Source organism: Micromonospora sp. NPDC000442, from assembly GCF_042898635.1.
GTDB lineage: Bacteria > Actinomycetota > Actinomycetes > Mycobacteriales > Micromonosporaceae > Micromonospora.
This window is the reverse complement of record NZ_JBIAYZ010000010.1, coordinates 191925-275032: the sequence shown is the minus strand read 5'-3', so window position 1 is coordinate 275032 and position 83108 is coordinate 191925. Positions and strand designations below refer to the sequence as shown.

Sequence of the window (83108 nt, the reverse complement as noted above, 5' to 3'; positions counted from 1 at the left end):
TGGTTTTTTTTGTCCCAAACTCCTACCCCGCTTGGGGTTTTTTTTTTTTTGTTTTGGTGGGGGGGGGGGGGGGGGGGGGGGGCCCGGCCCCCCCCCCCCGCTCGCATGCATGGTGACTGTCGGACCACCGACAGTAGTACTCGCGAGTTGTGGATAACTCGCCGAATCCTGTGGACAGCCCTGGATCCGGGGCTGGCCACCTGTGGACAACGATCGACGGAAAGCGCGGATGCGGTCACTGTTCGTGCTCATGACGCGAACCACCGAACGCCCGCCGTCCCCCCGTCCCCGCCTGCTACCGGGACTCACCCGTCTCTGGCGCGACCGGCACACCCTTCAGCTCGGCCTCGGTCGGGAGCGGGCGGTGCTGGTCGAGGTGGCCGATCCCCGGGCCGCCCGGCTGCTCGACCTGCTCGACGGCACCCGCAGCGAACGGCAGGTGCTGGCCGGGACGGAAGTCCGCCCGGAACACGCCCGCGCCCTGCTCGACGCCCTGCGCACCGCCGGTCTGGTGGTGCCGGCCCACACCCTCGTACCCCGGGATCTCACCGGACCGAGCCGGACCCGGCTCGCCGCCGAGGCCAGCGCGCTGGCGCTGGCCACCGCCCGGTTGCCGGGCACCCCCGCCCAGGTGCTCCGGCGCCGCCTGGCCGCCCGGGTGACGGTCACCGGCAGCGGTCCACTCGGCCCCGCCATCGCGGTCGCCCTGGCCCAGGCGGGCGTCGGTCATGTCCACCCCGACCTGTCCGGGGCGGTTCGTCCGCTCGATCTCGTCGGCACCGGTATCACCGCCACCGAGATCGGCAGTCCGCTCGACGCCGCGGCCCGGGCGGCGGTGCAGCGGGCCGCCCCCGGCACCGGTACCGGCCCGCTGCGCCGGCCCCGTCCCGATCTGGTCGTGCAACTCGGCTGCGATCGGCCGGCCGCGCTGCTGGCCGTCGGTCACGCCCAACGGCGACAACCGCACCTGCTGGTGGACATCCGGGAGGGAATTCCGGCGGTCGGCCCGCTGGTCCGCCCGCCGGTCGGCCCCTGCCTGCGCTGTCTTGACCTGCACCGGGCCGACCGGGACCCCGGCTGGCCGACGCTAGCGGCCCAACTCGCCAGCACCCCGCCCACCCCGGCCTGCGCCGTGAGTCTCCTGCTGACCGCGACCGGATACGCCGTCGGCGAGGCACTGAGCCAACTCGACGGCGGCACCCCCGAGACCCTCGGCGGGTCGGCCGAGGTGGTGGCCCCCGGCAGCCTCCGGCGGCGCTACTGGCCGCCGCACCCGCGCTGCCGATGCGGCAGCTGAACAGTGCACCGGCAGCGCGGGTGCGGCTGCACGGCAGCAGCAGGCCGGTCGAGTCGGTAACAATGACCACGTGACCGACATCCCGCGCCGGGCCGTGTCCCGGACCGCCAAGCTCGCCGCTCTGCCGCTCGGCTTCGCCGGCCGGACCGTCCTCGGCATGGGAAAGCGCGTCACCGGGCTCGCCTCCGACGTGATCTCCGCCGAGATCCAGCAACGCACGGCCGAGCAGTTGTTCAGCGTCCTCGGCCAGCTCAAGGGCGGGGCGATGAAGTTCGGTCAGGCGCTGTCGGTGTTCGAGGCCGCCCTACCGGAGGAGATCGCCGCGCCCTACCGGCAGGCGCTGACGAAACTCCAGGAGGCCGCGCCCCCGCTGCCCGCCGCCAGCGTGCACAAGGTGCTGGCCGAGCAGTTGGGCCCGGCCTGGCGGGACCGGTTCGTGGACTTCGACGATTCCCCGGCCGCCGCGGCGAGCATCGGGCAGGTGCACCGGGCCGTGTGGCGGCTACCGGACGGTTCCGGCCGTAATGTCGCCGTGAAGATCCAGTATCCCGGTGCCGGCGATGCCCTGCTCGCCGACCTCAAGCAGCTCTCCCGGCTGGGGGGTATGTTCCGGGCCATCCAGCCCGGGCTGGACATCAAGCCCCTCCTGGCCGAACTGCGGGAGAGGATCACCGAGGAACTGGACTACGAGTTGGAGGCGGAGTCGCAGCGGGCCTTCGCCGCCGGGTACGCCGACGACCCGGAGATCTACGTACCGGAGGTCTTCCACGCCTCCCCCCGGGTCCTGGTCACCGAGTGGATAACGGGCACCCCGTTGGCCGACATCATCCGGTCCGGCAGCGAGGAGCAGCGCGACGAGGCTGGCCGGTTGATGGCCACCCTCCATCTCTCCGCGCCGGCTCGGGCCGGGCTGCTGCACGCCGACCCGCATCCCGGAAACTTCCGACTGCTGCCCGACGGCCGGCTCGGCGTGATCGACTTTGGGGCGGTGGCCCGGATGCCGGAGGGTACGCCGGAACCGATCGGCCGCATCGCCGGGCTGGCCCTGCGCGGCGACGCCGACGAGGTCGAGGCCGGGCTGCGGGCCGAGGGCTTCGTCAGTGGCGCCGAGCCGATCGACGCGCACGCACTGCTGGAGTTCCTGCGTCCGATGCTGGAGCCGATCGCTGTCGACGAGTTCCGGTTCACCCGGGCCTGGCTGCGCGCCGAAGCCACCCGGCTGGCCAGCCCTCGCTCCCCGGCGTACCAGTTCAGCCGACAGCTCAACCTGCCGCCGTCCTACCTGCTCATCCACCGGGTGACGCTCGGGTCGATCGGGGTGCTGTGCCAACTGGAGGCCAAGGCCCCCTACCGGGGCATCCTGGAACGTTGGCTGCCGGGATTCGCTCCGGTCGGCTGAGTGGTGCGGCGATGACGCGGCGGGCGGGGACCCTCGGTCCCCGCCCGCCGGCTGCGTGTTCGTCCTACAGAACGCCCAGTTCGCGGGCTGACCGGGCGCGGCCGGTCATGGCGATGGTACGGGCGGATCGGGTTGCCTCAGTGCTCGTGGTGGTGCGACCGGCCTGAGGCCGGAGCATTCGAGCCCTCGACAACGCTTCGTGGAGTAGGTACATCTCGGCTCCGTTCGGAAGGTGCAGCATGGTGGTCAGCTTTCTCTCGGCCGGTGCGACACCGGCGGGGTCGGTCTGAATCGGGAACATGTCAGGCAGCCAGCCGGACAGCGCTGCGCGACGCGGCGAGACCATTGGCCGCCAGCCGCGCCTCGGCCTCGACCCGCAACTCGGCGTCACGGGCGAGGTCCTCCTTGCGCGGGCGGCCACGGGGCCGCTTGCGCGGAACGACCGCGCCACGCTCGAAGATCTCGCCACCCCAGACGCCCCACGGCTCGGCCCGCTCGACCGCACCGGCCAGGCACTCGACGCGCAGCGGGCAGTCCCCGCAGAGCGACTTGGCCAGTTCCAGCTCGGTGGGCGAGTCGGAGAACCACAGGTCGGGGTCGAACTTCCGGCAGGGCAGGTTCGCCTCCACCTCGACGCTCACGTCGAGCGGGGCCAACGCCAGACTCATCGCCCGGTCACCTCTCTCTCACTGCGATCTCGTGGATCGCTGTTCAGACGTACTTCGGCGGTGCAAAAAACTGAGGCCGCGGATCCCGGTATGCGGGTTCCGCGGCCTCGAGGTGAGCCGGTGGTCTGGTGTCAGACCGGTCTACCTCGAGGTGGAACACCGCGGACGTCCATCCGCTTGTTGACGCCATCGACACCCTTGCCCGTGAAGCCACTGCTCCCCTGGAGCCCGTTCGTGACCGGTGCGAGGATCAGCTCGGCCTGAATCTCGGCCCGGTGCACCTGCGGAGCCCACGGTCGCGCGGCGACGGTGGTGGCCCGGACTTCCGCCAGCGGAGCGGCAGTCATCAGGGCAGCCGACAGCGGAGCGACGGCAACGGGCAGCGCCGTCGGACGCTGGTAGATGTAGCTCTCCATCGGTGCCACCTCCTTTGACGTTCACTCGTGGTCGACCCGGAAACAGACCCCGTGAGCAGCCCGAACAGGGCCCCCTTCGAGGTGTGCCCTGAGGCTATGCCGGCTGGTAGGGCGAGGGCAAACGAATTAACGGTCAGATTCAGAAAGTTTTCTGCGGGCAGATTTCGTCGACGGTCGCGCCCCCCACCAACGCCAGCACCGCCTCCCCGTACAGGCCCAGCTTGCGCGGTCCGATCCCGGCGATCGCGACCAGTTCCTCGGCCCGGCCCGGTCGCCGCTCCGCCAGTGCCACAAGCGTCGCGTCGGTGAACACCACGTACGCGGGCACCTTCTGCGCCCCGGCCACCCGGGACCGCCACTCGCGCAGCCGTTCGTGCAACTCGTCGTCGATGTCGGAGGGACAGGTGGCACACCGGCCCAGCTTGCGGTCCGGTCCGGCGAGGAGGGTCGTGCCGCAGATCCGGCAGGACACGATCCGGGTGGCGGCCCGCCGTTGCGGAGCCCGCCCCGGTCGTCCCCCGTCGGCCCGCTCCGTCGCGACGGCGGGCGCCAGTTGCGGCAGGAATCGACTCGGTCGCCGGGGCCGGCCGCCCGGCGAGCGCGCCGAGGCGTACGACAGCCAGAGCCACTGCCGGGCCCGGGTGATACCGACGTAGAGCAGTCGGCGTTCCTCCTCGACCTGCTCGGTGGTGCGCGCGTACGTGGTGGGCAGGGTGCCCTCGGCCAGGCCGACCAGGAAGACGGCGTCCCATTCCAGCCCCTTGGCGGAGTGCAGGGAGGCCAGCGTCACCCCGTCCACGGTCGGCACGTGCTGCTGGGCCGCCCGCCGGGCCAGTTCCTCGGTGAAATCGGTAAGGGTGACCGGACGCTCCACGGTGGCGGCCACTCCGAGCGGCAGGATCTCCGGCGTGGCCGCGTACTCCTCGGCGAGTTGAACCAGCGCGGCCAGCGCCTCCCACCGCTCACGGGCGGCGCCCCCGGGCGGTGGAGCATCGGGTGCCCATCCGACGCCGGCCAGTGCCTCGACCACCGCCGCCCGCAACGGGGTCTCACCCGGCAGCGACCGGGTCGCCGCGCGCAGTGCGACCATCGCCTGGCGCACCTCGGGACGTTCGAAGAACCGCTCCGCCCCCTGGACCTGGTACGGCACGCCGGCCTCGGCGAGCGCCTTCTCGTACGCCTCGGACTGCGCGTTGGTGCGGAACAGCACGGCGACCTCGCGGGCCGGGGTGCCGGCGTCGATCAATGCCCGGCAGCGGGCGGCGACCGCGGCGGCCTCGGCCGGCTCGTCGGTGAAGATCCGCCGTTCCGGCTCCGGGCCGGCCGGGCGCTGCCCGACCAGTTCGAGGCGCAACCGCGCCTCGGTGCCCCGCGCCTGCGAGATGACCGCGTTGGCGAGGCCGACCACCTGCGGCGTCGACCGGTAGTCGCGGACCAGCCGGACCACGGTGGCCGCCCGGTGCCGACGCGGGAAGTCGACCAGGTACGCCGAGGTGGCCCCGGTGAACGAGTAGATGGTCTGGGACGCGTCGCCGACCACGGTCAGGTCGTCCCGTCCGCCGAGCCAGGCGTCCAGCAGCCGCTGCTGCAACGGGTTGACGTCCTGGTACTCGTCGACGACGAAATGCCGGTACTGGTTGCGGACCTGCTCGCCGACGTCCGGATGCTCCTCGATCCCCCAGACCGCGGCACGCAGCACGTCCTCGAAGTCGATCACCCCGCCGGTCCGCTTGAGCCTCTCGTACGCGGCGAACACCTCCGCCACCTTCGCCGGCTCGTGCGAGGTCTCCCGCAGCGCCTTGGCGGCGGCCACCACGTACTCACCCGGCTCGACGAGGGAGGACTTGGCCCACTCGATCTCACCGGCGAGGTCGCGGGCAGCCGTCCGGTCGGCCCGTAGGCCGGCTCGCGCCGCGGCGAGAGTGACCAACCGGACCTTGCTGTCCAGCAGCTCGGGCATGGCCCGGCCGTCGAGCAGCCGAGGTGCGAAGTAGCGCATCTGGCGCAGCGCCGCCGCGTGGAAGGTACGTGCCTGCACGCCGGCCACGCCGGTCACGGCGAGCCGCTGACGCAGCTCCGCGGCGGCCCGGGCGGTGAAGGTGACCGCGAGCACATGACGGGCCGATATCTCACCGGTCAGTGCCCGGTAGGCGATCCGGGACGTGACGGCCCGGGTCTTGCCGGTACCGGCGCCGGCGAGCACGCAGACCGGGCCGGCCGGGGCGGTCACCGCCGCGCGTTGCTCCGGATCGAGCCCGGCGAGCACGCGTTCGGACGCGGAGTTAACCACCACAGCGGGGAATTGTCGCAGCTTCCCCGGACGTTGCAGCGGATAGCCTGTGCTTGATCGGCAAGCCGCCGGGCGTGACGTTGGAGGATCTGACCATGCTGACGATGTATTCCACTCCCTGGTGCGGCTACTGCCACCGGCTGAAGTCGCAGCTCGACCGGGAGGGGATCGCCTACCAGGTGGTCGACATCGAGCAGGATCCGGCGGCCGCGACGTTCGTGATGCAGGTCAACGGCGGTAACCAGACGGTGCCCACGCTGCGCTTCGCCGACGGCAGCGCGCTTACCAACCCGTCGATCAACCAGGTCAAGCAGCACCTGGCGAGCATCGCCGCCTGACCCGCACCAACCCGCCTTCTCCCGATCCTCCCGCCGTTTCCTGCGTCGATCATGAAGTTGTTGCCCCGGGTAATCGCTTACCGGGACAACAACTTCATGATCAACTGCGCCGGAGAGGGTCGGGGGTTCGGGCGAGGGCACCTACCTCGGTCGCCCGGGCCTCGGGTGCCCGGCGTTGGGCGGGGACCGGAGGTCGTGGCGGTGGCCCGGGCGGTGGGCTCAGGTGGCGCCCGCGCCAGAGGTAGTTGCCGGCGAGCAGGGTCGCCAGGCCGACCGACGCGAAGACCAGCCGGTAGTCGAGCAGGGCGACGACCAGCGCGCCCATGCCGATCGAGAACGCCTGCGGGAACCTGACCGCCGCCTCGGCGGCGGCGGCCACCCGGCCGAGCAGTTCCGGCGGAGTCCGCCGTTGGATCAGGGTGTGCAGCCCGACCAGGGTCAGCGGCAGCGACAGACCCGCCATCAGCACCGCGGCGAGGCCGAGCCACAGATTCGGGTACGCCAACATCAGCGCGGCAGGTCCGAACAGCGCCACGCCGACGGCCAGGGCACCCAACTCACCGATCCGCCGCAGTACGGCGGCGGAGAGCAGCCCACCCACCAGGCCACCGATGCCCTGCACGGTGAAGAGCACGCCGACGAACGCCGGTTCCCGCCCGAGCCCCCGGTCCACGTACGCGAAGATCAACGACTCGGTGAAGCCCATCACCAGCGAGCCGAGGCCGTATCCGAGCAGCGCCCGCCGCAACGCCGGCTCGCCCGCGAGGTGGCGGAGTCCGGCGACCAGTTCCTGCGGCCAGCGCGGTCGGTGATCGGAGCCGCCGGCCGATGCCATTGACGACGTGTGCGGCGCGGGCGACGTGTGCGGCGCGGGCGTGGTGTCCGGCGCGGCAACCACCCGCGGCACGCCGACCACCACGGCGGCGACCAGGAATCCGACCATTCCGACCAGGGCCAGCAGCCAGCCGCCCAGCGCCACGTACAGGCCGGCACCGGCGAGCGGGCCGATCAACCGCAGCCCCTGCCGTGCCGTCTGCAACGCCCCGTTCGCCTCACCGAGCAGGTCCGGCGGCACCATTTCCCGCACCAGGCGACTGAGCACCGCCCCGACGGTCAGGTTCGACAACCCGTACAGCGCGGCCACCGCGTAGATGAGCCACATGTCGCCCGCGTCGCGGACCGCGAAGAGGGGGGTGAGCAGCAGCGCCGTCGCGAGGTTGGTGACCACGAAGAAGGGACGCCGCGGATACCGGTCGACGAACCACCCGACCAGCGGCGCCAACGTGCGTGGCGCGAGGATGACGAAGATCGTGGCACCGGCGAGGCCGTCCGATCCGGTGAGGTCCTTCACCCAGACAGCGAGCGCCAGCAGCAGGATCGACTCGGCGGTCATGCTTGCCAACAGCCCACCGAAGAGCAGGCGGAAGTCCGGGCGACTCAGGACGGTGCGCATTGATCCTCCGGTGGCGCGACTCGGGACGGCGGACGGGTTCGGCGGAGCCGGCGACGTGAATCGCGCCGACCGGAGCCGCTGTCGGGTCTGCGTATTTCTGATGACACGCCCTCCGCCGGTACCTCCGGCGCCGGTCGCGACGTCCATACTGACCGTGGGGGGCGAATTTCATACAGTTACCGTCGCGTCCGCGGCGGTCGACGGAAAAGAGGACACTGTGCCTCCTGCCGTACCCAGCCCGATCCTGCGCCGCCGCCGGCTCGGCGGCGAACTGCGCCGCTTGCGCGAGGCCGCCGGGCTCACCGGCGACCAGGTCATCGAACGCGTCGGCTGGGCGTCCGCGTCCAAACTGTCCCGCCTGGAGAACGGTCGCAGCCGACCCGATCCGGGCGATGTCCGGGATCTGCTCGACCTGTACCACGTCGACGACGTCCTCCGGCTGGAGCTGCTCGGCATCACCCACGAAGCCGGCGACATGCGTGGTTGGCTCAAGAGGTATCCGGCGATGACGCAACAGCAGCGCGGCTTCGCCGAGCTGGAGGCGGGTTGTGCCGAGATCTCCGAGTACAACCCGGTGCTGGTGCCGGGGTTGTTGCAGACCACCGGGTACGCGCGGATGCGGATCTCCTCGGCCTGGCAGGTCGACCAGGCCGCCGGCGCCCCGGAGGCCGAGGACGAGATCGAGACGGAGATCAGGGCCCGGTTGGCGCGGCAGTCGGCACTCACCCGGGAGACCGACCCACCCCGCTACACCGCGGTGCTGGAGGAGTCCGCGCTCGGCCGCCGGGCCGGGCCGCCCGAGGTCCTCCATGAGCAGTTGACGCAGCTCTGCGAGCTGGCCATGCTGCCGAACGTCACGCTGCACGTCCTTCCCCGGGACACCCCGATCGGCCAGTGGTACCTACCGCCGACCGCGTTCTCGGTCTATCGGTTCGCCGATCCCCTCGATCCGGAGACGCTCGCCATCGAAGGTGGCTTCACCGACGTCATGTCGACCGAGGTAATCACCCTAAATCGCTATAAAGTGGTGTTCGAGTGGCTATGCACGGCGGCACTCTCCGCAACGGACACCCTCTCCTGGCTGATGGAGTCGTCGGGACGGCTGTCCGTCGCGGCGAACCCGCCTACTGTGGCCAGTGGTCCGGCAACGGCGCCGGCCCAACGCCGCAGTTCCTCCGGGCGCCTGACGGAACGGTGACCAGCACCGGCCCGCCGTCGGGACGTGCGGTGCCACTCGTTCCATCGGTTCACCTCAGGAGCGCAACGATGAACGAGTTCCGCAACACGCCATCCGTCCTCGCCCAGCTCGCGGGCGCGCCCTGGCGCACCAGTACGCGCAGCCAGACCTCCAACTGCGTGGAGGTCGCACCGCTGTCCAACAGTCCCGCCGCGGTGGCGCTGCGCGACAGCAAGGACCGGAGTGGCCCGGTGCTGCTGTTCGGCCGGGCGGGATGGCAGGGCTTCATCTCCGGCGCCAGGAACGGTCAGTTCGACAAGCACTAGCGCGGACGCCCCGACGGGGCCGCCGGCTGAGCAGCCGGCGGCCCCGTCGTCGTCTGCCCACACCGACGCTGAGCAGGGATCGGATGATCGGTCGGGTCTGCGGACCGATGGGCGCGTTTCACTTGCTGAGACGAGCGTCGGGCGTACGATGACGAAACAGTGACGTGGAACTTCCACGGTTCCACCCGTCGCGACACATCCGGAGACCCACATGCGGTTCCTGATCGTTCGCACCGAGATTCGTGCCGCCGCCGACGCCGACATCACCGCCGCCTGGGCCGGAGGTCAGCGGCTACGGGACGAGACCGCCCGGCCCGAGCCACGACGCCAGGTCGTCCACGCCGACGACCGCGACGCCGCGCTGCTGCTGGCCCGCGCAATCGCCACCGTGGGCGTCGTACGCTCCGGTAAGCAGCGGGTCAAGGTGCTGCCGCTGGACGAGGCACACCACCAACGAGCCGCCCCCGGCTGGCCCGGCACCTGAACCACCACTCGTCCGTCGTGGTCGACCGGCTCCCCCGCCGAGTTCCTCACCCAGCCGACCACGACGGCCCGTGTCCCCGGTCCGTGACCGCCGCGGCAACGACGGTCACGGACCGGGGCCGCACCGCGGACATCCCCTCAGCAGTGCCCGTCGAGCCAGCGGTGCACCAGAAACAGCGCGATCGACGAGGGCGGTGGCAGCAGCAGGCGGGCGTCGCCCACTTCGACCGGCCGGCCGGCGAGCGCCGCCTCGATCTCCTGCCGGGAAAACCAGCGCGCCTCGGCGATCTCGGCCGGATCGAGCCGCAGCGGGCGCCCCGGGTCGGCGGTGGCCAGGAAGCCGAGCATCAGCGAGCCGGGGAACGGCCACGCCTGGCTGCCCGCGTACGCGATGTCGGAGACCTCGACGCCGACCTCCTCGCGGACCTCGCGCAGCACCGCCGCCTCGGCCGACTCACCCGGCTCCAGGTAGCCGGCCAGGCAGGAAAACCGTCGTCCGTCCTTCGTACTGGGCCAGGTGGCGTTGTTGCCGAGCAGGCACCGGCCCTCGCCGCCGCCGACCCCGTCATGCACGAGCACGATCATCGCCGGGTCGGTACGCGGCCACACCCGCTCGCCGGTGGGATCCACCCGGGTCCAGCCGGCCTCGTCCGCCCGGGTCGGCTCACCGGTCACCGGGTGGTAGAGATGCCTCAGGTGCCAGTTGGTCAACGCCAGCGCGGTGGTGAACAGCCCGGCGTCCCGGTCGCTGAGCAGATGCCCGACGTTCCGCAGCTGGGCCGGCCGGGTCTCCGGCACCGCCGGCAGGGTGCCGTGCACACAGAAGACCGGTGCCCCGTCCGGCTCGACACCGAGGAACATCGCGCCGACGGCGAGGGCCGGCGGCAGGTCGTCGGCAGCCACCAACACCAGCTCCGGTACGGCGGTGTCGGTGCGTACCAGGGCCCACCCACCCGCCTCGACGTCGAGCACCAACACCCGCGCCCCGGCCCACGCCTGAGCCAGCCACTGCGGATCGGTCCGCCGGTGCGCCGCGCGATCGAGCGTGGAGCGGGCCAACGGCGGGCTGCTGTTCCCGCACCCGCTCACCACGGAGCTCCGCCGCGACGGCGGCCGACGTGCGGCGCTCCGCTGCGAGGCCGGCCGACATGCGGCACCGCCACGCGACCACGACGACGCACACTCGTCACGGGACAGGAACGGTCTCGACCTGGGCCAGCGTGGCCAGTGACTCGGCGACCCGCTCGGCGTCGCCGAGCACGACCGTGACAGCTCGTGACGGAGCGAGATAACGAGCCGCCACCTCGGTGACGTCGTCGACGCCCACCTTCGCCAGCCGGGCCGCGTGTTCGGCCAGGAAGTCCAGCCGCAGGCCGTTGCCGGCGTACGCGCTGACCAGCGAAGCCAACCCGGCCTGAGTGGAGATGCCGAGCTGGAGCGTGCCGAGAGCGTACTGCCGGGCCTGTTCCAACTCGTCCGGAGCGGGCGCCACGGTGGCGAGTCGGCCCAGCTCGTAACTCGTCTCCAACAGCGCCGGTGCCGTCACCTCGGTGGCCACCTCGGCGGCGGCCACAAGCACCGAGCCGGCCACCGTGTGCTCGATCAACGAGTGCGGACCGTACGTGTAGCCCTTGTCCTCCCGGATGTTCTCCACCCATCGCGAGGAGAAGTAACCGCCGAAGATCAAGTTGGCGAGCTGCAGGGCGGCGTGGTCGGGGTGGGTACGCGGCACCGCCGGCAACGCCACCCGCATCGACGACTGCACCGACCCGGGTCGGTCGACAAGCAGCAGCGGACCGGGTTCCAGCGGTGGGGCAGGCGGTACGTCGGCCGCGTGCCCGACACCGTTCCAGCCACCGAGGGCCTTCTCGGCCGCGTCCAACGCCCGCTCCGGGCGCAGATCGCCGACCAGCACGAGCACCGCACCCGCCGGATGCACCCGCTGGGCGTGCAGCGACCGCAACGCCGCCGGACGGACCGCGCGGACCTGCTCCGGCTCCGGTGTCTGCACGGCGTACGGGTGCCCGTCGAAGATCCGCCGAAGCAGGGCCGTACGGGCCAGGTGCGCCGGCTGGCTCCGGGCGACCTGGATGCCGTCGACGAGCCGGTCCCGCTCGACGCCCACCCACCCGGCCGGGTAGTTGGCCCCGGTGAGGACGTCGGCGAGGATCTCCAGCATCCGGTCCAGCCCGGTGGCCAGGCCGGTGCCGGAGATCATCAGCCGGTCCGGGTCGAGCCCGGCGGAGAGCCCACCGCCGATCTTCTGCAACTCCGCGGCGATCTGCACGCTGCTCATCGTCTCGGTGCCGGAGAGCAGGGTCTGCGTGAGCAGGTGACCCCGGGCCAGGTGGGCCCGTCCGAAGGGCATCCAGAGTCGCAGTTCCACCAACGGGACCGCCGGCCGGCGTACCACGATGACGGTGAGCCCGTTGCCGAGCGTGCGCTCGGCCTGTCGGGGCAGCTTGAGCCGGCGGGTCGGGCCCAGCGGCGGCAACGGTCGTCGCGGTGCGGTCTCGGTCACCGGGACCCACCTTTCGTTCGCGACTGCGGGGCTCGCAAAACCGGCTCACTCCTCGCACTCACCGAGCCACCTTTCGTTCGCGACTGCGGGGCTCGCAAAACCGGCTCACTCCTCGCACTCACCGGGACCCACCTCCGGGGAGGACCTCGATGGAGGCGCGGCGCTCCGGGCGCAACGTGGCCGCGGCAACCCGGACCTGCTCGTCGGTGACCTCACCGATCAGGCTGGGCAACTCGCCGAGCAACCCCGGCTCGCCACGTTGCTGCTCCAGCACCGCCATCCCCAGCGCCCGGCCGAGCACCGCATCGGTGTCGCGCAGCAGGTGGGTGGCCATCCGCGCCTGGGTACGGGCCAGTTCACCGTCGCCGAGCCCGTCCTGGGCGAGCCGGTCCAGTTCCTCGTCCAGGGTCCGCAGCACCTTGTCCACGTCGCCGCCGGGCGGCAGGTGCGCCTGGAGCAGCAGCGCGGTCGGGTCGCGTACGTCGAACGGGTCACCCATGAAACCCAGGTAGCCACCGACGCTCGTCACCGCGCGGTCCCGGCGCACCAACCGCTCCACCAACCGCGACGCGTCACCGTCGGTGAGCACCTCGGCCAGCACCACGTACGGCAGGTAGGCGGCGAAGTCGTCGATCGGGTCGGGCACCCGCCACGCCGACGCCACCGCCGGCAGCGGAGCCAACTTGTCGGTGTACGAGGTGCGCCGCTCGACGGTCAGGTCCGGCTCGGCGAAGTCCGGCCGGTCGGGTGCCGGGCGGGCCGGTACGTCACCGAAGTGCCGCTCGATCAGCGTGACCGCCTCGGCGGTGTCGATGTCCCCGCTGACCGCGAGCACCGCATTGCCGCTGGCGTAGTAGCGCCGGAAGAAGTCCGCGGCGTCAGCGACGGTGGCCGACTCCAGATCGTCGAAGGAGCCGTACCCGTCATGGGCGTTGGGGAAGGTGTCGAACAGCACCGGCGGCAGGGTCAACCAGGGGAACCCACCGTAGGGCCGGTTGAGCACGTTGACCCGGATCTCCTCCTTGACCACATCGACCTGGTTGCGCAGGTTCTCCTCGGTGAGCCGAGGGCCGCGCATCCGGTCGGCCTCCAGGAACAGCGCCCGCTCCAGGGCGTTGCTCGGCAGGGTCTCGAAGTAGTCGGTGTAGTCCAGATGGGTAGAGCCGTTGAAGGTGCCACCGGCCCCCTGCACATGCCGGAAGTGGGCGAGCTTCTCCAGATTCTCCGAGCCCTGGAACATCAGGTGCTCGAAGAGGTGGGCGAAACCGGTGCGCCCCTCCGGCTCGGAACGGATGCCGACGTCGTAGACGACCGCCACACCGATGACCGGGGCGCTGCGATCGGGAGTCAGGACGACCCGTAGGCCGTTGTCGAGGGTGAACCGTTCGACCGGATACCTCGTCGCTGGGATTCTCGCTCTGCGGGTCGGCACGGATCCGACCCTAACGTCTCGACGCGCCCGCCGGTGCCGCCGTGCGATGAAGCGCACCGCGGTCGGGTCGGCGCGCCGACCCGACCGGAACGGTGCGCCCCTCAGCCGGACACGCTGTCGGCGCGGTCGGTCGGTGCCGGTCGGTGCAGCTCCACCAGGCCGGACGGGGCGGACCCGCCCGGCGTGACCGGCCAGGGTGCGAACGTCACGGCCGTGGCCAGCAGCAGCCCGACTGCCGCCACCGCGATCACCAGGAGCAGCTCACGCGCCGCCGAGCCCACCATGGTCTTCCTTCCCCGTGCCCGATCAGGAGCCCCCCCGGCTCCTCCCCCGCAGCCAGGGTTCCCGAGCCGGGCCAGGAAGACAGTCGCCCACCCGACGGTCGGCAGGCTGATTGCCGACTCAGGGTTGCGGCGCTGCTCGGCGGAGACCGGAACGCGCGGACCAGGACCGACCGGGACGCCGGCCCCACGCCCGCCAAGGAAACACGGACGGCCGGGCCGCCACCGGTGCGCAAGTGCACGGCGGCGACCCGGCCGACACCGGGTGACCGAAGGTCAGAGCGGACGGATGTTCTCCGCCTGCGGGCCCTTCTGGCCCTGCACGACCTCGAACTCCACCCGCTGGTTCTCGTCGAGGCTGCGGTAGCCGGAGGACTGGATTGCCGAGAAGTGGGCGAAGACGTCCGCGCCGCCGCCGTCCGGGGTGATGAAGCCGAAGCCCTTGTCAGCGTTGAACCACTTGACGGTGCCAATAGCCATGCTTGTTTCGTCTCCTTGACGGAACGTCAACCCCGCACCTGTTGCGGAGTTGAAAGAGGAATGTCCCGAGCGAACCTGCCCGGAACGCCTGTCGCTGCTGGTCGCCCCGCCCGGAGGAGTCCGGACATAACAAAGAGCGCCTGGGGCCACATTCCGCCAGGCGCAAACAGAGCTGGTAACCGAAACTGCAACGAGGGAACCCTACCATGGATCCGGCACCACGCCAGTGCTTCTCGTCGACTCGGGTACCGAGCTGATCAACGCGGTCAGCCCGTCGACGTCGAGCAGGTCCGCCGGCCGGACGGTCACCCCGTCCCGCACGTAGTGGAACGCCGCACCGACCCGGTCGACCGGCACACCGGCCAGTTCCGCCCAGGCCAGCCGGTAGACCGCCAGTTGCACCGCCGCCACCTCGGCGGCGGCGCCGTCCGGCCGCGTGCCGGTCTTCCAGTCGACCACGTCGAAACGGTCGCCGGGACGACGGAACACGGCGTCCATCCGGCCGCGTACCACCACTCCGCCGATCACCGTGGCGAACGGCACCTCCACCTCGATCGGGGTGCGGTCCGCCCACTCGCTCGCCAGGAAGCGCCGCTGGAGTTCGGCCAACTCCTCGTCCGGCGCTGCGTCGGCGTCCGCCGCCCCCGGTAGCTCGTCGGTGTCGAGCAGCCGGTCCGCGCCGAACCGCTGCTCCAGCCAGGCATGGAACGCGGTGCCGCGGCGGGCGTACGGGTTGGGCTCGGCCGGCATCGGGCGGCGCAGTGCCCGGGCCAGCCCGGCCGGATCCCGGCGCAACGCGACAAGTTGCGTAACCGACAGATGCTCGGGCAGTGACACCTCGATCGGGCCGGAGAGCCGGCTCAACTCCGCCCGCTCGGCCAGCAGCAGCTCAGCCTCCCGTCGCCACCGGGTCACCTCCGGATCCTCCCCGACCGTGTCGTCCGGCCGGTCCCCGCCGTCGTCGCCGCCGTCGTCGCCGCCGTCGGTCAGGAAACGGCGGACCAGCGCCGCCGCCTCGGCCAACACCGGACGGCGGGGGCCGAGCGGATCGGCCGGCCACTCGGCCCGCAGCACCACCTCGGTGGTCGGGTTCACCGCGTCCGGCGCCGGTTCCGGAGCCCACTCGTCGACCAGGTGACCGGCGCCGCCGTCCAGGCAGGCGTCGTGTACCTCGCGGAGCAGCGCCGACGGGCCGCGCGGCCGCTTGGTGCCCTCACCCCACCAGTGACCCGAGCAGAGCAGCAGCCGCCGGGGCCGGGTCACCGCCACGTACGCCAGCCGTCGTTCCTCCCGCTCGTCGTGGGCCCGCCAGGCATCGGTGAAGTCCTCCACCGCCCGAGCCACCCCGCGCTGGTCGTCCGCCTCGGCCAGGGCCAACTCGGGCAGCCCGTCGACGTCCCCGCGCAGCGGGAACGGCAGTACGCCCAGGCCACCGAGCCAGTGGTCCGAATTGCGGACCGGCCCCGGCCACACGCCACGACTCAGCCCGGCCACCGCCACCACGTCCCACTCCAGCCCTTTGGCGGCGTGCGCGGTGAGGATCTGCACCGCCCCCTCGACCACCTCGACCTCGCCCGGCGCGAGACCACGCTCCTCGTCCTCGGCGGCGGCGAGATAGGCCAGGAACCCGGCGAGCGTGGCGGCCGGAGACTCCCCGCTGAACCGGGCGGCCACGTCACCCAACGCGTCCAGGTGCCCCCGGGCCAGGCCGGCGTCACCGGCACCGTCGCGGCCGGCCCGCACCGCCACCTCCACGTCCAGCCCGGTGGTCCGTTCCACGTCCGCGATCAGTTCCGGCAGGGACTGGTCCAGCCGGTAACGGAGCAGGCCCAGTTCCCGGGCGTACGCGCGCAGCCGCGCGTAGCCCTCGGCCGAGTACGCCTGCGCGGGCCCCAGGTCGGCAAGCGCCTCCACCAGGGTCGCCTCGTCAAGGCCGTCGGGCGTGATCTCCGGAGCGCCGTCGTCGGCGAGTCGGCGGCGGGCCGCCGCGATGGCCCTGGCCCGACGGTGCAGCGCCACCAGATCCCGCGGCCCGATCCGCCACCGGGCACCGGTCAGCAGACGCAGCAACGCGGCCCCGTCGGTCGGGTCGGCCAGCACCCGCAGGGTGCAGACCACGTCGCGTACCTCAGGGGTGTCCAGCAGGCCGCCGAGCCCGACCACCTCGACCGGCAGGCCGCGCTCACGCAACGCGGCGGCGATCGCCGGGATCTGGCTGCGCAGCCGGACCAGTACCGCCGTGGTCGGGCGTCGCGTCACGGGGATGTGCTCGGGCAACACGTCCGGTGTGCCGGCCGCGCCCCGCCAGGCGGCCAGCAGGCTGTCGGCGATCCAGTCGGCCTCGTCGGCGTACGTCGGCAGCAGCGCGCAGTGCACCGTGCCGGCGGCGGCGCCACCCGGGCTGCGATGTGGGATCGGCTCGTCGACGCCGAGCGCGGCGTGCAGCTCGGGTACCCGGGCCCCGGCCGCGCGCAGCGGGGTGGCCAGCGCGTTCGCCACCGCCAGGATCTCCGGTCGGTTGCGCCAGCTGGTGGTCAGCCCGAGCGCCCGGGCCGGGCTGCCGTCGGCGCGGGCGAACTCGGTCGGGAAGCGGTCCAGGGTGCCGGCGCTGGCTCCCCGCCAGCCGTAGATGGACTGGCAGGGATCCCCCACGGCGGTCACCGGGTGACCGCCACCGAACAGTGCTTTGAGCAGCACCACCTGGGCGTGGCTGGTGTCCTGGTACTCGTCGAGCAGCACCACCTGATAGCGGCTGCGCTCGATCTCACCGACGCCGGGATGGTCCCGGGCGACCCGGGCCGCCCGGGCGAGCTGGTCGGCGAAGTCCATCGCCTCGAAATCGTCCTTCCGGCGGGCGTACCCGCGCACCAGCGGGAGCAGCTTCAGCCGGGTCTGCTGGAGGGCGAGGGCCTTGCGTACCCCGGCGTAGACCCGCCCCGGACGCGACTGCACGTCGGCGAAGAACCGACCGGTCCAGGCGGCCAGCTCGTCCGGTTCGACCAGGTGCTCGTCCAGCTCGCCGGCGAGCGCCAGTACCGCGTCGGTGACGGTGCTCGGCATCCGGTCCACCTCGGACATGTCCCCGTCGTAGTTGCGCACGATCAGGTCGACCAACTGCCAGCGGGACGCCTCGGTCAGCAGCCGGGTGGAGGGCTCGTAGCCGGCGCGCAGGCCGTGCTCGGTGACGATCCGCCCGGCGTACGAGTGGTAGGTGGCCACCGTCGGCTCACCGGCGAGGGGGTCGTCGAGCGGGTTGCGCGCGCGGCGGCCCAACCGGCGGACCAACTGGTCGAGCCGGACGCGTACCCGGTGCGCCAGCTCACCGGCGGCCTTGCGGGTGAAGGTGAGGCCGAGCACCTGTTCCGGCCGGACGTACGAGTTGGCCACCAACCACACCACCCGGGCGGCCATCGTCTCGGTCTTGCCCGAGCCCGCACCGGCGACCACCAGCAGCGGCTCCACCGGCGCGGCGATGATCGCCGCCTGTTCCCGGGTGGGCGCCGGCAGGCGGAGCAGCTTCGCCAGTTCCACCGGCGTGTACCGGGGGCCAGCGTCGGCCGCGCGGGGCGCCGGTGGGATCGGCTCGAACAGGGTGGGCTGGCTCACGGCTCGACCACCTGCCGGCCCTGGCCGGACACCGGGCAACTGCTGCGCACCGGGCAGACCCGACACTTCGAGTTGGCGACCGCCGCGAAGGTCGCGGCGGCCATCGTGTCGGCGGTACGGCGCACCAGCGCGGTCGCCCAGCCGGCCTCCGGACCGTCGGTGGCCGGCGGCTGGGCCTGCTCGCGGGCATCCTTCGCGCCGGTGCCGAGCTGCACCAGTGCCGCTCCGCCGGGTTCGTCGCCGAACTCGGCGAACGCTCCGGCCTCCACCGCCGCCTGGTACGCACCCAACTGGGGATGCTCGGCCACCTCGCCCTCGGTGACCGCGGTGGACTTGCCGGTCTTCAGGTCGACCACCACCAACCGACCGTCCGCGTCGATCTCCAACCGGTCGACCCGGCCGGTCAGCTCGACCGGCCGGTGCGGGTCGTCGAGGCGTACCGCGAACTCCTGTTCGATGGCGAGCAGCCGGCGCGGGTTGGCGGCCAGCCACCGCAGCAGCTTGTCCACCATCGCCTCGGCCCGGGCCTGCTCCGGGCCGACCATCCAGCGCGCCGCCAGCTCGATCGCGTCGAAGCGGGCGGCCACGTACTCCAGCAGCGTCTCCCGGTCGGCGCGGGCGTCCTCGGCGAGCATCGCCGCCGCGTGCACCAGGTTGCCGACGCCCTGCGCGGTGCTGGCCGGCGCGCTGCCACCGTGCCGTTCCAGCAGCCAGCGCAGGCTGCACCGCAGCGCGCTCTCCATCCCCGACGGGGTCACCCGGACCGGCTCACCGTCGTCGACCAGCGGCCGGTCGTCGGACAGGGGACGCAGCCCCCACCAGTCGTCGGGGTGTGCGCCGGACACCCCGGCGGCAGCCAGCCGCGCCAGCTCGGCCGCCGCCGCGCGCCGCCGGACGAGCGGCGCCGCCGGATCGGCGACCGCGGTACGCAGCTCCGCCACCAACGCAGGCAGCGTGAGCGCCCGGGGTGGCCGGCTCAACGGCAGCCGACCCGACCCGGGATGCTCGGTCCCGGTGGTGCCCGCCGGGCCATCCTCGCCCGGGTTCCGATCCGCCGATGCACCTGTGGAGAGTGGCTCGTCCGGTGGCCGGGACGGCGGTGGCGGACCGACGGATCCGTCGGCGGCGTCCCCCGGATCGTCGGTGGGGCCCAGCTCGTAGAGGAATCGGCTGGGCTGCTCCTCGTGGTCGTCGCCGCCCACGGACGCGGAGGCGACCGCGCTGACCAGCAGCCGCCGCCGAGCGCGGGTCACCGCGACGTGGAACAGCCGTCGCTCCTCGTCGAGCAGCGCCGAGGTCTGCCCGACCACGGTCGCCACCGCGGCCGCGCCGTCCCCTCGGCCGGCCAACATGTCGACCAGTCGCTCCGAGCCGAGCAGGCTGCCGCGCAGCCGCAGATCCGGCCAGACGCCCTCCTGCACCCCGGCCACCGCGACCAGATCCCACTCGAGTCCTTTGGCCGCGTGCGCGGTGAGCAGCCGCACGGCGTCGCCCCGGTCGGCGGTCGGTGCCAGCGTGTCGGCCGGCAGTTCCTGACCGAGCACGTGGTCGAGGAAGACCTCGGTACGCGCGCCCGGCAGACGGTCGGTGAACCGGGCGGCGGCGTCGAAGAGAACCAGCATGGCGTCCAGGTCACGGTCGGCCGCCTCGGCCCGGCGACGCCGCGCGAGATCACCCTCGCCGGCCACGGTCGGGCCCCGGGTAAGCGCGGCCGACCACAGCTCGGCCAGCCCGCTGGCCCGCCAGACGGCCCAGAGCACCTCCTCGGCGGTGGCGGCCGGCCGGTCGGCCGCCTCCCGGGCGACGGCCAGCAGCCCGGCCACCGTCTGTGCCGGCTCGGCCCAACGCCGCTCGACTCCGGCCAGCTCGGCCGGGTCGCGAAGCGCCTCAATGATCAGCTCTCCGGAGGGTCGACGGTCGCCCCGGGCCAGGGCGAGGGCACGCAGACCCTGCCGCAGTCGTCGTTCCGCCAACGGGTCGGCACCGCCGAGCGACGAATGCAGCAGCGCGACCGCGGCCTCCTCGTCGAGCCGCTCCGGCTCCAACGCGCAGCGCAGCAGGAGCAGCAGCGGCGCGACCGCCGGTTGCAGGTGCAGCGGAAGATCCTCGCCGTGCACCACGGTCGGCACGCCGGCCGCGTGCAGCGCCCGCCGCAGCCCGGGCAGCTGCCGGGCGGTGGAGCGGACCAGCACCGCCATCCGCGCCCACGGCACGCCGTCGAGCAGGTGCGCCTCCCGCAACGCGTGCGCCAGCCACGCCGCCTCACTGGTGGTCGAGGAGAACGTGCGTACCTCCACGGTCCCCGACGGGGTGCCCGGCAGCGGTCGCAGCCGCCGGTGTGCGGCCGGCCCGCGAAGTCGTCGGGCCAGCCGGGTGGTGGCGAACAGCAGCCGCTCGCCCGCCCGGTAGCTGGTGGTCAGCAGCACCTGGGCGGCCGGTGCGCCGGAGGCGGTGCGGAACCGGTGCGGGAAGGTCGTCACGCCGCCCGGGTCGGCCCCCCGGAAGGCGTACGTGGAGGAGTCCGGATCGGCGAAGGCGACCAGGGGAAGGCCACCGCCGGCCACCGTGTCCAGCAGCTCCAGTTGCGCGGGGTCGGTGTCGGCCAGCTCGTCGACGTAGACGTGCGCCAGCCGACGCCGCTCGGCGGCCAGCAGCTCCGGATCGTCGCGCAGCATTCCGGTGGCGGCCCGGACCAGCTCCGCCGGGTCGTAGGCGACCGAGCCACGGTTGGCCACGTCGCGCAGGGCCAGCACGGCGACGTACTGGCGCAGGAACCGGGCGGCGGCCGGCCAGTCGGCGCGGCCGAGTCGCTCACCGAGCCGGGCCAGCTCGACCGGGCCCACGCCCCGCTCGGCGGCACGCATCAGCAGGTCGCGCAGCTGGGCGGCGAATGCCCGGGTACGCAGCGCCGGCCGCAGGTCCTCCGGCCAACCGACCGGGTCGTCATCGGGCTCCGCGTCGGGCTCCGCACCGACCACGTCCAGCAGCTCACGGATGATCAGATCCTGTTCCGGGCCGGTGAGCAGCCGGGGTGACGGTTCGCCGCGTTCGGCGGCGGCCCGCCGCAGCAGGCCGAAGGCGTACCCGGGAAAGGTGCGCACCAGCGGCTCGCGCAGCACCCGCTGACCGCTCGCGGCGATCCGCGCCTCGATCCGGTGCCGCAGATCGGCGGCCCCACGCCGGCTGAAGGTGAGCACCAGAATCCGCTCCGGGTCGACTCCCTCGGTTACCCGGGCGGTGACCGCCTCGACGAGGGTCCGGGTCTTCCCGGTGCCCGGCCCGCCCACGACGAGCATCGGACCGGCGGTGTGCGCGACGATCTCTGCCTGGCGCGGATCGACCTGTGCAGCGGCCGAGCCTGGCGCGGCACCCCCCGGGTCGACCTGGCCCGGCGCGGCACGACCCGGCCGTCCCTGGGAGGGCGCGGCGTGATCGGACGTGACCCGGCCCGGCGCGGCATGACCCGGCCGTCCCTGGGAGGGCGCGGCATGATCAGGCCGTTCCTGGCCCGGCGCGGCGTGATCCGGCGCGGCGTGACCCGACACGATTCGGTCCTGCCCGGCCCGGTCCGGCGTAGCCCGGTCCGGCGCGGCGCGGTCCGGCGCGGCGCGGTCCGGCGCTGGGTGCGGATGCGCGGCGTCCGAGGGCGGCCCGGTGGACGGGCCGCTCCCCTCGGTCGGCCCGGCGGGCCGACGCACCAACCGGTACGCCTGCATCCCGCCATCCCATCACGGCCCTGCGACACCGCTCGACGCGCCACACCCGCCTCGGCCGACGCCCGGCCGCTCGACATGCGGCAAAGTGGGGCCTCCGACCGGCGGGAAAGCCCAACACACCGCATCCCGGGTCGATCACGTGCCGGCCGCCGGTCTGCCGTGGGCTGAGCGGGGCAGGTGGCGGGCCGGAGGCGGGGGGCGACCAGGGCCGCGCCACGGCCAGGCGGTCAGGTGAGGTGGGATTCGATCAGGTCCAGTGCACTGGGGACGGTGTCGACCGACCGGAGCAGGTCGAAGCCGGCGGGCTTGAGAAAGGTCTGGTCGGTCAGGTCACGCAACCACTTCAGCAGCGGGTCGTAGAAGCCGTCGGTGTCGACAAGCACCATCGGCTTGTGGTGCAGGGCGAGCGTCGCGGTGGTCCAGACCTCGAAGAGTTCGTCGAGCGTGCCGAGCCCGCCGGGCAGGGTGAGGAAGGCATCCGACTTCTCGATCATCAGGATCTTCCGACTGGCCATCGACTCGGTGACCAACAGTTCGTCGGAGGCGAGGTCGGCGACCTCCAGGTCGACCAACGCCTGCGGGATCACGCCGACCGTGCGACCTCCGGCGGCGCGTGCGCCGTTGACCAGTGCACCCATCATCCCGACGCAGCCTCCGCCGCTGACCAGCGTGTGCCCGCGCCGAGCAATCTCCGCACCGGTGTCGGCCGCCAGGTCCAACCAACGCTTGTCGAGCGTGCGGGAGGAGGCGCAGAACACGCAGATCGCGGCCATCGGTCAGCGCCCCGCGGGGTCGTCGGTCGGGGCCGATCCGTCGGCAGCAGCCGACCCGTTGGCAACGACCGACCCGTTGGCAGCAGCCGACTCGTCGGCGGCGGCCTGCTGGTCGGCGGCGACCCGGGCGACGGCTTCCTCGCGTACGGTCTCCTGCTCGACGCTGAGGGCGGCCTCGGCCTCGACGATGTGCCGCACCGCCGCCGCGACATCGTCGGTGACGCAGATCAGCTCCAGATCGACCGGGCCGATCTTGCCCTCGGCGGCCATCGTGTCACGCAGCCAGTCGAGCAGACCCTGCCAGTAGTCCGCGCCCATCAGCACCACCGGGAACCGGGTGACCTTCCCGGTCTGCACCAGGGTGAGCGCCTCGAAGAGTTCGTCCATGGTGCCGAACCCGCCGGGCAGCACCACGAACGCCTGGGCGTACTTGACGAACATGGTCTTGCGGGCGAAGAAGTAGCGAAAGTCGATCGCGAGGTCGACCCACTCGTTGATGCCCTGCTCGAAGGGAAGTTCGATGCCGAGGCCGACGGAGTGGCCGCCGGCCTCGCTGGCCCCCCGGTTGGCCGCCTCCATCACGCCCGGACCGCCTCCGGTGATCACCGCGTAGCCGGCCCGGGCCAGCGCCGCGCCCAGTGCCTCGGCGAGCTGGCACTCGGGGCTGTCCGGCTTGCTGCGCGCCGACCCGAAGACGCTTACCGCTGGCGGCAGGTCGGCGAGGGTGTCGAAGCCCTCCACGAACTCGGAGAGGATGCGCAGTGCCCGCCAGGCGTCCTTCGTCTTCCAGTCGGCCCGCGCCCGGGAGTCCAGCAGGCGCTGATCCGCAGTACTATCGGTTATCGACTGGCGACGAAGTGTGACGGCGCCGCGATGCCGCTCCTGCCCTCGTTCGCGCCCGCTGCTCTGGGTCATGAAAGCAACCGTAGTGGAGTCCGGCCGGAGAACCCGGCAAACACTTCGTGATCTTGTGCAACCAAATCGCTTCCCCGTACGTCTTACTATTCACATACCGGGTATGCCCGGCGCGCGGACTTCGGGGGAGGAGACAGCGTGATCAACAACAACGAACGGATCCGGATTCGCCGCCAGATGCAGCGACGCATCCGCGACGTGGTGGCCGAGCGCCGCCGCACCCGCCTGCTCGACAAGCCGCCCGAACCGCCGGCCGATCCCGATGCCGAGGCCCACCTGACCGCCGTCTGACCGTCGAGGCGCCCGCCCGGTCACCGGGCCGGCACCGGACGATCAGGCGGCGGCGAGCCAGCGATGCAGCGTCGCCGCACCGTCGCGGATCTTGCTGATCTCGACGTGCTCGTCCGGGTGGTGGGCCAGGTTCGGATCACCCGGGCCGAAGTTCAGCGCCGGGATCCCCATCGCGGCGAACCGGGCCACGTCGGTCCAACCCAGCTTGCCGATGGGTGCGGCGCCCACCGCCGCCAGGAACTCCCGGGCGGGGGCGGCCTCCAGTCCGGGCAGGGCACCGGCCGCGCAGTCGGTCACGGTCAGCTCGTAGTCCGCGAAGACCTCGCGCAGGTGCGCCTCGGCCTCGGCCGGCGTACGGTCCGGCGCGAAGCGGTAGTTCACCTCGATCTCGCACCGGTCCGGCACCACGTTCCCGGCGACCCCGCCGTGGATTCGGGTCGCGTTCATGCCCTCCCGGTACTCGCATCCGTCGATGGTCACCCGGCGGGCCTGGTACGTCGACAGGCGGCGGAGCACCTCGCCCGCACCGTGCACCGCATTGACACCGTGCCAGGAACGGGCCGAGTGGGCCCGGACCCCGGTGGTCACCACCACTGCCCGCATGGTGCCCTGGCAGCCGGCCTCGACGATGCCGTACGTCGGCTCCAGCAACAGGGCGAAGTCGGCCTCCAGCCAGTCCGGATGCGCCTGCGCGACCAGGTGCAGGCCGTTGTACCTCGACTCGATCTCCTCGGCCTCGTAGAAGAAGTACGTCACGTCGTAGCGTGGCTCGGGCAGGGTGGTCGCGAGATGCAGCGCGTAGGCGACCCCCGACTTCATGTCCGAGGTGCCGCAGCCGTACATCAGGTCGCCGCGCAGGGTCGACGGAAAGTTGTTGTTCAGCGGCACGGTGTCCAGGTGGCCGGCGAGCACCACCCGCGAGGCCCGCCCCAGGTCGGTACGGGCCATCACCGTGTTGCCGTGCCGGTAGGTGGTCAGGTGCGGGACCACCCGCAGAACCTCTTCGACGCAGTCGGCGATGGCCTTCTCGTTGAGGGACACGGACTCGATGTCGACAAGCGCGCGGGTCAACGCCACCGGATCGGCGAGGACCTCGGGGGTAAGCGGGTTCTCCATGGTCCGCACGGTACCGTCACAACCGGCGACCGCGAGACGGGAGCCTTCGGCGAAGCGCGAGGAGTGGGCCGGCGAGCCCCGCAGTCGCGAGCAGCAGCCCGCCCGCAGGGGAACGAGAGGTGAGTAAGTGACGTCCACACAATCCGCGTGGGGCATCGGCCTGGCCACCGTCACCGCCGAGGACCAGGTGCTCGACGCCTGGTACCCGACCGGCAAGCTGGGCCTCGGCGAGCTGCCGCTGGTTGCCGGGGAGGACGAGGCCGACGTGCTGGACCTGCCGCCCGGCGCGATCGGCGACCGGGTCCTGCCGGGTCTGCGTACCGTCCAGGTGGTCACCGTCATCGGCTCGCTTGACGACCCGATCAAGGACGCGGCGGACGCGTACCTGCGGCTGCACCTGCTCTCCCACCGCCTGGTGCGCCCCAACGAGATCAACCTCGACGGCATCTTCGGCAAGCTGGCCAACGTGGCCTGGACCACCGCCGGGCCGTGCCCACCGGAGCGGGTGGACGAGCTGCGCGTCATCGAGCGGGCCGCCGGCCGCCACCTCGGGGTGTACGGGGTGGACAAGTTCCCGCGGATGACCGACTACGTGGTGCCCTCCGGGGTGCGGATCGCCGACGCCGACCGGGTCCGGCTCGGCGCACACCTCGCCGCCGGTACCACCGTCATGCACGAGGGCTTCGTCAATTTCAACGCGGGCACGCTCGGCGCCTCGATGGTCGAGGGGCGCATCGTGCAGGGCGTGGTGGTGGGTGACGGTTCGGACATCGGCGGCGGCGCCTCCATCATGGGCACCCTCTCCGGCGGCGGCACCGACAAGGTACGCATCGGCGAGCGCAGCCTGGTCGGTGCCAACGCCGGTGTCGGCATCTCGCTCGGCGACGACTGTGTCGTCGAGGCGGGTTGCTACATCACCGCCGCCTCGAAGATCAGTCTTCCGGACGGCCGGGTCGTCAAGGCGCGTGAGCTCTCCGGCGTCGACGGGTTGCTGTTCTGGCGTAACTCGGTCTCCGGCGCGCTGGAGGCCCGTCCGCGCGCCGGCCGGGGCATCGAGCTGAACTCCGCCCTGCACGCCAACGACTGAGGTGCGAGGCGGGGCCTCTTTTTGACGCCTGGCGCACAGGAGCACCCCCGGACGGGTCCGGCGCGAGCACGCCGGACCCGCCGGTGCGGGTCACCGCAGGCGGTACGCCTGGATGATCCGCTGGGTGACGGTGTTGCCGGCGGTGTCGCGGGCGGTGGCCCGCAACGACACGTGGCCGGTACCGCGCGGGTGCTGCACGGTGGCCTGCCAGCCGCTACCGACCTTGCGCAGCTTGGCGCGCTGCCAGCGCTTTCCGCCGTCGTAGGAGACCTCGACGGTCAACGACGCCGTCTTCGCGGCCGGTGCGCCGGGTTGGCGCTGCACCGCGACCGGGATCACGAAGGATCGGCCCGCCGGAGCCGCGTTCCGCTCGTCCAGTCGCGGCGCGAAGCGGATCGCCGAGGCGGGCAGCCGGAGCGGGTCGTCGCTCCGGACGTGCCGGGACCGGAACGTCCAGGTGGTGGCGACCTCGGTGCTCAGGTCGGTGACAGTGCGCTTCGCCGAGGTATCCAACCGGTACCTGGCGGGCCCGGCCGGCACCTCGAACTGGCCCCATCCCGGGTCCGTGGTCTCGTCGACCAGCTTGCCGTTGCGGTAGAGGGCGGTACGCGAGGCGTCCGTCAGCGAAGCACCCAGGTGGCCCGCCGCGTCGCTGTACAGCGGCACGGACAGGGTGATCAGATCGCCCTGCCGGGTCAGGCCCTCGTCCGGCCAGCGTGGCACCGGGAACGACGGTCCGTGGGGCGCACCGTTCCAGACGTCCCGGTACGTGCGTCCGCCCCGGTACGTCGTCGGGTCCGAGAACAGGATGGCCACCGGTTCGAGCCAGGGCACATCATCGCTGCGCGTGCCGAACCACAGCTCGGTGCTCCAACGCACGTCCCGGGTGCTGAAGTACTCGACCCGCTGTCCCGGTACCGCGGTCGGTAGCCCGACCGCCCAGCCGCCCACGTCGGGCTCGAAGACAGCGAAGGCCATCCGCTCGGCGACCGTGCCCGGGTAGCCGTCCCGGAACGTCGGCTTGACGGTGGCCAGGTCGCTGCCACGGTAGTGCCGGGTCAACCCGTTGGGCATCCGACCCTGGACCATCTCGGCGAGTGCGTACAGGTACGGGCTGCTGGCTGCTTCCAGGTCGGCGAACTGGCTGGTGACGACGGCCTGGAAGTGGTCCGCCGAGGTCCGCGCGCCGATCTGCCCGGTGAAAAGGCCGTCGAAGTCGTCGGCGACCGCGCCGAACCCGGCCGACCCCTCATCGAGCAGGAAGGTCGCGTCGACGGCGACCAGGGCCGGCGTCGCCGACCGGTCCGGGACCGTCATCCGCACCGGCCCCGCCGTACGGGCGTCGACGACGATCTCGGCGTCCGACTGCACCACCAGCTCCGGCCGGCTCATCAGCGTCAGGCTCTCGCTCTCCACGTCCACCACGAAGCTGGCCAGCCCGTACCTGCCCTTGGGTACGCGCACCTCGGCGGTACCGTCCGGGTCGTACGCGAGAATGTCGATGAAGTCGTCCAACCCCACCAGGAAGCTCGCGTAGTCTTCCGGCACGGCACCGTCGCGGCTCAGGTGGCGCAGGGTCAGCGTGTAGCTCTCCACCTCCTTGTGCACTGCCAGTGGGGTGATCGCCACCAGGTCACCGGCGTGCGCGACCACCCGGCCGGTGTAGTGACCGTCCGGGCTGTCGACGCTTGTGTCGACCGTGACCGTGGCTGACGCGGTACCGCCGGCCGGCACCTGAACCTGCTGCGTGCCGAGCGTGAACACCCCGGCCGGCGCGGATTCCCCGTCCGGGCCGGTGGCCTCGATGCTGAGGTCCAGGGTGAGCGGCGCGGTTCCGGTGTTACGCCAGGTCACCTCGCGTTGGATCGGTTCGTCGTCGTCGTGCGGCCACAGCGTCCGACCGAACGAGACGCTGGCCGGCTCGCTGACCAGCGACTGGGTGATGGCACGCGCCACGTCGACCCGGCCGGCACCCTGCTGGTACGCGGTCAGTTCCGGATGCGGTCGGGCCGAGGCCATCAGGGTGGCCTTGAGTCGCTCCGCGGTCGCGTCGGTGTGCTGCTGGGCGAGCAGCGCCGCCGCGCCGGCGACGTGTGGTGCGGACATCGACGTGCCGGAGAGCGAGACGTACTGCTCACCGACCGGTTCGCCGAGTTCCGTGCCCTGCCCTCGGGCGGCCACGATGTCCACTCCCGGGGCGGTGATGTCCGGCTTGAGGGCGTCGTCACCGACCCGCGGGCCCTGGCTGGAGAAGTCGGCGAGTTGGTCGTCGCGGTCGACCGCGCCGACGGCGAGCGCGGCGTCGGCGCTCGCCGGTGAGCCGACCGTGCCGGTCCGTCCGGCGTTGCCGGCGGAGATCACGAAGAGGGCACCCGTCTGCTCGGTGAGCGTGTTCACCGCCTCCTCCAGCGGGTCGACCTCCGGGGTGTCCGTCCCGCCCAGGCTGAGGTTGACCACGTCGGCCTCGGCCTCGGTGGCGGCCCACTGCATGCCCGCCAGGATGGCCGACTCGGTGCACCCGTACTCCTCGCAGACCTTGCCGGAGAGCAGGGTCGCGTCGGGTGCCACGCCCCGGTTGCGGCCGTCCGAGGCGGCACCGCTGCCCGCGATGATCGAGGCGACGTGGGTGCCGTGCCCCACGATGTCGCCCGGGTTCGCCTCCTCGGTGAAGTTCCTCGACTCGGCGACCCGGCCGGTGAGGTCGGGATGCGCGGCGTCGACACCGGTGTCCAGCACCGCGACGCGTACCCCCTGACCAGTGAAGCCGGCCTGGTGGGCGGCGGGCGCCCCGATCTGCGGCACGCTGTGTTCCAGCGTCAGCTGCCGCCGGCCGTCGAGCCAGATCCGCTCGACACCCCCCGCCGCGTCGAACCGGGCGCCGCTGGCACCGGCGACCGTGGCCCAGAGCTGGCCCACGCTTTGCTTGTCCGCGGTGGCCGCGACACCACCGATGGCCGCCAGGTCGCGGGTGACGGTCACTCCTTCGGGCGGGCCGGCCCGCCGGGCGGCCGACCCGTAGGTCATGAGCAGGGGCAGGTCGTCGCGGTGCGCGTCGTCGTAGCCGGCGGCGACCAGCCCGGCCACGTCGAAGAGCCGGCGGTCGACCCGTCCGTCGCGGATCGACGGCAGGGCGTCCTGCGGCACCACCCAGAGGTGGTCCCGTTCCCGCTGGGTGAGGAAACGGATGCCGTCGCGGCCCTCACCCGGGCGTACGCTCGCCCCGGTGGCGGTGACCGTGACCTGGTCGCCGGTGACCAGGGTGACGGTGGCGGGTCCGCGGCCGGCGTCGGGTCGGCCACTCGGAAGATGGGTCGGCGGGGCCGCGGCCGGCGCAGCCGGTGCGGCCGTGACCGCCGCCGGTACGCCGAACACCAGACCCAGCACGAGTCCGGTGGCGGTCAGTTTGCTCCTTCGTCGCAACTGAATCCTCCTCTGGAGCGTCTATATCGATGTAAAACACATCGACTCCCATCACACTTGCATACTGAGTATGTAAAAGGGAGTCAAGAATTCGACGAAGTTGAGTCCTCGTCGCGACGACCCCGGGCATGATCGGACGGATGACGTCCATGAAGGAACGCATGCTCGCCGGTGAGCCGTACCTCGCCGACGACCCGGAACTGATCGCCGACCACCTCCGCGCCCTGCACCTGATGGAACGGATCAACAACAGTGGCGTCGACGACCAGGAGGCACGTCAGGCGGCGCTGCACGAACTGCTCGGCGAGCTCGGCGAGGAGACCGGCATCCGGCCACCGTTCTACTGCGACTACGGCTACCACATCCGGATCGGGCCACGCAGCTTCGTCAACTACCACGCGGTCTTCCTCGACGTCGCACCGATCACCATCGGCGCAGACGTCCAGATCGGCCCGAACGTGCAACTGCTCACGCCCACCCACCCGGTGGAGCCGGAGCCACGCCGGGCGAAGTGGGAAGCGGCCCGACCCATCACCATCGGCGACAACGTCTGGCTCGGTGGCGGAGCGATCATCCTCGCCGGAGTCACCGTCGGTGACAACACAGTGGTCGGGGCGGGTGCCGTGGTGACCCGCGACCTTCCCGCCAACGTCGTAGCGGTCGGTAACCCGGCTCGCCCGGTACGCCAGCTCGACTGACCCTCGATCAGCCTTCTAGCTGCGCAAACACCTCCATGACGAGTGGCGGCCAGCGTCCTGCATCGGGCACTGTAGGTGACATATGCGTCACTGGGAGGCTCGCATGGGAGGTCGGATCCTCGAACTGCGCGTACACGGAGTGTCCAACACACCGCCCGCCGAGACCTTGGGCCTGACGGCCGACCCCGGGTGTGAGCCACCTCAGCCACGGCTCGTCGCCGGCGGCCCGGTCACCGGTTTCTACCGCTCCGCGACCACCACACCGCTCGACCCGATCGTCGTCGAGGCGTACAGCTGGGGGCAGTTGACCTCCGGCGCGCGAACCGCCCGCGACGTGGAGCGGGCCCTGTGGACGCTGCTGCTGCCCTTCACCCTGGCCAACGTGGCGCTGCACGCCCGGCCGGGCATACCGGCGGACCCCGCCACCGAACGACTGGCCAGCCGCACCGGCATGACAGCCTGGCTGATCAGGCTGTTCTGCCTGAGCCTGACCGGCACTCCCGTGCTCGCGATGACCGGCGTCGGCGTCGATCTCATCGGCTGGCAGTGCGTGGACGAGGGCTGCCTGAGCCGGATCCCCGGCCCGTGGGAGTTTCTCGCCGGCTCCTGGTGGCAGCAGGGCGGCCGGGCCATGGCCGTCGGCCTGACCGTGCCACTCGCCATGATCGGGGTGCTCGGCCTGGTCGCCTGGCGGAGCTACCAGTACGAGGCGGTGATGCCGGCCGACCCCACCACGAATCCGGCGGGACGCCGTACCCCGCCGCCGGTCGACGCCGACGTGCCGGCCGGTCAGCCGGCGCAGGAGCCGCCGCCGGTGCCCGAGCCACCACCCGGCCCACCGACAAATCCCCTTCAGGACCCGACGTTCTGGTGGGGTGAGGGACAGTTACGCCGCGCGGCCGTACTGCACCTGTGCACCGGCACGGTGGTGGCGGCGGCGGTCCCGCTCGGAACGGTCTCGGTGCTCGACCCGCCACACGGCGCGCGGGCGGTGCTCACCTGGTCCGCCGTGGCCGCGTTCATAGCCGTCCTGACGATCGCGCTGGTGGCCATCGGCCGGCCCTTGCTGACCCGGCGCGACGGTGCCACCCCGCTCGGCCGATGGAGCATCGCGGTCATCGTCCTCACCGGAATCGGCCTGGCCGGCACCTTCGCGGTGCTGCTGCTGCCCGACGGAGCCGCGGGCAGCCCGCTGGCCGAACTACGTCCGCCCGCCGGCTGCGACCATGACCCCGCCCAGCCCGGATGCCGGACGGACCGGTCGCTACCGGGCTTCGACCGGGTCATCGCCGGGCTGGGCACCGGTCAACTGCTACTGCTCATCGCGATCGGCGCGACCGCCCGCTCCGGACGGCGCGGCGGCGCCACACCGGCCGCCGTCGCGCTGTTGATCGCTCTCGGCGCCGCTTGGTGCCACGGTTGGCTGCCCGCCGCACCACCGGCCTCCGTGACGCTGTGGCAGTTCTCCCTGCCGTTGCTCGCCCTCGCCGCGGTCGGCCTGCTGCTGCCCCGGACCCGACCCACCACTGTCAAACAACCCCTCGAACCGCACAACGACCTGGCCTGGCGGGGTCGGGCGCCCGCCGTCATCGCCGGCTTCGGGTGGCTGCTCTGCCTCGCCTACAGCGCCGGCGTGCTCTACTGGGTCACCAACCGGCTCAACGGTGGGGACGCGCCCGTCGGCCCGCCCCGGGTGGTCCCGCCAACCCCGGTGACCTGGGCTGGCCTGACCTTCGCCGCCGCGCTGCTGATACTCGCCCTGGTCGCCGTCCGCGCCGTCGTGCTGTTCCGCCGACTTCGTCGCCAGGAGTACGCCCGGCTGAGCGCCCGCGGTGGCCGATTGTCCGCACACGACCTGCGTCGCGCCCGTGACGTCAGCACCCACCAGGCGCTGCACCGACTGGTCGGCGAACACGCACTTCGCCTGATCGGCTGGTACGCCGGTGCGATGGCCGTCGTCGCCGTACTGAGTTGCGCGGCCGTCCTCTCCGCAGCCCGGCCGCAGACCATGACGACGGGCGGGACAACCGTGGTGATCAAGGCGGTGGGCGACGTCGGCGACGCGCTGCTCGGTCTGCTTCCGGTGGCGGTCGCCGCCGTCGGCCTGCTCGTCTACCGCAAGAACACCATCCGCCGCTCCGTCGGCGTGGTCTGGGACGTGGGCACCTTCTGGCCACGCGCCGCCCACCCACTGGCGCCACCGAGCTACGCCGAACGGGCGGTGCCCGAACTGCTCACCCGCACGGCCGGGCTGATCGCGCTGGCCGAGCACGATCCGCGCCGGGTGGACGGCATCATCCTCTCCGGGCACAGCCAGGGCACGGTGATCTGCACCGCGGTCATCCTCCAGCTGCCGCACCGTTGGCGGCGGCGGATCTGGTTCTTCTCCTACGGCTGCCAACTGACCCGCCTCTACGGCCGGATCTTCCCCGCCTACTTCGGGCCGGATCGACTGCCGGTGCTGGCCGAGGCGCTGACCCGTCCCGGTGGCGGAACCCGGTGGACGAACTTCTGGCGGGACACCGATCCGCTCGGCTGGCCGGTCACCGCCGGGGAGCGGGACATCGCGGTGACCGACCCGGAGGCACTGCATCCGAGCGACGGCGAAGTCGCCGACCCACCGATCCGCAGCCACAGCGGCTACCCGGAGGCCACCGAGTTCCAACGGGAGAGATCCCGGGTGGCGTGGCTGCTGCGGCGGGCGGTCCCGTCACCCCGCCGGGGGCTCGGCTAGGCGTACCACCAGGTCGGCACGGTCGGCGGTGCCGGCCACCAACGCCGCGTTGACCTCGTCGCTGCCCAGCGCCCAGGCTCGGGCGTCCTGCTCCGACCGGCCGTGGGCCATGTGTCGGGCGACCAGCCGATGACGCCGCAGGTCGGCGTCGAGGTCCAGGAACCACGCCTCGTGCAGCAGGGCGCGTACCTCGTCCCAGGGCCAGTTCGGGATCAACAGATAGTTGCCCTCGGTGACCACCAGCCGGACCTCCGGCGGCACCTCGATCGCACCGGCGATCGGCTCCTCCAAGTCCCGGCGGAACTGCGGCGCCCAGACCGACGTCGGTTCCTTGCGCCGCAGCCGACGCAGCAGCGAGACGTACCCGTTGGCGTCGAAGGTATCGATCGAGCCCTTCCGCAGGGCCCGGCCGAGCCGACGCAACTCGTCCTGAGCGAGGTGGAAGCCGTCCATCGGCACCAGCCGGGCGGCCGGGCCGACCGCCTCGACCACCTGTGCAGCCAGCGTGGACTTGCCGGCCCCGGGTGCGCCGGTGATGCCGAGCAGTTGCCGCGGGCCGGCGTCGGCCAGCCCTCGGGCCCGCTCCAGCAGCGCCTCCATCGACAACACCTGCGCGACGGTCATCAGGACAGGACCGGCCGGCTGATCGTGAACCGGGCCCGCACTGCCGCGTGCACGCCCTGCGGCTGCGGGTCGAGCTCCAGCTCCGGTGGGCCACCGGCCTCGACTCCGCCGGCGTCGAACGCCATCCGGGCCATCATCGGCTGGGCGGTGCCGCCCTCGTCGGACAACTCGACCAGGTCGGTGACCTGAGCGCCGAGCGCCTCGGCGTACTCGCGGGCCCGCTGCAACGCGTCGCTGATCGCGGCGTGCCGGGCCTGCCGGTAGGCCGGGCTGTCGGGACGCAGCGACCACCACGGGCCAGCCACCTCGACCTGATCCTGGTCGGCCAGGCGCAACATCAACTCGCCGAGGGTGGTGAAGTCGGTGACCGTCACCGTGGTCACCACCGAACCGTGCCAGGCCACGACCCGCTCCCCGGAGCGGCGGGTCTCGGGTCGCACCCGCAGCTCGCCGGTCTCGCGCCGGTCGATCGTCGGGCCGTATGAGTCGAGCAGGACCCGGATCGCCGCAGCCCGCTCGGCCAGCCGGGTCAACGTCGGCTCCCGCTCCCGGTCCCGAGCCAGCGCGGTCACGGTGAACCGGGCGAGTTCCGGCGCGACCTCGCGGTACGCCTCGCCGCGTACGGTCACGACTGGTCCGTCCACCATGCCCTCACCCTACTGGCGGGTCCGTCGCCGCGCCCACCGATGAGCCGGTCAGGCCTGCGGGAGGTGGGCGACATAGGAGACGGTGCCGGCCACGACCCGACATCCGCTCAGGTGGCCACCGGCCGCTCCGATGCGGTGCAGCCAGGCCACCTCGGCCGGTTCCGCACCGGCCGGAAACGATCGGACCTGCTCGTCGTACGGGCGGCCGGCCAGCCCGGCGCGGGCGGCACCGGCCTCGGCGTACCGGGCGGTGAGGGCGTCGGCGTCGTCGGCCCGCAACGCACCGGCCAGCTCGTCGAGGAACGCGGTGACCTGGGCCAGCGCAGCCAGCACCTCGTCGCGGTTGCCCCGCAGCATGTTCCCGGTGCGTTGCGCCGGGGTGCCGGCGACCCGGGTGCCGTCCCGGAAGCTCCCGGCCGCCAGCGCCAGGACCGAGTCCCGCAACGGCGACCGGTGCGCCGCACCGGCCAGCGCCCCGGCGAGCAGGTGCGGCACGTGCGAGGCGAGCGCCACCACCGCGTCGTGCCGATCCGCTGCCATCGGCACCACCCGGGCGGCGAAGACGTCGGTGACCAGAGTGACGAGGCGACGGAACGCGGCCAGCCCGTCCGGTTCCGGGCAGAGCACCCAGGCGGCACCCGCGAACAGCTCCGGCAGCGCCGCCGCGAGCCCCGCCCGGTCGGTGCCCGCCATCGGGTGCCCGGGCACGAACCGGCTGGTCAGTCCCTGCTTCGCGGCGAACGCCGCCAACTCGGCCTTGGTGCTGCCCACGTCGGTGAGCAGGCAGTCCTCGGCGGTGGCGGCGGCCACCTCGACCAGGGTCGCGGGCAGCGTGGGCAGTGGTCCGCCGAGAAACACCACGTCCCGGCCGGCCACGGCGTCGGCCAGCCGCTCCGCCGTCGGTACGCCGGCCGACCGGGCCTGCCGACGGATCCGCTCATCCGGATCCCAGCCGGTCACGTCCACTCCGGCGGCATGCAGTCGGAGCAGCACCGAGCCACCGATCAGGCCGGTGCCGACCACTGCTGCCCGCAGCCGTGCGTCAACTCTGAGCACCATCCGCGTACCTCGGCGTTCCGTTGCGTCACGGAGCCGGCCGGCCCCGCGGCGGCGTGCCTGCCGGATCCCGCCGCACTGCCACGATGTCCGGCGACACGCCCTGCGTCCGCGCCGAGGATATCGCCGGCCGGATCGCCGCCGGGCAGTCGGATGGACCGTCCGGCCGGTACGCGTCGCCCGGCCGTCCGGCTCCCACGGCGTGCGCCTGCACCTCCGGGGCACGGATCGGCAAGATCGAAGAGCCGGCCGAACCCGACCGGAAGGGGGTTGTCCGGCAAACCTCCACGCCGTACGGTCCGCTGCGCCGCCCGCAGCCGCGCGGGCACGGAACGGGGAGGAACGGCCATGGCCGCGACGTACCGGGCACTCGCCTCGGTGGTCATGTTGATCGGGTTCTACGTGGTCGCGCTGCTTCAGTTGGCGGCCGTCGCCGCCCTCGGCGTGTGGCTCTACGGCCACACGAACGGACTGGTCACCGGGAAACTGCTGCTGCCGCTGATCATCGCGCTGGGTGCGGTGGCGGTCGGGCTCTGGCGGGCGATCCGGACGAAGAACGAACCGGCACCGGGCCTGGTGCTCGACGAGCGGGAGGCACCGCAGTTGTGGGCCACCGTTCGGGAACTGGCCGACGCGGTCGGTACCCGGGCACCGGACGAGATCCGACTGGTGCCCGAGGTGAACGCGGCGGTCGGCGAGCAGAGCCGGCTGCTCGGGCTGATCGGCGGACGGCGCACCCTCTACGTGGGTCTGCCGCTGCTCCAGGCGATGCGGGTCGACCAACTCCGCTCGGTGCTCGCCCACGAGCTAGGTCACTACTCCGGCAAACACACCCGACTCGGTGGCGTCGCCTACCGGGGACGGCTGGCGATCGAGGGCACCATCGAGCGGATCAAACCGCGCAACCCCATCGGCCTGGTCTTCAAGGGGTACGCGAAGCTGTACCTGATGGTCGACAACGCCGCGTCACGGCGGCAGGAGTTGGAAGCCGACCGGGCCTCCGTCCAGCTCGCCGGCCACGAGGCGGCCACGTCCGCGCTACGGAGCCTGCCGGCGCTCGAAGCGGCCTGGAACTTCTTCACCGGCCGGTACGTGGAGTCGGGCTGGCAGGCCGGCCTGGCCCCGGACGACCTGTTCGGCGGCTTCGGACAACTGCTCCAGGGCCGCCGGGACGAGATCGACAAGCTCCAGCAGGACGTGCCGGACCGCGAGCCGTCCCGGTGGGACACCCATCCGCCGATCGGCGTCCGGATCGAGGCGATGGCACAACTCCCGGCCGGTGCCGCGGGCACCGACGACCGTCCCGCACACGTGCTGCTCGCCGACGTGCTGGACGCCGGCCGCCGATTGCAGCGAATCGTCATCGATCTCGGCAACCGTCAGGTGCTGCCCTGGCCGGAATTCACCCACGCGGCGATCGCCGCCGGTGTGCAGCGCCAGGCGGACGGCATCTACCGGGCGGCCGGCCGGTTCACCGGCACCCCCGAACCGGGTCTGGCAACCGTGCTCGACCTGGTGCGGGCGGGTCGCCTGGGCGAGTTCGCCGAGCAGTTCTTCAGCGACGCCAACCGTCAGGAGGCGGCGGCACACTTCGCCGGGCCGATGGAGATGTTGCTGGTCAACGCGGCCGTCCGCGCCCAGCGGGCCCGCTGGCAGCTGTCCTGGAGCGGTCCCGCCCAGTTCGTCGGCACCAGCGGTGAGCCGTTGAACCTCGCGGAGATCGCCAAGCTGGCGGTCTCGGCGGAGACCCTCGACGAGGCCCTGGCGCGGCTCGCCGAGCTCGGCGTCGACCCCTCCGCCGCGACCGTGGTGCAGAGCCGGGCCACCGCCGACAACGCCGGTGTCATCGGCGCCATCGGCAACGTGAAGGTCGGCGGCGTGCAGCACGACCTGCTGGTCCTCGACCGCGGTCTGATCCTGGTGGGCGGCCCGGGCAAGGCCGGCGACGGCGAGAAGCGGCTCAAGAACCTGCTCGAATCGACGCCGGTGGCGACGTTGGCCGCCCGACACCAGTTCCTGCCGTACGAGGAGATGGTGTCGGTGCAGGTGACCAGGCAGATTCCGCTGAAGGCCGAGCTGACGCTGCACGACGGCCGGACGGTGGCCCTGCAGGAGCTGTACGGCAGTGTGCTGCTGGAGCGGCACAGCCGGGACAACCTGCTCCGGGTGCTCGAGCGGATCAACGAGGAATGAGACGGCTTCGAGGCCGCTCCGCGCGCATGTCGGGAGCGGCCTCGAAGCCGGTCGGGTTCTCCCCGGGCCGGGACGCCAGAGCGTTCGGTCGTGGTCAGGACAGGCGGCCGGCGACCGCAGCGATCCGCTCGTCGGACTCGGTGAGCGCCGCCCGGACGTACTGCCGCCCGCCGGGACCGTAGAAGACACCGGCGGCGACCAGGATTCCCCGCCGGGCCAGCCAGTCGACGGTGGCCCAGCAGTCCTCGCCGCGGGTCAGCCACAGGTAGAGCCCCGCCTCGGAGTGCTCCACGGTGAAACCGGCGCCCACGAACGCCGCCCGCAGCGTCTCGCGCCGCGCACCGTACCGCTCCCGCTGCTCGTCGGCGTGCCGCTCGTCGCGCAGGGCCGCCACCATGGCCGCCTGCACCGGCGCCGGCACGATCATCCCCGCGTGCTTGCGGATCTTGAGCAGCTCGGCCACCAGTATCGGGTCGCCGGCCACGAAACCGGCCCGGTAGCCGGCCAGGTTGGACCGCTTGGACAGCGAATGCACCGCCAGCACGGAGTCATACGAGCCGCCGCACACCTCGGGCGACAGCACCGACACCGGCTCGGCGTCCCAGCCCAACGGCAGGTAGCACTCGTCGCTGGCCACCACCGCGCCGCGCTCACGCGCCCAGTCCACCACCTTGCGCAGGTGCGTGGCGGGCAGCACCCGACCGGTCGGGTTGCCCGGCGAGTTCACCCAGACCAGGCGGACCCGGGACGTCGGACCGACGGCGGTCAGCGAGTCGGTGCGTACCGTCGTGGCACCAGCCAACCGTGCGCCGTCTTCATAGGTCGGGTAGGCGATCGACGGGACCACCACGACGTCACCTGGCCCCACCCCGAGCAGGGTGGGCAACCAGGCCACCAGTTCCTTCGAGCCGATCGTCGGCAGCACCCCGAGCCCGTCCGGGCCGGCGCCACAGGCCCGCGACACCCAGCCCGCGATCGCATCCCGCAGCGCCGGGGTGCCGGCGGTCAGCGGATAGCCGGGCGCGTCCGAGGCGTCCGCCAGGGCCTGCCGGATCACCTGCGGCACCGGATCGACCGGCGTACCCATGGAGAGGTTGATCGGGCCGTCCGGATGCGCCGCGGCCAGCGTGGCCGCGGCGTCCAGGGTGTCCCAGGTGAACTCGGGCAGCCGCGACGAGACCGGGGCGGGCCGGTTCAGTGGCCCTCGCCGCGGGGCGGCTGGGCGGCGACGAAGGTGGCGTCCTTCTCCACCTTGCCGATCTTCGAGGCCCCGCCGGGCGAGCCGAGGTCCTCGAAGAACTCGTAGTTGGCGCCGGTGTAGTCCTTCCACTGCTCCGGGACGTCGTCCTCGTAGAAGATCGCCTCCACCGGGCAGACAGGCTCACAGGCACCACAGTCGACGCACTCGTCGGGGTGGATGTAGAGCATCCGGTTGCCCTCGTAAATGCAGTCGACCGGGCACTCCTCGATGCACGCCTTGTCGAGCACATCCACGCACGGCTCGGCGATGATGTAGGTCACCGGTCTTCTCCTCCGCAAGACATGCCGCGATCACCCGCGACGGTAAGAGCCTAGTATCTCGCCGGGGAGGAGGTCGATCGTGCTCCGAGAGCAAGACCTGGGACACCGAATCGTGGTGCGGCGTCGCGTCGGCGTACGCGGTGGTCGGCCGGTCTATTCCGATGCCCTCGGTGAACTGGTCGAACTGACCGAGACACATCTCACGCTTACCACCCGGCAGGGGCGGCTGCGCGTGCCGATCGCCGAGGTGCACCGCGCCAAGCGGGTCCCGGCGGCCCGCCGGCCGACCGCCGCCGCCATGGTCGAGCTGGAACTCGCCGCCGACGAGGCGTGGCCGGCCCCCGTTCGGGGCCGGCTCGGCGACTGGCTCCTGCGGGCCGCCGACGGCTGGACCGGCCGGGCCAACTCGGCGCTGCCGGTGGGCGATCCGGACCGTCCGCTGCCGGCCGCCGTGGACGCGGTCGAACGCTGGTACGCCGGCCACGGCCGGCCGGCCATGGTCAACACGCCGCTGCCGCTGGCCGCGCCGGTCGGCAGCGAACTCGACCGGCGAGGCTGGGGCAGCCGCCCACCGGTGCTGGTACAGACCGCCCCACTCGCCGCCCTCGTCGCGGCGGCACCGGACGACCCGGTCGCGGCAGCACCCGGCATCCCCGGCGAACCGACAGGCCCGGGTGGCGCGACCGGTACGGCCGGCCCGGTGGTCGAGTTGGCCACGGCACCGTCGGCGGACTGGCTGGCCGTGGCGGCCGGCCGCAAAGGCGGGCTGCCGGACGCCGCCCGGCACGTACTCACCGCCGTGGACCAGATCCGCTTCGCCCACGGGTACCTCGACGGCGCGCTCGTCGCGACCGGCCGGGGCACGGTCACCGGCGAGGGGCGCTGGCTCGGGCTGTGCCTGATCGAGGTGCTACCGGCCGCGCGCCGGCAGGGACTCGCCGGCCGGCTGATCCGAGCACTCGCCGAGTGGGCCGCCGATGCCGGAGCGACCGACGCGTTTCTCCAGGTCGAGCAGAGCAACGTCGGCGCGGTCGCGCTCTATCGCAAGCTGGGCTTCACCACCCACCACACCTATCTGACCCGCGTCGCGCCGCACTGACCCCCGCCGGTCAGCGGCGGACCACGCGGCGGGGCTTGGCCGCGGTGGTCTCGGCGTACCGTTGCAGGCTGCGCGACCGGTAGTCGCGACCGAGCGTGACCAGCAGCAGGTAGCCCAGCATCGTCCCGACGGTGGTCGCCACCAGGTAGAGACCGATCTGCGCGAAGAACGTCCCGCCGCCACCGGCGAACGGGTTGTCACCGACCAGCAGAGGCCCGATCAGCACGGTCAACCCGACCGCGATGCCGATCGCGGCGGCCACCTCGCCGGCCCAGCGGGCCAACGGACGCCGCTCACCCCAGACGAAGGCGACACCGGCCAGAATCAGACCGATCACCACGAACATCCCGAGCGACACCCGGTCGGCGACACTGTCGTTGCCGTCGAAGCCGAACCGGATGACCAGCCGGGCGACCACGTTGACCGCGAACAGTGCGATCGCGAGCACACCGACCGCACGCCACCGCTGCCCCATTACACGCCTCCAGCCGTACCGCCCGCCCGGATGGCGGGTCTCCTGGCAGGAATGTCTACCACCCGCCGCTGAGCGACGTCAGTACCGTCCGGGAGCCGGAGCCGGAGCCGGCGCGAGATTACCGTCCGGAGGCCGGAGCCGGCGCGAGGATCGACCGGAACGCCATCACCGCGAAGGTCATCGCACCGCCCACCACCAGGGTGAGCCCGACCCAGTTGCCGACGAGCAGCACGTCACCCTCGCTGGTCCGGTCGGCGGCGATCACCATGATGGCCACCCAGGGCAGCGCCGGCAGCGCCACCGCCCAGCGACGGCCGACGGTCTCGACGGCCAACCAGCTCAACGCGATGTTCGCGGCCACGGCCACGAGCACCGTGACGCCGACCAGATACCCGCCGACCCGAAGCGGAGCGAGCAGCAACTCCAGCACCGCGCTCACCGTCGCGGCCACCACGGCGAACATGCCGCCCGCCACCCGCAGGCCGATGTCCAGCGGACGTCGCCACCTCCGGCTCGGCCGGGGCGGCTCCTGCTCCTGCGGGGCGACCGACATCGCGGCGGGCAAGGTCACCGGTGACCGGCCGGGGTGACCGGTCTACGGCCGGGGCCGCCGACGACGTCCGGGCCGCCGGCCGCGCCCGGCGCTGCGGCGTCCACCCCGACGAACAGATCCGACTCCCAGCCGTACGGGCCGCTGCCCGTCCCCTTCTCCCCCAGTGCCAGGGTGAAGTACTCCACCCCCATGAACTCGGCACCGAAATTGCCGGCGATCGAGTACAGCCAGGAGGTGGCCGGGATCTGGGTGGCGTGGGCGCGCATCGCCGCCTCCTTCGCGACGTGCTGCTCGGTGGCGTCGATGCGGGCCGCGATCTCCTCGTCCGGGGTGCAGAACGGCAGCTCAGTGGCGTCGGCGATGCCGGCGAAGGGGTTGTCGGACGCCTCCGCGAAGTGCATCATGCCGGCTTCCAGCACACTTTGCGGCATCGCCGTCCAGTAGACCTTCGCAGGTGCGAGCCCTTCGGCGGCGGCCAGCTCCACGGCCCGCATGGTCACCCGGTGCGCCTGGATGTGGTCAGGGTGTCCGTAGAAGCCGTTGTCGTCGTACGTGATGACCACCTGCGGGCGTACCTCCCGGATGATCTCCAGCAGATACCCGGCGGCCTCGTCCAGGTCGGCGCCCCAGAAGGCCCGGGGATGCTCGTTGGTCGGCAGACCCATCATCCCGGAGTCCCGGTAGCGGCCGGCCCCGCCGAGGAACCGGTGGTCGGTGACGCCCAGCTCGGCGCAGGCGGTCGCCAGCTCGGCGATCCGGTACCCGCCGAGCTGGTCGGCCTCGGCCGCGGCGAGCCCGGCCAGCTCCGGTACGTGGATCTCACCCTCCTCGCCCAGGGTGCAGGTCACCAGAGTGACGTGGGCACCCGTGGCCGCGTAGTGGGCCATCGTCGAGCCGGTGCCGATGGACTCGTCGTCGGGGTGCGCGTGGACCAGCAGCAGGCGGCGGTCAGGCAGCGTCGTCACGACGGTCACTCTAACCGGCGGTTCTCGCCTACCGGCCCAGACGCGTCCGCGCAGGTCGCTCACATCGGGCTCGGTACCGGCCTACGATCTGGCCTGTGGACTTTCCCGAGCTGGCCGCCCGCACCCGCAGGTTCAGCCACGGGGCGCCGCGTGCCGTCTCCGTGGCCGACGACGGTGCCCGGGTGGTCTTCCTACGCTCGGCCGGACCGGAGGACCCGGCCGACGCGCTCTGGCTGCTGGACGTCGCGACCGGCACGGAACGCCTGGTCGCCGATCCGAACACCCTGCTCGGTACCGACGCCGACCCGGACGCGCTGAGCCCGGGGGAACGCGCCCGGCGGGAGCGACTGCGGTTGAGCGCCTCCGGCATCGGCTCGTACGCCCTCGACGCCGCCGGACGGGTGGCGGTGTTCGCGCTGGCCGGGCGGCTCTTTCGGGCAGACCTGGTGCACGGCGACGTGATCGAGGTGCCCACCGTCGGGCCGGTGCTCGACCCACGGCCGGACCCGAGCGGGCAGCGGCTGGCCTACGTGACCGACGCCGCCGAAGGGGTACGCCGGGGCGAGCTACGGGTGATCGACACGGACGGCGCCGACACCATGCTGGCCGGCGAGGACTCCGGGGTGCGCTGGGGACTGGCCGAGCACATCGCGGCGGAGGAGTTCGGACGGCACCGCGGCTACTGGTGGGCACCGGACGGCCGGTCGGTGCTCGCCGCCCGGGTCGACGAGTCCCGGCTGCCCCGCTGGCACCTGCACGATCCGGCGCAGCCGGGCAGCCCGCCGGCCAGCGTCGCGTACCCGGTGGCGGGTGGCCCGAACGCCGAGGTCAGCCTGCACCTGCTCGACCTCGACGGCGGCTGGGTCGACGTGCACTGGGACCGGGAGACCTACCCGTACCTGACCGCGGTGCACTGGGGTGAGGGTGCCCCGCTGATCACCGTGCTGCGCCGCGCCCAGCAGCACGGGCTGGTGCTCGCGGTCGATCCGCGTACCGGGGAGACCCAGGTGCACGCCGAGTTGGCCGACCCACGCTGGGTCGAGCCGATCCCGGGCACGCCCGCGCACCTGCCCGACGGGCGGGTGCTGGTCGGTGGCGAGCTGGCCCACGACGGGTACGACGCGCGCTGCCTGTTCGCCGACGGCACGCTGCTCACCCCACCCTCGCTGTACGTACGCCGGGTGGTCGGCCGGCTCGCCGCCGGCAGCGGTCCGGCGGACCTGCTGGTCGAGGCGAGCGACGGCGAGCCGAGCGAACAGCACCTGTTCCGGGTCCGGACCAGCATCGGCGGCGGCGTCGACGCCCGCCGGTTGACAAGCGACGCCGGCTGGCACGTCGGTGCGGTCGGTGGCGGCGTGCTGGTCGTCGGCAGCGCCTCGCTGGACCACCCGGGCGTCCGGTGGACGGTGGTTCAGGGTGATCGGGAGGTGGGCACGCTGCGGTCGCTGGCCGCCACGCCCAGCTACTCCCCGCTGCCGCTGCTGGAGCGGGTGACCGACCGGCGGCTCCCCTCGGCGGTGCTCTACCCGGACAACCACGTCACCGGCCGTCGGCTGCCGGTCCTGCTGGACGTCTACGGCGGACCGAGGCACCAGGAGGTGGTGGCCGCGCGCTCGGCCTGGCTGGAGCGGCAGTGGTGGGCCGACGCCGGCTTCGCGGTGGTGGTCACCGACAACCGGGGTACGCCGGGCATCGCCCCGTCCTACGAGAAGGCCATCCACCGACGGGTGGCCGACGTGATCCTGCTCGACCAGGTGGAGGCGCTCACCGCGCTCGCCGACAAGCATCCGGACCTGGACCTGGACCGGGTCGCGGTGCGCGGCTGGTCGTTCGGTGGCTGGCTGGCCGGCCTGGCGGTGCTGCGGCATCCGGAGCTGTTCCGGTGCGGCATCGCCGGTGCGCCGGTCACCGACTGGGCCCTGTACGACACCGCGTACACCGAGCGGTACCTGGGTCTGCCCGCCGACGGCGAGGACGTCTACGCGCACCACTCGCTTGTGGAACTGGCCGCCGAGCCGGTCACCGACCCGGCACACGCCCGTCCGCTGCTGCTGGTGCACGGCATGGTCGACGACAACGTGGTGGCGGCGCACACGCTTCGGCTGTCGGCGGCGTTGCTGGCCACCGGCCGGCCGCACTCGGTGCTGCCGCTGACCGGCGCCACCCACATGGCGGCCGGTGGCCTCGCCGAACGCCTCCTCCGCCTGGAACTCGACTTCCTCCGCACTCACCTCGGGAGGTGAGTCGGGGCTACGGTTCGACGTGGGCGTTGACCAGCGACGGGTAGCCGAAGACGCTGGAGACGAAGGCCCCGCCCGCCTTGGAGCCGTGCACCAGGTAGGCCACGTCGACGTAGAGCGGGACCACCGGGGCGTGCTCCCTCATGATCCGCTCATCGAGCTGCGCCCAGTGCGGGCCCTGTTCGCTCGGTGGCAGGGCGAGGATCCGGTCGAACTCGGCGTTGATCGTGGGATCGTCGAAGTACGACTCGTTGCTGTTGCCGGTGGCTCGGATGGCGCGGCCGTCGTAGAGGACCGGCAGGATCGACGCGCCGCTGGGCCAGTCGGCGGCCCACGAGCTGAGGTAGAGGTCCCAGGGGTTGCCCCTCTTCTTGATCTCGTCGAACTTCGCGTCGTCCGGGATGTTCCGGATCGTGATGACGAATCCGGCGCGTTCCAGGTTGCCCTTGAGCTGCGTTGCCACCTGCTGCTCCACGGAGCTGTCGGCGGCACCGAGGACCAGTTCGGGGCGCTGCCCACCGAGCAGTTCCCGGGCCTTCTCCGGGTCACCGTTCGGCCCCGCCGGATACCCGTCGTACGCCCGGTGCCCGATGGTGGCCGGTGGCATCAGGGTGGTCATCGGCACGGCGACGTGCGGCCCACCGAGCACCTTCACCAGGCCCTCCCGGTCGATGGCGTAGTTCAACGCCTGGCGCACCCGCAGATCGGTGACGCGCTCGTTGTTGATGACCAACTGGTTGGCGCTCGGCGTCGGCGACAGCAGCGTCCGGGACCGCAGCGCCGCGTCGCCCGCGACCCGGGCGACAAGCGAGGCGGGCACGTAGTCCCACGACAGGGCGCTCTGGTCGGCGCCGCTGTCGGCGATGACCCGGTTGGCGGCGGCGTCCGGGGTTGCGCCGAAACTCCACACGAAGCGGTCCGGGTACTGGTGGCGCACCGGGTCCGTGGCGGCGTCCCAGTGCTCGTTGCGCTCCATCACGATCTCGATGCCCGCCCGGAAGCGGGTGACCTGGTACGGCCCGGACGAGAAGGGCGCGTTGCCGAGGTTGACCCCGGTGTCCCGGTCGGGCGGCAGCGGCGCGGTCGCCGGCAGTGACGCCGCGAACGGCAGGTCGCAGCGGGGCCTGGCGAACTCGAAGCGCAGCGTCCGGCCGTCCGGCGTGGTCAGGCCCGGCGGCAGCGAGGTGCGGTTGGCCTTGAAGTCCCACGCGGTGTCGTACTGCGGGGTGTCGGCCAGCCACTCCTGCAGGTAGGTGGGGCCACCGGCCAGGTCCGGGTCGAAGGATCGGGCGATCCCGTACGCGATCTCCCTGGCCGTGACCGGCCGACCGTCCTCGAAGCGCACCCCGTCCTTGACGGTGAACTCCCAGACCCGGCAGTCGTCGTTGACGTCGCGGCCCGGTGTCTCGGCAAGATCACCGACAAGCATCAGGTTGCCCGCACCATCGTCCTTCCAGGTGGTGAGGCTGCGCGCGATCAGCGGTACGGCCATCAGGCCGGCGAACGAGTACGTCCGTTGCGGATCCAGGTGGGAGAGCGGTGTCTCCCGGAGGACGGTGAAGGTGCCACCACGCCGCGCACCCGCCACCTCCGGTGCCGGGCCGGTCGAGTCCTTCGGATCGGTGGCGAGGACCCCCGTGGGCTGCCGGCCGGAGTCCACCGCGGGGTTCCCGCCGGTGTTCGCCGGGCAGGCGCTCAAGGCCGCCACAAGCGCAACCGCGCCACTCGCCGCGAACGCCACCCGTGGTCGCATCTGTTGCCTCCTCAGTCGTCGATGGGTCGGTCCCGACCCGGCTCAGCCCAACCGGACCCGCGGGTCGATGACCGCGTAGAGCAGATCCACAAGCATGTTCGCCAGCACCACGAAGACCGCCGCGACCAGCACGGTGGCCATGATGGTCGGCAGGTCGCCGGCGCGTACCGCGTCGACGGCGGTGCGGCCGAGCCCCTGGATCCCGAAGGTCGTCTCGGTGATCACCGTGCCGCCGAGCGCCGCGCCGACGTCCAGGCCGGCGACGGTCACCACCGGAGTGATCGCCGCGCGCAGCGCGTGCCGGCCGTACACCGCCGAACCGGACAGGCCCTTCGCCCGGGCGGTGCGCACGAAGTCCTCGCCCAACGTCTCCAGCAGTTGGGCCCGGAACAGTCGGGCGTAGCCTGCGGAGAAGAGCAGGGCCAGCGACAGCCAGGCGAGTACCAGGCCGCCGGCCCAGCGAACCGGATCGTCGAACAGCGACGTGTAGCTCGGTACCGGCAGCCAGCCCAGCGTGTACACGAAGACCAGCAGCAGCACCGCGCCGACGAAGTACAGCTGTAGGGAGGCACCGGCGAGCGTGCAGCCGATCGCAGCCCGGTCGACCCAGGTGCCGCGGCGCAGCGCCGACACCAGGCCCAGGCCCACCCCGAGCAGCAGCCACAGAATGGCCGCCGGGATGACGATGCTCAGCGTCACCGGCACCACCCGGGCGAGGGTGTCGGTGACCGCCTCGTTGTTCACGTACGACCAGCCCAGGCAGGGCGCGTCGCAGTGCCCGCCCTGGGCACCGCCCAGGTCCCGACCGGTGACGATGCCCTTCATGTAGCCCGCGTACTGGTCGACAAGCGGATCGCTCAGCCCCAGTTCCTGACGTACCCGCTCCAACCGCTCGGGGTTGCAGTTCTTCGGGCACATGCCGGTGACCGGGTCGCGGGGCAGGGCGAAGAACATCAGAAAGGTCAGTACGCTCACCGCGAAGAGGGTGAGCACGGCCGACAGGGTCCGCTTGACCAGGAAGCGCGCCATCAGGGCCGGCCCCGATCCGCGTTCGCGGGGCACCGCCGCGCTGCGCTTCTCGCGTTCATCCGGTCACCTCACCGGCTCGACTTCGGGTCGAGCGCGTCACGCAGCGCGTCCCCGAAGAGGTTGACGGCGAACACCAGCGCGAAGATCAGGACGCCGGGGAAGAAGACGAACGCCGGGTCGGTCTGGAGGTAGCCCAGGCTCCGGTGGATCATCCGACCGAAGCTCGGTGTCTCCTCGGTCAACCCGACACCGATGAACGACAGTGCCGCCTCACCGGTGACGAACTGCGGCACCGCGAGCGAGAACGACACCAGGATCGGCGCCCAGAGATTCGGCAGCAACTGCCGGAACAGCATGTGCCCCGGACCCGCCCCGCTGGCCCGGGCCGCCGCCACGAACTCCCGCTCCCGCAGCGCGATCACCTGGCCCCGGACCAACCGGGCGGTGCCGGTCCACCCGAACACCGCGAAGATCACGATGAGTACGCCGACCCCGAAGGCCGGTGGCACCGCGTCCCGCTGCCCGTGTAGGCGCAACGTCAGCATGGGGGTCAACGCCAGGGCGACCACCAGGAACGGCAGCGCCAGGGTCAGATCCGTGATCCAGGTGACCACCGCGTCGAGCCAGCCGCCGAGGTAGCCGGCGAGCGTACCGAGCACGACCCCGATCACCGCGGTGAGCACCGCCGCCGTGACGGCGACGAGAAGCGACGTCCGCAGGCCGTAGACCAGCCGGATGAAAACGTCCCGGCCCAGCCCCGGCTCCAGCCCGAAGAAGTGCTCCCCGGAGACGCCACCGGCGTGCCCCAGTGGCAGGCCGAACCCGTCCAGCTTGCCCTGGAACTGGTCCTGCGGACCGATCCCGTACGCCAGCTCGATCAGCGGCGCGGCCAGCGCCACCAGCAGGAACAGCAGCAGCGTCGCCCCACTGACCAACGCGGTTCGATCGGCACGCAGCCGCAGCCAGACCAGTTGCCCGGGCGAACGCCCGGCGATCCGGCGAGCACGGGACCCACCGGCCGCGCCGCCCGGCTCGATCAGGGCCCGCACCGTACCGTCCACCGGTGAAAGACTCATGCCGCGGCTCGCACCCGCTCCGGACGCAGTGGACCCGAGTCGGGGAAGTGGCAGGCGGTGGCCTGGCCGCCGCCGTCGCGCCGCGTCAGGGCCGGTTCCTCGACGGCGCACCGCTCGCGCGCCTTCGGGCAGCGGGTACGGAACCGGCAGCCCGAGGGCGGGTCGAGCGGAGTGGTCCCGTCCCCGGTGAGCCCGGGCCACCGGGCCGGGCCGAGCTGGCCGACCTGCGGCACCGCAGACAGCAGGGCCCGAGTGTACGGATGCTGCGGCCGTTCGTAGATGTCGTCCCGATCGCCGATCTCGACGATCCGACCGAGGTACATGACCGCGACCCGCTGGCAGAGGTGCCGTACCACGGCAAGGTCGTGGGAGATCAGGACGAAGGCCAGCCCCAGGTCGCGGTGCAGCCGCCGGAGCAGGTTGACCACCTGGGCCTGGATCGAGACGTCCAGCGCCGAGACCGGTTCGTCGGCCACCACCAACCGGGGTCCGGTCGCCAACGCCCTGGCGATGCCGACCCGCTGGCACTGGCCACCGGAGAACTCGTGCGGATAGCGGTTGTCGTGGTCGGGGTTCAGGCCGACCAGTTCCATCAGTTCCCGGACGCGGGCCTTCGTCCCGCCCGGCGGGTTGATCCGGTTGACCCGCAACGGCGTGGCGATGATCTGGCCGACCGGGTGCCGGGGGTTCAGCGAGGCGTACGGGTCCTGGAAGGTGATCTGGAGTTGGGCACGTAGTGGGCGCAACTGCCGCCGCCCGGCACGGGTGAGGTCGCGGCCGGCGAACTCGATGCTGCCGCCGGTCGGGTCCAGCAGCCGCACCAGCAGCCGGCCCGTGGTGCTCTTGCCGCAGCCGGACTCGCCCACCAGACCGAGCGTCTCGCCCGCCTGCACCTCGAAGTCCAGCCCGTCCACGGCCCGTACCGGGCCGCACCGACGTCGGCCCCGGACCGGAAAGTGCTTGGTCAGGCCACGGACGCGCAGCAGCGGCCCGGGTTCGTCGACCGTCCCGTCCGTCACCGGGCCACCCCCACCCAGGCGGTCTCCTCGGCCTGGCGTCGGATGCGTTCCCCGGTCGGGAGGTGGCACGCCAGCCGGTGCCCGCCCGTCTCGGCGGCGCGCAACTCGGGTGGCTCGGTGCGGCACCGGTGGCCGACGGGTTCGGTGTGCCGGCAACGCGGCTGGAAGACACAACCGGCTGGCAGGTCGAGCAGGCTCGGCGGAATCCCCGGTATCGGCCTGAGGTCCGCCTCGGGGTCACCCCGCAACGACGGCACGCCGGCGAGCAGCCCCCAGGTGTACGGATGCTGTGGCGTCCGCAGCACCTGCTCGACCTGGCCCTGCTCCATCACCCGGCCGGCGTACATCACCAACACCTCGTCGGCGACCTGGCCGACCACGCCGAGGTCATGCGTGATCAGGACGATCGCGGTGCCGAACTCGGCCTGCACGTCGGTAAGCAGTTCCAGGATCTGCGCCCGCACGGTGACGTCCAGCGCGGCGGTCGGCTCGTCGGCGATCAGCAGGGCGGGATCGTTCACCAGCGCCATGGCGATCATCGCCCGCTGGCGCAGGCCGCCGGAGAACTCGTGCGGGTACTGGTCGTACCGCCGGTCCGGCTGCGAGATGCCGACCCGATCCATCATCTCGACCACCCGCCGACGCGTCTCGGCGCGTCCGGCCCGTCGGTGGTGCACCCGGTACGCCTCGGCGATCTGCCGGCCGACCGGGTGGTACGGGTGCAGCGCCGAGAGCGGATCCTGGAAGATCATCGCCACGTCCCGGCCACGCAGCCGGCGTATCTCCGCCTCCGGCCGACCGACCAACCCCTGCCCAGCGACGGTGATCTCACCGGCGACGGTGGCCCGACGCGGATCGTGCAGGCCGAGGAGGGCCAGCGCGAGGGTGCTCTTGCCCGCACCGGACTCGCCGACCACACCCAGGCTGCGGCCACGCTCGACGGTGAACGAGACCCCGTCGACCGCCCGCACCACGCCGTCGATGGTGGTGAAGTCGACCCGCAGGTCGGTCACCCGCAGGTAGGGGTCCACGATCGCCTCCCTCCGCCCACGACGAAGGGAAACTACAACCGCTTCATGCAGCCGAAAATTAGCTACCACCCCCGTCGTCCCGAAAGGATCCCACGAACCGTCCCCGCCGCACCACCGCCGGTGACCGCCGCCTGCCGCGCCGGTCGCACGGAAGGTGCGACGATGGGGGCAGCCCGGCAGGCAGGATCCCGGCGAGACGAGCGGAGGTGACCATGACCGTGGCGGTGTTCGACCACGAGGGCCCGTGGACCGAGGAGGACTACCTCGCCCTCGGCGAGACCTCTCAGCGCGTCGAACTCTTCGACGGGAGCCTGCACGTGACCCCAGCCCCCACCCCACGCCACCAGCGGATTTCTAGAAAGCTGGGCAACATTCTGGAAGCGGCGGCCGAGGCCGTCGGCTTGGAATTGCTGGAGGCGGTGAATGTTCGACTACGACCGGGGCGGGTTCCGGTCCCGGATCTGGTGATCACCACGCCGGTCGACCTGGACGACCCGTACATCGAGGCGGCTGACGTTCGGCTCGTTTGTGAGATCATCTCGCCCGGCAACGCGGCCACGGACAATGTCCTGAAGATGCACTACTACGCCGCCGCCGGCATCGAGTGGTACCTGCTGGTCGAGCAGACGACCGGGGCACTCCGCCTGTACCAGCGACGTGGTCGTCACTACGTCGAGCATCAGGCGGTCAAACGGGGTGCGGTGCTGCACCTGAACGCACCCGTCCAGGCAACGATCCGCCCCGAAGATCTCGTCCCCTGACGGCTGTCGGTCGGGTCGCCTAGGGTCGGGCCATGAGCGACCGCATCAAGGACACCGCGCCAACCTGCCTCGTGAACGCGCACGGTGAGGCGTCGCCATGAGTGAGTTCGAGGTGGCCGAGGCGGCGGTGCAGGCGGCGCTGGATGCTGGTGCCCGCTACGCCGACGTTCGGGTGATGCACCGGCGCTACGAGTCGATGACCGCCCGTAACGGCGATGTCGAGTCGCTGGCCCAGGACGAGAGCGTCGGCCTGGGTGTACGCGCACTTGTCGGTTCGAGCTGGGGCTTCCACGCCGTACCGGAGCTGTCCGAGCCGGCCGCCCGCGACGCCGGCCATCGGGCCGCGCGGACCGCGGCGGCCAGTGCGCTGGTCTCCGGCCCGCCCGTCGACCTGGTCGCGGTCACCCCGACCACGGCGAGTTGGTCCTCACCCTGCGAGGTGGATCCGCTCGGCGTCTCCCTCGCCGTCAAGGGTGATCTGCTGGTGGCGGCCACCCGCACCATGACCGAGCACGGCGCCGACCTCGCCGAGGGGCTCTACCAGATCTGGGACACCGCGAAGTGGTTCGTTTCCAGCGAGGGGCATCGCATCGACCAGCGCATCCGCGAGTGCGGCGGTGGCATCTCGGCCACCTCCGTCGGTGCCGATGAGACCCAACGCCGGTCCTGGCCGAGCTACCGCGGCCAGTACGGCACCACCGGCTGGGAACTTGTCGACTCGCTGGAGCTGACCGCGCACGCGGCACGGATCGCCGAGGAGTCGCGGGCGCTGCTGACCGCACCGCTCTGCCCCGCCGGCGAGACCGACCTGATCCTCGGTGGCGAGCAGTTGGCCCTGCAGATTCACGAGTCGGTCGGACACGCCATCGAGCTGGACCGCATTCTCGGCTGGGAGGCCGCCTTCGCCGGCACCTCGTGGTTGGATCTCGCACAGCTCGGCTCGCTGCGCTACGGCTCCGAGCTGATGACCATCACCATCGACCCGACCATTCCCGGCGCGCTGGGCAGCTTCGGCTACGACGACGAGGGCTCACCCGCGGTCAAGCGCGACGCGGTGCGGGACGGCCGCTGGGTGGGCGTGCTGGCGGGCCGGGACTCGGCCGCGGTCGCGGGCCTCGACCACGGCGGCAGCGTACGCGCCGACGGGTGGGCGCGGCTGCCGATGGTGCGGATGACGAACGTGGGCCTGGAACCCGGCCCGCACACCCTGGAGGAGATCGTCGCCGCCACCGACGAGGGGGTGCTGATGGACGTCAACCGGTCCTGGTCCATCGACGACAAGCGGCTGAACTTCCAGTTCGGCTGCGAGATCGGCTGGGAGATCCGCAACGGCCGGCGCGGACGGATGCTGCGCAACCCGACGTACACCGGCATCGGCCCGCTGTTCTGGCGTTCGATGGACATGCTCTCCTCGGAGACGGTCCCCTGGGGTACCCCGAACTGCGGCAAGGGCCAGCCCGGCCAGATCGGGCACACCGGGCACCCGTCGGCACCGGCCCGCTTCCGCAACGTCCGGGTGGGGGTACGCGCGTGACCGAACGCCAGCAGACCAACCATCGATGCGCCGTGGTGGCGCCGGACACCGTCGAAGACCAACGGGAGGCGGCGTGAGTGACGCCCCGGTGCGGGCCGGTGACAACGAGTTGGACATCGCCGGCCGCGTGGTGGATCTGGTCACCCGGCTGGCCGGGCCGGCCGCGCAGGCGGAGGTGACGGTGACCCGGGCCGAGTCGGCGTTGACCAGGTTCGCCAACTCGGCGATCCACCAGAACGTGGCCGCGTCCTCCGTGGACGTCCGGCTGCGGGTCCACCTGGCCGGGCGTACCGCCGCCGGCAGCGGGACCGCGGTCACCGCCGACGGGTTGCGCGCGTTGGTGGAGCGGGTGCTGACGGCGGCCCGGTTCACTCCACCGGATCCGGCCTGGCCGGGGCTCGCACCCGCGGCACCGGTGGCGCCCTCACCGGAGTGGGATCCGGCCACGGCCCACGCCGGGCCGGATCAACGGGCCGCCCTGGTCCGGGCGTTCGTCGACGCGGCCGGTGGGTTGGCGACCGCAGGCTACTGCCGCACGGGTTACCGCGTGGCGGCGTTCGCCAACTCGGCCGGCCACTCCGCGCAGGGGCGGGCGGCCGAGGCGGCGATGGACGGGATCGCCCGGGCCGACGGCGCGGACGGCACGGCCCGACAGCACGTCGACCGGGTCGTCGACCTCGACGGCACCGGCCTGGGGCGGCGAGCCGCCGCGAAGGCGCGGGCGGCGGCTCACCCGGCCGAGCTGCCACCCGGACGCTATCCGGTGGTGTTGGAGCCGGCAGCCGTCGCGGACCTGCTGGAGAACCTGGCCTGGTACGGCTTCAACGGTCGGCGGTACGCCGAACGTCAGTCGTTCGCCGTCCCCGGTGCGGCCCAGTTCGATCGGGCGGTGACCCTGGTCGACGATCCGCTCGCGGCCTCGGGGCTCCCGTTCGACCTGGAGGGTACGCCGAGCCGGGCGCTGACCCTGGTGGACGCCGGCACCACCAGCGCCGTGGTCCACGACCGGCGCAGCGCCGCAGAGCTGGGTGTCACCTCGACCGGGCACGCCTGGGCCGGTAGCGCCACCTTCGGCCCGATCCCCCGCAACCTGCGTCTCGCTCCTGCCGGCACGGTCGGCGCTGCCGGCCCGACGACTGCCTTCTCGGTTGGGGATCAAGGGGTCGCCGGTGCAGGCCCGACGGCCACTGGCGGCGCGGGTGCTCCCGACGGGAACGGCTCGGCGACAGGCGGTGCGATCGGCGATCCGGACACCGCCGCCCTGGTCTCCCGGATGGAGCGTGGCCTGCTGGTCAGCGACCTCTGGTACACCCGGGTCCTGGATCCGTTGAGTCTGGTCGTCACCGGCCTGACCCGCAACGGACTGTGGCTGGTCGAGGACGGTCGGGTCACCCGTGCGGTCCGCGACCTGCGCTTCACCGAGTCGTATCCCCAGGCGCTCGCGCCCGGTGCGGTACTGGAGCTGGGTCGGCGCGCGGTACGCCTGCCGGACCGCGCGGACGGTGGCTGGTGGGAGGCGCCGTCGCTGCGGCTGGCCTCGTGGAACTTCACCGGCGGGGCATCCGGTTGACCGTTGGTCGATCTTTTCCGGACACCCGAATATTGATCATGGAGAGAGGCTTTCCAAAGAGCGGGACACACGGGACACTGCCTTGCGCGGACGGCCCGCCTAGATCGGCGTAACGTGTGTCACTTAGCTGCTCCGGTACGCCGGTGCGGTCGTTGGTGTGCGCATGACGCGGCAGGCGGGCGCGGGTTCGCCCGGTCCGCATGCCGCCCGGAAGTGTTCCGCCGCCCGTGACAGGGCCCCGTCAGGGAGACGACGCGAATGACATCATCGGCAACGAAACCGCGGGGTGTGCGCGCACGCGCCGCCATCGCGGCGAAGACGTTGCGGACGGACCGTTGGTGGTTTGCCCCGCTGATCACGGTCATCGGGCTCAGTGCGTGGGTAGCGTACGCGACGGTCCGGGTCTTCATGCACAAGTGGTACTGGGTCGAGGACTACCACTACCTGACCCCGTTCTACTCCCCGTGCGTGACCGACCGGTGCCTGCCGGAGGCCTCCCACTTCGGGCAGTACCTGCCCGGCTGGTGGATCATCCCGGACGCCGCGTTCACCCTGCCGTTCCTGCTGCTGTTCCGGCTCACCTGCTACTACTACCGCAAGGCGTACTACCGGTCGTTCTGGCTGTCGCCGCCGGCCTGCGCGGTGCCCGACGGTCACGCCTCCTACGGTGGCGAGACCCGGTTCCCGCTGATCGTGCAGAACTCGCACCGGTACTTCTTCTACTTCGCCGCGATCATCTCGCTGATCAACACCTGGGACGCGATCCTGGCCTTCCATAGCCCCGAGGGCTTCGGCTTCGGGCTGGGTAACCTGATCCTGCTCGGCAACGTGGTCATGCTCTGGGCGTACACGATCTCCTGCCACTCCTGCCGGCACATCATCGGCGGGCGGCTCAAGCACTTCTCCAAGCATCCCGTCCGCTACCGGGCCTGGGGCTACATCTCCTGGCTCAACGTCCGGCACATGCAGCTCGCCTGGATCACGCTCGGCACGCTGGCCCTGACCGACTTCTACGTCATGGCCGTCTCCGCCGAGTGGATCTCCGACCTGCGGTTCATCAACTGAGGGCCCCTGACATGACGACCACTACCACTCGCATCGAACGACACCACTACGACGTCGTCGTGATCGGCGCCGGCGGCGCCGGCCTGCGCGCGGCGATCGAGGCCCGGCTGGCCGGCAAGAAGACCGCCATCATCTCGAAGTCGCTGTTCGGCAAGGCGCACACGGTGATGGCCGAGGGCGGTGCCGCCGCGGCCATGGGGAACGTGAACAGCCGGGACAGCTGGCAGGTGCACTTCCGGGACACCATGCGCGGCGGCAAGTTCCTCAACAACTTCCGGATGGCGGAACTGCACGCCAAGGAGTCGCCGCAGCGGATCTGGGAGCTGGAGACGTACGGTGCGCTGTTCGACCGCACCAAGGACGGCAAGATCTCGCAGCGCAACTTCGGCGGCCACGAGTACCCCCGACTGGCCCACGTCGGCGACCGGACGGGCCTGGAGCTGATCCGCACCCTCCAGCAGAAGATCGTCTCGTTGCAGCAGGAGGACAAGCGCGAGCACGGCTCGTACGACGCTCGGATCAAGGTCTTCTCCGAGACCACCATCACCGAGCTGCTGCTGGACGGGGACCGGGTCGCCGGTGCCTTCGGCTACTACCGGGAGTCCGGCGAGTTCGTCCTCTTCGAGGCGCCCGCAGTGGTGCTCGCCACCGGCGGCGTCGGCCGGTCCTACAAGGTCACCTCGAACTCCTGGGAGTACACCGGGGACGGTCACGCGCTGGCGCTGCGCGCCGGAGCCACTCTGATCAACATGGAGTTCCTCCAGTTCCACCCGACCGGCATGGTCTGGCCGCCGTCGGTCAAGGGCATCCTGGTCACCGAGTCGGTACGCGGTGACGGTGGCATCCTGAAGAACTCCGAGGGCAAGCGGTTCATGTTCGACTACGTCCCCGACGTCTTCCGCAAGCAGTACGCGGAGACGCCTGAGGAGGCGGACCGCTGGTACGACGACCCGGACAACAACCGGCGCCCGCCGGAGCTGCTGCCCCGCGACGAGGTCGCCCGAGCGATCAACAGCGAGGTCAAGGCCGGTCGGGGTACGCCTGCCGGCGGTGTCTACCTGGACATCGCCTCCCGGCTGCCGGCCGAGGAGATCCGCCGTCGCCTGCCGTCGATGCACCACCAGTTCAAGGGGCTGGCCGACGTCGACATCACCAAGGAGCCGATGGAGGTCGGCCCGACCTGTCACTACGTGATGGGCGGCGTGGAGGTCGACCCGGACAGCGGCGCCGCGTACGGCTCGGTACGCGGGCTCTTCGCCGCCGGTGAGGTCTCCGGCGGCATGCACGGCTCCAACCGGCTGGGCGGCAACTCCCTGTCCGACCTGCTGGTCTTCGGCAAGCGGGCGGGCGGGCACGCGGCCACCTACGTCGACCAGCTCACCGGCCGGCCCCGGGTGGGGGTGACAGCGGTGGAGACGGCGGTGGAGACGGCCCTGGCGCCGTTGCAGCGGGACACCGGCGAGAACCCGTACACCCTCCAGCAGGACCTCCAAGCGGTGATGGGGGATCTGGTCGGCATCATCCGGCGGGAGGCCGAGCTGGAGGACGCGCTGCGCCGCCTGGCGGAGCTGCGCGAGCGGGTGGCGAAGGTCAGCGCCTCCGGCGGCCGGCGGTACAACCCGGGCTGGCATCTCGCGCTGGACCTGCGCAACATGCTTGTCGTCTCCGAGTGCACCGCGAAGGCGGCGCTGGAGCGTCGGGAGTCACGCGGCGGCCACACCCGCGAGGACTTCCCCACCATGGATCCGCAGTGGCGACGGGTCAACCTGGTGTGCTCGCTGGCCGGCGACACCGTCCGGCTGGAGCGCAAGCCGCTGCCGAAGATGCGCTCCGAGTTGATCGGCCTGTTCGACCGCGCCGAGTTGGCCAAATACCTCACCGACGAGGAACTCACGGAATTCGACGCCCTCGTCGCCGCCGATGCCGCTGCCGCTGACGCCGATAAGGAGAACCGCTGATGGGGACGAAGCGCCAGTTCCGGATCTGGCGGGGTGACGCCGACGGTGGCGACCTGCAGGACTACACGGTCGAGGTCAACGAGGGTGAGGTGGTCCTCGACGTGATCCACCGGTTGCAGGCCACCGACGCGCCCGACCTGGCCTGCCGGTGGAACTGCAAGGCCGGCAAGTGCGGCTCCTGCTCGATGGAAATCAACGGGATGCCCAAGCTCGGCTGCATGACCCGGATGTCGACGTTCGAGGAGAACGAGACGATCACGGTGACCCCGTTGCGGACGTTCCCGGTCATCCGGGACCTGGTCACCGACGTGTCGTTCAACTACGAGAAGGCGCGGGAGACACCCGCCTTCGCTCCGCCGGCCGACCTGGCCCCCGGCGACTACCGGATGCAGCAGGTCGACGTGGAGCGCTCGCAGGAGTTCCGCAAGTGCATCGAGTGCTTCCTGTGCCAGACCGTCTGCCACGTGATCCGGGACCACGACGAGAACAAGCAGGCGTTCTCCGGGCCCCGGTACTTCATCCGGGCCGCGGAACTGGACATGCACCCGCTGGACGACCGGACCGACCGCAAGGACTACGCGCAGACCGAACAGGGCCTCGGCTTCTGCAACATCACCAAGTGCTGCACCGAGGTCTGCCCCGAGCACATCAAGATCACCGACAACGGGATCATCCCCATGAAGGAACGGGTCGTCGACCGCAGGTACGATCCACTTGTGTGGCTCGGTAGCAAGATCTTCCGGAGGGGTCAGGTGCCTCAGACCAGCGTGACCAGCGGACACTCCCCGGGCGCGGTGCGCTCCAGCGCCGCGGGGGGCGGTGTGCACTCACACGCCGGCGGCTCCCACGACGCCCAGGCCGAGGTGCAGGCCCAGCAGGGCGTCAACTGGCACCGCGAGGTGCCCCACCCGACCGCCCCGGCGGTCGACGCGAGCGGCAAGCTCCCGCTGACGGAGCTCACCTTCGACCGCGCCGCCGCCCCCTCCCCCTTCGGCGACGACGTCACCTTCCCGCTCCCCCCCGAGCACCTGAACTTCGCCCACCCCGACCAAGACAACCCCAACCCCAACCACTAACCCCACCCCCACCCGCACCCCACCCGCACTTCCCGCGTTGATCATGAGGTTAGCGGCAGTATTCGATCTCCACGATGCCGCTAACCTCATGATCAACAACGGTTATCCACAGGGGCTGCGGTAGGCGTGGGCGGGTCGGCAGGCTCGGGGGGTGGATAGACGGGGGCGGGGAATTTGGCGGGTTACGGCGGGGCAGGACGGGCTGGTGTGCCGTGGGCAGGCGCTGGATCATGGTTACACACGGCATGAGGTCGACAACCTTGTCGCCTTCGGGCGGTGACAGTCGCTGGCCCGGGCCGTCTATCTCCCGCATCCGGCCTGGGCGGTGGAGCCGTCCCGGCGCCAACTCGTCCGCGCCGCACTGCTCTCACTGGGGCCAGCCGCCCATGCGGTCCACGGAAGCGCCGCTGAACTCCTCGGCATAGCCGGCCTGCCGAGGTCCGACGAGATTCACATCGGCCTGCCGGGAGCAGCCGCCAAGCGGGCGCGGATCGGGCAACCTAACGTCGTGCTGCACCAACTGGAGCACCCGGCAACGTCCCTGGTCAGCCTGGGTGGGTTGCTGGCCACCGATGCCATCACCACGGTCGGCGACGTCACCCTGCGGGTGGGGCGGTACCCGGCAGTGTCGGTGCTGGACTCGGCGCTGAACCGAGGACTGCTGGTCGACGACGACCTGGGGTCGATCGCACACCGGATCAGGCGCCGACGGGGCGCGGTCGCGGCCCGCGGATACCTTGCGGAGGCTGACGGGCGGGCCCAGTCCCCGCTGGAGACCCGCGCCAGGCTGCGCTGTGTCGACGGCCGGGTGCCACCCGACGCACTGCAACTGGATGTACGCGACGACGACGGATACCTGCTCGGCGTCGGCGACCTCGGCTGGCGCGCCCCCAAGGTGATCGCGGAGGCCGACGGTCAAGGCCCGCACGACCTTCCGGAGGCAATCTTCGCCGATCGCCGCCGCCAGAACCGCCTCGCCAACGCCGGCTGGAAGATCCTCCGCTTCACCTGGCAGGACACCCTCGACCCGGCCTACATCCCCTGGGCCGTCCGCCAGGCCCTCGCCACGCCCCAGCGCCGTCGATCATGAGGTTAGCGGCATCGTGGAGATCGAATACTGCCGCCAACCTCATGATCAACGCGGCGGGTGGGGGGTGGGTGGGGGTCAGGGGAGGGAGAGGAGGGGGCGGAGGGCGGCGACTATGGGGGCGTCGGCGGGGAGCCAGGTGACCGTGTCCAGTTCGGTGGCGGAGAGCCAGCGGAGGGCGGAGTGTTCGAGTGCCTGCGGCTGGTCGCCGTGCAGGAGGCGGGCCGCGTACACCTTGAGGACCGAGCGGCCGTGCGCCATCCGGACGTTGCGGCCGACCCGCTCACCGATCTCCACGCGTACGGCCAGTTCCTCGACGCACTCACGGGCCAGCGCTGCCGTCTCACTCTCCCCTGGCTCGACCTTGCCGCCGGGGAACTCCCACATACCCGCCACCTCGGGCGGGGCGGATCTGGCGCAGGCGAGCACCCGCCCGTCCCTGATGATGGCCGCGCCGACGATCACCTTCGGATCGCGCCGTACGGCTTGTCCGCCGCCGTTCGCCCGTTCGGTCCGCACGGGCGTCCAGGGTGCCAGATCAATCGGCGGTTTGGGTAGCTTGGTCGTCCGTCAGGCCAGGAATACCCGGAAGTGTGGGCGTGGACACACCCTCCGTGCGACGTAAGACTAGAGGCACCGACAAAGACACGGGGCGGCGACGATTTGGCCACAAGCCGGCAACGAAGCCTGGGAGGAGCGGTGATGCGTGCGCTGTTTGGCGGTCGGACGAAGCACGACTACCTCAGCGACGCCCTCACCCTACTGTCCGGTTGGACACGTGAGGGTGAGCAGATCCGGCGCACTCTCGTCATCGACGACACCCAACACGCGGCGCTCACCGAGCGGGTGAAGGTGGTCGCCGACGCGCTGCACCTGCGCCCGGAAATCAGTAGGCGCTCCGATCACACCCAGATCCGGGTCGGGCACGGCAATGAGCCCCTCTCCGAGGGCGAGGTCCTGCTGGCCGCCCGCATCGAGGATGCCTACCGCGCGGTCACCGAGAGCTGACGGTGCGTCCACTGGCGGATGCTGCCTACCGTGGGCGGCATGGCCAATGCGACCTATGACCGCAAGGAACAGTTCCAGCAGATCCAGAGCGGCCTGCTCGACGGTGAACAGATCATCGCCGTCTACGACGCCGTCGGCACCGGCACCGGGTTCATCGGGCTGACCGACCGGCGCGTCATCATCCAGGACCGTTCGTTCGTCGGCAAGAAGTACGCGATCACCAGCATCCCGTACTCGAAGATCACCAGCGTGAGCGTGGTCAGCAACAAGTCGTGGGGCGGTTCGTTCTTCTCCACTGGCGCGATCGCCATCCACGTCGGTACGCACACCTACGAGGTGGAGTTCCGAGGCGACCAGAAGAGCCACCACGTGCACAACGTGATCCTGCACTACATCAGCTGATCAACTTCCCGGGGCCGCGCAGCACCCCAGCGCGTCCTGCACATCCCGGTGAATTTCGGTTGCCGCACAGCCATCGAGGCCGTTGACTCACGAACGAGCCGAACGAGCCGAACGAAGGGAGCGACGACATGAGGCACACCACGACGCCCATGCAGCGAGTAGGCATCGTCAACCCCATCGAATCGAGGCTTCGTGCGTACGTGGGAATCATCGGACAAGTCGCCGTGCGGCGCCGGTAGCAACGACGGAGGCCGCTGATGTCGGTCTTCGACGATCCGGGACACTTCGGCCGGCTCTGGGCCGACACCTACGACCTGCCGGGCGGCCTGCCCGACCCGGCACCGGCGGTGGAGTTCCTCGCCGAGTTGGCCGGCGACGGCCCGGCGCTGGAACTGGCCATCGGCACCGGTCGGGTCGCCCTTCCCCTGGCCGAGCGTGGGATCACCGTGGAGGGGGTCGAGGCGTCACCGGAAATGGTCGCGAAGTTGCGGGCCAAGCCGGGTGGCGGCGACATCCCCGTGGCCATCGGCGACATGGCGGACGTGCCGGTGACCGGCCCGTACGCCATGGCGTATCTGGTCTTCAACACCCTGTTCAACCTGGTGCGCGCGCGGCGGCAGGCGGACTGCTTCCGCAACGTCGCCCGGGTGCTCGCCCCCGGCGGCGCGTTCGTCATCGAGACGTTCGTGCCCGACCCTGCGGACTTCGACCGGAACGAACAGGTCCAGATTCGGGAGGTGACCGAGGAGTCGGCCACCATCCGCCTGCACAAGTACGACCGGGAGGCGCAGACGTTCCTCCGGCAGACCATCACGTTCCACTCCGCCGGGGTGCACCTGCATCCGTTCGCGATGCGTTACCTGTGGCCCGAGCAGATCGACGAGCTGGCGGAGCAGGCCGGTCTCCGGCTCGCCGAGCGGTACGCCGACTGGGACCGGTCGCCCTTCGGCCCGGACAGCACCTCGCACATCTCCGTGTACCGGCTCAGGTGACCGTGGTGCGGGCACGACGGCGCTCCGCCCGCCGCGCCCGCACCACCACCGCCCGCACCACCACCACCGCCTGCCCGCACCACCGGCTCGCTGATCGGCTCGCATCGGGCTGGGATACTGGCCTGCATGCCGATCCGTGCGTCGCTGACGGCCAGACTTCGACAGGTCCGGGACCGCGGCCGTGGGCGGTGGCTGCGCCGAGCGGTGCTGGCCGGGGTGCTCGGTGTCGTACTGCTGATGGGTGGTGTGTGGGCGAGCGCGAGCTGGATCCGCTCCGGCGCCGAAGGGCGCACCCACCCGGCAGCGACGGTGCCCGACGCACCGGTCGCCCTGGTGCTGGGCACCCGGGTCCGACCCGACGGCACTCCGGCACCGTTCCTCGCCGCCCGCCTGGAGATCGCCCGCGAGCTGTACGCCACCGGCAAGGTGCAGGCGATCCTGGTCTCCGGCGACAACATGCGCCACGAGTACAACGAGCCTGAGGCGATGCAGCGCTGGCTGGTCGAGCAGGGCGTGCCGGCCGACAAGGTGGTGCTCGATCACGCCGGCTTCGACACGTACGACTCGTGTGCCCGGGCGAAGCGGATCTTCGGGGTGGAGCGGGCGACGGTGGTGACCCAGCAGTTCCACCTGGCCCGCGCCGTCACGGTCTGCCGCCACCTCGGCATCGACGCCAACGGCGTCGGCGACGAAACCGCGCGGGAGCTGAGCCACCGCACCTGGCGGATCAGCTCCGTGCGCGAGTACGGAGCTGGCCTCAAGGCCGCGCTGGACGTGCTCTCCCGCCGCGACCCGGTGCATCTCGGCAACCGGGAGACCGGCATCGACGACGCCCTGCGCGCCGGCTGACACCGGCCCGCTGGCCGGCACCGGCCCGCCGGCAGGTCCGTCACGCCCCGGAACAGCACGGCACGAGGGTCGCAGGTGGCCCGGATCCGAGCGTCTCGGAGGGGCGAGGGGGCGGACCTACGCCACGAAGCGGGTACGGCGGCGACGGGCGATCAGGTAGGCGGCACCGCCGAGGAGCAGGAGAAGTCCGCCTACGGCGGCCACCATCCCGGTCTGGGTGCCGGTCACCGGCAACCCGCCACCCTGACCGTCGTCCTCGCCGGGGCTGGCAGGAGGTGCGTCCGTCGGCGTATCCGTCGGGGTCACGGTGGGCGCGGCCGTCGGGGTCGCGGTGGGCGTGGCGGTCGGGGTCGGCGTCGGGGTGGTCTCGAGTACGACGCCGACGAAGCCGAGCGGGTTCGGCGGCTCCAGACCCACCAGCGGTGCCGACGGGGAGGCCAGGGTCAAGGGGCCACCGGTGCCCCGGACCGCACTGGTGCCCTGCCCGGCTGAGTCGTCGGCCAGCTTCTGGATGCCGCCGAGCCGGTCGACGTACTCCGTGCTGCGCCAGAAGTGGATGATCGACGAGATGTTCTCCGGACGGGCGTCCGGCTTGGTGGAGATGCCGGCACCCAGCGCCGCCAGGCTCGCGCCCGGGGCAAGCTCGACGTCGAACTCGCACCAGGCCGACTCCTGGTTGCTGTCGACCGCGTACCAGCAGTTCTCGTACGTCTTCGTGAAGTCCAGGTCGTTGAGGATCCGGATGTGGACGACCAGGCCGTCGGCCGGTGCGTCTCCCTTGTTGGTGACGCCGATCAGGGCGGGCACGTCCTCGCCCTGACCAACCAGATAGCCTCGGCGGCCGTCGGTCGGCGGACGCTGCTCGGTGCCGGCCGCGAGCTTCGCCGAGTCGGACGCCTGCGGGGCCGGAGCAGCAGCGGCGGGCGCGGCGGCGAGACCGGCCGCGAGGAGTGCGGCGCTGACAGCGCACAGGGCAGAACGAGGCGTGGTCAAGGGAACCCCGTGGATATCCGTCGATGACCGCGTCACGCTACACGATCCGAGTTACTCCGCGCAGAACACAACCGGTCGATTCAGGGAGTGCCGTTCGACGAGCCTCGCCATCGACCAACGCCTACACGTTGAAGCGGAACTCGACGACGTCGCCGTCCTGCATGACGTACTCCTTGCCCTCGATGCGGACCTTGCCCGCCGCCTTCGCCGCCGCCATCGAACCGGCCCCGACCAGGTCGGCGTAGGAGACCACCTCGGCCTTGATGAAGCCGCGCTGGAAGTCGGAGTGGATCACCCCGGCGGCCTCCGGAGCGGTCGCGCCGATCGGCACGGTCCAGGCCCGCGCCTCCTTGGGGCCGGCGGTGAGGTACGTCTGAAGGCCGAGCGTGCGGAACCCCACCCGGACGAGTTGGTCCAGCCCCGGCTCAGCCTGCCCGATCGACTCCAGCAGCTCCCTGGCCTCCTCCTCGGGCAGGTCCACCAGCTCTGACTCGATCTTGGCGTCCATGAAGACGGCCTCGGCGGGGGCAACCAGCGCCCGAAGTTCGTCGAGGAACTCGGCATTGTTCAGCTCGGCCTCATCGACGTTGAAGACGTAGAGGAACGGCTTGGTGGTGAGCAGGTGCAGCTCACGCAGATGCTCCAGCTCGATGTTGGCCGCCGCCGCACCCGCGTAGAGGGTGGTGCCGCCATCCAGAACATCGACGGCCCGACGCGCGGCCTCCACCGCGGCGGCCCGGTCCTTGCGGAGCTTGGCCTCCTTCTCCAGCCGGGGCAGCGCCTTCTCCAGCGTCTGAAGGTCGGCCAGGATCAGCTCGGTGTTGATCGTCTCGATGTCGTCGGCCGGTGAGACCTTGCCGTCGACGTGCACCACGTTCGGGTCGGAGAATGCCCGCACCACCTGACAGATCGCCGCGGCGTCCCGGATGTTGGCCAGGAACGCGTTGCCCCGCCCCTGACCCTTCGAGGCGCCGCGCACCAGGCCGGCGATGTCGACGAACGACACCGGGGCGGGGATCACCTTCTGCGAGCTGAAGATCTCGGCGAGCTTGTGCAGCCGCTCGTCCGGCAGCCCGACCACACCGACGTTGGGCTCGATGGTCGCGAACGGGTAGTTCGCGGCGAGCACGTCGTTCTTGGTCAACGCGTTGAACAGGGTGCTCTTGCCGACGTTGGGCAGGCCGACGATGCCGATGGTGAGACTCACGACGAGCCAGCTTACGCCGGTACCGCTCGGCCGTCGGCAGGTAGGCCCGACCCGCCGTCAGCGTGTGGCGGGCCAGGCTGGCGTCACCGGTCGTGCTGCGGTGCCGCTTGGCGCGGCACCAGCAGGTCGATCCGCAGGGCACCGGGGGCGAGCCCGGCCGCGGCGGCCAGCGGCAGCGTGAAACGGGCGTTGGCGGCGGGCGCGGCGTGCTGCGACTCACCGAGCATCCAGTGGACCTCGTCGGCCGTCCACCCAAGGGCAGGTCGGGCTGCGATCTCCCGGAGCAGCCGCAGCGCGGCGCGGGTGTCGTCGTCATAGAAGCGCATGCACCAGTGGTGCACCCACATCCCGAGCGCGCGCACCCCGTCCTGGTCGAGCGAGCCGACCAGCCGGCCGCAGGCGGTGTCACCGAAGGCGCGACCCGGATCATCGGCGCGGTCCCGCTCGATGGCCCCGACCGCGGCCGGAGCTACGGCGCGCATCCGGCGATAGAAGCGCTGGACCACTGCCGGGTCGAGTGGTGGGTGCTCGTGTCCCGACGCCGCCCGACCCGCCACGCTAACCATTGCCGCACCCTTCTGGAGTTGGTGGCCGCACGCTACCCACCACAACCGACAGTTCCCCTCCCCCGGTTGTGCTGCCCTGCCGCGATCATGCAGTGGTGGCACACGGCAAACCGGTCATTACCCACCAATCCGGGTGCCACAAGTACATGATCGGCGAGGTGGAGGGTGTGGTCCGAATTCCGCGAGCCGGGTGGGTGGGAGCAGGCGCATCATCGGTTACGTGGAACTGGACTTCGAACGGTGTTACCGGGCCGTCGACAGCCGTGACCAGCGGTTCGACGGCTGGTTCTACACCGGCGTCACCTCGACTGGAATCTACTGCCGGCCGTCCTGTCCGGCGATGACCCCGAAGCGGCGTAACGTGCGTTTCTTCCCGTCGTCGGCGGCGGCCCAGCGGGCCGGGCTGCGCGCCTGCCGTCGCTGCCGCCCGGACGCCTCACCGGGCTCACCCCAATGGGACGTACGGGCTGACGTGGTGGGTCGGGCGATGCGACTGATCGCCGACGGCGTGGTCGACCGCGACGGGGTACCGGGGCTGGCCGCCCGGCTCGGATACACCGAGCGGCACCTGCACCGGATGCTGCGGGCGGAACTCGGCGCGGGGCCGCTGGCACTGGCCCGGGCTCAGCGCGCGCAGACCGCCCGGACCCTGATCGAGACGACCGGGCTGGGGCTGGCCGAGATCGCGTTCGCCGCCGGGTTCGGCAGCGTCCGGCAGTTCAACGACACCGTACGCGCGGTCTACGGCGCACCGCCGTCGCAGTTGCGTAGCGGAAACGGCACGGCCGTCGGTGGTGCGGGCACGGTCACCCTGCGGCTGGCGTACCGGCCGCCGCTGCACGCCGCCGTGCTGCTCGACTTCCTCGCCCGTCGCACGCTTCCCGGAGTCGACGAGGTGGTCGACGGGGCGTACCGACGGGGGTTGCGGTTGCCGCACGGCCCCGGCGAGGCCACGCTGACCCCGGCGGTCGGTTACGTGGCGGCGACACTGCGCCTGACCGACGTGCGCGACCTGGCTCCCGCCGTGGCCCGGTGCCGGCGTCTGTTCGACCTGGACGCGGATCCGGTCGCCGTCGACCAGACGCTCGCCGCCGACCCCGCGCTGGCCGCGATGGTGGCGGCCGAGCCCGGGGTACGCGTCCCCCGCGCGGTGGACGGCTTCGAGATGGCCGTCCGCGCCATCGCCACCCAGCAGGTCTCCCTAGCCTCCGCCCGCACCACCCTCACCCATCTCCTCGCCCACACCAGCACCGTTGATCAAGAAGTTCTGGTCTCAGAAAACGCTTCCGGTCGACGCAAAGTTCTTGATCAGCGGGAGGGGTCGCGGGGTGGGGCGCTGCACGGGTTCGCCACTGCGGAGGAGGTGCTCGGGGTGGCGGATTCGGGGTTTCGGATGCCGGTGGGGCGGCGCGAGACGATCCGGGCGGTGGCGCGGGCGGTCGCGGCCGGTGAGCTTGACCTGGAGTCGGGTGGCGACCGGGAGGAGACGGTACGGCGGCTGACCGCGATTCCCGGCATCGGCGCCTGGACCGCCGGCTACCTGGCCATGCGCGCGCTCGGCGACCCCGACACGTTCCTCCCCACCGACCTCGCGCTACGTCGGGGCGCCGCCGCCCTTGGCCTCACCGACAACCCCAAGACCCTCGACGAGTACGCCGTCCGCTGGCGCCCCTGGCGGTCGTACGCCGTGATCCGTCTCTGGCGATCGGCGTGAGCCCGGCCGCCGGCTCCGCCCGAGTCCGCCCGCCCGACCCAGCCTGGGTTCGCTCGGGCAGGGCAGCATCAATCCCACCCTGGAGAGCCGCATGAGCAGTATGAACACCACCAGCAGCATGATCGACAGCACGGTCGTCGACACCCCCGCCGGGCCGTTCGCCGTTCTCGTTGGTCCAGACGGCGCGGTACGGGCGTCGGGGTTCACCGCGGACCCGGCGAACCTGCTGCCGCTCGTGCACCCGAGCCTGCGCGGCGAGCTGCGACACCGGCCGGAAGTGGGCCCAGTCACCGCAGCCGTCGCCAATTACCTCGACGGCGACCTGGCCGCGATCGACGACGTTCCGGTCGAGCAGCACACCGGCGGGGCGTTCATGTCACATGCCTGGCAGGTGTTGCGCGACGTCAAACCAGGCGCAGCGGTCACCTACACCGAGTACGCCGCCCTGGCCGGCCGTCCCACCGCGGTACGGGCCGCCGCCGCAGCCTGCGCCCGCAATGCCGCCGCGCTTTTCGTTCCCTGCCACCGGGTGCTGCGTACCGACGGCACGCTCGGCGGCTACCGCTGGGGGCTGCCGGTGAAACGCTGGTTCCTCGACCACGAACGACTCGGGTAGCCCGTAACGCACAGTCGGTAACCATCACGGTGTGCAACAACGCCCGCGGGTCGCCCGCCGACCGAAGGTGCCCCACCCGCGCGCTTTGCTCTGCTTCACTCCACGCAACAGGCCACTGAGCAGCGCCGACGCACCGGCAGCGAATCGATCACGAAGCTGCCATCCAACGCGGAGGGTAACCGTTGCGTGGGTTGAAGCAGAGCAAAGGCGAGGAGTAGGAGGGCGGCGAACCGTGACGCACACGCAGCGTCAGAAATCAGCCGGAGAATGATGGCGCCCAGCCGGAGCAGGACCACAAGCAGCGGAGCAACGGCGAGGGGAAGGGGCAGTACGGCGAACGGCGGGGACGACGGAGAGCGGCGGAGGCGGCAGACGGCGAAGGCGGCGGGCGGCGGGCGGCGGGCGGCGGCGCAGCTGACAGCAAGCCGACAGCGGCGTTGCTGCCAGATGCGGCTACCGTCGGGTAGTGGCTGCGGGGAGCGGCGGCGGCCCGGCCGACCGGGGCGAGATCCGTCGACATCCCCTGCGCAACCTCTGGCGGCTCCGCCGCTACCTGCGTCCGCACGCGTTCGAGTTCGGTTGGCTGATGCTGGCCGGGCTCGCCGCCACCGGCGCCGGCATCGCCGTGCCTCTGGTGGCGCAGCAGGTGGTCGACGGACCGGTGGCCCGGCGTGACCTGACCGGCCTGTTCCTGCTGGCCGGGCTGGCGCTGCTGCTCGGACTGACCGAAGCTCTGCTGATCTTCATCCGCCGGTGGGTGCAATCGTCGTCCTCGGTGGCGATGGAGGCGGCGATTCGCACCGACGTCTACGCCCACCTGCAACGGCTGTCGGCCAGCTTCCACGACCGGTGGCCGTCCGGCCAACTGCTCTCCCGGATCACCAGCGACCTGTCGGTGCTGCGCCGGTTCCTCTCCTTCGGCCTGTTCTTCCTCATTCTCAACATGGTCACCTACCTGGTCGTGGTGGTGCTGCTGATCCGGTTGCACCCCGCCTTGGGCCTGCTGGTGGCCGCCAGCGCGGTGCCGCTGTTCCTGATCGCCCGCCGCTTCGGCCGGCACTACCACGTCGCGTCCCGCCGAATGCAGGACCAGCAGGGCGATGTGGCCACGCTTGTCGAGGAGGCCGCGCAGGGCCTACGCACGATGAAGGCGTACGGGCGGGGGCCGCAACTGGCCGCCCGCTTCGCCGCCGGCACCGAGGCGTTGCACGACACCGGGATCGGCAAGGGGAGGTTGCTCGCCCGCACCTCCGCGCTGCTCGACCTGGTGCCGAACCTGACCCTGGGCACGGTCCTGGTGGCCGGTGCCGCCGCGGTCGCCGGCGGACGGCTCACCATCGGTCAGCTCGTGGCCTTCGTCAGCCTCCAGTTGATGCTGATCTGGCCGGTGCAGTCACTCGGCTGGATCATCGCCAACGGGCAGGAGGCGGCCACCGCCGCCGACCGGATCCAGGAGGTGCTGGACACCCGGCCCACCATCGTGGACCCTCCGGTCGCCGTCGCCCTGGCTCGCTCGACGGTGCGTGGTCGGCTCCGCTTCGAGGGGGTGGGATTCCGCTATCCGGGTGGCGCCGCCCCAGTGTTGCGGGGCCTCGATCTCACCGTCGAGCCCGGCGAGACCCTCGCGGTGGTCGGTGCCACCGGCAGCGGCAAGAGCACCCTGTTGTCCCTGGTACCCCGGCTGCACGAGGTCAGCGCCGGCCGCATCACCCTGGACGGGCACGACCTGCGCGACCTGCGGCTGGCTTCACTGCGCGGCCTGGTCGGGGTCGCCTTCGAGGAGCCGACGCTGTTCTCCATGTCGGTGTGGGAGAACCTCACCCTGGGCCGACCCGACGCCGGCGAGGATGAGGTCCGGTCCGCCCTGGCGCTGGCTCAGGCCGAGTTCGCGTACGACCTGCCGCGGGGGCTGCGTACCCGGCTCGGGGAGCAGGGCCTGTCGCTCTCCGGCGGCCAGCGGCAACGACTCGCCCTGGCCCGGGCGGTGCTGATCCGACCGGCCGTACTCGTTCTCGACGACCCGCTCTCCGCGCTCGACGTGCACACCGAGGCATTGGTGGAGTCGGCCCTCAAGCGGGTGCTGCGGAACACCACCGCGCTGCTGGTGGTGCACCGTCCCTCCACCATCGCCCTGGCCGACCGGGTGGCGTTGCTGGAACACGGCCGGATCACCGCTGTCGGCACCCACACCGAACTGCTCGCCGGCGTGCCCACGTACCGCGGGCTGCTCTCCGCCGAGCCGGCCGCGGCGTCGATCGCCGGAACACCGACGTCGACCGATCCGGCGCCTGGCGGCTCTCCCCTGGTGCTCTCGTGACCGCCGCGTCGGCCGTGCCGGATCCACCGCCCGGGACGGATCCGGCCCACTGGCGGGGGGTGGCACCTGACCCGAACGCCGACCGAAGCCTCGCCGAGGACACCGATCCGGCAGCGGTGGCCCGGCTCCGGGCCCGCAGCCGGGCGCTGCTGGCGGACGTGCTGCGCCCGCACCGGGCCCGGCTGGGCACGGCGGTCGCGCTGCTGTTGACCCAGAACGCCGCGGCCATGTCCGGGCCGTACCTGGTCATGCTCGGCATCGACCGGGCGATCGAGCCGCTCCGGGCCGGCGAGCCCGGCCCGCTGATCACCGTGGCCGTGTCGTTCGCCGCCGCGGCCGGCGTCGAGTACGCGGCCCGGCGTGGTTTCCTCACCATCTCCGCCCGCATCGGCCAGGCCGTCCTGCTCGACCTGCGCCGCCGGGTGTACGCACACTTCCTGCACCTGCCGGTGGCCTTCCACGAGCGGTACACGTCAGGGCGGATGATCTCGCGTCTGACCAGCGACATCGACTCGATCGCCGAGCTGGTCGACGGGGGTGTGGAGAGCCTGGTGATGGCCGCTCTGACGATCATCTCGGTGGCCGGCATCCTGCTCTGGCTGGACCTGCCACTGGCCTCGGTGACCCTGCTCGCCTTCCCGCTGCTGTTCTGGTTGTCCCGCTGGTTCGCCCGTGCCTCGGCCTCCGCGTACCGGCGCACCCGGGAGGCGATGGCGCTGGTCATCGTTCATTTCGTCGAGTCGATGCGGGGCATCCGGGCAGTTCAGGCGTACCGCCGCCAGGCACGCAACCAACACATCTTCGACTCGGTCAACGACGACTACCGTCGGTCCAGCCGGCACGCCTTCCATCTGATCGCGACGTACTCGCCGGGCATCAAGCTGATCGGCAACGTCACGGTCGCGGCGGTGCTCTGCTACGGCGGCGCCCGGGTGCTGGGCGGCGACACCGGGGTCGGTGTGCTCGCGGCCTTCCTGCTCTACCTGCGCCGGTTCTTCGAGCCGATGCAGGAGCTGAGCCAGTTCTACAACTCGCTCCAGTCGGCCACGGCGGCGCTTGAGAAGCTCGCCGGGGTGCTCGACGAGCGGCCCGCGGTCGCCGAACCGGTCCGGCCCGTGCCGCTGCCCGACGGCCCGGCCCGCGGCGCGGTCCGCTTCCACGCGGTGTCGTTCGGGTACCGACCGGACTCGCCGATCCTCACCGGGCTGGACCTCACCATTCCCGCCGGGCAGACCGTGGCCCTGATCGGGCCGACCGGCGCCGGCAAGTCCACCGTCGCCAAGCTGCTCGCCCGGTTCCACGACCCGGACACCGGCACGGTCACGCTGGGCGGTGTGGACCTGCGCGAGGTGGCTGACGCGGACCTGCGCCGGGCGATGGTGCTTGTCACCCAGGAGACCCACCTGTACGGCGGCACCGTCGCGGACAACATCCGGTTCGGTCGCCCGGACGCCGACGACGACGCCGTCGAGGCCGCCGCCCAGGCGATCGGCGCGCACGATTTCATCTCGGCGCTGCCCGACGGGTACGCCACACAGGTGCACCGGCGCGGTGGCCGGCTCTCCGCCGGGCAGCGCCAGCTGGTCGCCTTCGCGCGGGCCTTCCTGGCCGACCCGGCGGTGCTGATTCTCGACGAGGCCACCTCGTCGCTTGACGTACCGACCGAACGTCTGGTGCAGCACGCGCTCGGCAGCATCCTGCGGGACCGGACCGCGCTGGTGATCGCGCACCGGCTCTCCACGGTGGAGACCGCCGACCGGGTACTGATCCTCGACCGGGGCCGGATCGTCGAGGACGGGCCGCCGGCCGAGCTGATCGTCGGCGGCGGTCGGTACGCTGACCTGCACCGTCAGTGGCGCGACTCGCTGCTCTGACCCTTTCGTGATCAGGTAATGGCGTGCCCACCACGGTCCCGGTGCCTACGATCGGCGAATGACTGATACGGCGAGGACGGCCCGCACCGGCGTCCCCGAGCGTCCTCATCTGGACGGGCTCGAGGAGACCTGGTCGCGCCGCTGGCAGGAGGAGGGCACGTACGCGTTCGACCGCACCAGGCAGCGGTCGGACGTATACGCGATCGATACCCCGCCGCCGACCGTATCGGGCGAGCTGCACATGGGGCACGTCTTCTCGTACACGCACACCGACCTGATCGCCCGGTTCCAGCGGATGCGCGGCCGGACGGTCTTCTACCCGATCGGCTGGGACGACAACGGCCTGCCCACCGAGCGCCGGGTGCAGAACGTCTACGGGGTGCGCTGTGACCCTTCGCTGCCGTACGACCCGGACTGGGCACCGCCGACCGACCCCGTGGACGACGCCGCCCGGAAGAACCCGACCCCGATCTCCCGGCGCAACTTCATCGAGCTGTGCGAACGGTTGACCGTCGCCGACGAGCAGGTCTTCGAGGCACTGTGGCGGCGGCTCGGACTGTCGGTGGACTGGTCGTTGATGTACACCACCATCGGGTCGGTGGCCCGGGCCGCCTCCCAGCGGGCGTTCCTGCGCAACCTGGCCCGGGGTGAGGCGTACCAGGCCGAGGCGCCGACACTCTGGGACGTCGGTTTCGCCACCGCCGTTGCGCAGGCCGAACTGGAGGACCGGGAACGCTCCGGCGCGTACCACCGGTTGCGCTTCCACGCGCCCGGCGGGCGGGCGGTGCTTATCGACACCACCCGGCCGGAGCTGCTGCCGGCCTGCGTCGCGCTGGTCTGCCACCCCGACGACGAGCGGTACGCGGACCTGGTCGGCACGGCTGTGCGTACGCCCGTGTTCGGGGTGCAGGTGCCGGTGCGCGCGCACCCGCTGGCGGACCCGGCCAAGGGCACCGGCATCGCGATGGTCTGCACCTTCGGTGACCTGACCGACGTGACCTGGTGGCGGGAACTGGCCCTGGACACCCGGGTGGTGATCGGCCGGGACGGCCGGCTGTTGCCGGAGCCACCGGCCGGTGTGCCCCCGCAGCCGTACGCGGCGCTGGCCGGGCAGACCGTGAACGGCGCCCGGCGAACGGTCGTGGAACAGCTGACCGAGGCGGATGACCTGGTCGGCGAGCCGCGCCCGATCAGCCACCCGGTGAAGTTCTACGAGCGGGGCGACCGGCCTCTGGAGATCGTCTCGACCCGGCAGTGGTATCTGCGCAACGGTGGCCGCGACACCGACCTGCGGGAGGAACTGCTGGCGCATGGCCGGGAGTTGCGCTGGGTGCCGGAGCACATGCGGCACCGCTACGAGCACTGGGTGAGCGGCCTCACCGGCGACTGGCTGGTCAGCCGGCAGCGCTACTTCGGGGTGCCGGTGCCGGTGTGGTACCGGCTCGACGACGCTGGCGAACCGGACTGGGCCCAGGCTCTCACGCCGGATGAGTCCGCGCTGCCGATCGACCCGTCCGAGGACGCCCCGCCGGGGTACGACGAGTCGCAGCGCGGCGTGCCGGGCGGTTTCATCGGCGACCCGGACGTGCTGGACACCTGGGCCACCTCGTCGCTGACCCCGCAGATCGTCGGCGGCTGGGAACGGGACCCGGATCTGTACCGGCGGGTCTTCCCGATGGATCTGCGCCCGCAGGGGCACGACATCATCCGCACCTGGCTGTTCGCCACCGTGGTCCGGTCACACCTGGAGCACGGCGCGCTGCCCTGGCGGACGGCGGAGCTGTCCGGCTGGATCCTCGATCCGGACCGCAAGAAGATGTCGAAGTCCAAGGGGAACGTGGTGACCCCGATGGCGCTGCTGGAGCAGCACGGCTCGGACGCGGTGCGGTACTGGGCGGCCAGCGGCAAACCCGGCACCGACCTGGCCTTCGACCCGGCCCAGATCCGGATCGGCCGGCGGTTGGCCACCAAGCTGCTAAACGCGTCGAAGTTCGCGCTCGGGTTGGGCGCCGCCGACGCGCTGCGGGCACCCGCGACCACGCCACTCGACCGCGCCATGCTCGCCGAGCTGTCCGAGGTGGTGGCCACCGCGACAACGGCCTTCGAGGGGTACGACCACACGGCGGCACTCCAGGCCACCGAGTCGTTCTTCTGGCGGTTCTGCGACGACTACATCGAGCTGGTGAAGGAACGCGCCTACGGCAGCGGGGCCGGGGCCGACTCGGCCCGGGCGGCGCTGGCCACCGCGCTGTCGGTGCAGTTGCGGCTGTTCGCACCGGTACTGCCGTACGCGACCGAGGAGGTCTGGTCGTGGTGGCGGTACGGTTCGGTGCACCGCGCGCCGTGGCCGACCACGTACGAGGTGGGCCGGGCGATCCAGGGTGACGGCGACCCGCACCTGCTGCGGCTCGCCGGCGACGCGCTCGGGCAGGTCCGCCGGGCCAAGTCGGAGCGGAAGCTGTCGATGAAGGCGGAGGTGCCGCTGGCCGAGGCGCTCGGCCCGGCCGCGCTGCTCGACCAGCTCACGCTGGTCATCGACGACCTGCGCGCCGCCGGCCGCATCAACAAGCTCGACCTGCTACCCGACCGCACCCCGGAACTGGTAATCGCCTGCGCCTTCTGACCCACGCAAGCCCTCACGCAACGCGCAAGCCCCGCGCAACCCGAGAGACTTGTGCGACATCGGGGGAAGTGCCGCCTCAACAGCCGGGGAGGCAGCACTTCCCCCGAAAGTGCTGCCTCCCGACGCCCGCCCACAGGTGGGTCAGCTGGTTTCGCCGGCTACCGAGAAGGAACGTAGGCGGTCGATGGAGAGGAAGGTGGCGCCGATGATGATGAGCGAGGTCATCACTGCCGCCACCGACACGGAGACCGTGGTGCTGAGCAGGTTGGTCGGGGCTAGCCGGTCGGCCAGGGCGATCACGTAGTGCTGGATCGACAGCACCCGGGTGCCGGTGACCACGTTGCTGAGCAGCCCTTCCCAGATCAGCACGTAGACCAGACCGAGCAGTACCGGTCGCCGGGTGAGCAGGCTGGCCGCCACGAACAGCGCGGTGTAGGCCAGCGCACCGACCGACGCGGCGACGGCGAGTGCCACGCCGAGACGTACCGAGTCGGCCAGCAGGCCCGCCGCGAACAGCGGGACCGCGACGGTGACCGCGGTGGCCCCGGCCGCGACGGCCAGCTTCGGCAGGACGATCTGCCAGCGTGGCAGTGGCGTGGTGAGCACGTGCACCACGGTGCCGTCATCGATCTCGGCCCCGAGCACGCCGGTGCCGACGATCAGGGCGACCACCGGCAGCACCACGGCCAAACCGAGACCGACGAGCACCGGCGGCCCCCAGTCGGCGGGTGCCACCCCGAGCCCTCGGGAGAGCACGGCCAGCCCCACCAGCAGTACCGGCAGCGGAAGCAGCAGCAGGAACCGGCGACGGCCGAACAGGCCGCGCACGGTGATCCAGGAGACAGTGGACATCAGGCCTCCACCAGGTAGGAGAAGACGCTCTCCAGGGACTCGTCCTCGGGCACCAGTTGCTGGACCCGTATGCCCCGGGCCAGGGCGACCTTCGGCAGCATCCGGGTGAAGGCGCCGTAGTCACCGGCGCGTACGGTCAGGCCGTCCCGCCCCAACTCGACCCCGCTGACCGACGTCTCGGCCATCAACGCGACGGCCAGCGCCCGGTCGTCGGTGGAGCGGATGGCGAAGACGTGCGGCCGGTTGGTCATCAGCCGCCGGATGGTCCGGAAGTCGCCGGAGGCGGCGAGGCGGCCGGCGACCATCACCTGGACCGTGCCGGAGACCTGCTCGACCTCCTCCAGGATGTGCGAGCTGAACAGAATCGTCCGGCCCGCGTCGCCGAGGGAGTGCAGCAACTCCATCATGTGCAACCGCTGGCGCGGGTCCATGCCGTTGAACGGCTCGTCCAGCAGCAGCACCTGCGGGTCGTGCACCAGCGCCGCCGCCACCCGGGTGCGCTGCCGCATGCCCTTGGAGTACGTGCCGATGCGGCGGTCCTGGGCGTCGGCCATCTCCACCAGGTCGATGGCGCGGCGGGCGGCGGCCTGCGGATCCGGCAGTTTGTGCAGCTTCGCGGTGGCCAGCACGAACTCGTACGCGGTGAGGAAGCTGTGCACCGCCTCCCGCTCGCTGACCAGGCCGAGTAGGCGGTAGACCTCCGGGTTGCGCCAGGTGGGCCGGCCGTCCAGGGTCACCTGCCCCCGGGACGGGGTGAGGAAGCCGGCCATCATGTGCAGCAGGGTCGTCTTGCCCGCCCCGTTGGGACCGAGCAGCCCGGTCACCCCGGGCCCGAGGCTCATGCTCACGTCGTTGACCGCGACCACGTTGCCGTACCAGCGGGAGACCCCGGCGAGGTCGAGGGTGCTGGTGGTGGCGGTGGCCGCCGGTGCGGCGGTACTCGTCGTGGTCATCGTGCGGCCACCTTCTTGTAGCGGGCCAGCAGCAGGGCGACGCAGCCCGCCACGAGCGCGACGGCGACCAGCGCGTACACCGGGCCGAAGGCCCCGAGGTCGAGGTCGGCGCTGTTGGATTCGGTGACCAGTAGGTCGCGCATCGTCCAGAGGCCGACGCCCTGCACCAGGGTGGGCGGCGAGGCGATGCCGGCGAGCTGGTTCGCCGCCTGCGAGGGCAGGACCGACAGGATGCCGACGATGGGCGTGGTCATCAGGAACACGGCGACGATTCCACCGGCGGCGAAGGCGCGCTTTCCGGTCATCGAGGCGATCAGCAGGCCGACCGAGGCGAAGACCACCGCCCACAGTCCGGCGTAGAGCAGCCCCGGCAGCAGGTCGAGCAGTTCGTCCCAGACCGCGCCCATGCCGTCGGCGGTGAAGGCACCGCCGAGGAACATCAGCAGTTGCGGCGCGCCGAGCAGCAGGAAGAGCGCGGTGACCAGGGCAAGCAGCTTGGCCAGCGGGTAGTCGGCGTGCGGCAGGGGCCGGGAGAAGTACAGCGGCAGAACACCGCTGCGCATGTCCCGGGAGACCAGCTCGGGCGCGGCCACCGCGACGAAGAAGATGACCAGCCAGCTCATCGCGTCGGCGAACTGGGCATACGTCATGATCACTTCGCCGATCTGGCTGCGGATCGCGGTGACCGCAGCGGCCACCATCAGCACGATGCCGACCACCAGCCAGGGAAAGATCTTGGCTTTGGCGCTGCGGCCCAACCCGAAGGTGGTCCGCACCCCGTGCAGGTACAGCGCGCCGAAGACGTGCCGGCGACCGAGCCGAGGACCGGTGTAGCGCTGGTAGCCGATGTCATGGATGACGCCGGTCGGCTCAGGCATGGCTGTGCTCCCTCCGGGCGAAGAGTTCGGCCACCCGGTGCCGGCGCTGGTCCAGCCGGTGCAGGGGCAGGTCCAGTTCGGCCACCGCACCGAGGATCTGGTCGTAGGTGCGCTCGTCGGCCAGCGGCACCAGCAGCAGCCTTCCCTCCCGGCCCACCGGCAGGTCGAGCGCGGCCAGCCGGGCGGCCAGCGCCTCGGTGCCCTCGCTGACCTCGACCGCGAGCACGTCGGTGGCCGAGGTCATGGCGGCTATGTGGTCGGCCCGCAGCAGCCGGCCACCCTCGATGGCGACCAGGGTGTCGCAGATCCGCTCGACCTCACCGAGCAGGTGCGAGCAGACCAGTACGGAGATGCCGAACTCGGTGCCGATCCGCTGCACCAGAGCGAGCATCGCGTCCCGGCCGGCCGGGTCGAGGCCGTTGGTGGGCTCGTCGAGCAGCAGCAGGTCGGGATCGTGCACCAGCGCCTGAGCGAGCTTGACCCGCTGCTTCATGCCGGTGGAGTAGCCGCCCACCGGCCGGTGGCGCTCCTCGTGCAGGCCCACGTGGCGCAGCGCCTCGGAGGCCCGTTCCCGGGCGACCGTGCGCGGTAGGCCGCTGATCCGCCCCAGATGGGTGACCAGTTCGGCGGCGGAAAGGTCGGGCGGCAGGCAGTCGTGCTCGGGCATGTAGCCGACCCGGGCCCGCACCGCCGCCGTGTCGGCGGTCGGGTCGAGGCCCAGCACCTGTATCCGGCCTCGGGTGGGAGTGAGCAGGCCGAGCAGCAGCTTGATCAGGGTCGACTTGCCGGCGCCGTTGGCGCCGACCAGACCGACGATCCCTGGTTCCACCGCGACCGTCAGATCGGACAGTGCGGTGACCCCGCCGCCGTAGACCTTCGTCAACGACTCGGTTGCGATCAGTGTCACGTCGTCAGCCTAGAGGTGTCGGACAATGCGCCGCGCTCCGGAAGCAACCCCCGTTTCCCCTGATACCGGTGCGCCCACGCCCCCTAGGGAGATCGGCCACCGCGCCCCGGCAAGTCGGTTCGCAGTTCGTAAGATTTGCGCGGCTGACACGGTGCGATCATCCGCGACAGACTGGGACATGCTCAGTCGCCGCCTGTTCCGTACCCCGCTGACGTGGATCGCGATCACCGTGCTGGCCGCCGGTTCGGCCTTCGGCCTGTACTGGTTCCAGCCATGGAAGCTGCTGACCGACGCCGAGGTGGCCGAGCGGCTGACCACGGTCGCCACCCCGGCGAGCTCCGCCGCACCGGCCAGTTCCGCCACGCCGACCAACTCCGCCACGCCGGCTTCCCCGGCAGGCCCCGACGCCGCGACGGCGACCCTAGTCAGCTCCGGTGACTTCATCAGCCACGAGCACGACACCTCCGGGAGCGCGCGGATCGTGCGCACCGCCGACGGGCAGCACCGGCTGGAGTTGGTCGGTCTGGACACCTCCAACGGCCCGGACCTGCGGGTGTGGCTGACCGACCAGCCGGTGATCGAGGGCCGGGACGGGTGGCACGTGTTCGACGACGGCCGCTGGGTCGAGTTGGGGCGGCTCAAGGGCAACCGCGGCGACCAGGGTTACGCGATCCCGGGCGATGTCGAGCTGTCGGACCTGACAAGTGTTTCCATCTGGTGCAAGCGGTTCGCGGTCTCGTTCGGGGCGGCCGCGCTGGGCTGAGCGGTCGGGCGCGTACGACGTCGCGAAGCGGCGGGTCCACAGCGGCCCGCAGCAGGGTGCCGCCAGCCCGGTTGCCGCCGCTGCACGCAGCCGGTTCGCGGGTCGGCAGGTGACGCCGTCGACAGCAGTGGCCCGGCGGGCGTGGTGGCGCTCTCGACCGATCGGCGACCGGCTGCGAAACTGTGTGCCGGTCGCCGGAGTTGGGGGTCTGATGAGCAACGGGTGGGTGCTGCCCGACGAGGTGCTGCGGGAAGCACCGACGTACACGCCGCGTCCCGGTGAACTCGCGGATCTCGAGCTGCTGTTGATCGGTGCGTACGCGCCATTGGCCGGGTTCATGACCCGGGCCGATCTGGTCTCGGTCAGCCGCCGAGGCCGGCTCGTCGACGACGCCCCGTGGCCGGTCGCCGTCCCTCTCCAGGTGCCCGCGACGTTGGTTCAGCAGCTCGACCTCGCCGACCCGGGCCGCCGGACGCTGGTGCTCACCGACAGCGAGGGCGCACCGATGGCGGCCCTGGAGGTGGCCGACGCCTGGACGATCCGCGACGGGGTGGCCGGGGTCGGCGGCACCGTGCGCCGGCTGGGCAACGGCGCTCACGGTCCGTTCCAGCGGCTGCGGCGTACGCCCGAGGAGATTCGCGCGTTGCTGCCGCCCGGCCGGGTGCTCGGGGTGGTCGCCGACCGGCCGCTGCACCGGCCGCAGCTGGCGCAGATCGCGCACGCCGTACGCACCCTGAGCGCCCATCTGCTGATCATGATCCCGGTGGGCGAGGACGGCACCGGTGGACTACCACCGGAGGCGCTGGTCCGCAGCGTGTTCGCCGCCCGGGACCGGATGCCTCCGGCGACCCTGGTCGCCGTGCCGTTCTCCCGGCGACGCGACGAGATCAGTGACGCCCTGCTGCTGGCCCGGGTCTCCGCCGCGTACGGCGTCACCCACCTGCTCTCCACCGGCGAGATGCTCTCCGGGGCCGGGCTGCGGGTGCTGGTGCCCCGCGAACTGGCCTACGACAACCGGGACGGCCAGTGGCGCTGGCGCGATGACATCCCGCCCCGCAACCGGCGGCTGGCGTTGAGCCAGGCGGAGATCGAAGACCTGCTGGACCGGGGTTTCCCGCTGCCCGAGTGGCACACCCCTCCGGCGGTGGCGAAGGAGCTGAGCCGGGCCCGACCGCCCCGGCGGCACCGCGGCCTGGTGGTGTTCCTGACCGGGCTCTCCGGTTCCGGCAAGTCGACGGTCGCCCGTGGGCTCGCCGACGCGCTGCGCGAGGAGGGCGAGCGTACGGTCACGCTGCTCGACGGCGACGTGGTACGTCGCGAGCTGACCGCCGGGCTGGGCTTCAGCAGGGCCGACCGGGACACCAACGTGCGTCGGATCGGGTGGGTCGCCGCCGAGATCGCCCGGCACCACGGGATCAGCATCTGCTGCCCGATCGCCCCGTACGCCCAGGCCCGGGCGACCGCCCGGGAGATGGCCGTGGCGGCGGGCGCGGGGTTCGTGCTGGTGCACGTCGCCACTCCGCTCGAGGTCTGCGAGAAACGCGACCGCAAGGGCCTGTACGCCCGGGCCCGAGCGGGGCTGCTCACCGGGATGACCGGCATCGACGACCCGTACGAGGAGCCGACCGACGCGGATCTGGTGCTGGACACCACCGATCTCACCGTCGACGAGGCGGTACAGCGGGTCCTGCACCATCTGACCGAGACCGGCTGGGTGGAGCCCCGCCTGCCCGCGCTCTGACACCGGAGCACCTTCCCTTCCGGTGGTCGCTCCTGGCCGCTAGTGTTTGTTTCTGTTCGGATCTGTTCGCTCACGTGAAGTCTGGAAGGGGCCGATGCTCGCGCGGCAGCGCCATGCGGCGATCCTCGACCGGGTCCGGTTGACCGGCGGCGTACGCGTCGGCGAGTTGGCCGCCGAGTTCGGCGTCTCCGACATGACCATCCGCCGCGACCTGGACCTGCTGCATGAACGTGGCCTGCTCGCCAAGGTGCACGGCGGCGCCACCGTCGCCGGCGCCACCAACGAGCCGGGCTTCCAGGCGAAGTCGGTACGCCAGCAGGCCGAGAAGGCGGCCATCGCGGCGCATGCCGCGAAGCTGGTCCGGCCCGGGGCCGCGATCGCGCTCTCCGCCGGCACCACCACCGCCGAACTGGCCCGGCAACTGGTCGACGTGCCGGCCCTGACCGTGGTGACCAACTCGCTGCCGGTGGCCGACATCCTGCACCAGCGGGGCCGCGCCGACCAGACGGTGGTGTTGACCGGTGGGGTGCGCACCCCCTCGGACGCCCTGGTCGGGCCACTGGCCGTCGGCGCCGTCCGCACCCTGCACCTGGATCTGCTCTTCCTCGGCGTGCACGGAATCACCGAGCGGACCGGTTTCACCACCCCGAATCTGACCGAGGCCGAGACGAACCGGGCACTGGTCGCGGCGGCGGACCGGTTGGTGGTGCTCGCCGACCACACCAAGTGGGGAACGGTCGGCATCTCGGCCATCGCCGACCTGGGCGCGGCCGACGTGCTGGTCACCGACGACCGGTTGGCACCGGAGGCCCGACGACTGCTCACCGACCGGGTCGGCGAGCTGATCGTCGTGCCGGTCACCGAAGGCGGGACATTGCGATGAAGCGTACGGCGATCAGCCTGGCCGACGGCCGCGAACTGATCTACTTCGACGAGCGCGACGACGCCGTCCGGGACCAGCCGGACCGGCGTCAGTTGCCGCCGCCCCCACCCGCCTCCCAACTGCGCTACGACCCGCTCACCGACGAGTGGGTGGCGCTGGCGGTGCACCGGCAGACCCGGACCTTCCTCCCCCCGGCCGACCAGTGCCCGCTCTGCCCCTCGACGGCGGAGCGGCTGAGCGAGATCCCGGCCCCGGAGTACGCGGTCGCGGTCTTCGAGAACCGGTTCCCGGCGCTGAGCGGGCGGGTGGTGGCGGAACCGGCCGCGATCACCCCGTTCACCGCGGCCCGGCCTGGGCAGGGGCGCTGTGAGGTGGTCTGCTTCACCGACGATCACGACGCCTCGTTCGCCGCGCTACCGCCGCGCCGGGTGCGTACCGTGCTGGACGCGCTGGCCGACCGGACCACGGTGCTCGGCGGGCTGCCCGGCGTCGAGCAGGTCTTCTGCTTCGAGAACCGGGGGGTGGAGATCGGGGTGACGCTGCACCACCCGCACGGGCAGATCTACGCGTACCCGTTCGTCACCCCACGGACCCGGTCGCTGCTGGGCGCGGCCCGTCGGCACGCCGAGCGCACCGGCGGCAGCAACCTCTACGCCGACGTGCTGGCCGCCGAGCGCGCCACCGGCGAGCGGGTGGTGGCGACAAACCCGCACTGGACGGCGTACGTCCCGGCAGCCGCCCGGTGGCCGTTCGAGGTGCACATCGCGCCGCACCGGGCGGTGCCCGACCTTCCGGCATTGACCGACGCGGAACGCGACGCGTTCGGACCGCTCTACCTGGACCTGCTGCGCCGCTTCGACGGGCTGTTCGACAGTCCCATGCCCTACATCGCCGCCTGGCACCAGGCACCGGTACGCGTCGAGCGTGAGCTGGGGCATCTGCACCTGCAACTGTTCAGCGTCCGGCGGGCGGCGGACAAGCTGAAGTACCTGGCCGGCTCGGAGTCGGCCATGGGAGTCTTCATCAACGACATCGCCCCGGAGCGGGCCGCCGAGTTGCTGCGCGCGGTGTGACGGACGGCCCTCGCAGGTCGCCACGCCGGGCGCGGCATCGGGCAGCAGGAGACGGGACAGCAGGGCGCGGGGGGCCCGGGACAGGGCCCCCCGCAGGGAAGGGACGGCTGGCTGTACTCGACAGCCGGGAAGGCTGGCTGCTGGGCACGCGCGTCGCGCGGTGGCGACGGTCAACCTTCCAGGACGGGACTGGCATCTCGTCCACCCGGGTCAACGAGGCGCGCCGGACGAAGTGACGCCGACTGGCGCGTCCGGTCGCGACACGCCGCTGTTCCGGGTACGGAAACACCGAACCCGCCGGCGCTCGGGCCGGCGGGTTCGGTGAATGGGTCTCAGGCAGCGAGGCGGCGAGCCAGGTTCTCGTCGAGCGTGTTCATGAACTCGTCGGTGGTCTGCCACGGAGCGTCCCGCGAGATGAGCAGCGCGAGGTCCTTGGTCATCTGGCCGCTCTCGACGGTGTCGACGATGACCTGCTCCAGCGTGTTGGCGAACTCGCTGACCGCCGGGGTGCCGTCCAGCTTGCCCCGGTGGGCCAGGCCACGGGTCCAGGCGTAGATCGAGGCGATCGGGTTGGTCGAGGTCTTCTCGCCCTTCTGCCACTGCCGGTAGTGCCGGGTGACCGTGCCGTGGGCGGCCTCGGCCTCGACG

General features: G+C 71.8%; 70 protein-coding genes (1 of these 70 only partly in view). 33 read left to right on the top strand and 37 right to left on the bottom strand.

Going from position 1 to position 83108, the window contains the following annotated elements; all coding sequences use genetic code 11:
* The first annotated feature begins 250 nt into the window (after window positions 1-250).
* Both ACFY2A_RS18805 and ACFY2A_RS18800 read left to right on the top strand, forming a co-directional pair.
* On the top strand, window positions 251-1297 hold the full coding sequence (locus tag ACFY2A_RS18805; protein ID WP_363922737.1) for a hypothetical protein: 1047 nt from the start codon (window positions 251-253) through the stop codon (window positions 1295-1297).
* A 70-nt stretch (window positions 1298-1367) separates the two neighbouring features.
* Complete coding sequence (locus tag ACFY2A_RS18800; RefSeq protein ID WP_387173068.1) at window positions 1368-2696, top strand: ABC1 kinase family protein; 1329 nt, start codon at window positions 1368-1370, stop codon at window positions 2694-2696.
* A gap of 302 nt (window positions 2697-2998) precedes the next feature.
* Here ACFY2A_RS18800 and ACFY2A_RS18795 read toward each other — a convergent pair whose 3' ends face one another.
* From ACFY2A_RS18795 to ACFY2A_RS18785, 3 genes are all read right to left on the bottom strand, one after another.
* Complete coding sequence (locus ACFY2A_RS18795; RefSeq protein ID WP_099849908.1) at window positions 2999-3364, bottom strand: WhiB family transcriptional regulator; 366 nt, start codon at window positions 3362-3364, stop codon at window positions 2999-3001.
* 131 nt (window positions 3365-3495) lie between these two features.
* Window positions 3496-3780, bottom strand: coding sequence for a hypothetical protein (locus ACFY2A_RS18790; RefSeq protein WP_363922733.1), 285 nt, complete (start codon window positions 3778-3780; stop codon window positions 3496-3498).
* A 139-nt stretch (window positions 3781-3919) separates the two neighbouring features.
* Complete coding sequence (locus tag ACFY2A_RS18785) at window positions 3920-6073, bottom strand: ATP-dependent DNA helicase UvrD2 (RefSeq protein ID WP_387173065.1); 2154 nt, start codon at window positions 6071-6073, stop codon at window positions 3920-3922.
* 92 nt (window positions 6074-6165) lie between these two features.
* Between ACFY2A_RS18785 and ACFY2A_RS18780 the strand changes: the two genes are divergently transcribed.
* Complete coding sequence (locus tag ACFY2A_RS18780) at window positions 6166-6408, top strand: mycoredoxin (RefSeq protein WP_164447927.1); 243 nt, start codon at window positions 6166-6168, stop codon at window positions 6406-6408.
* A 100-nt stretch (window positions 6409-6508) separates the two neighbouring features.
* Here ACFY2A_RS18780 and ACFY2A_RS18775 read toward each other — a convergent pair whose 3' ends face one another.
* Window positions 6509-7861: an MFS transporter gene (locus ACFY2A_RS18775; protein ID WP_387173063.1), complete on the bottom strand. Its 1353-nt coding sequence runs from the start codon at window positions 7859-7861 to the stop codon at window positions 6509-6511.
* A gap of 217 nt (window positions 7862-8078) precedes the next feature.
* Between ACFY2A_RS18775 and ACFY2A_RS18770 the strand changes: the two genes are divergently transcribed.
* The 3 genes from ACFY2A_RS18770 (at window position 8079) to ACFY2A_RS18760 (ending at window position 9848) form a co-directional block, all read left to right on the top strand.
* A complete protein-coding gene (locus tag ACFY2A_RS18770) occupies window positions 8079-9059 on the top strand; it encodes a helix-turn-helix transcriptional regulator (protein WP_363922727.1) in 981 nt (326 codons plus the stop codon).
* 68 nt (window positions 9060-9127) lie between these two features.
* Window positions 9128-9364 (top strand): DUF397 domain-containing protein, encoded by a 237-nt coding sequence (locus ACFY2A_RS18765; protein ID WP_363922725.1) that lies wholly within the window; start codon window positions 9128-9130, stop codon window positions 9362-9364.
* Between the two features lie 211 nt (window positions 9365-9575).
* A complete protein-coding gene (locus tag ACFY2A_RS18760) occupies window positions 9576-9848 on the top strand; it encodes a hypothetical protein (protein WP_363922723.1) in 273 nt (90 codons plus the stop codon).
* 137 nt (window positions 9849-9985) lie between these two features.
* Here ACFY2A_RS18760 and nudC read toward each other — a convergent pair whose 3' ends face one another.
* From nudC to ACFY2A_RS18715, 9 genes are all read right to left on the bottom strand, one after another.
* Entirely contained in the window at window positions 9986-10939 is a 954-nt protein-coding gene (gene nudC, locus ACFY2A_RS18755) for an NAD(+) diphosphatase (RefSeq protein ID WP_387173060.1), read from the bottom strand.
* A 94-nt stretch (window positions 10940-11033) separates the two neighbouring features.
* Entirely contained in the window at window positions 11034-12368 is a 1335-nt protein-coding gene (locus ACFY2A_RS18750; protein WP_387173058.1) for a M16 family metallopeptidase, read from the bottom strand.
* Window positions 12369-12486: 118 nt separating this feature from the next.
* The gene (locus ACFY2A_RS18745; protein ID WP_363922717.1) at window positions 12487-13800 is read right to left on the bottom strand and encodes a pitrilysin family protein; all 1314 of its coding nucleotides are present in this window, start codon (window positions 13798-13800) and stop codon (window positions 12487-12489) included.
* Between the two features lie 101 nt (window positions 13801-13901).
* Window positions 13902-14084 (bottom strand): hypothetical protein, encoded by a 183-nt coding sequence (locus ACFY2A_RS18740; protein ID WP_387173054.1) that lies wholly within the window; start codon window positions 14082-14084, stop codon window positions 13902-13904.
* Window positions 14085-14357: 273 nt separating this feature from the next.
* Window positions 14358-14561: a cold-shock protein gene (locus ACFY2A_RS18735; RefSeq protein WP_013735772.1), complete on the bottom strand. Its 204-nt coding sequence runs from the start codon at window positions 14559-14561 to the stop codon at window positions 14358-14360.
* 201 nt (window positions 14562-14762) lie between these two features.
* Window positions 14763-18167, bottom strand: coding sequence for an ATP-dependent helicase (locus ACFY2A_RS18730; protein ID WP_387173052.1), 3405 nt, complete (start codon window positions 18165-18167; stop codon window positions 14763-14765).
* Entirely contained in the window at window positions 18164-21883 is a 3720-nt protein-coding gene (locus ACFY2A_RS18725) for a PD-(D/E)XK nuclease family protein (protein ID WP_387173050.1), read from the bottom strand. The genes ACFY2A_RS18730 and ACFY2A_RS18725 overlap by 4 nt, the downstream gene beginning before the upstream one ends.
* A 227-nt stretch (window positions 21884-22110) precedes the next feature.
* Window positions 22111-22656 (bottom strand): TIGR00730 family Rossman fold protein, encoded by a 546-nt coding sequence (locus ACFY2A_RS18720; protein ID WP_363922709.1) that lies wholly within the window; start codon window positions 22654-22656, stop codon window positions 22111-22113.
* A 3-nt stretch (window positions 22657-22659) separates the two neighbouring features.
* Window positions 22660-23571, bottom strand: a complete 912-nt coding sequence (locus ACFY2A_RS18715; protein WP_363922707.1) for a TIGR00730 family Rossman fold protein — start codon at window positions 23569-23571, stop codon at window positions 22660-22662.
* Between the two features lie 138 nt (window positions 23572-23709).
* On the opposite strand from ACFY2A_RS18715, the gene ACFY2A_RS18710 reads away from it, so the two are divergent.
* Entirely contained in the window at window positions 23710-23862 is a 153-nt protein-coding gene (locus ACFY2A_RS18710) for a hypothetical protein (RefSeq protein ID WP_363922705.1), read from the top strand.
* A 42-nt stretch (window positions 23863-23904) separates the two neighbouring features.
* Here the strand turns inward: ACFY2A_RS18710 and dapE are convergent, their stop codons facing one another.
* Window positions 23905-24978: a succinyl-diaminopimelate desuccinylase gene (gene dapE / locus ACFY2A_RS18705; RefSeq protein WP_363922703.1), complete on the bottom strand. Its 1074-nt coding sequence runs from the start codon at window positions 24976-24978 to the stop codon at window positions 23905-23907.
* Window positions 24979-25105: 127 nt separating this feature from the next.
* Between dapE and dapD the strand changes: the two genes are divergently transcribed.
* Window positions 25106-26065 carry a 2,3,4,5-tetrahydropyridine-2,6-dicarboxylate N-succinyltransferase gene (gene dapD / locus ACFY2A_RS18700; protein ID WP_387173047.1) on the top strand — a complete coding sequence of 320 codons (960 nt, stop codon included), beginning with the start codon at window positions 25106-25108 and terminating at the stop codon, window positions 26063-26065.
* A gap of 90 nt (window positions 26066-26155) precedes the next feature.
* On the opposite strand, the gene ACFY2A_RS18695 is transcribed toward dapD, so the two are convergent.
* Entirely contained in the window at window positions 26156-29485 is a 3330-nt protein-coding gene (locus tag ACFY2A_RS18695; protein WP_387173045.1) for a S8 family serine peptidase, read from the bottom strand.
* 140 nt (window positions 29486-29625) lie between these two features.
* Here ACFY2A_RS18695 and ACFY2A_RS18690 point away from each other — a divergent pair, with 140 nt between their 5' ends.
* Both ACFY2A_RS18690 and ACFY2A_RS18685 read left to right on the top strand, forming a co-directional pair.
* Complete coding sequence (locus ACFY2A_RS18690) at window positions 29626-30183, top strand: sugar O-acetyltransferase (RefSeq protein ID WP_363922697.1); 558 nt, start codon at window positions 29626-29628, stop codon at window positions 30181-30183.
* Between the two features lie 103 nt (window positions 30184-30286).
* A complete protein-coding gene (locus ACFY2A_RS18685) occupies window positions 30287-32917 on the top strand; it encodes a hypothetical protein (RefSeq protein ID WP_387173043.1) in 2631 nt (876 codons plus the stop codon).
* On the opposite strand, the gene ACFY2A_RS18680 is transcribed toward ACFY2A_RS18685, so the two are convergent.
* Genes ACFY2A_RS18680 through ACFY2A_RS18670 form a run of 3 tightly spaced genes read right to left on the bottom strand, consistent with a single transcriptional unit; the run spans window position 32894 to window position 35247 of the window.
* Entirely contained in the window at window positions 32894-33541 is a 648-nt protein-coding gene (locus ACFY2A_RS18680) for a nucleoside/nucleotide kinase family protein (RefSeq protein WP_387173041.1), read from the bottom strand. The two genes, ACFY2A_RS18685 and ACFY2A_RS18680, sit on opposite strands and share 24 nt — an antisense overlap.
* Window positions 33541-34188 carry an SIMPL domain-containing protein gene (locus tag ACFY2A_RS18675; RefSeq protein WP_363922691.1) on the bottom strand — a complete coding sequence of 216 codons (648 nt, stop codon included), beginning with the start codon at window positions 34186-34188 and terminating at the stop codon, window positions 33541-33543. The genes ACFY2A_RS18680 and ACFY2A_RS18675 overlap by 1 nt, the downstream gene beginning before the upstream one ends.
* 48 nt (window positions 34189-34236) lie before the next feature.
* Window positions 34237-35247, bottom strand: coding sequence for a prephenate dehydrogenase (locus ACFY2A_RS18670; RefSeq protein WP_387173039.1), 1011 nt, complete (start codon window positions 35245-35247; stop codon window positions 34237-34239).
* Between the two features lie 345 nt (window positions 35248-35592).
* Here ACFY2A_RS18670 and ACFY2A_RS18665 point away from each other — a divergent pair, with 345 nt between their 5' ends.
* A complete protein-coding gene (locus tag ACFY2A_RS18665) occupies window positions 35593-37437 on the top strand; it encodes a M48 family metallopeptidase (RefSeq protein ID WP_387173037.1) in 1845 nt (614 codons plus the stop codon).
* Window positions 37438-37531: 94 nt separating this feature from the next.
* On the opposite strand, the gene dapC is transcribed toward ACFY2A_RS18665, so the two are convergent.
* Both dapC and fdxA read right to left on the bottom strand, forming a co-directional pair.
* A complete protein-coding gene (gene dapC / locus ACFY2A_RS18660) occupies window positions 37532-38635 on the bottom strand; it encodes a succinyldiaminopimelate transaminase (protein WP_387173088.1) in 1104 nt (367 codons plus the stop codon).
* Window positions 38632-38958, bottom strand: coding sequence for a ferredoxin (fdxA, locus tag ACFY2A_RS18655; protein ID WP_007464872.1), 327 nt, complete (start codon window positions 38956-38958; stop codon window positions 38632-38634). Before fdxA ends, dapC begins: the two co-directional genes overlap by 4 nt.
* 79 nt (window positions 38959-39037) lie before the next feature.
* Here fdxA and ACFY2A_RS18650 point away from each other — a divergent pair, with 79 nt between their 5' ends.
* Window positions 39038-40057: a GNAT family N-acetyltransferase gene (locus tag ACFY2A_RS18650; RefSeq protein ID WP_387173035.1), complete on the top strand. Its 1020-nt coding sequence runs from the start codon at window positions 39038-39040 to the stop codon at window positions 40055-40057.
* A 10-nt stretch (window positions 40058-40067) separates the two neighbouring features.
* Here ACFY2A_RS18650 and ACFY2A_RS18645 read toward each other — a convergent pair whose 3' ends face one another.
* From ACFY2A_RS18645 to mshB, 3 genes are all read right to left on the bottom strand, one after another.
* The gene (locus ACFY2A_RS18645) at window positions 40068-40532 is read right to left on the bottom strand and encodes a hypothetical protein (protein ID WP_387173033.1); all 465 of its coding nucleotides are present in this window, start codon (window positions 40530-40532) and stop codon (window positions 40068-40070) included.
* A 118-nt stretch (window positions 40533-40650) separates the two neighbouring features.
* Window positions 40651-41085 carry a hypothetical protein gene (locus ACFY2A_RS18640; protein WP_363922985.1) on the bottom strand — a complete coding sequence of 145 codons (435 nt, stop codon included), beginning with the start codon at window positions 41083-41085 and terminating at the stop codon, window positions 40651-40653.
* 14 nt (window positions 41086-41099) lie between these two features.
* Window positions 41100-42059 (bottom strand): N-acetyl-1-D-myo-inositol-2-amino-2-deoxy-alpha-D-glucopyranoside deacetylase, encoded by a 960-nt coding sequence (gene mshB, locus ACFY2A_RS18635; protein ID WP_387173031.1) that lies wholly within the window; start codon window positions 42057-42059, stop codon window positions 41100-41102.
* An 86-nt stretch (window positions 42060-42145) separates the two neighbouring features.
* Between mshB and ACFY2A_RS18630 the strand changes: the two genes are divergently transcribed.
* Window positions 42146-44293 carry a prolyl oligopeptidase family serine peptidase gene (locus tag ACFY2A_RS18630; protein ID WP_387173029.1) on the top strand — a complete coding sequence of 716 codons (2148 nt, stop codon included), beginning with the start codon at window positions 42146-42148 and terminating at the stop codon, window positions 44291-44293.
* A gap of 7 nt (window positions 44294-44300) precedes the next feature.
* Here ACFY2A_RS18630 and ACFY2A_RS18625 read toward each other — a convergent pair whose 3' ends face one another.
* The 5 genes from ACFY2A_RS18625 to ACFY2A_RS18605 all read right to left on the bottom strand — a co-directional run bounded on the left by ACFY2A_RS18625 (window position 44301) and on the right by ACFY2A_RS18605 (window position 50198).
* The gene (locus ACFY2A_RS18625) at window positions 44301-46043 is read right to left on the bottom strand and encodes an ABC transporter substrate-binding protein (protein ID WP_387173027.1); all 1743 of its coding nucleotides are present in this window, start codon (window positions 46041-46043) and stop codon (window positions 44301-44303) included.
* 42 nt (window positions 46044-46085) lie between these two features.
* Window positions 46086-47072 (bottom strand): ABC transporter permease, encoded by a 987-nt coding sequence (locus tag ACFY2A_RS18620; protein ID WP_363922983.1) that lies wholly within the window; start codon window positions 47070-47072, stop codon window positions 46086-46088.
* Window positions 47073-47140: 68 nt separating this feature from the next.
* The gene (locus tag ACFY2A_RS18615) at window positions 47141-48148 is read right to left on the bottom strand and encodes an ABC transporter permease (protein WP_387173024.1); all 1008 of its coding nucleotides are present in this window, start codon (window positions 48146-48148) and stop codon (window positions 47141-47143) included.
* Complete coding sequence (locus tag ACFY2A_RS18610) at window positions 48145-49167, bottom strand: ABC transporter ATP-binding protein (RefSeq protein ID WP_387173022.1); 1023 nt, start codon at window positions 49165-49167, stop codon at window positions 48145-48147. The genes ACFY2A_RS18615 and ACFY2A_RS18610 overlap by 4 nt, the downstream gene beginning before the upstream one ends.
* Window positions 49164-50198, bottom strand: coding sequence for an ABC transporter ATP-binding protein (locus ACFY2A_RS18605; RefSeq protein WP_387173020.1), 1035 nt, complete (start codon window positions 50196-50198; stop codon window positions 49164-49166). The genes ACFY2A_RS18610 and ACFY2A_RS18605 overlap by 4 nt, the downstream gene beginning before the upstream one ends.
* A 212-nt stretch (window positions 50199-50410) precedes the next feature.
* Here ACFY2A_RS18605 and ACFY2A_RS18600 point away from each other — a divergent pair, with 212 nt between their 5' ends.
* From ACFY2A_RS18600 to ACFY2A_RS18570, 7 genes are all read left to right on the top strand, one after another.
* The gene (locus ACFY2A_RS18600) at window positions 50411-50959 is read left to right on the top strand and encodes a Uma2 family endonuclease (protein WP_387173018.1); all 549 of its coding nucleotides are present in this window, start codon (window positions 50411-50413) and stop codon (window positions 50957-50959) included.
* 97 nt (window positions 50960-51056) lie between these two features.
* Complete coding sequence (locus ACFY2A_RS18595; RefSeq protein ID WP_387173016.1) at window positions 51057-52493, top strand: TldD/PmbA family protein; 1437 nt, start codon at window positions 51057-51059, stop codon at window positions 52491-52493.
* Between the two features lie 73 nt (window positions 52494-52566).
* Entirely contained in the window at window positions 52567-54063 is a 1497-nt protein-coding gene (locus ACFY2A_RS18590) for a TldD/PmbA family protein (protein WP_387173014.1), read from the top strand.
* Between the two features lie 258 nt (window positions 54064-54321).
* Window positions 54322-55128 carry a hypothetical protein gene (locus tag ACFY2A_RS18585; protein ID WP_363922667.1) on the top strand — a complete coding sequence of 269 codons (807 nt, stop codon included), beginning with the start codon at window positions 54322-54324 and terminating at the stop codon, window positions 55126-55128.
* An 11-nt stretch (window positions 55129-55139) separates the two neighbouring features.
* Complete coding sequence (locus ACFY2A_RS18580) at window positions 55140-57086, top strand: fumarate reductase/succinate dehydrogenase flavoprotein subunit (RefSeq protein ID WP_387173011.1); 1947 nt, start codon at window positions 55140-55142, stop codon at window positions 57084-57086.
* Window positions 57086-58162, top strand: coding sequence for a succinate dehydrogenase/fumarate reductase iron-sulfur subunit (locus ACFY2A_RS18575; protein ID WP_387173009.1), 1077 nt, complete (start codon window positions 57086-57088; stop codon window positions 58160-58162). The genes ACFY2A_RS18580 and ACFY2A_RS18575 overlap by 1 nt, the downstream gene beginning before the upstream one ends.
* A 508-nt stretch (window positions 58163-58670) precedes the next feature.
* Window positions 58671-59252, top strand: coding sequence for a hypothetical protein (locus ACFY2A_RS18570; RefSeq protein WP_387173007.1), 582 nt, complete (start codon window positions 58671-58673; stop codon window positions 59250-59252).
* A 75-nt stretch (window positions 59253-59327) separates the two neighbouring features.
* On the opposite strand, the gene ACFY2A_RS18565 is transcribed toward ACFY2A_RS18570, so the two are convergent.
* Window positions 59328-59768: a (deoxy)nucleoside triphosphate pyrophosphohydrolase gene (locus ACFY2A_RS18565; RefSeq protein WP_363922659.1), complete on the bottom strand. Its 441-nt coding sequence runs from the start codon at window positions 59766-59768 to the stop codon at window positions 59328-59330.
* 183 nt (window positions 59769-59951) lie between these two features.
* Here ACFY2A_RS18565 and ACFY2A_RS18560 point away from each other — a divergent pair, with 183 nt between their 5' ends.
* The 4 genes from ACFY2A_RS18560 to ACFY2A_RS18545 all read left to right on the top strand — a co-directional run bounded on the left by ACFY2A_RS18560 (window position 59952) and on the right by ACFY2A_RS18545 (window position 62500).
* Window positions 59952-60257: a 4a-hydroxytetrahydrobiopterin dehydratase gene (locus ACFY2A_RS18560; RefSeq protein ID WP_387173005.1), complete on the top strand. Its 306-nt coding sequence runs from the start codon at window positions 59952-59954 to the stop codon at window positions 60255-60257.
* Window positions 60258-60296: 39 nt separating this feature from the next.
* Complete coding sequence (locus ACFY2A_RS18555) at window positions 60297-60659, top strand: PH domain-containing protein (RefSeq protein ID WP_093405480.1); 363 nt, start codon at window positions 60297-60299, stop codon at window positions 60657-60659.
* Window positions 60660-60916: 257 nt separating this feature from the next.
* Window positions 60917-61651, top strand: coding sequence for a class I SAM-dependent methyltransferase (locus tag ACFY2A_RS18550; RefSeq protein ID WP_387173003.1), 735 nt, complete (start codon window positions 60917-60919; stop codon window positions 61649-61651).
* Window positions 61652-61777: 126 nt separating this feature from the next.
* On the top strand, window positions 61778-62500 hold the full coding sequence (locus ACFY2A_RS18545) for a vancomycin high temperature exclusion protein (protein ID WP_387173001.1): 723 nt from the start codon (window positions 61778-61780) through the stop codon (window positions 62498-62500).
* Between the two features lie 117 nt (window positions 62501-62617).
* Here the strand turns inward: ACFY2A_RS18545 and ACFY2A_RS18540 are convergent, their stop codons facing one another.
* From ACFY2A_RS18540 to ACFY2A_RS18530, 3 genes are all read right to left on the bottom strand, one after another.
* Window positions 62618-63493, bottom strand: a complete 876-nt coding sequence (locus ACFY2A_RS18540; RefSeq protein ID WP_387172999.1) for an LPXTG cell wall anchor domain-containing protein — start codon at window positions 63491-63493, stop codon at window positions 62618-62620.
* A gap of 121 nt (window positions 63494-63614) precedes the next feature.
* On the bottom strand, window positions 63615-64700 hold the full coding sequence (gene ychF, locus ACFY2A_RS18535) for a redox-regulated ATPase YchF (RefSeq protein ID WP_363922650.1): 1086 nt from the start codon (window positions 64698-64700) through the stop codon (window positions 63615-63617).
* A gap of 83 nt (window positions 64701-64783) precedes the next feature.
* Entirely contained in the window at window positions 64784-65266 is a 483-nt protein-coding gene (locus tag ACFY2A_RS18530) for a hypothetical protein (protein WP_363922648.1), read from the bottom strand.
* Between the two features lie 220 nt (window positions 65267-65486).
* Here ACFY2A_RS18530 and ACFY2A_RS18525 point away from each other — a divergent pair, with 220 nt between their 5' ends.
* From ACFY2A_RS18525 to valS, 5 genes are all read left to right on the top strand, one after another.
* The gene (locus ACFY2A_RS18525) at window positions 65487-66980 is read left to right on the top strand and encodes a DNA-3-methyladenine glycosylase 2 family protein (RefSeq protein ID WP_387172996.1); all 1494 of its coding nucleotides are present in this window, start codon (window positions 65487-65489) and stop codon (window positions 66978-66980) included.
* Between the two features lie 100 nt (window positions 66981-67080).
* Complete coding sequence (locus tag ACFY2A_RS18520) at window positions 67081-67596, top strand: methylated-DNA--[protein]-cysteine S-methyltransferase (protein WP_387173087.1); 516 nt, start codon at window positions 67081-67083, stop codon at window positions 67594-67596.
* Between the two features lie 466 nt (window positions 67597-68062).
* Window positions 68063-69913 carry an ABC transporter ATP-binding protein gene (locus ACFY2A_RS18515; RefSeq protein WP_387172994.1) on the top strand — a complete coding sequence of 617 codons (1851 nt, stop codon included), beginning with the start codon at window positions 68063-68065 and terminating at the stop codon, window positions 69911-69913.
* A complete protein-coding gene (locus ACFY2A_RS18510; RefSeq protein ID WP_387172992.1) occupies window positions 69910-71787 on the top strand; it encodes an ABC transporter ATP-binding protein in 1878 nt (625 codons plus the stop codon). The genes ACFY2A_RS18515 and ACFY2A_RS18510 overlap by 4 nt, the downstream gene beginning before the upstream one ends.
* A 58-nt stretch (window positions 71788-71845) precedes the next feature.
* Window positions 71846-74410, top strand: coding sequence for a valine--tRNA ligase (gene valS / locus ACFY2A_RS18505; protein WP_387172990.1), 2565 nt, complete (start codon window positions 71846-71848; stop codon window positions 74408-74410).
* 141 nt (window positions 74411-74551) lie between these two features.
* Here valS and ACFY2A_RS18500 read toward each other — a convergent pair whose 3' ends face one another.
* Genes ACFY2A_RS18500 through ACFY2A_RS18485 form a run of 4 tightly spaced genes read right to left on the bottom strand, consistent with a single transcriptional unit; the run spans window position 74552 to window position 78000 of the window.
* On the bottom strand, window positions 74552-75262 hold the full coding sequence (locus ACFY2A_RS18500) for an ABC transporter permease subunit (protein WP_363922640.1): 711 nt from the start codon (window positions 75260-75262) through the stop codon (window positions 74552-74554).
* Window positions 75262-76215, bottom strand: coding sequence for an ABC transporter ATP-binding protein (locus ACFY2A_RS18495; RefSeq protein WP_363922638.1), 954 nt, complete (start codon window positions 76213-76215; stop codon window positions 75262-75264). Before ACFY2A_RS18495 ends, ACFY2A_RS18500 begins: the two co-directional genes overlap by 1 nt.
* A complete protein-coding gene (locus ACFY2A_RS18490; RefSeq protein ID WP_387172987.1) occupies window positions 76212-77093 on the bottom strand; it encodes an ABC transporter permease in 882 nt (293 codons plus the stop codon). The genes ACFY2A_RS18495 and ACFY2A_RS18490 overlap by 4 nt, the downstream gene beginning before the upstream one ends.
* Window positions 77086-78000, bottom strand: a complete 915-nt coding sequence (locus ACFY2A_RS18485) for an ABC transporter ATP-binding protein (RefSeq protein ID WP_363922634.1) — start codon at window positions 77998-78000, stop codon at window positions 77086-77088. The genes ACFY2A_RS18490 and ACFY2A_RS18485 overlap by 8 nt, the downstream gene beginning before the upstream one ends.
* 178 nt (window positions 78001-78178) lie before the next feature.
* On the opposite strand from ACFY2A_RS18485, the gene ACFY2A_RS18480 reads away from it, so the two are divergent.
* The 4 genes from ACFY2A_RS18480 to galT all read left to right on the top strand — a co-directional run bounded on the left by ACFY2A_RS18480 (window position 78179) and on the right by galT (window position 82460).
* Window positions 78179-78763 (top strand): DM13 domain-containing protein, encoded by a 585-nt coding sequence (locus ACFY2A_RS18480; RefSeq protein ID WP_387172985.1) that lies wholly within the window; start codon window positions 78179-78181, stop codon window positions 78761-78763.
* A 211-nt stretch (window positions 78764-78974) separates the two neighbouring features.
* Complete coding sequence (gene cysC / locus ACFY2A_RS18475) at window positions 78975-80504, top strand: adenylyl-sulfate kinase (RefSeq protein ID WP_387172983.1); 1530 nt, start codon at window positions 78975-78977, stop codon at window positions 80502-80504.
* 94 nt (window positions 80505-80598) lie between these two features.
* Complete coding sequence (locus ACFY2A_RS18470) at window positions 80599-81387, top strand: DeoR/GlpR family DNA-binding transcription regulator (protein WP_387172981.1); 789 nt, start codon at window positions 80599-80601, stop codon at window positions 81385-81387.
* On the top strand, window positions 81384-82460 hold the full coding sequence (gene galT, locus ACFY2A_RS18465; RefSeq protein WP_387172979.1) for a galactose-1-phosphate uridylyltransferase: 1077 nt from the start codon (window positions 81384-81386) through the stop codon (window positions 82458-82460). Before ACFY2A_RS18470 ends, galT begins: the two co-directional genes overlap by 4 nt.
* A 332-nt stretch (window positions 82461-82792) precedes the next feature.
* Here the strand turns inward: galT and ACFY2A_RS18460 are convergent, their stop codons facing one another.
* On the bottom strand, window positions 82793-83108 hold the end of the coding sequence (locus tag ACFY2A_RS18460; RefSeq protein ID WP_387172977.1) for an NADP-dependent isocitrate dehydrogenase. 902 nt of this gene lie beyond the right edge of the window; 316 of the gene's 1218 nt are visible here — the last part of the coding sequence; its start codon lies off the right edge, out of view — the gene reads right to left on this strand; the stop codon is at window positions 82793-82795.

Bases quoted from the DNA above. Each gene is read 5' to 3' on its own strand.
- ACFY2A_RS18805 (WP_363922737.1), top strand. From the start codon at position 251: ATGACGCGAACCACCGAACGCCCGCCGTCCCCCCGTCCCCGCCTGCTA.
- ACFY2A_RS18795 (WP_099849908.1), bottom strand. From the start codon at position 3,364: ATGAGTCTGGCGTTGGCCCCGCTCGACGTGAGCGTCGAGGTGGAGGCG.
- ACFY2A_RS18790 (WP_363922733.1), bottom strand. From the start codon at position 3,780: ATGGAGAGCTACATCTACCAGCGTCCGACGGCGCTGCCCGTTGCCGTC.
- ACFY2A_RS18780 (WP_164447927.1), top strand. From the start codon at position 6,166: ATGCTGACGATGTATTCCACTCCCTGGTGCGGCTACTGCCACCGGCTG.
- ACFY2A_RS18775 (WP_387173063.1), bottom strand. From the start codon at position 7,861: ATGCGCACCGTCCTGAGTCGCCCGGACTTCCGCCTGCTCTTCGGTGGG.
- ACFY2A_RS18765 (WP_363922725.1), top strand. From the start codon at position 9,128: ATGAACGAGTTCCGCAACACGCCATCCGTCCTCGCCCAGCTCGCGGGC.
- ACFY2A_RS18760 (WP_363922723.1), top strand. From the start codon at position 9,576: ATGCGGTTCCTGATCGTTCGCACCGAGATTCGTGCCGCCGCCGACGCC.
- ACFY2A_RS18740 (WP_387173054.1), bottom strand. From the start codon at position 14,084: ATGGTGGGCTCGGCGGCGCGTGAGCTGCTCCTGGTGATCGCGGTGGCG.
- ACFY2A_RS18735 (WP_013735772.1), bottom strand. From the start codon at position 14,561: ATGGCTATTGGCACCGTCAAGTGGTTCAACGCTGACAAGGGCTTCGGC.
- ACFY2A_RS18725 (WP_387173050.1), bottom strand. From the start codon at position 21,883: ATGCAGGCGTACCGGTTGGTGCGTCGGCCCGCCGGGCCGACCGAGGGG.
- ACFY2A_RS18720 (WP_363922709.1), bottom strand. From the start codon at position 22,656: ATGGCCGCGATCTGCGTGTTCTGCGCCTCCTCCCGCACGCTCGACAAG.
- ACFY2A_RS18715 (WP_363922707.1), bottom strand. From the start codon at position 23,571: ATGACCCAGAGCAGCGGGCGCGAACGAGGGCAGGAGCGGCATCGCGGC.
- dapE (WP_363922703.1), bottom strand. From the start codon at position 24,978: ATGGAGAACCCGCTTACCCCCGAGGTCCTCGCCGATCCGGTGGCGTTG.
- ACFY2A_RS18690 (WP_363922697.1), top strand. From the start codon at position 29,626: ATGACGTCCATGAAGGAACGCATGCTCGCCGGTGAGCCGTACCTCGCC.
- ACFY2A_RS18685 (WP_387173043.1), top strand. From the start codon at position 30,287: ATGGGAGGTCGGATCCTCGAACTGCGCGTACACGGAGTGTCCAACACA.
- ACFY2A_RS18680 (WP_387173041.1), bottom strand. From the start codon at position 33,541: ATGACCGTCGCGCAGGTGTTGTCGATGGAGGCGCTGCTGGAGCGGGCC.
- ACFY2A_RS18675 (WP_363922691.1), bottom strand. From the start codon at position 34,188: ATGGTGGACGGACCAGTCGTGACCGTACGCGGCGAGGCGTACCGCGAG.
- ACFY2A_RS18670 (WP_387173039.1), bottom strand. From the start codon at position 35,247: ATGGTGCTCAGAGTTGACGCACGGCTGCGGGCAGCAGTGGTCGGCACC.
- ACFY2A_RS18665 (WP_387173037.1), top strand. From the start codon at position 35,593: ATGGCCGCGACGTACCGGGCACTCGCCTCGGTGGTCATGTTGATCGGG.
- ACFY2A_RS18645 (WP_387173033.1), bottom strand. From the start codon at position 40,532: ATGGGGCAGCGGTGGCGTGCGGTCGGTGTGCTCGCGATCGCACTGTTC.
- ACFY2A_RS18640 (WP_363922985.1), bottom strand. From the start codon at position 41,085: ATGTCGGTCGCCCCGCAGGAGCAGGAGCCGCCCCGGCCGAGCCGGAGG.
- ACFY2A_RS18625 (WP_387173027.1), bottom strand. From the start codon at position 46,043: ATGCGACCACGGGTGGCGTTCGCGGCGAGTGGCGCGGTTGCGCTTGTG.
- ACFY2A_RS18620 (WP_363922983.1), bottom strand. From the start codon at position 47,072: ATGGCGCGCTTCCTGGTCAAGCGGACCCTGTCGGCCGTGCTCACCCTC.
- ACFY2A_RS18615 (WP_387173024.1), bottom strand. From the start codon at position 48,148: ATGAGTCTTTCACCGGTGGACGGTACGGTGCGGGCCCTGATCGAGCCG.
- ACFY2A_RS18600 (WP_387173018.1), top strand. From the start codon at position 50,411: ATGACCGTGGCGGTGTTCGACCACGAGGGCCCGTGGACCGAGGAGGAC.
- ACFY2A_RS18595 (WP_387173016.1), top strand. From the start codon at position 51,057: ATGAGTGAGTTCGAGGTGGCCGAGGCGGCGGTGCAGGCGGCGCTGGAT.
- ACFY2A_RS18585 (WP_363922667.1), top strand. From the start codon at position 54,322: ATGACATCATCGGCAACGAAACCGCGGGGTGTGCGCGCACGCGCCGCC.
- ACFY2A_RS18580 (WP_387173011.1), top strand. From the start codon at position 55,140: ATGACGACCACTACCACTCGCATCGAACGACACCACTACGACGTCGTC.
- ACFY2A_RS18575 (WP_387173009.1), top strand. From the start codon at position 57,086: ATGGGGACGAAGCGCCAGTTCCGGATCTGGCGGGGTGACGCCGACGGT.
- ACFY2A_RS18560 (WP_387173005.1), top strand. From the start codon at position 59,952: ATGCGTGCGCTGTTTGGCGGTCGGACGAAGCACGACTACCTCAGCGAC.
- ACFY2A_RS18555 (WP_093405480.1), top strand. From the start codon at position 60,297: ATGGCCAATGCGACCTATGACCGCAAGGAACAGTTCCAGCAGATCCAG.
- ACFY2A_RS18550 (WP_387173003.1), top strand. From the start codon at position 60,917: ATGTCGGTCTTCGACGATCCGGGACACTTCGGCCGGCTCTGGGCCGAC.
- ACFY2A_RS18545 (WP_387173001.1), top strand. From the start codon at position 61,778: ATGCCGATCCGTGCGTCGCTGACGGCCAGACTTCGACAGGTCCGGGAC.
- ACFY2A_RS18530 (WP_363922648.1), bottom strand. From the start codon at position 65,266: ATGGTTAGCGTGGCGGGTCGGGCGGCGTCGGGACACGAGCACCCACCA.
- ACFY2A_RS18520 (WP_387173087.1), top strand. From the start codon at position 67,081: ATGAACACCACCAGCAGCATGATCGACAGCACGGTCGTCGACACCCCC.
- valS (WP_387172990.1), top strand. From the start codon at position 71,846: ATGACTGATACGGCGAGGACGGCCCGCACCGGCGTCCCCGAGCGTCCT.
- ACFY2A_RS18500 (WP_363922640.1), bottom strand. From the start codon at position 75,262: ATGTCCACTGTCTCCTGGATCACCGTGCGCGGCCTGTTCGGCCGTCGC.
- ACFY2A_RS18495 (WP_363922638.1), bottom strand. From the start codon at position 76,215: ATGACCACGACGAGTACCGCCGCACCGGCGGCCACCGCCACCACCAGC.
- ACFY2A_RS18490 (WP_387172987.1), bottom strand. From the start codon at position 77,093: ATGCCTGAGCCGACCGGCGTCATCCATGACATCGGCTACCAGCGCTAC.
- ACFY2A_RS18480 (WP_387172985.1), top strand. From the start codon at position 78,179: ATGCTCAGTCGCCGCCTGTTCCGTACCCCGCTGACGTGGATCGCGATC.
- cysC (WP_387172983.1), top strand. From the start codon at position 78,975: ATGAGCAACGGGTGGGTGCTGCCCGACGAGGTGCTGCGGGAAGCACCG.
- ACFY2A_RS18470 (WP_387172981.1), top strand. From the start codon at position 80,599: ATGCTCGCGCGGCAGCGCCATGCGGCGATCCTCGACCGGGTCCGGTTG.
- galT (WP_387172979.1), top strand. From the start codon at position 81,384: ATGAAGCGTACGGCGATCAGCCTGGCCGACGGCCGCGAACTGATCTAC.